The organism is Rhodanobacter sp. FW021-MT20 (genome assembly GCF_041107475.1).
GTDB lineage: Bacteria > Pseudomonadota > Gammaproteobacteria > Xanthomonadales > Rhodanobacteraceae > Rhodanobacter_A > Rhodanobacter_A glycinis.
The window spans coordinates 181,720-294,478 of record NZ_JBGBPX010000003.1 but is presented as its reverse complement, the minus strand read 5'-3'; the positions used below and the strand labels follow the sequence as shown (position 1 = coordinate 294,478).

General features: G+C 64.7%; 105 protein-coding genes (1 of these 105 cut by a window edge). 56 read left to right on the top strand and 49 right to left on the bottom strand.

Translation table 11 applies throughout. The annotated features are described in order from the left end of the window. A protein-coding gene (locus AB7849_RS06285) for a DUF4399 domain-containing protein (protein WP_008207726.1) crosses the window boundary here: on the top strand, positions 1–240 show its 3' portion. Its footprint begins 195 nt before the window's first position; only the last 240 of its 435 coding nucleotides appear in the window; its start codon lies off the left edge, out of view; the stop codon is at positions 238–240. A 30-nt stretch (positions 241–270) separates the two neighbouring features. Here the strand turns inward: AB7849_RS06285 and AB7849_RS06280 are convergent, their stop codons facing one another. After that, complete coding sequence (locus AB7849_RS06280; RefSeq protein WP_081491679.1) at positions 271–1,059, bottom strand: transporter; 789 nt, start codon at positions 1,057–1,059, stop codon at positions 271–273. A gap of 31 nt (positions 1,060–1,090) precedes the next feature. Here AB7849_RS06280 and gltX point away from each other — a divergent pair, with 31 nt between their 5' ends. From gltX to AB7849_RS06250, 6 genes are all read left to right on the top strand, one after another. Beyond that, the gene (gene gltX, locus AB7849_RS06275; protein WP_369500715.1) at positions 1,091–2,491 is read left to right on the top strand and encodes a glutamate--tRNA ligase; all 1,401 of its coding nucleotides are present in this window, start codon (positions 1,091–1,093) and stop codon (positions 2,489–2,491) included. Positions 2,492–2,515: 24 nt separating this feature from the next. Further along, complete coding sequence (locus AB7849_RS06270; protein WP_008207733.1) at positions 2,516–2,779, top strand: hypothetical protein; 264 nt, start codon at positions 2,516–2,518, stop codon at positions 2,777–2,779. An 82-nt stretch (positions 2,780–2,861) separates the two neighbouring features. Beyond that, a complete protein-coding gene (locus tag AB7849_RS06265) occupies positions 2,862–3,344 on the top strand; it encodes a transcriptional repressor (RefSeq protein WP_008207736.1) in 483 nt (160 codons plus the stop codon). 201 nt (positions 3,345–3,545) lie between these two features. Beyond that, positions 3,546–3,974: a MerC domain-containing protein gene (locus AB7849_RS06260; RefSeq protein WP_008207738.1), complete on the top strand. Its 429-nt coding sequence runs from the start codon at positions 3,546–3,548 to the stop codon at positions 3,972–3,974. 58 nt (positions 3,975–4,032) lie between these two features. Continuing rightward, positions 4,033–5,013, top strand: a complete 981-nt coding sequence (locus AB7849_RS06255) for a cation diffusion facilitator family transporter (RefSeq protein WP_008207740.1) — start codon at positions 4,033–4,035, stop codon at positions 5,011–5,013. An 80-nt stretch (positions 5,014–5,093) separates the two neighbouring features. Continuing rightward, positions 5,094–5,255: a 30S ribosomal protein THX gene (locus AB7849_RS06250; RefSeq protein ID WP_008207743.1), complete on the top strand. Its 162-nt coding sequence runs from the start codon at positions 5,094–5,096 to the stop codon at positions 5,253–5,255. A 64-nt stretch (positions 5,256–5,319) separates the two neighbouring features. Here the strand turns inward: AB7849_RS06250 and hutI are convergent, their stop codons facing one another. The 3 genes from hutI to AB7849_RS06235 are packed head-to-tail and all read right to left on the bottom strand — an operon-like array spanning position 5,320 to position 9,632. Beyond that, positions 5,320–6,549, bottom strand: coding sequence for an imidazolonepropionase (hutI, locus tag AB7849_RS06245; RefSeq protein WP_369500714.1), 1,230 nt, complete (start codon positions 6,547–6,549; stop codon positions 5,320–5,322). After that, positions 6,546–8,033: a chloride channel protein gene (locus AB7849_RS06240; RefSeq protein ID WP_037097953.1), complete on the bottom strand. Its 1,488-nt coding sequence runs from the start codon at positions 8,031–8,033 to the stop codon at positions 6,546–6,548. Before AB7849_RS06240 ends, hutI begins: the two co-directional genes overlap by 4 nt. A gap of 27 nt (positions 8,034–8,060) precedes the next feature. Next, positions 8,061–9,632 carry a bifunctional GNAT family N-acetyltransferase/carbon-nitrogen hydrolase family protein gene (locus tag AB7849_RS06235; RefSeq protein WP_008207749.1) on the bottom strand — a complete coding sequence of 524 codons (1,572 nt, stop codon included), beginning with the start codon at positions 9,630–9,632 and terminating at the stop codon, positions 8,061–8,063. Positions 9,633–9,712: 80 nt separating this feature from the next. On the opposite strand from AB7849_RS06235, the gene AB7849_RS06230 reads away from it, so the two are divergent. Both AB7849_RS06230 and AB7849_RS06225 read left to right on the top strand, forming a co-directional pair. After that, positions 9,713–11,116, top strand: a complete 1,404-nt coding sequence (locus AB7849_RS06230; RefSeq protein WP_008207750.1) for a formimidoylglutamate deiminase — start codon at positions 9,713–9,715, stop codon at positions 11,114–11,116. Positions 11,117–11,239: 123 nt separating this feature from the next. Further along, positions 11,240–11,404 (top strand): YXWGXW repeat-containing protein, encoded by a 165-nt coding sequence (locus AB7849_RS06225; RefSeq protein ID WP_157617978.1) that lies wholly within the window; start codon positions 11,240–11,242, stop codon positions 11,402–11,404. A gap of 135 nt (positions 11,405–11,539) precedes the next feature. Here the strand turns inward: AB7849_RS06225 and AB7849_RS06220 are convergent, their stop codons facing one another. Then, entirely contained in the window at positions 11,540–12,037 is a 498-nt protein-coding gene (locus tag AB7849_RS06220) for a Spy/CpxP family protein refolding chaperone (protein ID WP_008207753.1), read from the bottom strand. Positions 12,038–12,173: 136 nt separating this feature from the next. Here AB7849_RS06220 and AB7849_RS06215 point away from each other — a divergent pair, with 136 nt between their 5' ends. From AB7849_RS06215 to AB7849_RS06195, 5 genes are all read left to right on the top strand, one after another. Further along, the gene (locus tag AB7849_RS06215) at positions 12,174–12,857 is read left to right on the top strand and encodes a response regulator transcription factor (protein WP_008207755.1); all 684 of its coding nucleotides are present in this window, start codon (positions 12,174–12,176) and stop codon (positions 12,855–12,857) included. Beyond that, positions 12,854–14,230: a HAMP domain-containing sensor histidine kinase gene (locus tag AB7849_RS06210; protein ID WP_008207757.1), complete on the top strand. Its 1,377-nt coding sequence runs from the start codon at positions 12,854–12,856 to the stop codon at positions 14,228–14,230. The genes AB7849_RS06215 and AB7849_RS06210 overlap by 4 nt, the downstream gene beginning before the upstream one ends. Positions 14,231–14,654: 424 nt before the next feature. Further along, positions 14,655–15,071, top strand: a complete 417-nt coding sequence (locus AB7849_RS06205) for a hypothetical protein (protein ID WP_157617979.1) — start codon at positions 14,655–14,657, stop codon at positions 15,069–15,071. A 547-nt stretch (positions 15,072–15,618) separates the two neighbouring features. Beyond that, a complete protein-coding gene (locus AB7849_RS06200) occupies positions 15,619–15,831 on the top strand; it encodes a transposase (RefSeq protein WP_008207762.1) in 213 nt (70 codons plus the stop codon). Positions 15,832–15,974: 143 nt separating this feature from the next. Continuing rightward, positions 15,975–17,255: an MFS transporter gene (locus AB7849_RS06195; RefSeq protein WP_369500711.1), complete on the top strand. Its 1,281-nt coding sequence runs from the start codon at positions 15,975–15,977 to the stop codon at positions 17,253–17,255. A 103-nt stretch (positions 17,256–17,358) separates the two neighbouring features. Here AB7849_RS06195 and AB7849_RS06190 read toward each other — a convergent pair whose 3' ends face one another. From AB7849_RS06190 to AB7849_RS06175, 4 genes are all read right to left on the bottom strand, one after another. Then, a complete protein-coding gene (locus AB7849_RS06190; protein WP_008207764.1) occupies positions 17,359–18,273 on the bottom strand; it encodes a LysR family transcriptional regulator in 915 nt (304 codons plus the stop codon). A gap of 99 nt (positions 18,274–18,372) precedes the next feature. Further along, positions 18,373–19,311, bottom strand: coding sequence for an alpha/beta hydrolase (locus tag AB7849_RS06185; protein WP_037097962.1), 939 nt, complete (start codon positions 19,309–19,311; stop codon positions 18,373–18,375). A 122-nt stretch (positions 19,312–19,433) separates the two neighbouring features. Further along, entirely contained in the window at positions 19,434–20,693 is a 1,260-nt protein-coding gene (locus tag AB7849_RS06180; protein WP_008207767.1) for an NRAMP family divalent metal transporter, read from the bottom strand. 474 nt (positions 20,694–21,167) lie between these two features. Continuing rightward, a complete protein-coding gene (locus AB7849_RS06175; RefSeq protein ID WP_008209326.1) occupies positions 21,168–22,451 on the bottom strand; it encodes an alkaline phosphatase family protein in 1,284 nt (427 codons plus the stop codon). Between the two features lie 59 nt (positions 22,452–22,510). Here AB7849_RS06175 and AB7849_RS06170 point away from each other — a divergent pair, with 59 nt between their 5' ends. Next, on the top strand, positions 22,511–22,906 hold the full coding sequence (locus AB7849_RS06170; RefSeq protein ID WP_008209327.1) for a hypothetical protein: 396 nt from the start codon (positions 22,511–22,513) through the stop codon (positions 22,904–22,906). Between the two features lie 11 nt (positions 22,907–22,917). On the opposite strand, the gene AB7849_RS06165 is transcribed toward AB7849_RS06170, so the two are convergent. Both AB7849_RS06165 and AB7849_RS06160 read right to left on the bottom strand, forming a co-directional pair. Then, positions 22,918–23,454, bottom strand: coding sequence for a methylated-DNA--[protein]-cysteine S-methyltransferase (locus AB7849_RS06165; RefSeq protein WP_008209330.1), 537 nt, complete (start codon positions 23,452–23,454; stop codon positions 22,918–22,920). Beyond that, a complete protein-coding gene (locus AB7849_RS06160; RefSeq protein WP_008209332.1) occupies positions 23,451–24,965 on the bottom strand; it encodes a DNA-3-methyladenine glycosylase 2 family protein in 1,515 nt (504 codons plus the stop codon). The genes AB7849_RS06165 and AB7849_RS06160 overlap by 4 nt, the downstream gene beginning before the upstream one ends. A 179-nt stretch (positions 24,966–25,144) precedes the next feature. On the opposite strand from AB7849_RS06160, the gene AB7849_RS06155 reads away from it, so the two are divergent. Next, complete coding sequence (locus AB7849_RS06155) at positions 25,145–26,566, top strand: GDSL-type esterase/lipase family protein (protein ID WP_081491714.1); 1,422 nt, start codon at positions 25,145–25,147, stop codon at positions 26,564–26,566. 230 nt (positions 26,567–26,796) lie between these two features. On the opposite strand, the gene AB7849_RS06150 is transcribed toward AB7849_RS06155, so the two are convergent. Together AB7849_RS06150 and AB7849_RS06145 are read right to left on the bottom strand one after the other, a co-directional pair. Continuing rightward, positions 26,797–27,339, bottom strand: coding sequence for a cytochrome b (locus tag AB7849_RS06150; protein WP_008209336.1), 543 nt, complete (start codon positions 27,337–27,339; stop codon positions 26,797–26,799). Then, positions 27,336–28,436, bottom strand: coding sequence for a catalase family peroxidase (locus AB7849_RS06145; protein WP_008209338.1), 1,101 nt, complete (start codon positions 28,434–28,436; stop codon positions 27,336–27,338). The genes AB7849_RS06150 and AB7849_RS06145 overlap by 4 nt, the downstream gene beginning before the upstream one ends. Before the next feature lie 410 nt (positions 28,437–28,846). Between AB7849_RS06145 and hutU the strand changes: the two genes are divergently transcribed. From hutU to AB7849_RS06125, 4 genes are all read left to right on the top strand, one after another. Then, a complete protein-coding gene (gene hutU, locus AB7849_RS06140; protein ID WP_369500710.1) occupies positions 28,847–30,520 on the top strand; it encodes a urocanate hydratase in 1,674 nt (557 codons plus the stop codon). Positions 30,521–30,668: 148 nt separating this feature from the next. Continuing rightward, positions 30,669–31,589 (top strand): restriction endonuclease, encoded by a 921-nt coding sequence (locus AB7849_RS06135; protein ID WP_008209344.1) that lies wholly within the window; start codon positions 30,669–30,671, stop codon positions 31,587–31,589. 183 nt (positions 31,590–31,772) lie between these two features. Continuing rightward, complete coding sequence (locus AB7849_RS06130) at positions 31,773–32,657, top strand: pilin (protein ID WP_369500708.1); 885 nt, start codon at positions 31,773–31,775, stop codon at positions 32,655–32,657. Between the two features lie 153 nt (positions 32,658–32,810). Then, the gene (locus AB7849_RS06125) at positions 32,811–33,470 is read left to right on the top strand and encodes a TonB family protein (protein ID WP_369500707.1); all 660 of its coding nucleotides are present in this window, start codon (positions 32,811–32,813) and stop codon (positions 33,468–33,470) included. Between the two features lie 33 nt (positions 33,471–33,503). Here the strand turns inward: AB7849_RS06125 and AB7849_RS06120 are convergent, their stop codons facing one another. Next, positions 33,504–33,776 (bottom strand): hypothetical protein, encoded by a 273-nt coding sequence (locus tag AB7849_RS06120; RefSeq protein ID WP_008209350.1) that lies wholly within the window; start codon positions 33,774–33,776, stop codon positions 33,504–33,506. Between the two features lie 777 nt (positions 33,777–34,553). Between AB7849_RS06120 and AB7849_RS06115 the strand changes: the two genes are divergently transcribed. The 3 genes from AB7849_RS06115 to AB7849_RS06105 all read left to right on the top strand — a co-directional run bounded on the left by AB7849_RS06115 (position 34,554) and on the right by AB7849_RS06105 (position 38,489). Next, entirely contained in the window at positions 34,554–35,021 is a 468-nt protein-coding gene (locus tag AB7849_RS06115) for a DUF305 domain-containing protein (RefSeq protein ID WP_237711776.1), read from the top strand. A gap of 12 nt (positions 35,022–35,033) precedes the next feature. Beyond that, positions 35,034–36,494 (top strand): YncE family protein, encoded by a 1,461-nt coding sequence (locus AB7849_RS06110; protein ID WP_008209353.1) that lies wholly within the window; start codon positions 35,034–35,036, stop codon positions 36,492–36,494. Positions 36,495–36,845: 351 nt separating this feature from the next. Next, positions 36,846–38,489 carry an FMN-binding glutamate synthase family protein gene (locus tag AB7849_RS06105; RefSeq protein WP_008209355.1) on the top strand — a complete coding sequence of 548 codons (1,644 nt, stop codon included), beginning with the start codon at positions 36,846–36,848 and terminating at the stop codon, positions 38,487–38,489. 159 nt (positions 38,490–38,648) lie between these two features. Here the strand turns inward: AB7849_RS06105 and AB7849_RS06100 are convergent, their stop codons facing one another. Then, the gene (locus tag AB7849_RS06100; RefSeq protein ID WP_369500706.1) at positions 38,649–40,163 is read right to left on the bottom strand and encodes an FAD-dependent oxidoreductase; all 1,515 of its coding nucleotides are present in this window, start codon (positions 40,161–40,163) and stop codon (positions 38,649–38,651) included. A 46-nt stretch (positions 40,164–40,209) separates the two neighbouring features. Here AB7849_RS06100 and AB7849_RS06095 point away from each other — a divergent pair, with 46 nt between their 5' ends. Continuing rightward, positions 40,210–40,704, top strand: a complete 495-nt coding sequence (locus tag AB7849_RS06095; protein WP_008209004.1) for a MarR family winged helix-turn-helix transcriptional regulator — start codon at positions 40,210–40,212, stop codon at positions 40,702–40,704. A 154-nt stretch (positions 40,705–40,858) separates the two neighbouring features. Here AB7849_RS06095 and AB7849_RS06090 read toward each other — a convergent pair whose 3' ends face one another. Continuing rightward, complete coding sequence (locus AB7849_RS06090) at positions 40,859–41,635, bottom strand: helix-turn-helix domain-containing protein (RefSeq protein ID WP_008209002.1); 777 nt, start codon at positions 41,633–41,635, stop codon at positions 40,859–40,861. Positions 41,636–41,851: 216 nt separating this feature from the next. Between AB7849_RS06090 and AB7849_RS06085 the strand changes: the two genes are divergently transcribed. Further along, entirely contained in the window at positions 41,852–42,202 is a 351-nt protein-coding gene (locus AB7849_RS06085; RefSeq protein ID WP_008209000.1) for a VOC family protein, read from the top strand. Positions 42,203–42,404: 202 nt separating this feature from the next. On the opposite strand, the gene AB7849_RS06080 is transcribed toward AB7849_RS06085, so the two are convergent. Both AB7849_RS06080 and AB7849_RS06075 read right to left on the bottom strand, forming a co-directional pair. After that, positions 42,405–43,226: an alpha/beta fold hydrolase gene (locus AB7849_RS06080; RefSeq protein ID WP_008208999.1), complete on the bottom strand. Its 822-nt coding sequence runs from the start codon at positions 43,224–43,226 to the stop codon at positions 42,405–42,407. A gap of 47 nt (positions 43,227–43,273) precedes the next feature. Further along, entirely contained in the window at positions 43,274–43,639 is a 366-nt protein-coding gene (locus AB7849_RS06075; RefSeq protein ID WP_008208996.1) for a nuclear transport factor 2 family protein, read from the bottom strand. Between the two features lie 153 nt (positions 43,640–43,792). Between AB7849_RS06075 and AB7849_RS06070 the strand changes: the two genes are divergently transcribed. The 3 genes from AB7849_RS06070 to AB7849_RS06060 all read left to right on the top strand — a co-directional run bounded on the left by AB7849_RS06070 (position 43,793) and on the right by AB7849_RS06060 (position 44,881). Further along, positions 43,793–44,206, top strand: a complete 414-nt coding sequence (locus AB7849_RS06070; RefSeq protein ID WP_008208995.1) for a VOC family protein — start codon at positions 43,793–43,795, stop codon at positions 44,204–44,206. A 172-nt stretch (positions 44,207–44,378) separates the two neighbouring features. After that, on the top strand, positions 44,379–44,582 hold the full coding sequence (locus AB7849_RS06065) for a hypothetical protein (RefSeq protein WP_369500705.1): 204 nt from the start codon (positions 44,379–44,381) through the stop codon (positions 44,580–44,582). A gap of 92 nt (positions 44,583–44,674) precedes the next feature. Then, positions 44,675–44,881: a hypothetical protein gene (locus AB7849_RS06060; RefSeq protein ID WP_147627606.1), complete on the top strand. Its 207-nt coding sequence runs from the start codon at positions 44,675–44,677 to the stop codon at positions 44,879–44,881. 82 nt (positions 44,882–44,963) lie between these two features. Here the strand turns inward: AB7849_RS06060 and AB7849_RS06055 are convergent, their stop codons facing one another. Beyond that, positions 44,964–45,587: an NAD(P)-dependent oxidoreductase gene (locus AB7849_RS06055; protein WP_008208991.1), complete on the bottom strand. Its 624-nt coding sequence runs from the start codon at positions 45,585–45,587 to the stop codon at positions 44,964–44,966. A gap of 133 nt (positions 45,588–45,720) precedes the next feature. On the opposite strand from AB7849_RS06055, the gene AB7849_RS06050 reads away from it, so the two are divergent. The 3 genes from AB7849_RS06050 to AB7849_RS06040 all read left to right on the top strand — a co-directional run bounded on the left by AB7849_RS06050 (position 45,721) and on the right by AB7849_RS06040 (position 49,601). Further along, positions 45,721–46,047 carry a winged helix-turn-helix transcriptional regulator gene (locus AB7849_RS06050; RefSeq protein ID WP_008208989.1) on the top strand — a complete coding sequence of 109 codons (327 nt, stop codon included), beginning with the start codon at positions 45,721–45,723 and terminating at the stop codon, positions 46,045–46,047. A 290-nt stretch (positions 46,048–46,337) separates the two neighbouring features. Then, positions 46,338–48,422, top strand: a complete 2,085-nt coding sequence (locus AB7849_RS06045; RefSeq protein WP_008208988.1) for a beta-L-arabinofuranosidase domain-containing protein — start codon at positions 46,338–46,340, stop codon at positions 48,420–48,422. A 93-nt stretch (positions 48,423–48,515) separates the two neighbouring features. Then, the gene (locus tag AB7849_RS06040; RefSeq protein WP_037098649.1) at positions 48,516–49,601 is read left to right on the top strand and encodes a threonine aldolase family protein; all 1,086 of its coding nucleotides are present in this window, start codon (positions 48,516–48,518) and stop codon (positions 49,599–49,601) included. Between the two features lie 92 nt (positions 49,602–49,693). On the opposite strand, the gene AB7849_RS06035 is transcribed toward AB7849_RS06040, so the two are convergent. Continuing rightward, a complete protein-coding gene (locus AB7849_RS06035) occupies positions 49,694–50,977 on the bottom strand; it encodes an MFS transporter (protein ID WP_008208984.1) in 1,284 nt (427 codons plus the stop codon). Positions 50,978–51,495: 518 nt separating this feature from the next. On the opposite strand from AB7849_RS06035, the gene AB7849_RS06030 reads away from it, so the two are divergent. The 4 genes from AB7849_RS06030 (at position 51,496) to AB7849_RS06015 (ending at position 56,337) form a co-directional block, all read left to right on the top strand. Beyond that, entirely contained in the window at positions 51,496–52,494 is a 999-nt protein-coding gene (locus tag AB7849_RS06030; protein WP_008208982.1) for a GlxA family transcriptional regulator, read from the top strand. Positions 52,495–52,725: 231 nt separating this feature from the next. Beyond that, positions 52,726–52,989, top strand: a complete 264-nt coding sequence (locus AB7849_RS06025) for a hypothetical protein (protein ID WP_008208979.1) — start codon at positions 52,726–52,728, stop codon at positions 52,987–52,989. A gap of 172 nt (positions 52,990–53,161) precedes the next feature. Next, complete coding sequence (locus AB7849_RS06020) at positions 53,162–55,459, top strand: TonB-dependent siderophore receptor (RefSeq protein ID WP_202799614.1); 2,298 nt, start codon at positions 53,162–53,164, stop codon at positions 55,457–55,459. 44 nt (positions 55,460–55,503) lie between these two features. Further along, positions 55,504–56,337 (top strand): DJ-1/PfpI family protein, encoded by an 834-nt coding sequence (locus AB7849_RS06015; protein WP_008208975.1) that lies wholly within the window; start codon positions 55,504–55,506, stop codon positions 56,335–56,337. Between the two features lie 38 nt (positions 56,338–56,375). On the opposite strand, the gene AB7849_RS06010 is transcribed toward AB7849_RS06015, so the two are convergent. The 4 genes from AB7849_RS06010 to AB7849_RS05995 form a co-directional block, all read right to left on the bottom strand. Next, positions 56,376–57,020, bottom strand: a complete 645-nt coding sequence (locus AB7849_RS06010) for a glutathione S-transferase family protein (RefSeq protein WP_008208973.1) — start codon at positions 57,018–57,020, stop codon at positions 56,376–56,378. A gap of 178 nt (positions 57,021–57,198) precedes the next feature. Further along, a complete protein-coding gene (locus AB7849_RS06005; RefSeq protein WP_008208971.1) occupies positions 57,199–57,678 on the bottom strand; it encodes a VOC family protein in 480 nt (159 codons plus the stop codon). Between the two features lie 153 nt (positions 57,679–57,831). Then, complete coding sequence (locus tag AB7849_RS06000; protein ID WP_008208968.1) at positions 57,832–58,482, bottom strand: Vgb family protein; 651 nt, start codon at positions 58,480–58,482, stop codon at positions 57,832–57,834. A gap of 9 nt (positions 58,483–58,491) precedes the next feature. Beyond that, positions 58,492–59,712 (bottom strand): tetratricopeptide repeat protein, encoded by a 1,221-nt coding sequence (locus AB7849_RS05995; RefSeq protein ID WP_008208967.1) that lies wholly within the window; start codon positions 59,710–59,712, stop codon positions 58,492–58,494. Between the two features lie 152 nt (positions 59,713–59,864). Between AB7849_RS05995 and AB7849_RS05990 the strand changes: the two genes are divergently transcribed. The 3 genes from AB7849_RS05990 (at position 59,865) to AB7849_RS05980 (ending at position 62,383) form a co-directional block, all read left to right on the top strand. Continuing rightward, positions 59,865–60,518 (top strand): glutathione S-transferase family protein, encoded by a 654-nt coding sequence (locus tag AB7849_RS05990; protein WP_008208965.1) that lies wholly within the window; start codon positions 59,865–59,867, stop codon positions 60,516–60,518. A gap of 20 nt (positions 60,519–60,538) precedes the next feature. Further along, on the top strand, positions 60,539–61,306 hold the full coding sequence (locus tag AB7849_RS05985) for a DUF899 domain-containing protein (RefSeq protein WP_008208963.1): 768 nt from the start codon (positions 60,539–60,541) through the stop codon (positions 61,304–61,306). Positions 61,307–61,999: 693 nt separating this feature from the next. Next, positions 62,000–62,383 (top strand): carboxypeptidase-like regulatory domain-containing protein, encoded by a 384-nt coding sequence (locus AB7849_RS05980; RefSeq protein WP_008208961.1) that lies wholly within the window; start codon positions 62,000–62,002, stop codon positions 62,381–62,383. Between the two features lie 582 nt (positions 62,384–62,965). Here the strand turns inward: AB7849_RS05980 and AB7849_RS05975 are convergent. Further along, positions 62,966–64,132 (bottom strand): MalY/PatB family protein, encoded by a 1,167-nt coding sequence (locus AB7849_RS05975; RefSeq protein ID WP_369500703.1) that lies wholly within the window; start codon positions 64,130–64,132, stop codon positions 62,966–62,968. A 48-nt stretch (positions 64,133–64,180) separates the two neighbouring features. Further along, a complete protein-coding gene (gene ovoA, locus AB7849_RS05970) occupies positions 64,181–66,304 on the bottom strand; it encodes a 5-histidylcysteine sulfoxide synthase (protein ID WP_008208957.1) in 2,124 nt (707 codons plus the stop codon). Positions 66,305–66,599: 295 nt separating this feature from the next. Here ovoA and AB7849_RS05965 point away from each other — a divergent pair, with 295 nt between their 5' ends. After that, on the top strand, positions 66,600–67,304 hold the full coding sequence (locus AB7849_RS05965; RefSeq protein WP_008208953.1) for a glutathione S-transferase N-terminal domain-containing protein: 705 nt from the start codon (positions 66,600–66,602) through the stop codon (positions 67,302–67,304). 139 nt (positions 67,305–67,443) lie between these two features. Here the strand turns inward: AB7849_RS05965 and AB7849_RS05960 are convergent, their stop codons facing one another. Continuing rightward, entirely contained in the window at positions 67,444–69,648 is a 2,205-nt protein-coding gene (locus AB7849_RS05960) for a penicillin acylase family protein (protein ID WP_008208952.1), read from the bottom strand. A gap of 228 nt (positions 69,649–69,876) precedes the next feature. Here AB7849_RS05960 and AB7849_RS05955 point away from each other — a divergent pair, with 228 nt between their 5' ends. Then, positions 69,877–70,299: a VOC family protein gene (locus AB7849_RS05955; protein WP_092705204.1), complete on the top strand. Its 423-nt coding sequence runs from the start codon at positions 69,877–69,879 to the stop codon at positions 70,297–70,299. A 3-nt stretch (positions 70,300–70,302) separates the two neighbouring features. Here the strand turns inward: AB7849_RS05955 and kch are convergent, their stop codons facing one another. Both kch and msrA read right to left on the bottom strand, forming a co-directional pair. Next, positions 70,303–71,514, bottom strand: a complete 1,212-nt coding sequence (gene kch, locus AB7849_RS05950) for a voltage-gated potassium channel protein (RefSeq protein ID WP_147627582.1) — start codon at positions 71,512–71,514, stop codon at positions 70,303–70,305. 211 nt (positions 71,515–71,725) lie between these two features. Then, complete coding sequence (msrA, locus tag AB7849_RS05945; RefSeq protein WP_008208945.1) at positions 71,726–72,424, bottom strand: peptide-methionine (S)-S-oxide reductase MsrA; 699 nt, start codon at positions 72,422–72,424, stop codon at positions 71,726–71,728. A 125-nt stretch (positions 72,425–72,549) separates the two neighbouring features. Here msrA and AB7849_RS05940 point away from each other — a divergent pair, with 125 nt between their 5' ends. Next, entirely contained in the window at positions 72,550–73,371 is an 822-nt protein-coding gene (locus AB7849_RS05940; protein WP_008208943.1) for an arylamine N-acetyltransferase family protein, read from the top strand. Between the two features lie 260 nt (positions 73,372–73,631). Here AB7849_RS05940 and AB7849_RS05935 read toward each other — a convergent pair whose 3' ends face one another. Genes AB7849_RS05935 through AB7849_RS05925 form a run of 3 tightly spaced genes read right to left on the bottom strand, consistent with a single transcriptional unit; the run spans position 73,632 to position 74,703 of the window. Next, complete coding sequence (locus AB7849_RS05935) at positions 73,632–73,865, bottom strand: RNA-binding S4 domain-containing protein (protein WP_008208942.1); 234 nt, start codon at positions 73,863–73,865, stop codon at positions 73,632–73,634. A gap of 2 nt (positions 73,866–73,867) precedes the next feature. Further along, positions 73,868–74,305 (bottom strand): barstar family protein, encoded by a 438-nt coding sequence (locus AB7849_RS05930; RefSeq protein ID WP_008208940.1) that lies wholly within the window; start codon positions 74,303–74,305, stop codon positions 73,868–73,870. Beyond that, a complete protein-coding gene (locus tag AB7849_RS05925; RefSeq protein ID WP_008208938.1) occupies positions 74,302–74,703 on the bottom strand; it encodes a ribonuclease domain-containing protein in 402 nt (133 codons plus the stop codon). Before AB7849_RS05925 ends, AB7849_RS05930 begins: the two co-directional genes overlap by 4 nt. Positions 74,704–74,954: 251 nt before the next feature. Between AB7849_RS05925 and AB7849_RS05920 the strand changes: the two genes are divergently transcribed. The 3 genes from AB7849_RS05920 to AB7849_RS05910 all read left to right on the top strand — a co-directional run bounded on the left by AB7849_RS05920 (position 74,955) and on the right by AB7849_RS05910 (position 79,031). Next, on the top strand, positions 74,955–76,610 hold the full coding sequence (locus AB7849_RS05920) for a serine hydrolase (protein WP_008208937.1): 1,656 nt from the start codon (positions 74,955–74,957) through the stop codon (positions 76,608–76,610). 102 nt (positions 76,611–76,712) lie between these two features. Beyond that, a complete protein-coding gene (locus tag AB7849_RS05915; RefSeq protein ID WP_369500702.1) occupies positions 76,713–78,359 on the top strand; it encodes an alpha/beta hydrolase in 1,647 nt (548 codons plus the stop codon). Positions 78,360–78,539: 180 nt separating this feature from the next. Next, entirely contained in the window at positions 78,540–79,031 is a 492-nt protein-coding gene (locus AB7849_RS05910) for a DUF3761 domain-containing protein (protein ID WP_008208934.1), read from the top strand. Between the two features lie 200 nt (positions 79,032–79,231). On the opposite strand, the gene AB7849_RS05905 is transcribed toward AB7849_RS05910, so the two are convergent. The 5 genes from AB7849_RS05905 to AB7849_RS05885 form a co-directional block, all read right to left on the bottom strand. Beyond that, a complete protein-coding gene (locus AB7849_RS05905) occupies positions 79,232–79,777 on the bottom strand; it encodes a hypothetical protein (protein ID WP_369500701.1) in 546 nt (181 codons plus the stop codon). Between the two features lie 210 nt (positions 79,778–79,987). Continuing rightward, positions 79,988–80,275 carry a hypothetical protein gene (locus AB7849_RS05900; protein WP_008208931.1) on the bottom strand — a complete coding sequence of 96 codons (288 nt, stop codon included), beginning with the start codon at positions 80,273–80,275 and terminating at the stop codon, positions 79,988–79,990. A 320-nt stretch (positions 80,276–80,595) separates the two neighbouring features. Beyond that, a complete protein-coding gene (locus AB7849_RS05895; protein ID WP_157618015.1) occupies positions 80,596–81,270 on the bottom strand; it encodes a hypothetical protein in 675 nt (224 codons plus the stop codon). Between the two features lie 85 nt (positions 81,271–81,355). Beyond that, positions 81,356–81,820 (bottom strand): DUF2846 domain-containing protein, encoded by a 465-nt coding sequence (locus tag AB7849_RS05890; RefSeq protein WP_008208927.1) that lies wholly within the window; start codon positions 81,818–81,820, stop codon positions 81,356–81,358. A gap of 98 nt (positions 81,821–81,918) precedes the next feature. Then, positions 81,919–82,800: a CFI-box-CTERM domain-containing protein gene (locus AB7849_RS05885; RefSeq protein ID WP_008208923.1), complete on the bottom strand. Its 882-nt coding sequence runs from the start codon at positions 82,798–82,800 to the stop codon at positions 81,919–81,921. 487 nt (positions 82,801–83,287) lie between these two features. On the opposite strand from AB7849_RS05885, the gene AB7849_RS05880 reads away from it, so the two are divergent. Continuing rightward, complete coding sequence (locus AB7849_RS05880; RefSeq protein ID WP_008208922.1) at positions 83,288–83,761, top strand: DUF1456 family protein; 474 nt, start codon at positions 83,288–83,290, stop codon at positions 83,759–83,761. Positions 83,762–83,887: 126 nt separating this feature from the next. Here AB7849_RS05880 and AB7849_RS05875 read toward each other — a convergent pair whose 3' ends face one another. Together AB7849_RS05875 and AB7849_RS05870 are read right to left on the bottom strand one after the other, a co-directional pair. Further along, positions 83,888–85,333 carry a phospholipase gene (locus tag AB7849_RS05875; RefSeq protein ID WP_008208920.1) on the bottom strand — a complete coding sequence of 482 codons (1,446 nt, stop codon included), beginning with the start codon at positions 85,331–85,333 and terminating at the stop codon, positions 83,888–83,890. 104 nt (positions 85,334–85,437) lie between these two features. Next, the gene (locus AB7849_RS05870; protein WP_157618014.1) at positions 85,438–85,953 is read right to left on the bottom strand and encodes a VOC family protein; all 516 of its coding nucleotides are present in this window, start codon (positions 85,951–85,953) and stop codon (positions 85,438–85,440) included. 157 nt (positions 85,954–86,110) lie between these two features. Here AB7849_RS05870 and AB7849_RS05865 point away from each other — a divergent pair, with 157 nt between their 5' ends. After that, on the top strand, positions 86,111–86,878 hold the full coding sequence (locus AB7849_RS05865) for a YdcF family protein (RefSeq protein WP_008208917.1): 768 nt from the start codon (positions 86,111–86,113) through the stop codon (positions 86,876–86,878). A gap of 52 nt (positions 86,879–86,930) precedes the next feature. Here AB7849_RS05865 and AB7849_RS05860 read toward each other — a convergent pair whose 3' ends face one another. Then, positions 86,931–87,992 carry an NAD(P)-dependent alcohol dehydrogenase gene (locus AB7849_RS05860; protein ID WP_008208915.1) on the bottom strand — a complete coding sequence of 354 codons (1,062 nt, stop codon included), beginning with the start codon at positions 87,990–87,992 and terminating at the stop codon, positions 86,931–86,933. A gap of 182 nt (positions 87,993–88,174) precedes the next feature. Here AB7849_RS05860 and AB7849_RS05855 point away from each other — a divergent pair, with 182 nt between their 5' ends. Further along, positions 88,175–89,128, top strand: coding sequence for an AraC family transcriptional regulator (locus tag AB7849_RS05855; protein ID WP_157618013.1), 954 nt, complete (start codon positions 88,175–88,177; stop codon positions 89,126–89,128). Between the two features lie 9 nt (positions 89,129–89,137). Here AB7849_RS05855 and AB7849_RS05850 read toward each other — a convergent pair whose 3' ends face one another. The 4 genes from AB7849_RS05850 to AB7849_RS05835 form a co-directional block, all read right to left on the bottom strand. Continuing rightward, on the bottom strand, positions 89,138–90,568 hold the full coding sequence (locus AB7849_RS05850) for an aldehyde dehydrogenase family protein (RefSeq protein ID WP_008208909.1): 1,431 nt from the start codon (positions 90,566–90,568) through the stop codon (positions 89,138–89,140). A gap of 13 nt (positions 90,569–90,581) precedes the next feature. Continuing rightward, positions 90,582–92,225: an acetolactate synthase large subunit gene (locus tag AB7849_RS05845; protein WP_369500700.1), complete on the bottom strand. Its 1,644-nt coding sequence runs from the start codon at positions 92,223–92,225 to the stop codon at positions 90,582–90,584. A gap of 77 nt (positions 92,226–92,302) precedes the next feature. Next, complete coding sequence (gene xseA, locus AB7849_RS05840; RefSeq protein WP_008209733.1) at positions 92,303–93,661, bottom strand: exodeoxyribonuclease VII large subunit; 1,359 nt, start codon at positions 93,659–93,661, stop codon at positions 92,303–92,305. A 115-nt stretch (positions 93,662–93,776) separates the two neighbouring features. Continuing rightward, positions 93,777–95,231 carry a phospholipase D-like domain-containing protein gene (locus tag AB7849_RS05835; protein ID WP_369500699.1) on the bottom strand — a complete coding sequence of 485 codons (1,455 nt, stop codon included), beginning with the start codon at positions 95,229–95,231 and terminating at the stop codon, positions 93,777–93,779. Positions 95,232–95,538: 307 nt separating this feature from the next. Here AB7849_RS05835 and AB7849_RS05830 point away from each other — a divergent pair, with 307 nt between their 5' ends. From AB7849_RS05830 to AB7849_RS05820, 3 genes are all read left to right on the top strand, one after another. Further along, positions 95,539–97,476, top strand: a complete 1,938-nt coding sequence (locus AB7849_RS05830) for an acetyl-CoA hydrolase/transferase C-terminal domain-containing protein (protein WP_008209727.1) — start codon at positions 95,539–95,541, stop codon at positions 97,474–97,476. A gap of 933 nt (positions 97,477–98,409) precedes the next feature. Next, positions 98,410–99,669 carry a flavodoxin-dependent (E)-4-hydroxy-3-methylbut-2-enyl-diphosphate synthase gene (gene ispG, locus AB7849_RS05825; protein WP_008213714.1) on the top strand — a complete coding sequence of 420 codons (1,260 nt, stop codon included), beginning with the start codon at positions 98,410–98,412 and terminating at the stop codon, positions 99,667–99,669. Between the two features lie 78 nt (positions 99,670–99,747). Next, on the top strand, positions 99,748–100,581 hold the full coding sequence (locus AB7849_RS05820) for an HD-GYP domain-containing protein (protein ID WP_008213713.1): 834 nt from the start codon (positions 99,748–99,750) through the stop codon (positions 100,579–100,581). On the opposite strand, the gene aat is transcribed toward AB7849_RS05820, so the two are convergent. From aat to trxB, 5 genes are all read right to left on the bottom strand, one after another. Beyond that, entirely contained in the window at positions 100,570–101,301 is a 732-nt protein-coding gene (aat, locus tag AB7849_RS05815) for a leucyl/phenylalanyl-tRNA--protein transferase (protein ID WP_008213712.1), read from the bottom strand. The two genes, AB7849_RS05820 and aat, sit on opposite strands and share 12 nt — an antisense overlap. Positions 101,302–101,322: 21 nt before the next feature. Then, positions 101,323–101,730 carry a TIGR03067 domain-containing protein gene (locus AB7849_RS05810; RefSeq protein WP_008213711.1) on the bottom strand — a complete coding sequence of 136 codons (408 nt, stop codon included), beginning with the start codon at positions 101,728–101,730 and terminating at the stop codon, positions 101,323–101,325. A gap of 58 nt (positions 101,731–101,788) precedes the next feature. After that, positions 101,789–102,925: a GNAT family N-acetyltransferase gene (locus tag AB7849_RS05805; RefSeq protein WP_369500698.1), complete on the bottom strand. Its 1,137-nt coding sequence runs from the start codon at positions 102,923–102,925 to the stop codon at positions 101,789–101,791. Positions 102,926–102,931: 6 nt separating this feature from the next. Next, positions 102,932–104,191, bottom strand: coding sequence for a DUF2254 domain-containing protein (locus AB7849_RS05800; protein WP_008213709.1), 1,260 nt, complete (start codon positions 104,189–104,191; stop codon positions 102,932–102,934). A 150-nt stretch (positions 104,192–104,341) separates the two neighbouring features. Continuing rightward, a complete protein-coding gene (gene trxB / locus AB7849_RS05795; protein WP_092705288.1) occupies positions 104,342–105,304 on the bottom strand; it encodes a thioredoxin-disulfide reductase in 963 nt (320 codons plus the stop codon). Between the two features lie 359 nt (positions 105,305–105,663). Between trxB and AB7849_RS05790 the strand changes: the two genes are divergently transcribed. The 6 genes from AB7849_RS05790 to AB7849_RS05765 all read left to right on the top strand — a co-directional run bounded on the left by AB7849_RS05790 (position 105,664) and on the right by AB7849_RS05765 (position 112,637). Then, positions 105,664–107,991 carry a DNA translocase FtsK gene (locus tag AB7849_RS05790; RefSeq protein WP_037101044.1) on the top strand — a complete coding sequence of 776 codons (2,328 nt, stop codon included), beginning with the start codon at positions 105,664–105,666 and terminating at the stop codon, positions 107,989–107,991. A gap of 168 nt (positions 107,992–108,159) precedes the next feature. Continuing rightward, on the top strand, positions 108,160–108,822 hold the full coding sequence (gene lolA / locus AB7849_RS05785) for an outer membrane lipoprotein chaperone LolA (protein ID WP_008213705.1): 663 nt from the start codon (positions 108,160–108,162) through the stop codon (positions 108,820–108,822). Positions 108,823–108,828: 6 nt separating this feature from the next. Then, the gene (locus AB7849_RS05780) at positions 108,829–109,515 is read left to right on the top strand and encodes a YoaK family protein (protein ID WP_008213703.1); all 687 of its coding nucleotides are present in this window, start codon (positions 108,829–108,831) and stop codon (positions 109,513–109,515) included. A gap of 33 nt (positions 109,516–109,548) precedes the next feature. Then, a complete protein-coding gene (locus AB7849_RS05775) occupies positions 109,549–110,892 on the top strand; it encodes a replication-associated recombination protein A (protein WP_008213701.1) in 1,344 nt (447 codons plus the stop codon). An 84-nt stretch (positions 110,893–110,976) separates the two neighbouring features. Then, entirely contained in the window at positions 110,977–112,257 is a 1,281-nt protein-coding gene (serS, locus tag AB7849_RS05770) for a serine--tRNA ligase (protein ID WP_008213699.1), read from the top strand. After that, on the top strand, positions 112,254–112,637 hold the full coding sequence (locus tag AB7849_RS05765; protein WP_008213697.1) for a hypothetical protein: 384 nt from the start codon (positions 112,254–112,256) through the stop codon (positions 112,635–112,637). The genes serS and AB7849_RS05765 overlap by 4 nt, the downstream gene beginning before the upstream one ends. The last annotated feature ends 122 nt before the right edge of the window (positions 112,638–112,759 follow it).

Here is a 112,759-nt window from a genome sequence, read left to right as displayed (position 1 = left end):
GGCGTGGAGAAGGCGGGCACCGGTCACCACCATTTGCTGGTCGACGTGAAGCAGCTGCCGGCGGCCGGGCTGCCGATTCCGAGCGATGCGCACCATATCCATTTCGGTGGCGGCCAGACCCAGACGACACTCAAGCTCGCGCCGGGCACGCATACCTTGCAGCTTGAGCTGGGCGACGCTCATCACGTCCCGTTCGACCCGCCGCTGGTGTCGAAGCGGATCACCATTCACGTGAAGTGAGCGGGATGTTTCGGCCGTGGGCCCGCGTGCTCAGCGGCCGAAATACACCGAGACGCCGATACCGGCTTCCCACGTGTCGGCGTGGCCGGCGAGCCGGTGGCGGACACTGCCATCGAGCTGCACGCGTGGAGTGACCTGCCATGCCAGCCCGGCGCCGGCCATGCTGCCGGTGCCCGTGTTGGCGTCGTGCTGCTGGGCCAGTTCGACGTAGCCGTTGAGCGTGGATGTCAGGGCATGGCTGGCGTTGAGCGCAAGCAGCGTGCTGTCACGTCCGCCGGCGCGCACGTTTTGCAGGTACATGCTCAGCGCATTACGCGGATCCAGTTGCCAGTTGAAGTCGGCGCCCAGCAGGTATTGCCGCTGGTCGTTGCGGAAATCGCGTGCGCCGTCGGTGAATTCCACGCTGCCAGGCAGCCCCCAGCTGAAAGCGCCGGAAGCGGGCAGGGCGAATTTCATGGCCACGCTGCTGTCGCCGCGTCCGTAACGGGCACCGCTGTGGGTCGGGAGCGGATGCAGGCGGTTGTACGAGCTGCCCAGTTGCAGTTCCAGCGGGCCGCCCAGGCCCACTCGCAACAGCGTGTCGGCGGTGTATTGCGAGCTGCCGATGCCGCCGCCCTGTCCGCGGCTCCAGTCCGGCAGACCCTGTTCCAGCGTTACGTCGCCCGCGCCCAGCACGGCAGGCGTGAAGCCCAGGCCGGGGCGGTCGTAGCCCGGGTTGTCGTCGGCATGGGCCAGGGCCGGAAGCCCGGCAATCGCACCCAACGCAAGCGCGGCCAGCAACGCACATCGGCGGAGGCCTTCGTATCGGCTAAAATCCATGGTTCAGTTCCGTTTCCTTTGAAGAATCCCGATGACCGTCCGCACCCGTTTCGCCCCCAGCCCCACCGGTTTCCTGCACATCGGTGGCGCACGCACCGCATTGTATTGCTGGCTGGAGGCGCGGCGGCGTGGTGGCGAGTTCGTGTTGCGCATCGAGGATACCGATCGCGAACGCTCCACCGAGGAAGCGGTGAAGGCCATCCTGGATGCGATGCACTGGCTGGACCTGGATGCCGACGAGGCCCCGGTGTACCAGACCCATCGCCTGGCCCGCTACAGGGAAGTGGCCGAAAAGCTGTTGGCCGAGGGCAAGGCGTACTACGCCTATGAGTCCAAGGAAGAGATCGAGGCGATGCGCGAGGCCGCCATGGCGAAGGGCGAGAAGCCTCGCTACAACGGCTATTACCGCGACCGCAACGAAGCCTTCCGTGAGGACCCGAACCGGGTGATCCGCTTCCGCAATCCGCAGGAAGGCTCGGTGGTGTTCGAGGACAAGGTGAAGGGTCGCATCGAGTTCGCCAACAGCGAGCTGGATGACCTGGTGATCTTCCGTTCCGATGGCTGGCCCACCTACAACTTCGCCGTGGTGGTGGACGACATCGACATGCGCATCACCGAGGTGATCCGCGGCGACGACCACGTCAACAACACGCCACGCCAGATCAACATCTACCACGCGCTGGGCGCGCCGGTGCCGGAGTTCGCGCACCTGCCGATGATCCTGGACAAGGAAGGCAAGAAGCTGTCCAAGCGCACCAACTCGGTCAGCGTGATGGAGTACCGCGAGGATGGCTACCTGCCGCACGCGATCCTCAATTACCTGGTGCGGCTGGGCTGGTCGCACGGCGACCAGGAGATCTTCTCGCGCGAGGAGATGGTGAAGCTGTTCGATACCGCCGACGTCAACAAGGCGGCCTCGCGCTTCGACACCGAAAAGCTCAACTGGCTCAACCAGCATTACCTGAAGTCCGACGAGCCCGCCACGCTGGTGCCGGAATTCGAATGGCACCTGCAACGCATCGGCATCGACGCGTCGAAGGGGCCGGCACCCGCCGAAGTGATCGTGGCGCTGCGCGACCGCGTGCACACGCTGAAGGAAATGGCCGAGCGCGCGAAGATCTGGTACGGCCCGATTACCGAATGGGACGACAAGGCCGTCGCCAAGCACCTGCAGAACGACAGCGCGCCCCGCGTGCTGGACGAAGCCAAGGCATTGCTGGCCACGGTCGAATGGCAGCCCGAGCCGATCCATCAGGTGATCGAGCAGGTGGCCGCCAGGCTGGAATTGGGCATGGGCAAGGTGGCGCAGCCGCTGCGCGTGGCCATGACCGGCACGCAGGTATCGCCATCGATCGACCACACCATCTATCTGTGTGGTCGCGAGGAAGCGTTGAAGCGCATCGACGCCGCGCTGGTCCGGGCCCGGGGCTGACATGGCTCGCAGCGAGCCTTTCGCATGAACGAACTGCTCGCTCGCGCCACCCAGGGCGTCGACCTCACCGCGCCGGGGGCGTTCTGGCACGTCTTCGCCAATCTGCTTGCGATGACGCCGTGGGCGGCGCTGTTCTGGTGGAACGTGCTTTTCATCGCCGTGGGCGCGCTACTGGGCTGGTGGCGCGGACGGCTGGCGGAGGGCATCGCCTGGGCTTTCGTGCTGGGGCCGATCGGCTGGCTGGTGTTCCTGCTGCGCAAGCGTCGGCCGCCGCCCTTGCCGCGGTGATGCGTTCACGTGCTCCCGCTTGCCTTTCTGCCGCGCAGCCCTCACCTTTGCAGGCGCAGCAAACGGGTTTGAGGGGATTTACGTGAACAGCGCCGCCGACAAGTCACATGCCCACGATCATCATCATGAGACGCCGAAGTCACTGGTGGCTGCGGTGGAGCACGCCAGTGAGGAACGCGGCCTGCGCCTGACCCCGTTGCGCAGGGAAGTGATGGAACTGGTGGCCGCAGCGGGCAAGCCGGTGAAGGCTTACGACCTGCTCGATCACCTGCGCGAAAAGCACGGCAACGCGGCGCCGCCCACGGTCTATCGGGCGCTGGATTTCCTGCTGGAAAACGGCTTCATCCACAAGCTGGAATCGATCAACGCCTTCGTCTCCTGCCACCACCCGGCCGAGGCGCATCAGGTGCCGTTCCTGATCTGCGACGTGTGTTCCAGCGCGCAGGAAGTGTGCGACCCGCACGTGGCCGAGTTGATCGAGGCGCAAGCGAAAGCCTTCGGGTTTCGCCCGCAGGCGCAGACCCTGGAAGTGCACGGCATCTGCAAGCAGTGCCGCCGCAGCTGAGCGTGCCGGTTCAGTGCAGGAGCGGCACCGGCGGGTGAATCCGCCGACGGCGACGGCCCGGCTGGATGCTGATGCGCTGCGCCGCTTTGCCGCCTTCGCCGATCGCGTCGATGCCTGAACAGGCGGGCAGCGAGGTGTGCTGGTCTCGCCGTCCGAATATGTTATAGAATAACATTACACACCCCGCACCGGCATTCCTCCATGGCCAAGCCTCCCCAAAACGAACGTAGCGTCTGGCGTATCGCCGACCGTATCGGTGCGACGGCGGCGTTCCTGTGCGCGATTCACTGCGCACTGCTGCCTTTCGTGCTGGCACTGCTGCCGCTGCTAGGGCTGGATTTCCTGGCCAGCCATACCTTCGAACGCAACTTCGTGTTGTTCGCCTGCATGCTGGCGACGGCCACCCTGGTCAGCGGGTATCGGCGCCACGGCCGCCCGCTGCCGTTGTGCCTGGCATTGCCGGGGCTGCTGTTGCTGTTGGTGGGCGTCATTTTCGCGACCCACTATTCCATCGTGTTGCACAGCGTGATGGTGACGTGTGGTGGCCTGCTGGTGGCGTCGGCGCACTTCGTCAACCTGCGGCTGGATCGACAGGCCGGCCACGTGCACAGCATCCGCCACGCACATTGAATGAAGCCGCGCGTGCGGTGATTGTGTAACGGTGCCTGTGCTTCCTAGCATCGCGGCCATGAATCACGTCCACAGCCACGAATCCGCGCCCGGCCATGCCCACGAGCATGACCACGATCACGATCACGCCATCCAGGTAGACGGTCGCGAACGCAAGCTGCTGCTCGCCTTCGTGCTGACCGTGCTGATGCTGGCGATCGAGGCGGCAGGCGGCTGGTGGTCAGGCTCGCTGGCCTTGCTGGCCGATGCGGGCCACATGCTGGTGGATGCATTGGCGCTGCTGCTGGCGTTTGTCGGGGCGTGGCTGGCGCGTCGCCCGGCCGATGCCCGGCGCAGTTACGGCTACGGTCGAACGGAAGTGCTGGCTGGCTTCGTCAATTCGCTGGTCCAGTTCGTGTTGGTGGGCTTCATTGCGTGGGAGGCGGTCGTGCGTTTGTCGCACCTGGACCGCATCCACATTCTCTCCGGCGTGATGCTGGCTGCGGCATTGCTCGGATTGGTGATCAACCTGCTGGTGCTGCGCTTGTTGCACGGGCATGCCCATGACGACGTCAACATGGGCGCCGCCAGCCTGCATGTGCTGGGCGATCTGTTCGGTTCGGTCGGTGCGGTGCTGGCCGCTTTGGCCGTGCGTTGGCTGGGCTGGAACTGGGCGGACCCGCTGCTGTCGCTGCTGGTTTCGCTGCTGATCCTGGGCAGTGCCTGGCGGCTGCTGCGGCGCTCCGTCCACATCCTGCTGGAAGGCATGCCCGAAGGGGTGGACGCCGCTGAAGTGGAGGCTTCGCTGCGCGAGGCCGATACGGCGATCCGCGACGTGCATCATCTCCACGTGTGGCAACTGGCTTCCGGTTCGCGCATGGCGACCCTGCATGTGGACCTGAACGAAGGTGGCGATGGCGCAATCGTGCTGGCGACGATCCGGCAGGTGCTGCGGGATCGTTTCGATATCCGCCACGTGACCGTGCAGATCGATCCGGGCGCGTGTCCGGATGGCGATTCCGGCTGCGCGGATCATGGCCGCGGCGGCGCTTGCCGCTGAGCGACGTCGAGGCTTGCGCTTTGGCGGCTCACTGCTACGATGATTAGCCATCAACACCATTGCGAATCAAGGAGTTCCTCATGGGCAAGGGCGATCGCAAGACCCTTCGCGGCAAGACGTACCGCGGCAGCTACGGCAACAGCCGTGCACATGTCGCCAAGCCGGCCGTGGCCGGTGCCAAGCCGACCGTGACCAAGCCAGCCGCCGCCAAGAAGGCAGCGCCGAAGAAGAAGTCGGCCTGAACCCGGCGACCTTCGAAAAAAGCCCGCTTCGGCGGGCTTTTTTGTGGGCGCGGGACTGTGGGGGTCAGTGCACGGGAACGGTCGCTTCGCCGCCCAGCCACATGTGCCGCACCAGGTTGCCGCCGATCCAGTAGCACAGCTCGGCGGGCTGGCTGGCGTTCCACAGCACCAGGTCGGCGCGCTGGCCCACGGCCAAGGTGCCACGGTCGGGCAGGCCGAGCGCGCGGGCGGCATTCACGGTTACGCCACGCAGGGCTTCCTCGGGGGTGAGGCGGAACAGGGTGCAGGCCATGTTCGCGGCCAGCCGCAGCGACAGCAGCGGTGATGTGCCGGGGTTGCAGTCGGTGGCGATGGCGATGGGTACGCCGTGCTCGCGCAGGGCGGCGAGCGGCGGTAGTTTGGTTTCACGCAACGCGTAGAACGCGCCGGGCAGCAGTACGGCGACGGTACCCGCTTTCGCCATCGCGGCGACGCCGTCGTCGCCCAGGTATTCCAGATGATCGGCGGACAGTCCGTCGAAGGCTGCCACCAGGGCCGCGCCGCCAAGATCCGACAACTGCTCGGCATGCAGTTTCACGGGCAGGCCAAGTTGCTTCGCGCGTTCAAACAGGCGCTGGGTTTCCGCGTGGCTGAAACCGATGCCTTCGCAGAACGCGTCCACCGCGTCGGCCAGCCCTTCGGCGGCGAGCGCGGGCAGCATGTCGTCGCAGACCAGCGCCACGTAATCGTCGCGACGATCCTTGTATTCCGGTGGCAGTGCGTGCAGGCCGAGGAAGCTGGTGCGCACGCTGATGCCGAGTTCGCGGCCGATGCGTCGCGCCACGCGCAGCATGCGCCGCTCGGTGTCCAGCGCCAGCCCGTAGCCGGACTTGATCTCCAGCGTGGTCACGCCGTCGGCGAGCAGGGCGCGCGCACGCGGCAGCGATTGGGCGAACAGCGCATCTTCGTCGGCCGCACGGGTGGCGCGCACGCTGGACACGATGCCGCCGCCGGCGCGCGCGATTTCCTCGTAGCCGGCGCCGTTGAGGCGCAGGTCGAACTCATGTGCGCGATCGCCACCGAATACCAGGTGGGTGTGGCAGTCGATCAGGCCCGGGGTGAGCAGCCGGCCGCCGGCGTCCTCGACATGCTCCGCCCGCGCATCGGCAGGCAGTTCGGCCATCGGGCCGATCCAGGCGATGCGACCGTCGGCGCAAGCCAGTGCGGCATCGGACAGCAGGCCGCAGGGGGCGCCATCGGTGAATGTCGCCAGGGTGGCATGGATCAGCAGCAGGTCCCAGTGTGGTTTGCTCATGATTCGGATCGTTCGTCCGCTTTCTCGTCTTTCGCGTCTTCGGCCGGTGCGGCGCGCTCATCGAACGCACTGGTGTTGCCTGCCAGCGCAGCCGCCTCGGCTTCCGCGCGGACTCGCTCGGTCGCGCTGGCGTGGGCGGCCTGCTGGTGTTCGAAGTCCTGCACCATGCGCTCGGCGAAATCCTTGTACACCGGCGTCGGGCTGAAGATCGAGGCTGCCGCGCGGGCCAGCAGGCAGGCGGCCATGATCGGTATCACCATGTTCTGGTTGTCGGTCAGTTCCATCGAAATCACTGCCGAGGTCAGCGGCGCGCCGGTGACGCCGGAGAGGTAGGCGCTCATGCCCAGCAGCACCACGGACGCGGCCGGAACGTTGGGCAGGAAGTGCGCAATGTTGTGGCCAAGACCGGCACCTACCGCCAGCGCCGGCGAGAAGATGCCACCCGGGATGCCGGCCCAGTACGAGACCACGTTCGCCGCCAGCTTGGCGATGCCGAAGCTTTCGCCGGGCGTGACGGCGGCTTCCTGCACGAACGAGCGGGCCTGGATGTAGCCGGTACCGTAGACGCTGCCGTGCGAGAGCACGCCGATGATCGCCAGGGCCAGCCCGCAGCCCACCGCGAACAGGACCGGCGCATGCGCGCGCAGGCGACCGATATAGGCCAGCGGGCCGCGTCGGCTGAGCAGGATCAGCCGGGCAAACAGGCCGCCCAGCAGGCCGCAGACCAGGCCGGTCAGCAGCACCGCCAGCCATGCGTGCCCCAGCGGCAGGCTGGCCTGCACTTCGCCGAAGTACGAGTAGTTGCCCATGATGCCCAGCGAGACCACGCCGCCCACGAACACGGCGGTCAGCAGCAAGCCGCTGAAGCGGTGTTCGAAGGTGCCGGCCAGTTCCTCGATCGCGAAGATCACGCCGGCCAGCGGCGTATTGAAGGCGGCGGCGATACCGGCGGCACCGCCGGCGAGGATGAAGCGCGAAGCGGCCTTGGGGTCGGTGAAGCCGAAGCGTCGACCCAGCGAATAGAACAGGCCCGCGCCGACATGTACGGTCGGTCCTTCGCGGCCGATGGAGGCACCCACCATCAGCGCGATCAGGGTGAACGCCATCTTGAACACGGCCACCGGCAACGCCAGCATGCGTTGGCGAAAGCTCTCATCCTCGATGTGCAGGGTGCCGATCACCTGCGGAATACCGCTGCCGCGCGTCGCGCTCAGGCGCCCTTCGGTGGCCCATGCCAGCAGTCCGAACACGATCGGCATGATCACCAGCGGAATCCAGATGCCGTATCCGAGAATGATCTGGAACAGGTGGTACGACCAGTTGCTGGCCTTGGTGAACACGATTGCCGCCAGTGCCACCAGGATCGCGCCGGCCCACAGGGCGATGCGTCGCTTCCATTGCTGGGGGGCAAAGAACTCGTGCCCGAGCACGGACTGGAGACGGCTGCCGGATGGCTGGGGACTGGATGGCTGGGGTTCGGGCATCTGTTCAGTATTGCAGGTTTGCCGCAGTCACTTCATCCCGTTGCGTGGCAACCAGCGGGTCTCGTACAGGTCGAAACGGCGGTCCTTGAGGTTCTGCACGGCGCCGGCGTTGCGGGCGCGGGCCAGGCTTTCCAGACGCAGGTCGGCGAACAGCACGGTTTCGATGTTCGGGGTGGAATCGGCGGCGATGCCGTCGCGCGCGAACGGGAAGTCGCTGGGCGTGAGGATGCAGCTCTGGCCGTACTGGATATCGAAATTGTTGACCCCGGGCAGGTTGCCCACGTTGCCCGACATCACCACGTAGCACTGGTTTTCGATCGCCCGTGCCTGCGCGCAGTAGCGCACCCGCAGGTAGCCCTCGCGCACGTCGGTGCAGAACGGCACGAACAGGATCAGCGCGCCCTGGTCGACCAGGTGGCGCGCCACCTCGGGGAACTCGGTGTCGTAGCAGATCGACACGCCGATCGGGCCGCAGTCGGTCAGCACGGTCGCTGCGCTTTCGCCGCCGGTGATGCTCCACACCGTGCGCTCGCTGGGCGTGGGGTGGAGTTTCTCGCGCTCGTGCAGCGAGCCGTCGCGCAAGCAGACGTAGCAGACATTGTGGATGTCGCCGTTGGCCTGCTCGGTGGGATGGGTGCCGGCGATGATGTTGATGTTGTAGCGCACCGCCAGCCGGCTGAAGAGTTCCTTCACCTGTGGCGTCCAGGCGCTGAGCTTGCGGATCGATTCCACCGGCGACAGCTCGGTGTTCTCGATCGACAGCAGCTGCAGGGTGATCAGCTCGGGGAAGGTGACGAAATCGGCGTTGTAGTCGGCGGCGATATCGGTGAAGTATTCCACCTGGGTGGCGAACTCCTCGAATGAGGCGATGCGCCGCTGCAGGTATTGCACCGAGGCCACGCGCACCGAGTCGGGCAGGCGTTGCGGCGTGGCGATCGAGGGGATGTCCGGCTGGTCGAGCAGGCGTGGATTGCGCCACACCAGGTGCACCGCGTAGCCCAGCGATTCATGGTCCGACGGCACGTAGTCGCGCAGCAGGCCGACCACCTCGAAATCATTGGACAACTGAAAGCTCAGCGTAAGGTCACGTCGCCGGCCTTCCACCACCGCCTGCACGTAAGCCTGCGCACTGCCGTAGCGCGACATGTTCTTCGCCAACCCAGGAATGCGTCCGCCGAACACGATGCCGCGCAACTTGAGTTCGCTGCACAGTTGCTTGCGCGCGCGATACAGCCGCTGGCCGATGCGCATGCCGCGGTAATCCGGGTGCACCACCACTTCCATGCCATACAGCCAGTCGCCATCCGGCTTGTGCCGCGAGGCCATGCCGCCGCCGGTGATCTGCATCCAGGTGTGTGGTGCCAGCGCGGTGGCTTCGTCGATACGGAAGGTGGCGCAATAACCGACGATGGTGCCTTCGTACTCGACTACGAACTGGCCTTCCGGAAAGTGCGTCTGTTGCGAACGCAACATTTCTTCCGAGTGGCCCCATTCGGGCGTGTAGACACGGCCGGTAAGCACGGCCAGGGCCGGTACGTCGGCGAGCGTGGCCTGGCGCAACAGCAGTTTCGGGGTGCGTTCGTTGGTCTTTTTCGTCATCCCCCAATGATGCTGCGGCGCAGGTGAAGCGGGCGCGAGCGCGCCGGTTACACTGCGCACCTGGTCATCGAGGCAAGCCCATGAGCGACACCATCCCCGCCCGAAACTTCCACGCCAGCCGATTGTGGCGATCCGACGGCTGGCAGGCCGATGCCACGCTGGGTGTGGACGCCAGCGGACGCGTGACGGTGGCGGCTGCCGGCCAGGGCGAGTCGCTGGGCGAATGGGTGCTGCCGGGGATGCCGAACCTGCATTCGCACGCCTTCCAGCGCGCCATGGCCGGGCTGGCCGAGCGCCGCGGAATCTCCCGTGGCGCGGGCGACCCGAGCAAAGGGCAGGGCCACGACAGCTTCTGGAGCTGGCGCGAGACCATGTACGGTTTCGCCGCCGCGATCGGCCCGGCGGAACTCAAGGCCATCGCCGCGCAGCTTTACGTGGAAATGCTCAAGGCCGGCTATACCCAGGTCTGCGAGTTCCACTACCTGCATCACCAGCCGGACGGTACGCCTTACGCCCAGCCGGAAGCGATGTCGCTGGCGTTGGTCGAGGCCGCGCGCGAGGCCGGCATCGCATTGACCCTGTTGCCGGTGCTTTACATGAGCGGCGGTTTCGACGGCCGTCCGTTGTCGGCGCGGCAACGCCGCTTCGGTCATGCCGTGGACGACTACCTGCGCCTGCTGGACACCTTGCGCGCGCATGAAAACGACGACGTGCGCATTGGCATCGCGCTGCACTCGCTGCGCGCCGTGCCCGAGGCAGCATTGCGCGAGGTGCTCGCCAGCGACATGGCGCGGCGCGGCCCGATCCATATCCACATTGCCGAACAACTCGGCGAAGTGCAGGACAGCCTCGCCACGCGTGGCGCCCGCCCGGTGGAGTGGCTGTTCGACCACGCCGACGTCGACGCGCGGTGGTGCCTGGTGCATACCACCCATCTGACCGACGCCGAAACGCAACAACTGGCACGCAGTGGTGCGGTAGCCGGCCTGTGCCCGGTGACCGAAGCCAACCTGGGTGATGGCCTGTTTCCGCTGGCCGATTATCTGGATGCGGGCGGCACGCTCGGCATCGGCTCGGATTCGCACATCTCCATCTCCCCGGTGGAGGAGTTGCGCTGGCTTGAATACGGCCAGCGCCTGCGTACGCACCATCGCAATATCGCCGCGCGCCGCGAAGGCGACAGCGTGGGCGAAACGCTGTGGCGCGCCGCGCTGCGTGGTGGCGCGCAGGCATCGGGCATGGCCATCGGTGAGTTGCGCGAAGCGGCGCGCGCCGATCTGATCGTGCTGGATGACACCTCGCCGTTGCTGGCCGCGCGTGATGAACGTTCGCTGCTGGACAGCTTCCTGTTCGCCGGCAACACGCCACTGGTGCGCGACGTGATGTGCGGTGGCCGCTGGGTGGTGCGTGATTTCAGGCATCACGACGAGGCACGCATTACCGCACGTTATCGCGACACCGTGGCGGCGTTGGCGAAGCGATGAAGCCGCATGACGGGGGCCGCCCGCCCGCCGAATGAACGGCAGCTATCGGACAGGGGAGTGCGCCGTCATCGGCTTTGCTGACGACGCGTTTCGGGTAAGCACACCCCACACGAGGAATGCCTCATGCGCCGTCTCATGTCCGCCGTGCTGCTGTCTGCCGCCTTGCTTGGCGGTACCCTGTCGCTGACCGGCTGCATCATCGTGCCAGCTCATCGCGCACGTGTCTGGGTGCCGGGTTACTGGGCGCCGCAGCATGTCTGGGTGGGTGCGCACTGGCGTTATCGCTGAGCCTTCTGCGTTCCTGCGACACGTTGGCGTGGATTCCGCGCCAGCGTGTTTTTCATTCAATGGGCCGATGGTTCTGAACCGGCAAATGAAAATGGCCCATCTCCACGCGTGGAGAGGGGCCATGAGCGTTACCGCTTACTGGTTGGATGTCGAGGTGGACTGGTCGCGATGCTGGGCCTGGAACGCCTTCCACTCCTGCCTGCGCTGTTCACGCTGGGCTTTCATCGAGGCCAGCTGCATCTTCTGCGCCGAGGTCAGCACGCCGTAGATCTGCGCCCGCACGTTGGCGCGCTGTTCCACGCGTACCTTGGTGGCATCGGCTTCGGCCTGGGCCAGGTTGGCCGCGGCAGCCTGGTAACCGGCCTGGTCGGGCGTCAGCGACTCGAATGCCTTGCGCTGCTGGAACACGGCCTGACGCTGCGCCTTGGACGAGGCGAAGCTGGTCTTGATGATCTGCTTGATGCTGGCCTTCTGCGCATCGCTCAGGTTGAGCTTGTGCAGGGCAAACATGCCGTGGTGACCATGGCCGTGACCGTGATGCCAGCCGCCGTGGCCCATCGGGGCGGCGATGGCGACCGTGCCGAAGGCCAGGGCGGACGTCAGGGCCAGGCCGAGGATGAGGGGCTTGCGCATGGGGATTACCTCTGTCGTTGGGGACGGAATTGTCTTGCCTCCATTTGACGACAGCTCTGCGTGTATGTTCTTTGCCGAAGCGTAAAGATGCGTAAAGCCCCCGGATGTCCTGGGTGCATGGATCGATAATCCCGACATGTCCCGAATCCTGCTTGCCGACGATGACCGCGCCCTGTGCGACCTGCTGGCCGAGTACCTGCGCCGCGAAAGCTACGAGGTGGATGTGGTGCACGATGGCGAGGCGGCGCTGGAACGCCTGCGCGATCCGGCGCTGCGTCCCGATCTGTTGATCCTCGACGTGATGATGCCCGGCCGCGACGGCCTGGAAACCCTGCGCGAATTGCGCGTGCAGTACCGGCTGCCGGTGATCATGCTGTCCGCCCGCGGTGAGCCGGTGGACCGCGTGGTGGGTCTGGAACTGGGCGCGGACGATTACCTGTCCAAGCCGTGCCTGCCACGTGAGCTGCTGGCGCGGGTACGGGCCCAGCTCCGTCGATCGGCCCCGGCCATCAGCGGCACCTTGCAGGTGGGCGAGCTGGTGCTTTACCCGGGCGAGCGGCGCGCCAGCATCGGTGACAGCGAACTGGCGTTGACCGGTGCGGAATTCCAACTGCTGCAGGCGTTGGCACAACGGGCGGGCGAGCTGGTGGACAAGGCCGTGTTGACGCGACTGGCACTGGGGCGCGAACTGGAACGCTTTGATCGCAGCATCGACGTGCATGTGAGCCGCTTGCGCCACAAGCTCGCCGAAGCCTCGGCCGACGCACCGCGCATCGACGCCGTGCGTGGCGCCGGCTATGTGCTGGTGGTGGCGCCGTGAATCCTTTCAAGAGTTCGCTCTACTGGCGCTTGCTTGTCTGGTTTTGCGTGGTCAACCTGCTGGTGTTGGTGCTGGGCGGTTTCCTTACCCGGCGCTTCATCGAATACACCACGGCGGTGGAAATCGACTGGAGCGCGCTGGCGCAGTCGGCCGATGCAGCCTACGAGCAGGGCGGCGTGGCCGGGTTGGGCGACTGGTCGATCCGACAACGCCACGATGGCGTGCAAGCCACGTTGTACCAGGATGGCCAGCCGCTGCATCCGATCCGTTTGCCGCCGTCGATCATGCAATCGTTGCCGGCCATGCTGGCGGCCGACCGTGACGTGGTGCTGCGGCCATGGCGAGGTGGCGGTGTGTACGTGGCGGTGCAACCGGTCACCGGTGCCGACGGACGCTTGCGCCAGTTGGTGGCGGTCAGCCGTTCGCACACGCGCCTGCGGCCGCAGACGCGCGAGAAAATCCTGCTGGGCGTGCAATTGCTGCTGTCGCTGCTGTTCATCGGACTGGTCGGCTGGCGGGTGGCGCGCAGCGTGGCCAAGCCGGTGCAGGCGTTGCGTGATGCAACGCGGCGCATGACAGCGGGCGAGCTTTCGGCACGCGTGAATCATCCAGGCGGTGGTCGGCGCGACGAACTGGCGCAGCTTGCCGGTGACTTCGATGCCATGGCCGAGCGCATCGAGGCACTGGTAACGCACGACCGGCGCGTCTTGCAGGATCTGTCGCACGAATTGCGCTCGCCGCTGGCGCGGCTGCACCTGATCCTCGACCTGGCCCAGCGCAGCGACGCCCCGACGGAAGCCGGGCGCTACTTTCTCCAGGCCGAACATGAAATCGTGCGGCTCGATCGCATGGCCAGCGAGATGCTGGCGCTGTCGCGGCTGGAAGGTGGCCTGCCCGGCATGGAACGCGAGTGGGTGGATCTGCCCGAACTGGTGCGTGAATGCATCCATCGCGCCGAGCTGGAAGCGGATGCCCGCCATGTGCGCCTTCGCCTGGCCACGGATGCGCCGGCCGCCGTCTCCGGCAGCGCCATGCTGCTGGAACGTGCACTGGACAACCTGCTGGCGAACGCGATCAAGTTCAGTCCGGAAGGCGGAGACGTCGAACTCGGCGTGCACCCGCAAGCCGGGCACGTGGTGCTGTCCGTGCGCGATTACGGTCCCGGCGTACCCGATGACGAACTGGCCTCGCTGTTTCGTCCGTTCTTCCGCGGCAGCAACGCCGCGCGCGCGGACGGCCACGGCCTCGGATTGGCCATCGTGCAGCGCGTGGCCAAGGTGCATGGCGGCCATGTCGTGGCTGCGAATGCGGCGGGCGGCGGTCTGGAAGTGCGTCTGGAACTGCCCATGGCAAACACCGACGACGAAGCGTGATGTCCCTGGTGTTCCGGCGTAATGGCTGCCACCGGCGTTGACCGGACACGATTCAAGCGACTGCGCGTGAACGTGGAACCGTTTTTGGCCACTGGCAGGAATGAAACGACGCACCCAGCTCACATACGTCTGCTCCCTACGTATCGACAACCCCAGTCGACGCATACACTCCCCCATCATATCCAGCAGTCGCGGTTGCGCTGCCGCACTTGCCACCCCTTGGACCCGGTGAGAGGATTCCGTCATATCCGCCTCCTTGAAAGATTGCATGATCAGGCGGCAGGGTCAGGTTGCAACATCGGTCCGGTGCGTTGATTCGTATAGTTATCCGCCGGCAGGTGGCGCCTGTCGCGCGGGTTTATGCTGCAGGAATAGGTTGCACTTCGTTATCGAATTTAAGTTAGCCGTTATGGGGAAGTACCCGATGAACCGATGGCCAAAATGTCTTTTCTTGCTGGCGTTCGTACTGCTGGTTGCAGGTTGCGCAAACCTCACCGCTAGCGGAACCCGCACACAACCGAAGGGTGTCGTGGAGTTTCAGGTTGCTTCGAATTACCAGGACGTGTACCGGCTCATCTACAAAAACGCACAGCGATGCTTGGACTCAGGCTCAGCGCGAGTAGTCCGCGGCAACATGTTTCCGGATAACAAAACAGCGGAGGTCATGCTCAATCTTGTCGGTACCGCTGCCATGCCACTCGTCGTCGACATCAAAGCTGCGCCGACCGGCACGTCGGTTACGTCAAGCTACGCTTTCAACTTCTTCCACATGTGGAAGAAGTCCGCCAAAGCAACAGAGCTTTGGGCGCAAGGCGATAATTCGTTCTGTCCCGACATCTGAGGCAACGGCCAACTGTTCGTTCGAGGCGGACGGCTACGCCGCCGCTCAACTCAAGCGTTAGATAGAACAAAACCTTCGAAAAACTTGCGACTCGCAGATTCAAGTTACATGGCAAAATGTAGCGGCACACACACGAATTGGAGTAACTAATGCGGAGGCGCCTAGATCCAGATGATCGCCATGCCGAGGTTCTTGGAGCTGCAATGAAAGCTGCCCAAGAATTTGGCTGGTCTGAGATGACGAGGGATCACATTGCGGCTCTCGCTGGCGCATCGGCGGCATTGGTCTCAATCAGGCTTGGCACCATGGCGCAAGTACGAGATGTCGTTATGGAGGAGGCCGTAAAAAACGGCCTACTTTCGGTGGTGGCTCAAGGCATCATCGCGCGCCATCCGGTTGCTCTTGCTGCGCCACTCCAACTTCAACAGAACGCTCTGGCTTCGCTACTACCAAGGCGCGTTTAGCGGCAGCTCACGTTTTTGTGGTGCAAAGCTCAACGGCCTCGTCCTAGGAGATAGCGTCGCAACCGGACAGTTCCTACGCTTTAGTGGACACCCTGAACCACCACTTCAGGAGTCCACACCATGCCGAAACCAGGCCACGAACGACCTATCGCTACACCGAAGATTTCAAGGCAACTGCTGTTCGTTTGAGCCAGTTGCCGGGTGTCGCTGTGGGTGACGTTGCCGCGTTGCTTTACATCCATCCGTTCATGCTGTCTCGTTGGGGCAAACAAGCGCGCGAGGGTGCATTTCCGTAATCGGCCTTGTCGAACCGGGAGCGGTTTGGAGGCTCTGCCAACAATATGTAGAACATATCGAAGCGGACTTTTTGTGTTATGGATCGTCTGTGTTGTTCGATCTACCCTGATGGCGTTCCCCATTCCGACAGGACAGATGTTCAATGGACGCCTCCCGCATTCCTGATGCACCGTTGCCGGCAGCGGATCCGCAGGAGTGGATCCACCACGGCACGCCGGCGTTCCGGCGTACCAACCTCGCTTTGTTCGCCGCTGGCCTGGCCACGTTCGGGTTGCTGTATTGCGTGCAGCCGTTGATGCCGGAGTTCAGCCACGACTACGGCGTGAGCGCGGCGGACAGTGCGTTGTCGTTGTCGCTGACCACCGGCGTGCTGGCCGTGGCGATGCTGTTCGCGGGTGGCCTGTCCGATGCGTGGGGACGCAAGTCGGTGATGGTGGTGTCGATTCTTTCCTCGGCCGTGCTGGTGCTGGTGACGGCGGCGATGCCGAACTGGGGTTCGCTGCTGGTTGTGCGTACCTTGCTCGGGCTGACCCTGAGCGGTCTGCCGGCGGTGGCGATGACGTACCTGAGCGAGGAAATGCATCCCGAATCGATCGGCCTCGGGATGGGGCTGTATATCAGCGGCAGCGCGGTCGGTGGCATGGGCGGTCGGCTGGTTACCGGCGTGTTGACGGATTTCTTCGACTGGCGGGTGGGCGTGGTCGTGGTGGGCGTGATCGGCATCGTGTCGGGCCTGGTGTTCTGGCGCGCGTTGCCGCCGTCACGGCATTTCGTGCGGCAACCGCTGAGCTGGCGCGCGCTGGCCGGGCGCTTCAGCGGCATGTTCCACGATCCGGGCCTGCCGTGGCTGTTCCTCGAAGGTTTCCTGCTGCTGGGCGCTTTCGTCACGGTCTACAACTATCTCGGTTACCGCTTGCTGGCACCGCCGTTCAACCTCAGCCAGGCGGTGGTGGGACTGATCTTCGGCATCTATCTGATCGGCACCTTCAGCTCGGCGTGGATGGGCCACCTGGCCGGCAAGCTGGGACGGCGCAAGGTGTTGTGGACGGCCTTCGCGCTGATGCTGGTTGGTGTGCTGCTGACCCTGACCATGTCGCTGTGGTTGATCATGCTGGGCATCGTGGCGGTGACGTTCGGTTTCTTCGGCGGTCATTCCATCGTCAGCAGCTGGGTAGGGCGTCGCGCCGGCGCGGCGAAGGCGCAGGCCTCGTCGATGTACCTGTTCTGCTACTACATGGGCTCCAGCGTGGCCGGTTACGCCGGTGGGTTGTTCTACACCCGGGGTGGCTGGGATGGCGTGGCGGCTTTCATTGGCGCGCTGGTGGTGGCCGGACTGGTCATCGCGCTGGGTTTGTATCGCCTGCGGCCGCTGGTGAACGTGGCGACGATGCCTACGCCGATGAGCAAAGGTGCGATGCCGTGAAGATCGTGTCGGTGTGTTTTCGCGGTCCGGGCTGGGATGCTTGATTCGAGGGATTTCAGGAGCATCGCCCGCGAGCGGGCTCCTGCCGTGAGGCGCATGCGGGTCATGCAGGGGTTTTGGGCAGGCTGCCGCTCAGCAGGCGTACGAATTGCGCGACCAGTGGGGCACGCTCGTCGCGGCGCCAGGCCACGTGGATTTCCGACATCGCCGCCGGGTCGGTCAGCGGCACGTAGCTGACGCCATCGATATGGATGTGTTCGCACGAGACCGGCAGGATCGACACGCCGAGCCCGGCGGCGACCAGCCCCACGATGGTGGATGACTCGCGTGCTTCCTGCGCCACGCGCGGCGTGAAGCCGGCATGGCGGCACAGCGAGATCACGTGGTCGTGGATGCCGGCGCCGGCACTGCGCGCAAACAGCACGAAGGGCTCCTGCGCCAACGCTTCGGTGCGCAGTTTGCGACGCGGGCCAAGCTCGCGCAGTGCCGGATGGTTCGAGCGCAGCACGGCGACCAGCGGATCGCGAAACAGTCGCTTCGATGCCAGCCCATCCGGCAGCACGTTGCCGCGAACGATGCCGATCTGCAGGCGGCGGTCGAGCAGGGCATCGATCTGCCGTAGCGAGTTCATTTCCTCCAGCTGCAATTGCACCTCGGGCAACTGCTGGCGGAAGGCCAGGATTGCGCGCGGGATATGGCCGGTCAGCGGGGTGGAACGGGTCATGCCTACGCGCAGTTCGCCGGTCTCGCCGCGCTGCGCACGTTGCGCCAGGTCGATGGCGTGATCGGTGCGCGCAAGAATGTCGCGTGCTTCGTCCAGGAACAACCGGCCCGGCTCGGTCAGTGCGACCCGACGATTGGTGCGATCAAGCAGCCGCACGCCGACCCGTTGTTCAAGCTGGCGAATCTGCTGGCTCAGCGGCGGTTGCGACATGCCCAGCCGTTCCGCCGCGCGGCCGAAATGCAGCTCGTCGGCGACCGCGATGAAGTAGCGCAGATGACGCAGCTCGATATCCATGGCGCTACTTTGGCGGGTTGCGAGCCCGCCCTCAAGCGGGCACTCGAAAGTCGGCCGTCACCGCCTTCGTTTTTGCAGGAGCCCGCTGGCGGGGGTTGCTCAGTGCGGCACCACGCCGATCGTTTGCAACCACGCCATGGCCAGCTTCGGCCAGCCGCTGATCGGAAATTTGCCGGGGCGCAAACCGAAGGCATGGCCGCCGTGCGCATACAGGTGCATCTCCGCCGGCACGTGCGCCTTGGCCAGGGCAGCGTAGTAGACCAATGACTGGTTCACGCCGTCGACGTAGTCGTCCTCGGCTTGCAGCAGGAAGGTGGGCGGCGTATCGCGGGAAACCTTTACATTCGGATTCAGCGTGTCGTTGTCGAAGGCGAGGTGACCCGGATAGATCGCCAGGGCGAAATCCGGGCGGGCGCTTTCCTTGTCGGCGGCATCCACCGGCGCATACAGGCGATGCTTGAACTGGGTGCTGGTTTCCGCGACCAGGAAGCCACCTGCGGAGAATCCGATCACGCCGACCTTTCGTGGGTCGATGCGCCAATCGCGAGCATGCAGGCGGACCAGCCGCAGGGTCCTCTGCGCGTCCTCTAGCGAAGGTGCCGATATGGCGAAATCGTCGGGACGGCAATCGCAGTGCCAGTCGTAGGGTACGCTCGGAACGCGATACTTCAGCAGCACACAAGTGATGCCCTCGGACGTCAGCCAGTCGCAGACTTCGGTGCCTTCCAGGTCGATCGCCAGCCCCTCGAATCCGCCACCCGGAAATACGACGACGGCCGCACCCGTGTTTTTTCCGGTTGGTGCGTAAACCGTCATTGTTGGCCGTGACACGTTGTAGACGCCTGTGATCGGTTTGCCGCCGAACAGTTTGTGGCCCGTCTTCATGGACTCGGCTCCGGGCATGGGCTGTGCATCAGGCGGCGTGCCCGGCCATATTGGTATTTGCGTGTGCCCGGCTGCTGGCTGCCATACCGTCGTTTTTGCATGCACGCCGCTGCATGCGAGCAACCCGCACAGGGCGATAACCCAAAGCCTCATGACGTTTCCCCATGTGGCGCGCGGCCACGCTTGCGTGATCAGGACAGACTGCCGATCACGATTCTGTGCCATGCGTCGGTCTTGTTGCGGCGGCTTCCGTGGATTTTTCCGGGCAAGCCCTTTCAGAACAGGCCGCTGAGCGCGCCGTACACGCCCAGTGCCGATGTCAGTGCCACCAGCGCCGTCACTATCCACCGATACCATCCGCGCAGGCGATGTTCGGGGGGCAGGGCACGAACGGCCAGTGCCACCAGGAAGCCCAGTACCAGCGGCAGCAGCAGCGCGTTCATCACTTCCACGCCGATGGACAGGGCGACCAGGTTGGGAACGAATGCCACCACCAGCGCACCGCCGACCACGGCCAGCGTGAACACCAGATAGAACCACGGCGCTTCGCGCGGATGCGATTCCAGCGAACGTCGGTAGCCGGTCACTTCGCCCAATCCCCACGCGGCGGCCAATGCCACCACGATGGCGGCAACCATCGCCGCGCCCAGCATGCCCAGGCCGAACAGGGTGCGGCCAAGCGTCATGCCGAGGAATGGCGTCAACGCATCGGCGACCTGGCCGACGGTGTCCAGCGGTGGGCTGAGATGTCCCGCCCACAAGGTGGCGGCAGCGACCAGCAGCACCGCCGCCATCACCACTTGGGTCACCACCGCACCGATGGCGGTATCCCAGCGCGCGGCGGTGTATTGCTCAGGTTGCAGTTTTTTGTCGGCCACGGCCGACTGCTGGTAGAACACCATCCACGGCATGATCACTGCGCCGATGTTGGCAGCCACCAGATACCAGAAGCCTGCGTCGCGAACCGGCACGCGGGTGATGCCGTCGACCAGCGCGTGCGAATCGATCGGCGCACGCAACGCCACCCAGACGAACACCAGTTCGAACAGGCCCAGGATGATGGCCACGCGTTCCACGCGGCGATAACTGCCCGTCCACACCACCACCAGCAGGAAGCCGGCGGCCAGCACCAGGCTCCACGCACGCGGCACGCCGAACAGTTCGCCCACGCCGGCCACGCCGGAGAACTCGGTGAGCAGCGCGCCGACAGCGGCCACGACCAGCCCCAGCACCGACACCCAAGCCCAGGGTGCTCCGAAGGTTTCGCGAATCAATTCGCCGTGGCCACGGCCGGTGAAGATGCCCAACCGCACGGTCAGTTCCTGCACCACGTACAGGATCGGCACCAGCAACAGTTGCAGGGCAAGCATTTGATAGCCCCATTGCGCGCCGCTTTGCGCGGCGGTAAGCACGCTGCCGACATCGGTATCGGCCAACATCACCACCAGCCCGGGGCCGAGGGTCGCGAGCAGGGTTTTCCAACCGGATATGGCGCGCTGCGGATGCAGACTGGACACGGAAACGGCGCGATCCATGAGCTCCTCGGAGCGTTCAAATGATAACGATTATCATAATCTTCTCGAGTAGGCAGCACTTGATGCAGGTCAAATCGTGCCGGCCCGTTGTTGCCGTCATTCCGGTCTACGCCCACTGCTGTCCGGAATAAAAATGCGCGATGCGTGGAAAACCCCGAGCAGTACAACTTTGCAACCATTGAGTTCGCATGAGGCTCAAATTTCAGAGTTATCGGCCACGACCCCGTCTCGTCATCCCAGCGAAAGCTGGGATCCAGTCAAGATGCTGTGCGAAGCACACTCAACTTCTTGTTTTTGTGTGCTTCGCACGCATGTCCGACTGGATTCCAGCTTTCGCTGGAATGACGGATTCGGCCGCCGTCATGCCTTCGCAAAATTATTCCGGACAGCAGTGGGCCTGCGCCGGAATGAAGGCCATGAGGAGCCGTCGGCGGCCTGTCCCCGCGGTCAGCCCACAATCCCTCGCTCGCTCCGTCAGCGCATGCCCGGCTTGAGCATGCCTTCCACCGCCTGGTAGCTGCCGTCGTTGGCCGCGGCGGGGATGTCCAGCAGATGCGTCATCAGCGGATAGACGTCCACGTTCGGGAAGGCGTGGAAGCGGATGCCGTCGCGGAATGCCGGGCCATGCGCGATAAACAGCGCTTGCATGCGCGGGTCGGCATTGTCGTAGCCGTGTTCGCCCACGCTGATATGTCCCTTGTGGCTGGCGGCGTAGTCGGTGGTGGTGATGCGCCAGCCCACGTCGGCCAGGCACACCAGCTGCGGCACGCGGGCGTTGTGGCCGTAATCGAGGCGCGCGGGTATGCGCGTCTTGTCCCAGCAGCGCATGTGCTTCTGCGGTTGCTCCAGCTGGCGTTCGATGGCGGCGAAGTCGTAGCCGGGCTTCGGGTTGAAACCGGCGACGATGCCGAAGCTCACCGGTCGCACGTGGTCCAGCGGAATCAGCTTGTCCATCATCACGTTGTTGGCGAGCGGCACGCTGGCCATGCCGTGGTCGGCCAGCACGATGATGTTCATCCGCTCGAACAGGTGGCGTTGCTGCAGCCCCTGCACCAGTCGAGCAAGTGCGGCATCGACATGGCGTATCGCCTCGTTCACCTGTGGCGAGTGCGGACCGTACTTGTGCCCGGCGTGGTCGACGGCGTCGAAGTACAGGGTGAGGAAGGTCGGGCGTTGGCCTTGCGGCAGGTCCAGCCAGGCCAGCACCTGGTCGACGCGTTGGTCAGCCGTGATGTGGTCGTCGAACGGCTTCCAGTAATCGGGGTAGTGACCGTGGATGTCGGCGCCCGAGCCGGGCCAGAACATGGTGGCGGTGCGCAGGCCATGTTCGTCGGCAGTGACCCAGATCGGCGTGCCTTCGTCCCACCAGCGGCCATCGGCCACGGCCTTGCGGTTGCCCAGCGAGAACTTGCCGAGCTGTGCGTCAAACATCGTGTTGTTGACGATGCCGTTGTGGTCCGGGCGCAGACCGGTGACGATGGTGTAGTGGTTGGGAAAGGTCAGCGACGGGAACGACGGCTGCATCGAATCGGCGTGCACACCGGTTTTCGCCAGCATCTCCAGGGTCGGGCTCAGGCCGCGGTCGTAGTAGTCCGCACGGTAGGCATCGATGGAGATCAACAGCAGTGGCGCGGGCGCTTGCGTTGCCGCGGGAGTGCTTGCCGTCGCCGCATTTTGTTGCGACGCATGCGGTTGCGTGGCGCAGCCGGCACCGAGCATGGCGACGGCGCACCACAGCAGGCGAAACGGAAATTTCATGAGGCATGTCTCAGGATGGAAATATCCTTCCATCATCGCGCAGGGACCGGATCATGGCCATGACAAGTTTTCGACATTCGCGTGTCCGCAGCAGCGTGACCTTGCTTGGCGCGGCGGCATTCGCGTGGGCCGGGTTGGCGGCGGCGCAGACCCAGCCGCAAGTCAACACGCAGCAGCGTGCGCAATACCAGCAGAACGTGAGCCAGCAGCAGCTCAGCAACACGTTGCGCGACAACAGCATCCGCGAGCAGCAGCGGCAGAACATTTCCGACAACGCCAAGCGCCCGTATACGAATGATGCGGCTACCACGCATCTGATCAACCAGGCCGACCAGGCCCATCGCGACCGTTATCAGGCGCATCAGCAAAATGCGCTGGACAGCTACGAGAGTGCGGTGACGCCGCGGCCCACCCGCAGCAAAAAGCCGGCGCACAGCAGCTCATCCGGCGGCTGAGCGCAGCCGCGTCAGGCGCGCAGGCCGAACAGGTCGCCGCGCGCGATGCGGTCTTCCATCGCCAGCAACTGGCGTTTGATCGGCAGTCCGCCGCCGAAGCCGGTGAGGCTGCCGTCGCTGCCGATCACGCGGTGGCAGGGCAGCACGATGGGCAACGGGTTGCGACCGTTGGCGGCGCCCACCGCGCGCACGGCTTTCGGTTGGCCGATGCGACGCGCCATCTCGCCATAGCTGAGCGTGGTGCCGTAGGGAATCCTCGCCAGCTCGTGCCATACCTCCAGCTGGAATGGCGTGCCAAGCGGATGCAGCGGCATGTCGAAGTGTTGCCTTGTGCCGGCGAAATACTCATCGAGTTGCACGCGGGCGAAGGCGACGCGGCCGGCATCGCGGATGCTGTCCGCGGCCAGTATTTTCGGGTGGCGTTCGGTTTCGAACCAGATCTGGCGCAGGCCGTGCGGATCGGCGATCAGCAGCAGCCGGCCGACCGGGCTGGGCATCTCGTCGAACCAGATCGGCTCGGCGTCGGTGCGAGTGATGGTGCTTGTCATGCACGGACCTCCTTGTGGCGTTTGGGCCGCGGGGCGGGTGGTACATCGGCTGTACTGCGCCACAGGTGCATCACCGCGTAGGCGCGCCACGGGCGCCATGCTTCGGCCATGTGGTCGAGCGCTTTCGTGCTGAGGGTCGAACCGTCATCGGCGGCGGCGCGACGCAGGATCAGGTCGGCGGCGGGAAACGCATCGGGATGGCTCAGCGCGCGCATGGCCACGTAATGCGCGGTCCATTCGCCGATGCCCGGCAAGGCCACCCAGCGCGCGACGAAGGCGTCCAGCGGCTGGTCGTTGCGAAAATCCACGCGCCCGTCCAGCAGCGCGCGGGCGATGCCGCGAATCGTTTCGGATCGTGCCGTGGTCACGCCGATCTCGCGCAGGTCGGCATCGGCCAGGGTTTCGGGGCTTGGAAACAATCGCTCCAGCCCGGGGCGTGGTGGATTCGGCACCACGAGGCCGTGGCGTTGCACGATGCGCGAGGCCAGCGTGCGTGCCGCGGCCACGCTGACCTGCTGGCCGAGCACTGCGCGCACCGCGATTTCGAAACCACCCCAGCCGCCGGGCAGGCGCAGGCCGGGGCGTTTGCGCAACAGCGGACGCAGCACCGGATGCGTGCGCAAGGCGCCGGCGATGGCTTGCGGATCGGCGTCCAGGTCGAACATGCGGCGGATGCGTGTCACCACCGGCAACATCTGCGCCGGCTGCGGACAATGCAGTTCCAGCTTCAACGCGTGCTCCGCATTCGGCCATGCGCTGAGGCGCAGCCAGCCCGGTGCATCAGCGGGCCCGAACACGCGCGCGTAGCTGTGCTCGTCCACGTGCTCGATACCCGGCAGCGAGCGGCCGCGCAGGAACGTCAGCAGCGCATCGAAATCGTACGGTGGGCGATAACCCAAACGCAGCACCAGCGTATCGCCCGGCGGCGTGCGCGGATGGCGACGCAATTCGCGCGGCGCGATGCGGTTCGCCTGCGCAAACGCGGCATTGAAGCGGCGCAGGCTGCGAAAGCCGGAGGCCATCGCCACCTCGGTCACCGGCATCGATGTCTCGGTCAGCAACTGCTTGGCGAACAGTAGTCGGCGTGTGGTGTGCACGTTGATCGGCGGTGCGCCGAGCCGGTCCACGAACAACCGGCGCAATTGGCGCGAACCCACATCCACTTGCCGGGCCAGATCGTCCAGCGAGCCTTCATCCAGCACCCCGGCCTCGATCAGCTTCAGCGCACGGGCCACCACATGATCGCCGCGCTGCCACACCAGGTTGCCCGGCGCTAGTTCCGGCCGACAGCGCAGGCACGGACGGAAGCCGGCGGTTTCGGCCGCCGCGGCACTGGCGTAGTAGCGCACGTTTTCACGCTTCGAAGCCCGCGCCGGACACACCGGCCGGCAGTAGATGCCGGTGCTGGTGACGGCGACGAAAAACAGCCCGTCGAAGCGCGCATCGCGGCTGAGGCGAGCCTGTTCGCAGGTTTGTGGATCGAGCGAGGAATGGATCTGGGCGTCGGACATGGCCTCAGGCTAGCACTGCGGCCGGCGCATGACTCGCCGTTTTCGGACATCAATGCGCATGCCGCATTGCCTGGACGGGAAGCATCGACGCGCGGGCGGTTTGACAGGCTTGCGCGGGTCGGCAGAGGATGCCCGGTGCGATCTTTCTACGCACACCGTCTTCATTCGAGGATTCGCGCATGCCGCTTGGAACGTCGATCACGCGTGGGTCATGCACACGCATTCGCCGCAGTCTGTCCACGGCTTTGCTCGGCGTGTTCTTGCTGATGGCGTGGACGGCCAGCGCGACGACGGCAGGGCGCAAGTGGGTCGGCAGTTGGGAACAGGCGATGACTTCGCAATACACGCAGGTCGACGGCCCCGATGGCAAGCCGCAGCGCGATGCTTACGGGCAGCCGGTCGATCACGCGCCAGCGGTTCACGACGTGACCTTGCGCCAGAACGTGCTTGCTAGCATCGGTGGTGATCGCGTGCGCATTCGCTTGTCGAATTATTACGGTCTGCAACCGCTCACGATCAGTGCCGCGCGCATCGCGCTCGGCGTCGGCAAGTCGGATGACCTGTCCGCGATCCAGCTCGACAGCGATCGGAAGCTGACCTTCCACGGCGGGCAGACCACGGTCACCATTGCTCCCGGCCAGGAGATCGTCAGCGATCCGGTTGCGCTGCACGTACCGGCCCTGTCGAACGTGGTGGTCAGTCTGTATTTCGCCGGCAACGCAACGCTTGCGGATTTCCATCCCTTGCAGCATGGCCATGTCACCCGCATCGTCGATGGCGACGCCACGCAGGCCGCGTCGCTGGCGCAGCGGGCGCCGTCGAAAGTGCTGCCGGGCAAGCAGGGCGACGACCATATCTATCTGCTGACCGGCCTTGAGATGGAGGTGCCGACGGCGACACGCAGCATCATCGCGTTCGGTGATTCGATTACCGATGGTTACCTTGCCACTGCGCCGTCGACGTCGTGGCCGGCTGCGCTGGCCGGTATCGCGAACCGTGCGGGTGGAACGCCGGCCGCGGTGGGCAATGCGGGCATCAGCGCGGATGAGTTGACCACGGACCAGATCGGCGCGCCGGGGGCAGGTACCTCCGGGCTGAAGCGTTTCCTGCGCGATGTCGTCGATCGTCCCGGTCTCACCGACGTGATCGTGCTGTTCGGTGCCAACGACCTCAACCGGGGCATCGATCCGGCCGGTTATCCCAGCGGGGTGTCCGCCGGCGACCTGATTGCCGCGTACCGCATGTTGATCGATGTTGTCCATCAGCATCACTTGCGCATCTACGCCGGCACCATCACGCCATTCGCTGGCGAGCCGGGTTGGTACACCCCGCAGAAGGAAGCAATCCGCCTGCAGGTGAACCGGTGGATACGCGATTCCGGCCACTTCGATGGCGTGATCGATTTTGCCGCCGCCGTGCGCGGTGCTTACAATGCGCCGCCGCTGGTTGCGACGCTCAAGCCGTTGCCCGCCGGCATGGCGATCGTGTGCGCCGGCGACGAGGGCCTGCATCCGAACGATCGCGGTTATGCGGTGATGGGTACGCTGGCTTACAACGTGCTGTTCCACACAAAACTGAAGCCGGCGCAGGGGTGCCATTGAGCACGAGAGTGGCAAGCGAGCGACTCAAAATCGGCCAGCGATGACCTGTCGTGTTCGTCATCCCGGCGCAGGCCGGAGGCGCCTTTCAACAGGCGGCAGTCTGGTCATCCAGTCACGACCTCGCTTGCTCAGGCCATACGGCTACCGGGTTCCGGCCTGCGCCGGAACGACGAACAAGGGCGTGGTGTCGGTGCGCGTTGCGTAATGCTGGATGACCGAAGCCGATGCGTTCAGGGTTTTCGGCGGTGGGTCATGCTCGACAAAACGCCATCACGCCGGATCAACCCGTGATAAAGCGCCGCTGCCATGTGCGCCAGGAAGGTGAGGAACAGCAACATGGCGAGTACGGTGTGCAACTGGCGCAGGATGGCGAAGGCGATGGCGTTGGTGGGGAAGATCGCCGGCAGGCGCAGCGAATCGCTCAGCATCACCGGGTAGCCGCCGGCCGACAGCATCGCCCAGCCGATCAACGGCATCGCGATCATCAAGCCGTAAAGCAGCCAGTGCGAAGCATGCGCCGCAAGTTTCTGCAGCCATGGCAGGTCGGCCGGCAAGGGCGGGGCCGGATTGCGCAGTCGAATAGCCAGGCGCAGCACGGCAAGAATCAGGATCGCAATACCCAGCGGCTTGTGGATGTGGATCAGCCACTCGTGCCGTTCGGACACCGAAGCCACCATGCCGATGCCGATGAACAGCATCGCCAGAATCAACATGGCCATCAGCCAGTGCAGGATACGGGCGGACAGGACGAACATGCCGGTCGTGTTGCTCATGGCGTGGTCTCCGGCGTGGGCTTGGTCTGTGTTTGCGTGGTGCCAGGCAGATGCGCTTCCTCGCTGGTACGACGCAGGTAGGAAGCGGCGTAGGCGGCGGAACGCGCGGGCAACAGCGGATCGTCGGAAATCTCGATGCCGTCGGGCAGCACCGTGGGGTCGTAGTTGATGTCGCGGCACGGGCCACTTTCCTGCGGCGTGGTGTGGTCGATCACCAGCGTGCCGGCGTCGATGCTGCGGCGGTCGGCTGGCCATGTCCTGGTGGCGTCGTTGGTCGGGTCACCCGGGTTCGCCAGTGTCACCATCAGGTGCCAGCGCAGCGGACCGTTGGCCAGACGTTGGGACAGGTCGGCCGCCAGGTAATTCGGGTCACCAGCCTTGTGGATATCGTGGCTGGCATCGGTGGCGACCGGTGCCATCACCCAGCGCACGGCCTGACGTTGGCCGGCGGCATTGATGAAGATGAAGGCGTTGATGCTGTGGTAGCTCTCGGTGGCGAAGCTGGCCGATGGCTTGGCGGTTTTCGCCCAGGCACGGAATGCCGCGGCTTCCGGATGGGCGGCAAAGAATGCCGCGACCTTCGCCGGATCAGGCTTGCCGGTGGCCGGGTCCGGTTGCGTCGCTTTCAATTGCGCGTAGAACGCCTGCGGCGTGGACACCGGGAACACCGGCATGGCGTTCATGCCGGTACGCCATTGCTGCCCGTCGGCCTGGGTGAAGCGCAGCGCCAGGCTGCGGATCGGCACGCTGCCATCGGGCGCATACGGGTTGCTGCCGGGAATCGCGAAGCGCCCGACCACGGGTGTGCGACTGCGCGTGAACACCTGCGCCATGGAGTAGGGCACGGCGTTGCCATTGCCTTCGAAATAGCCCGACACGCACACGCCCTTGGCGTGGTTGCGACGGTAACCGGGAAACACGCCGGCATTCTTCTGGAACTGGTTGACGATGCGCTTTGGCGTCAGGCGATGCGGCGCAAGCCAGCCGCCGACGTAACCGAAGAGCAATGCGAAAGCCGCCACGATGGCGGCGATCAACAGGAAGGCGCCGGCGCGATGGCTGGGTGGTTTGCTGGAACGTGAGGACGAGTCGGACATGGCGGGCTCCTGCCTGGTCGGTCATAGGCGTGGCGATGGGTAGGGAGGTCAGCTGCCGGTAGCTGTTGGGTAGCCTTTCGCTGCCCGGTCGGATTGGGTTACATCCTTCGGGCGATCTCGACGCAAAGGCCCGCGTTGCCGCGAGTCTGTTACGGCGACCTGTTTAGCGACGAAGCTCAGTCAAAAAGACCGTTCGCGCTGAACGTAGCTTGCGTTAGCAAGCGGAGTCGAAGCACACCCTTCGACTCCGGCCCTACGGGCCTACGCTCAGGGCTAACGGTGAGGTATCGGCTGAACCTTGTCGCTGATCAGGGACGGCGAAGGCAGGGCATTTGCGGCAGTGCGCAATGTCGGCAGGGTGGCGCGGGCCGCATAATCGAGGCTTCGATTTCGTAGTCAAGGATCTGCTGATGACCGCCCCCACCCGCATCGACACCACCCGCGTGATCCATCCGCCCAAGGGTGACAAGCTCAGCTGCAAGAGCTGGCTCACCGAGGCGCCGTACCGCATGATCCAGCACAACCTGGACCCCGGCGTGGCGGAGAACCCGGCTGAACTGGTGGTGTACGGCGGCATCGGTCGCGCCGCGCGCAACTGGGAGTGCTTCGACGCCATCCTCAAGGCGCTGCGCGAACTCAACGACGACGAGACCCTGCTGGTGCAGTCCGGCAAGCCGGTGGGCGTGTTCCGCACCCACGTGGACGCGCCGCGCGTGCTCATCGCCAACTCCAACCTGGTGCCGGCCTGGGCCAACTGGGAGCACTTCCACGAGCTCGATAAAAAGGGCCTGATGATGTACGGCCAGATGACCGCCGGCTCGTGGATCTACATCGGCTCGCAGGGCATCATCCAGGGCACCTACGAAACCTTCGTGGAAATGGGCCGACAGAGCTACGGCGGCAGCCTCAAGGGCCGCTGGATCCTTACTGCGGGCCTTGGCGGCATGGGCGGCGCGCAGCCGCTGGCGGCCAGCCTGGCCGGTGCCTGCAGCCTCAACATCGAGTGCCAGCAAAGCCGCATCGACTTCCGCCTGAAGACCAAGTACGTGGACGAGCAGGCCAGCGACCTCGATGACGCGCTGGCGCGCATCGAGAAGTACACCAAGGCCGGCGAAGCGAAATCCATCGCGTTGCTGGGCAATGCGGCGGACATCCTGCCCGAGCTGGTGCGCCGTGGCGTGCGCCCCGACGCCGTCACCGACCAGACCAGCGCGCACGACCCGGTCAACGGCTACCTGCCGCAGGGCTGGACGCTGGAGCAGTGGTTCGAACGCCGCAAGAGCGAGCCCGACGCCACCCGCGACGCCGCCAAGGCCTCCATGCGCGTGCACGTGGAAGCCATGCTGGCGTTCCAGAAGCAGGGCATCCCCACCTTCGACTACGGCAACAACATCCGCCAGATGGCCTTCGACGTGGGCTGCAAGAACGCCTTCGACTTCCCCGGCTTCGTGCCCGCCTACGTGCGCCCGCTGTTCTGCCGCGGCATCGGCCCGTTCCGCTGGGTGGCGCTCAGCGGCGACCCGGAAGACATCCTGAAGACCGACGCCAAGGTCAAAGAGCTGATCCCCGACGACAAGCACCTGCACAACTGGCTGGACATGGCCGAGCAGCGCATCGCCTTCCAGGGCCTGCCCTCGCGCATCTGCTGGGTGGGCCTTGGCGTGCGCCACAAGCTGGGCCTGGCCTTCAACGAAATGGTGCGAAACGGCGAGCTGAAGGCACCCGTGGTGATCGGCCGCGACCACCTGGATTCCGGCTCCGTGGCCAGCCCCAACCGCGAAACCGAAGCCATGAAAGACGGCAGCGATGCGGTCAGCGATTGGCCCATCCTCAACGCCTTGCTCAACACCGCCAGCGGCGCCACCTGGGTCAGCTTCCACCACGGCGGCGGCGTCGGCATGGGTTACAGCCAGCACGCCGGCCTCGTCATCGTCTGCGACGGCAGCGAAGCGGCCGACAAGCGCATTGCCAGGGTGCTGTGGAACGATCCGGGCACCGGCGTGATGCGGCATGCGGATGCGGGGTATGAGGATGCCGTGGCGTGCGCGAAAGAGCAGGGGTTGAAGTTGCCGATGGTTCCGTAAGGGATGCTCTGATCAATCCTTTGCCCGTCATTCCAGCGAACGCTGGAATCCAGTGCCTTCAAATGGTTGCCGAGGCGCCGGGTCCAATAGTTCGCCGGGATGACGCTTCATTTGAACCGTCCCAAAGTCTCCGGACAAGGAGCAAGTCATGGCCGTACCCAAATACGACTGGTGGTATCTGCCGCTGTTGCGCCTGCTCAGTGACGACCAGGCATGGCGCATGTCCGACGTATACGATGCGCTCGCCAAAGAGGCAGGCCTGACCGACGCAGATCTTGGCGAAATGCTGCCAAGCGGTACGGATCACACCTATCGCAACCGTATCGCCTGGGCGCGCACCTTTCTCAAGAAGGCGGGACTGGTGCAGTCGCCCAAGTGGGGCATGGTCAGCATCACCGAGCGCGGCAAGTCAGTGCTGCAGGAAAATCCGGTCACCCTCAATGACGCTTGGCTGATGCGTTACCCGGAGTTCGCCGAGTGGGCGCGCCCCTCGAAACCGGCATCACCTCAATCGTCCATCGACAGCCAACCATCGGCGACCGACGACGAGACACCGCGTGAAGCGCTTGAACGCATGTACGGACAATTACAACGCGATCTGGCCGACGAGTTGCTGGAACGCGTCAAGCAGGTCAGCCCCGAGTATTTCGAGCGCATCGTGGTGGATCTGATGCTGGCCATGGGCTACGGCGGTTCCCGCGCCGAGGCGGGACATACCGTGGGCCGGTCTGGCGATGGCGGCATCGACGGCATCATCGACGAGGACCAGCTTGGCCTGGACAAGATCTACCTGCAGGCCAAGCGCTGGAAGGACAACGTCGGCCGCCCGCTGGTTCAGGCATTTTCCGGTTCACTGGAAGGCGAGCGCGCCACCAAGGGCGTTTTCATCACCACCTCTGCCTTCACCGCCGAGGCTCACGACTACGTGGGCAAGATCAGCAAGAAGATCGTGTTGATCGACGGTCGCAAGCTGGCCGAGTTGATGATCCGCCACAACGTGGGCGTGAGCCAGGAGGCCACCTACATCGTCAAGCGCATCGATAGCGATTATTTCGATCCGGATGCGTGACCATAGCGGAGTCGGGTTTACTTGTTCTGTTCGCTGGCATGACGGACAAAAGCTTGATCAGGGTATTCCCTGGATGAGTCGTGTCATGTATGCCTGCATCGCGCCGGAGGCGGCGGGCGCAGCAGGGCTTGGCAGTCTTCTTCTCGCTTCGAGTCTCGCCTGAACCGCAAAAGGATTTCGTGCTTGGAACATCTGCTTCGCCTGGCGAATTTGACCGTCATCGTGTACGCGGCGGTCACTCTGTTCACCATCGGGGTGGTCTTGTGGCTTGCATGGGCGCGGTTCTTCCCGGAAGGGATGCAGCTGAAGAAGATTTCCCACGGTGTGATGGCGTTGTCGGTGCTGGTTCTGCTGATCGGCTGTTATGCCTCCACTGCCACGAAGGGGCTGGACGGGGTGGCCTGTGTGACGGGTCGATATACGTTGGACCGGATGTGTTTCCGCCATGACGAGCGTCCCTGGATCTTCTGGGTCGTCCTGGGGTGGCAGGCATTCTTCTTCGGGCTGCTGATGCTCCTGGCCTTGCTGTCCCTGGTACGGATGGCCGTGCCGGGCAGGCCAGGCACTGTTGCGCCGGGAAAGCATCTGCGCCGGGCTACGGGCACGGACGCGAGACTGCCGGTCGTGCGGAAGGCGAAAGCGGGCGACGCGTTTCAGTTGTTACTGTTCGTGGTGGGTGGCATGGTGATGGCGACCTTGGCATGGGTTGCCATGTCGCTGGATCGGGCGGACGACGTGCGGAAACAGGTGGCGGGAGCGTTTGCGTCAGTCGCGGTTGAGCAAGCTGCCGTCGAAGCCTATTTGCGCGATCACGGCGGACTGCCCGATGACAACAAGATGGTTGCGCTGCCGTCGCCGGCAGACCTGCACCGGTACAACGTGAGCGATGTCGAGGTAGTCAAGGGGAGCCTCCTGCTCAAGTTCGATGCGGCGACGGCGGACGAACATCTTGCCGGTCGCCAGGTGCTGCTGATCGCGGTGCGGCACGAGAGGCAGGTGCGTTGGCACTGCGCCACGCTGGATGTCGACGTCAGATATCTTCCGATCCATTGTCCGGTGGATCGCTAACCTAAACAGGGTTGTCGAAACGGGGGACAAGATCCACTTGCCAGCAATCAGGAACAGGCGCCTGACTCTCTTCTCGGCTTGCGGCAAATGGGTGGGGTCGAGATGGGTCGGACATCTTTGAAGATAAGTGTTGAACCGTGGTGGGGGATGACGATGAAATGGATGCTGATTTGGCTGCTGGTGATGGGCAGCGTGGGTATGGCATGCGCACAGCCGGCCACGCGCAGCTTTCGGTACGACCTCGCGCTGGACGTGGATGCGCAAGGACATGTCGTGCGCGTCACGCTGCCGGATGGCGTGCCGGCACCGTTCGTGTCGTCATTGAAGGAGGCAGCGAATCGCTGGAGCTTCAAGGCGCCCATTCGAGATGGTGTGCCGGTGACCGCGCGTACCTATGCAAGGGTCAGACTGGTCCTCGTGCCGAAGGACAAGGATCATTACGGGATGCGGATCGATTTTCTGTCCAACGGACCCAGCCTGGCCTTTACTCGCAATCCGGGCTACCCGTCGGAGATGATGCGTGACCGGACCGAGGGAACGGTCACCATGGCTGCCGTTGTGCAGCCGGATGGTCGCGTAACCGACATCCGGCTCCTGGATGCCAGGCTTTCCCAGCACAATGTCACGCGTACGAAGCATGCCACAGCAGTCTTTGCCCGCGCGGCAGAAGAGGCGATGCAATCCATGACCGCCAAGCCCGAATGGGTTGATGGCAAGCCGGTCGCCACGGCGATCGTGCTGCCTGTGAGCTTCAGCCTGAACGGTACGAGTGACGGCAGCGCCAGTGCGTCGGGTAGCGTCGTAGGGCGCTGAGAGCAGGACGCCGACTGGAGCTGCGTGGCAGCGTCAGGCGGTGATGCTGAAGGCGGCGCTGGCGATCCATTTCGCGATGTTCGTGGTGGAGCGGGTTTCCGGGCTGGCGGTGCCGGCCCGGTAGAGCACGGATGTGCCCGAAAGCGTTTCGAAGCTGCCGAGCTTGAGCGCGGCCTGGTGCCGATCGGGCTGGCCGGGATGGCCGATGGCGGCCTCGGCGTCGGGCGTCTGTCCGTAATGCCTGAGCGATACGAAGCGTCCGATGACGTTGGTAGCGCCGTACAGCACCCGCGCGGGCAGGAGCAATCCGTTGATGCGTCAGACCCGGCGAATGAAGCCGCTCACGTATCCCTTGCCGTTTTCCATAGTCGTTCCCCCGTGTTGTGGGTTGGTCCACGACGTGCGCGGTCATGGTGCCCGTGCTGGCGGCCTTCGGTTTTACGTTTCTCGTGTTCCCGTAGAGCGGTTTTATCAAAACGAGAGCCGCCTGTGTCATGAGATGCGCCGGGTTTGACGTGTGTCTCTGCCGCCATGTCGATGTAACCGGTCGACGGGTAGGTACGAAAGCACTGAAACAGCGGTGCGCGCCAATCCACGAAGTCGTGCGCGGATCCGCAAAAGCAAGCATTTTCCGATGACGCGAAATGAGGGAAATGCGTCCTTTCGTTGCCATTGTTTTTGGAGACAATGCCTGCGCGTCTTTATTGATAGTGGGATAAATCACGACATATTGCGGCGTTGGAGAAGGTCTGATCCATGTGCTTCTCGCTCGTCATTCCTTCGGCCGTTGAGAGCCACTGGAATGACGAGCAAATAGGTGACACCTGATGCGCCGTTACGCAATCTATCCAGGATGACCGTTTCGACGCGGCATCCGGGCAACCCCTTTCCTGATGAGTGCCGAACCTCGGTTCGGAAATACCCGTTCATGCTGAGCGTGGCTTGCGTCAGCAAGCGGAGTCGACGCCCTCGCGTCCGATGCTCTTCGACTTCGGTGCCACGCGCCTGCGCTCAGGGCGAACGGTGAAATGGCAGCTGAGGTTCGACACTGATCAGGCCCCTGTTTCATGAAAGGAGATCGACATGTGGGCACGTTTTTTTCGAGACGGTTTCGGGCTGTCTCTTGTGATGATTGGTGTCATGTTCGCGGCGATCGCCGCAGGCGTCTATGCGATGAGCGAGCCCACGGCCATGCATGCCCACGTGCCGAGCCAGCAGGCCGGCAATGCGCTTGCCGATGAACAGCCATTCCTCAGGCAGAACGACACCGCCATGCAAAAAATGATGGCCGGCATGGCCGTCGAGCCGACCGGCGATGTCGACAAGGATTTCGTCAACATGATGGTTCCCCATCACCAGGGCGCCATCGACATGGCCGTTCTGGAATTGCGCTATGGCACCAGTGCCCGGCTCAAGGCGCTCGCACAAGAAATCGTCGTTACGCAACAGCAGGAAATCGCCGCAATGAAGCTTGCCGTGGGTGAGCCGATTCCACCGTCGCATGCCTCGCCCGTTTCGCCCGACGAGCCACGCACGCACTCCAACCCGTAAAGGAAACTTCGAATGAAAACCACCTTGATTGCCGCGGCGCTTGCCGTATCTCTTGCCAGTGGCGCGGCCTGGGCGGGCCAGCCCCCCTATGCCGCTTCGGCCAAAGACTTTCCGGTCAGCCATCAGGATCGGGTCTATTCGGCGGACCAGTACTCCAACACTGTCTCCGTGATTGACCCGGCCAGCAACAAGCTGCTGGGGGCCATCCGCCTTGGCGAGTCGCAACCGGGCAATCTCAGCCCGCTCTATGGCGGGCAAGTACTGGTCCATGGCATGGGTTTTTCGCCCGACCGGCGGACTATCGCGGTGGTCTCGATCGGTTCCAATTCGGTGTCCTTCATCGATACGGCCACGAACGAAGTCAAGCACGTCACCTATCTCGGCCGTTCCCCGCATGAGGCGTTCTTCACCCCCGACGGCAAGGAAGTGTGGGTCACGGTGCGCGGCGAGAATTACGTGCTGGTGCTCGACGGCAAGACCTTCAAGGAGAAAGCCCGGATCGCGACCGCATTCGGCCCCGGCATGCAGATATTTTCGCCGGATGGCAAGTACGGTTATGTCTGCGACTCTTTCAACCCGGTCACCTATGTGATCGATGCGCACACGCACAAGATCATCCACGAGGTGAAGCAGGCGAGCGCCTTCTGCCCGGATATCGCGGCTACCCCCGATGGCAAACAGGTCTGGTTTACGCTCAAGGACATAGGCAAGACCCAGGTCTTCAACGCCAGGCCGCCCTTCAATGTCATCAAGACAATCGATACCGGGCCGATCACCAATCATGTCAATTTTGCGCACAACAAGAATGGGACCTTCGCCTACGTCACGATCGGCGGCTTGAACGAGGTCAAGGTCTACCGCACCGACGACTTCAAACAGGTGGCGACGATACCCGTCGGCGATTTGCCGCACGGCCTCTGGCCATCAGGTGATGGAACGCGCATCTACGTCGGGCTGGAAGGCGCGGCAGAGATGGCCGCGATCGATACCTTGACCAACAAGGTGATCGCCAACATTCCCATTGGCCAGGCACCGCAGGCAGTGACCTATGTACCCGATGCCGTGCCCGTTGGCGATGACGGCACCGCGAATCTGCAACCACTCGGCCTGGCGGGTGAAACCGCGCACATTGCGCTCGGCAATCCTGGCGCTGCGAAGGGGCTGAAGGCTCCCACGTCGGTCGCTCTTTACAACCAGGGCTTGTCGCAGATTCTTGAGGCCTCGGTGACCGGTCTTCAGCCAGGCAAGCCCTACGTGCTCGCCATTGCCCCGAACGCCAATGGCAGCGGTCAGCTACAGACGTTGGCCGGGTTCAAGGCCAATCCCGCCGGTGCTTCCATCGTCAATGCGATTGGCCCGATCCGCCAGATCGTCAACGGCGAGGATGGTGCTACCAAGCGTTATATGGTGATTGCCTCGGGAACCGTCGACCATCCCGGTACGCCAGTGCAGGTCCAGACGTCCGTGCGCTAGCCGAGACGGCGGTAACCCTTCGGGCGGCTTCGCCCGAGGGAATGCAGGAGGCGCATCGCTTGTGCGGCATCGAGCCGCAAGGGCGTTGCGTCTCCTTTTTCGTTTGAGTTGAAATCCGAGCCACTCGGGAATGAGTCTGGGCAAGCTCCTGGCAGGTATGCCTGTCGACGCTGGCGGGTCGGAAATTCGCGCGCAGTTGACGCGGTGCTTTGTAGCGTCGGGTGGTTGATGCAACTTGCTACGCCGCTTCCTTGAATGCCGACGTCCGCGGTGGTGTCCTGCGTCGGAGGCGGTACGCGGGCTTCCGCCGTGTCGCCGGCCCACAGCCGGAGTACACCGAACGTGCTCAATATGCTTCGACGCAACTTGATGCCCATCGCGGCGCTGCTGCTTTCCCTGCTTTTCCTGTGGTTGGGGTGGCAGGTGTCACCGGCCTGGTTCTGGCCGTTATTATTGACGGTGCCGGTTCTCGCGCTGGGCATTTACGACATCACCCAGCGGCAATGGACGATCCTGCGCAATTACCCGGTGGCCGCGCGGCTACGCTGGCTGTTCTACGATCTGCGCCCGTTCCTGCGCGCGTATATCGTGGAGGACGATCTCCACGGCACGCCGTTTCCGTTCGCGGCGCGCAACCTGGTGCACGAGCGCGCCGAGGGTCTGACTGATACCAAGCCGTTCGGCACCGAGCGACATACCGATGCGGCCAGTTACCACTGGTTTGCGCACTCCATTGCGCCGGCGGAGAAACCCGACGAGTCGCCCCGCGTCACGGTGGGCAACGAGCAGACCGCCAGGAAATACTCGGCCTCGGTATTCAACATTTCGGCGATGAGCTTTGGCGCGCTGTCGGCCAACGCGATTTTGTCGCTGAACCTGGGCGCCAAATTGGGCGGCTTCTACCACGACACCGGCGAAGGCGGGCTCAGCGAGCACCATCTGGCGCATGGCGGTGATGTGGTGTGGGAGCTGGGCTCGGGTTATTTCGGTGCGCGCGACAAGCAGGGGCACTTCGACCCTGCGCAGTTCGCCGACAAGGCCGCCAACGATGCGGTGAAGATGACCGAGATCAAGCTCAGCCAGGGCGCCAAGCCGGGACACGGCGGCTTGCTGCCCGGCGCCAAGGTGAGTGAGGAGATCGCCCGCGTGCGCGGCGTGCCTGCGCATGAAGATTGCCTGAGCCCGTCGGCTCATTCGGCGTTCTCCACGCCGATCGAATTGCTGGAATTCGCCGCGAAGATGCGTGAGCTGTCCGGCGGCAAGCCGGTGGGCCTCAAGCTGTGCATCGGCCAGATGCACGAGCCGTTCGCACTGGTGAAGGCGATGCTGCAAACCGGCATCCTGCCTGACTTCATCGTGGTGGATGGCGGTGAGGGCGGCACCGGAGCCGCGCCGCAGGAGTTGTCGGATTGGGTGGGCATGCCGCTGGAGGATGGTCTGGTCGTGATGCGCAACGCGCTGGTGGGCGCCGGCCTGAAAGGCCAGGTGCGGCTGGCGGCCAGCGGCAAGGTGTATTCGGGCATGGGGCTGGCGCGCAACCTGGCGCAGGGGGCGGACTGGTGCAACGCGGCGCGTGCCTTCATGTTCTCGATCGGCTGCATCCAGGCACAGCGCTGCCATCTGGGTACGTGCCCCACCGGTATCACCACGCAGGACCGCAGCCGCCAGCGCGGCTTGGTGCCGGAAGTGCAGGGGCCGCGCGCCGCGCGCTTCCACGCCGAAACGCTGAAGTCGCTGGCACGCATCGTGGCTTCGGTGGGCTTCGAGCACCCGCGCGATCTGGCGCCGCATCACCTCATCCATCGCGTGGGCCCGAAGAAGGCGTTGCCAGTGGACGAGATCAAGGTGTTCCTGCCTGAAGGCATACTGCTGGCCGCGCCGGAAGACACCGTCTACGCCTCCTGGTGGCGCGCCGCCCGCGCCGACAGTTTCCGTCCCGCCACCGACCTGGTGGCCGACCGCGCCCGCAAGCACAAGCGCGAGGCGGTGGACTGAAGCGGCGTGCCACATCCGTTGCTTGCGGCGGGCATCGTCGGACGTCTCGATCGGTGCGTCACGCGAGCGTAGCGGCATCGGGGTCGCCAGGTGTCCTGCGTTCACGCAGCGCGCGTTGTCCGTCCGCGCGACGTTGCTCCGGCGACGACGCTCGGACTTTCACCGGTACGGCCCAATACAGCAGGCCTCGCCCAGCATCTGACCCAACCATCGCCGCATCGCGCCTGCGTGGTCGGCGTCGACCACCGCGGCCAGATAGCCGTCCGGACGCAGCAGCGCCCAACTGCCTTGCGGCAACGCCCAGGCGGCCTGGAAGTAGCCGTGCGGGTCGGCCAGCTCGCCGTCGCCGCCCACCACGACGCGCTTGAGCTGCGGGTGCGGCGCGATGGCGTCGGCGTCGGCCGCATGGCCCAGTGCGGTCCAGTGGGTACCGGCCAGCAGCTCAAACAGGCGCACCGGCGTGCCGTCGGCGGCGCGCACCAGCGGGGCGTCAGGTGCGCGGTCGCCGGCGCGCAGTCCCTCGTGGCGCGCCGGTGCTTCCAGGTTCAGCGGCGAGCCGCGATAGCCCACGTCGAGTTGGCGCGTGGCGCGGCTGCGCTTCAGTTCACCGCGCCTGGCAGCCTCCAGCAGCGAGGTGGACAGGCCCAGCATGTCGGCCGCGACGGGCCGGCGTTCGGCTTCGTAGCTGTCGAGCAGGGCGTCGGGGGCGCCGGCCAGCACCGCGGCCAGCTTCCAGCCCAGGTTGCAGGCATCCTGCACGCTGGTGTTCAGGCCCTGGCCACCGGTGGGCGGGTGCACGTGGGCGGCGTCGCCAGCCAGGAACACCCGGCCTGTCCGGTAGCGTGCGGCCAGCCGTGCGCTCATGCGGTAGACCGAGGCCCAGTGCACGGCCTGCAGCGTGATCGCGCTACGACCGCTGCGCTGGGCCAGCAACGCCTGCAGCGCCGGCAGCGAGATGTCCACCTCGCCTTCCGGCGGTACCGGCGTCTGCAGCTGGAAGAGCTCGGTGCCGGCCAACGGGCATAGCGCGAGCTGGCGCGCCGGATCGTCGCTGCCGAAGCGGTGCCAGGCATCGCGGGACAAGCCTTCAAGCGTGAGGTCGGCCACCAGCGCGCGCATGCCCAGGTCGTGGCCGGGGAATGCCACGTCCAGCAGCTGGCGCACGGTGCTGCGGCCGCCGTCGCAACCCACCAGGTAGCGCGCACGTAGCGTGCGCTTGCGGTGCGCATCGCGCAGCGTGGCGTCCACGCCGTGCGCGTCCTGCGCCAGCGCCAGCAGCTCGCAACCGCCCTGCACCGTGTGGCCGAGCGCGGCGAGGCGCTCGCGCAGGATGCGTTCGGTAATCCATTGCGGGCACATCCACGGCTGGGCGTAGGGCTCCGCCGGGGTGGGGCTGGCGTCGCCCAGCGGGCTGTCCACATGGCTGCCGTCGGCGCGGTGTTCGCGCAGCTGCGGGTAGGGTCCGCCGGCGGCCAGCACCGCAGGCAGCACGCCAAGATCCTCGAACACCTCCAGCGTGCGCGGCTGCAAGCCCTTGCCGCGCGAGCCGGGGAAGGGCGTGGCGAGCTTGTCCACCACGGCGAAGGCCACGCCGCGACGGGCCAGCTCGATGGCCAGGGTGAGGCCGGCGGCGCCCGCGCCGCAGACCAGTACGTCGATGTCGGAACGACTCATGCGTGTCTCCAGATATGTGTAAAATGCAAGCAGTTGGAGGCATGCTATGACCACGAAGAAAAATGTGCAACATGCACATATATCGCCACGCACCCGCGCGCTGCACGATGCACTGCTCAAGATGGGCAGCGTGTTCAACCGCCCCGACGTGGACGAGCGCATGGTGCGCGCGGCCGGCATTCCGCTGGAGGGCGCGCTGTTTCCGCTGCTGACCATGGTCGAGCGCTTCGGCCCGATCGGCATCGTGGAGCTGGCCAACCGCGGCGGCCGCGACTACACCACGGTGAGCCGCCAGGTGAGCCGGCTGGAGGCCCAGGGCCTGGTGACGCGCCGCGCCGACGCACGCGATGCGCGGGTACGCGCCGTGGTGGTCACCCCCCGTGGCAAGGCCATGACCGACGCGCTCGATGCCGCCCGGGAGCGTGCTGCGCAGGCCTTGTTCGCCAGCTGGAAGCCGGCCGACGTGGATACCCTGGTGCGCCTGGTGCAGCGTTTCGCAGCCGACCTGGAAGCGCATTCCGTGCCGGATGAGGCGAGCTGACACATACCGGTTTGTGCGGCGGGGCAGCGGCGCATGCCGTGGCGGTCGAGCGCGGCGCGACCCAGGGTGGGCCCCTTGCCACGCCCCTCGGGGCGCGTGAGGTCGCGGCTTCATTCCCTCCCATGCAAGGCAGGGCAGGATGGGGCCTCGGGCGTCAGGTTTCGCTGGCCAACTCGCGCAGCTGCGCGGCAGTAGCCGCATCGGCGGGCACGAAGGCTTCCAGGGCCAGTTCGGCCAGGGTCACCTCCACCGGCGTGCCGAACACCGTGGTGGTGCTGAGCATGGACAGCACGCGGCCATCCAGCTCCAGTTGCATGGGCACGGCGATGCCGCCCGGTGCAGCGTCGCTGCCCTCGGCCGGTGCAGGCAGCGCCTGCAGCTCGCGCAGCAGGGCGATCAGCGCGGGATCGAAGCAGGCATCGATCTGCTGGCGCAGGCGGTGCAACAGGTGGGCGCGCCATTGGCCGAGATTGCGGATGCGTGGTGCCAGGCCTTGCGGGTGCAGGCTCAGCCGCAGCACGTTCACCGGTGGCGCCAGCAGCGCCGGTGCCACGCCGTGGAGCAGGCGCAGTGTGGCCTGGTTGCTGGCTACCAGCTGCCAGTAGCGGTCCACAGCCAGCGCGGGGAACGGCTCCAGCCCGGTGAGCAACTGGTCGATAGTGGCGCGCGCGGCGGCTAGCGCGGGGTCATCCAGTGCGCGCTCGCGGAACGCCGGCGCGAAACCTGCTGCCACCAGCAGCGCGTTGCGCTCGCGCAGCGGAATATCCAGGTACTGCGCCAGGTGCAGGATCATGTCGCGGCTGGGCTGCGAGCGGCCGGACTCCACGAAGCTCAGGTGCCGGGTGGAGATCTCCGCCTCGGCGGCCAGCTGCAGTTGCGACAGCCGGCGATGCCGGCGCCACTCGCGCAGCAGGTCTCCCACGGATCGCATGTCTGGCTGGGCCTGAGCATTCATGCGAGCAGCATGCCAGCTTTGCGCCGCGTGCCCGTGTGCCGGAGGTTGGGGGCGCACGATATGTGCGCGCACGGCGCGCGAGACGTTCCGCTACTGGGTAGTTGCACCGATGACGCCGCAGTATCCAAGGCAGTGGCGATGGCGTGCACGCACATGTCATGGTGGCGTCTTACCCATGAAAGCGGAGACGACATGCAGGTCAAGCGGATCATTGCCAACATGCCCGCGGCAGAGCCGGCGGGGGTGGATGCGTTCTACCGGGGCGTGCTGGGGTTGGAGCTTGCGATGGATCACGGTTGGATCCGCACCTATGCGGGTGCCGAGCGCATGACGGTGCAGGTGAGCTTTGCCAGCGAGGGCGGCTCGGGCACGCCGGTGCCGGAGCTGTCGATCGAGGTGGATAATCTGGACGAGGCGTTGCGCCGCGTGCAGGCCGCCGGGATCGCGCTGGTCTACGGGCCGGCCGAAGAGCCTTGGGGTGTGCGTCGCTTTTATGTGCGCGATCCGTTGGGCCGACTGGTGAACATCCTGCAACATGCCTGAGCACGTGGTTGCCGCGTGGCGCGGCAGTTAGCCGTGCGTGAGCGTTTGCGCGGGCCAGCTGGCACGCGATGGTCATTGGCGTTGGCGGCTGCCACCCGAGCGGGTGCAGGCGCACATGGGGGAGGGAGGCTGACGGCAGGAAGCCCCCATCCCCGCCCAACCCTGCGCGCAGATGTGGGCGGGGGCGTAGCACTTCTTCGCGTCAGGATGCCGCGGTTTCGCCGATGAAGGCTTCGATGTCGGCCACGATGCGCTCGAAGTGGGTGTGGTACAGGCCGTGCGGGGCGCCGGCATATTCCAGATAGCGGGTGCCTTGCACCAGCGCAGCCAAGGCGCGGCCCTGCTGCACCGGCTCGCTGGCGTCGCGGTCGCCATGGATCACCAGCAAGGGCAGCTCCAGCGCCGCCAGTTCGGCGCGCTGGTCCACGCGCTTGGCGCGGAAGCATTCCACCAGTGCTTGCAGCGAGGCGTCCAGGATGCAGTCGATGGTGTAGCGCACGTATTCGGGCGTGGTGCCGGTATCGGCAGGCAGGAAGAAATCGTCGGCATTGGCGGCCAGCCACTGCGGCAGGTCGCGGGCGATGGCGGCCACGGCAAGGTTGGTGGTGGCCTCGTCCATGCTCCATGGCGCGCGGCTGCCTTCGGCGTAGCTGGGCGCCACCGGGGCCAGGAATGCCGCTCGGGCGAAACGGCTGCAGCCGTGGCGCGCCAGCATGCGCACGCATTCACCACTGGCCATGGAGTGGGTGATCACGATGGCATCGCGCAGGTCCAGGTGCTCGGCCAGTTCGGCCAGGTCGTCGGCCAGGCGGTCGAGCTGGTAGCCGTGGCCGGGGTCGTCGGAGCGGCCATGACCGCGTCGGTCCAGCGCGATGCAGCGAAAGCCGCGCGCCTGGAAGTGCAGCATGTAGCGGCCCCATGCGCGCGAATCCATCGCCCAGGAGGCGGCGAACAGGATCGGCTGGCCGTGGCCGGCGTCGCGGTAGAACAGCGTGGTGCCATCGGAAGTGATGAACTGGCTCATGGAAGTGCTCCTTGATAATGGAAAAGACGTAGTGGCGCCGGGCCGATTCAGGTGGCCTGCGGCACCTTGTCGAGAAAGCCGTGTACGCGATGGATCAGGCCCTGGTCGAGCTCTGCCACGTCGAAACCGGCGACCGGCGTCTCGCCGTTGGGTGCGCGCAGCAGCCAGCGGAAACGCACGATGTCGTGATGTGCGTCCACCGCGCCATCCAGCTCGAAGCGGTAGTCGGGGAACATGCCCTGCACTGCGGCGATGGTGGCCTCGATGCCTTGCCAGCCCTGCACTTGCACCATCGGGTCGGTGTAGCGGGCGTGCTCGGTCCAGACCTGTTCGACCAGCGCGCGGCGGCGCAGCGGGTCGATCTCGTTCCAGCTGCGCAGGTAGGTGTGGACCAGGTCGTTGGTGGCGTGCATGGTGGTGCTCCGTGGTGTGTGTGGGCACAGCTTGCGGCGCCGGCTGCGGCGGGGCGATTACCTGGCAGGTAATGGGCCGCGCCGGTGCGGTCGATGTCGATCCGGGAGACCCCGGTTCGTCGTGTCTGCACCTATAACCCGAAGGAGTTCGCTATGACCCGCATGATTTTCGTCAACCTCCCCGTCGCCGACCTGCCTGCCTCGATGGCGTTCTACGAGGCCCTGGGCTTCACCAACAACCCGCAATTCACCGATGCCACCGCGGCCTGCATGGTGTGGAGCGAGTTCATCTACGTGATGCTGCTGACGCACGCCAAGTGGCGTGGCTTCACCGATCGCGCCATTCCGCCGTCCACTTCGAGCGAGGTGTCACTGGCACTGGCGCTGGACAGCCGCGAGGCAGTGGACGCCATGCTTGCGGCTGCCGCAGCCCACGGTGGCACTGCTGACATCAATCCCGTGCAGGACATGGACTTCATGTATGGCCGCGACCTTACCGACCCTGATGGCCACGTGTGGGGCCCGTTCTGGATGGACATGGCGGCGATGCCCGCGAACGCGGCGTGATGCCGGGCGCGGGACGCCACCGGGTGTCGATCGGCGGGCCTACGCTTGCGTCATTTCCGCATGGGGCTTTCCCGTGGCCGGGGGAAGCGGGTTCGGAGCTCCACTCGCGCCAGGCACGACAGGGTCGCCGGAGTACGATGCTCGCTTCCTCCCGCGGGCCATGGGGCGCACCTTGAATGCATCGACACTCTTGTGGGGCATGCTGTTTGGCTCGATCGGGCTGGGATACTTCATCTATGGCAAGAAGCAGCAGGCGATGGTGCCGCTGCTCAGCGGCGTAGCCTTGATGGTGTTCCCGTATTTCGTGAGCGGTACGGCGTGGCTGGTCATCATTGGGATTGCGCTGATGGCGGTGCCGTATTTCGTGAAGGTCTGAAGAGACCCCACGCAGCGGTGCACATGCGCGGCGCCGGAAGCGGGTCGAGCCTCGCAGCGCCGAACCGGAATCATCCTTGCAGGAGAATGACGATGAACGACAGATTGAATGACCAGGCTGTCATCCAGCAGTCCTACGAGGCGGTGGTCGACAAGTTGTACGGCGTCTTCAATGCGGCGTACATCCTGGCGTTGGCAAACCACGATGACCAGGGCAAGACCCATGCGGAAGATGCCTTCAGTAGCGGGCTTTTGCTTGCCCGCCAGGCAAGGGATCGCGCCCTCGCGCTACTGCCTTAGGGAGGCCTGAGCTTGTTCGCCATCCCAGCGGCACTCAACGGCCGAAGGGCCGGTCAAGCTGGCACCCTTTCCACAGGCGCGATCAGTAGCCGATGGTGAAGCGCTGGCGCGAGTGTGCCGGTTGTTCCAGCTCGTCCACCAAGGCCATCGCGTAATCCTCGAACGAGACACTGCTGCCATGCTCGTTGGACAGGAGCAGGTCGGTGCCGAGGCGGAAATGACCGGTTCGCTCGCCAGGAGTGAAGCTCAGCGGCGGCGAAAGGAATGTCCAGTCCAGTTCGGTTTCGGCGCACAACAGATCGAGGAAATCGCAGCCTGCCGCCGCTTCTTGCCGGTATGCCTCCGGGAAGTTCGGGATGTCGATCAGCTTCAGGCCCAGCGGAAATTCGCCCAGCGCGACTTCGAGACCGCCCGCACCACCGACGACGAGGTAGCGGCCTACGCCGGATGCGCGCACCGTCGAGATCAGCGTGGCGGGATCGCCCGCGGCGAAATGGACCGAACTGATGACGGCATCATGGCCTGCCAGCAGGGATGCGATGCCGGGCTTGTCGAAGACGTCACCGGATTTCGCCTCGACACCCGGCAGCGAAGGCACGCGGGTCGCGTCACGAACGATGGCAGTGACCGTATGCCCGCGTCGGACGAGTTCGGCGAGGATGCGCGAGCCGGCATTGCCGGTGGCACCGATGAGAGCGACATGCATGAGGGTTTCCTCTTGTGGTTTCTAAAAGTTATTAGGTGCCAAGATATCTATTGGTGTAAAGAAGGCACTTGATGCTTACCTGGTCACTTCGATCATTGGCGACCCGTATTCCCGTGACTGTCCGACACGGAAAGTGCTGGATCGCATCGCCGACAAATGGGCGGTGCTGGTGCTTGGTCTGTTGATGGGCGGCCCGATGCGCTTCAACCAGTTGCGCCGGGCGGTCGACGGCATTTCCCAGAAGATGCTTTCGCAGACGCTCAAGAGCCTGGAGCGCGATGGCCTGGTCAGCCGCAAGGCCTTCGCGACGGTGCCCGTTACGGTCGAATACGCCATCACGCCGCTGGGCCAGACACTGGCCGATACGGTGGACGCACTGCGGGTCTGGGCGGAAACCCACATGGAAGAGGTGACGGCCCATCAGCAACGCTACGACGCGGGTGCGGCGTCCGGCGCGTGAGGCGAAAAACCGGCTCGATTCCGCTTCTGCGGGAGCCTCCGCCGGTTTCACCGCGATTGCAGGGCCTCCGCCGTCGGCGTGACGCCGGGCCGGCATGCCTGCCAAGTCCATTTTTCTGGCTGATGCAGGCGAACATATCCGTTTCGCCGGTCCGGTGAGCGCGTCAGGCTGCCCGTCGGGACGTTCCGGATTTCTTGCTGGCGGGCATTTGTAGTATTACTGCTGTTCCGCCGGCAGGTGCGTGATCCGCACCGTGTGCGCAGAGACGGCGAAATCCCCGGAGAGAACGCATGGCCCCGCATGACCCGTTCCAAGGCAGACGCGATTTTCTGCGCGCATCCGGCGCATTGGGGCTGGCCACGATGCTGCCTGGTGCAGTACGTGCGGCCAGTACCCATGCCGGGGTTGTGCCACCGGGTGATACCGACGCCACTTCGGACGTGCCTTTGCCGGCACGCGCACCGCTGGCTTCGCAGCCTTTCCGGCGCTTGCCTGCAGGCGCCATTCGGCCAGCTGGCTGGTTGCGTCGGCAACTGGAAATCCAGGCCTCGGGACTGGGTGGGCACCTGGATGAAACCTGGGCCGATGTCGGGCCCGACAGTGGTTGGCTTGGAGGCACGGGCGAATCGTGGGAACGCGGCCCGTATTTTCTCGATGGGCTGCTGCCGCTGGCCTGGCAACTGGACTCGGCACCGCTGAAGGCGAAGGCGCAGAAGTTCATCGACTGGACGCTGGACAACCCGTGGCCCAATGGCATGTTCGGTCCGCGCAGCAACAATGATTGGTGGCCGCGCATGGTCATGCTCAAGGTGCTCACGCAGTACCACGAGCTCACCGGCGATGCGCGGGTGATACCGCTGATGACGAATTATTTTGTCCATCAGCTCGGCGCGCTGCCGGCACGGCCGTTGCGCGACTGGGGCCGGTCGCGCTGGCAGGACGAACTGCTCTCGGTGTTGTGGCTTTACGACCGCACCGGCGACAAGCGCCTGCTGCAACTGGCCGCGTTGCTGCACCGGCAGGGTTTCGACTGGCAGGGCATGTTTGCCGATTTCAAGTTCAAGCAGAAAGTCGACGTGGCCAAGCTCAAGGCGGAAGGCGGTGGCGGCGATGTCTTCATGGAAGACCTCGGCCAACGCGTGCATGGCGTCAACATCGCCATGTCGATCAAGTCCTCGCCGGTATGGTCACTGGTCTCCGGCCGCGCGCACGACCGCGATGCCGTGCATCACCAGCTGAGCATGCTCGATACCTACCACGGCCTGCCCAATGGCATGTTCTCGGCCGACGAACATCTGGCCGGCCGCAATCCGTCGCAGGGCACAGAACTGTGCACGGTGGTGGAAACGATGTTTTCGTTGGAGGTGGCACTGGCCATCACCGGTGACCCGGCCTTGGCCGATCGGCTGGAAACGATTGCCTACAACGCGTTGCCGGGCACCTTCACCGACGACATGTGGGCGCATCAATACGACCAGGAACCGAACCAGGTGGAATCCAGCCTGCATCGGCGCCCATGGACCACCAACGGCCCGGAGTCGAACCTGTTCGGATTGGAGCCGCACTTCGGCTGCTGCACCGCGAATTTCCACCAGGGTTGGCCCAAGCTCACCCAGAGCCTGTGGATGGCGACGGCAGACGGCGGCATGGCGGCGACGGTCTATGCGCCATGTACGCTGCAGACGGTTGTGCACGGTGTGCCGTTGCGGATCGAACAAAGCACCGACTATCCGTTTCGGTCGCGCGTGGAGATCGTCTTGCATCCGGCGCGGGCGGTCGCATTTGCATTGAAGCTGCGCATTCCTGGCTGGGCGACGGGCTCGACGCTGACGGTGAATGGCCACGCGCAAGCATCCGGATCGGCCGGGCGTTTCCTCACGCTGCAGCGCGAGTGGCAACGTGGCGACACGATTGCGCTGACCTTTGCCAGCGTGCCGAAGACCGTACCCGGCTTCAACGATTCGGTCAGCGTGCGCGATGGCGCCCTGGTGTTTGCACTGCCCATCGCCGAATCGTGGATCAAGTGGCGCCAGCGTGGCTTGACCGCGGACTGGATGGTCTATCCCGCCTCGCGCTGGAACATGGGCTTGCCGGATAACGCGAGCTTCCGCCGAGCCGAACAGCCGGTGGGACCGGTGCCGTTCTCGCGGCGGCACCCGCCAGTGACACTCAGCGTGGAAGGACGCCCGGTGGCAACCTGGAAAGCGGAAGAGGGCGCGGCCGACCCGGTGCCGCGCCGGCCACAGGCCGACGCGACCGACGTGCCGGTCATGCTCACCCTGATGCCATATGCGGCGCCCAAACTTCGCATCACGGCATTTCCGCTGCTGGCGTCGGGCAGCAACGAACATCCCGAGGATGGGCACGTGAGTTGAATGCCTGACGGGGTGGGGATGGGAGCAGCCTCATCGCTTACCATGAGTGCCCCGCAAGTTGATCCGCCACTTTCCACCCAGGCCCATGAAGCGATGAACCGATCCGACCGCGAGATCAAGCAAGGCTGTGACTTCGTGCTTTCGCGCCCGCTTCCACCGTCTGCCGCCGAAACGCTGGCGCGGCTGGCGGCGCATCCTGCCGCGGTCGACGCAATCGACGATTACGGCGCTGGCGGAGCGGTCGTGCGACTGGAGCAGGCCACCACGGCAAAACTCGGCAAGCAGGCGGGGCTGTTCTTCATCAAGGGTGTCACCGCGCAGTTGTGCGTGCTGCGTGCGTATGCGCAGGCGCGCGCGTGTCGAAACGTGGTGATTCACCCGCTGAGCCACATGGATATCGACGAAGCTGGTGCGATCGAGCGATCGGCAGGCCTGACGGCGATTCGGCTTGGCCGCCATGCGCCGTTGGGCGCCAAGGCGCTGGCCGCACTGACCGAGCCGCTGGCTGCCGTGGTGATCGAGCTGCCGTTGCGGCGCGCCGGTTTCCTGCTGCCGGATCTCGTTGATTTGCGCGCCATCTCGGCATGGTGTCGCCGGCAGGGCATTCCGCTGCATTTCGATGGCGCGCGGCTGTGGGAAGCGGCGGCCGGCTACGGCATATCCGAGGCCGAATTGGCGGCGCTGGCGGACAGCGTGTATGTCTCGTACTACAAGGGACTCGGTGGGCTCGGCGGCGCGATGGTGACCGGCACGCAGGCGTTCATCGATTCGCTGCGTCCATGGAAGACCCGCTATGGCGGTGATCTGTTTACCGCCTATCCCTATGCCATCGCCGCACTGGATGGACTGGACACGTTGGCGCCGCGGTTGCGGGGATTCGTGGCGCGTGCGCGCGCATTGGCTGCCGGCTTGAACGAACTGCCCGGGCTGCTGGTGCATCCGGCCCGACCGCACACCAATGCATTCCAGGTGTGGCTGGCAGGTACGCCTTCCGAGCTGGCGGCACGCCACGCGAGGTTTGCCGCCGAACACAAGCGCTGGTTGTTCGATGGTTTCAGCGAAGCGCCGCTGGCCGGCCATGCAATGGCCGAAATCCAGCTGGGGCCCGCGTCTGACCATTACACGATTGCCGAGGCCGTCGACGTGGTGAGGCAGTTCATCGACGCCAAGGCGGTGTAAAGCGCTCGCTCAGGCAGAATGCTTTCCCGTCAATCAGGTGCGTCGGCGCGTTTTCCGCAAGGCCACGTCGCGACGTGGCCTTGTCGGGCAAGTCAGCCGGCACGTTGCACGTCATGCGAAGTCACGGCCTTGCCGGCGCGATCGGCCCTCATCCAGATCAGCGTCATGACCGCAGCGATCGCCAGCAGCGGAAAAGTGATGATGTTCAGATCCAGCCAGCCGAACCGCTCAAGCACGGGGCCGGCGCCGAGCGCCGCCACTGCAGTCAGTCCATAACGGACCAGTTCGGCCACGCCTTGGACGCGGGCGCGTTCCGGCGGCGTGTGGCACGAGGCGAGAAGCGTCGTCCCACCCACGAACATGAAGTTCCAGCCCATGCCGAGACAAAACAGCGCGAGGTAGAACGCCGTCAGGCTGGTCGACATGGCGGCAATCAGCCCGCACGTCGCGGTCAGCACCATACCGGCAAACAGGACGGGCGACATGCCAAAACGCTTGATCAGGCGACCAGCGAAAAAGGACGGTGCGTACATGCCCACCAGATGCCACTGGATGATATGGGCGCCGTCATTGATGGTGCGATGACTGTCGATCGCGGCGAGGGGAGTGGCCGTCATGACGAACATCATCACCACGCCGCCAATGACGGTGTTGGCCAGTGCGGCGAGTGAAATCGGTTGCGAAAAAACGATCCGCAAGCGTCGGGCAGGCAGCGCCGCGTCATCAGACACGCCGGTGCCGGGTTCCGTGTCGCGGAACCCTACGGCGAGAAGAACCGCCGACGCAACGCCAAGCACGCTGACGACCAGATAGGAGCCTGCGAACAGCGTCGAGAACAGGTTCTTGCTCCATGCCGCCAGGGCGGGGCCGATCACGGCGGCGATCACGCCACCGGCCAAAACCATCGAGATGACGCTTGCCTTGTGTGCAACATCCACCGAATCGGCCGCAGCAAGCCGGTAATACTGGGCGAACGCCTGGAAAACGCCGACCGCCGCGGTGCCAAGGCAGAACAACCAGAAGTTGGCGTGAAACACCGACCAGACGGAGATGGCCCCGCCGGTGGCGCAAAACACCGCCCCGGTGACAAAGCCCCAACGCCGGCCGATGCGCTGCATCAGGATGGAGGCCAGCAAGGTCGTCACGGCGCCCGCCACCGTGATCATTGCGAACGGCAGCGTTGCCAGGGATTTGTCGGGGGCGAGCTGGTAGCCGGTCAGCCCCGTCAAGGTGAGGTCGATGGCGATCGCGGCGGTAAAAAGGCCTTGCGCGATGGCCAGGACAAACGCGTTGGAGCGCAGTGTCGGCGTTGCATCGCGCGCAGATGCAACGCGCCGCGAAGAACCCCGTCGTGGGTGTTTTCCGAACCTTTTCATGCCGCGTGCTAGCAGGGGAGATCGATGGCTGAGCAACGGCAGACTGGCATGCTGACTCTCCGATCGATCGAATAATCGGGGCATTCTCGCCAAGACGTCATCGGGCCGAAAGGACAGATTTCCCTCATTCCCGGACACAGGCCGGTCGCGGCCTGTGACGCATGGTGGGAGCGGTGGTTGCGTGTTTTTCCGTGTACGCGGCGTGGGTCGCCCATGCCTTCCTTGCGAGTGACGCTTTTTGAGGGATATTAGTCCTTTGAGTCATTCACCTTTGGCTGCATCATGCAGGCATGAATGGCGTTGTCCGTGACGTTTGCGGACAACATGGGTCGCAGAGAACCTATGGAAGGTCTGATTTTGCTCGTCATCCCAGCGAAAGCTGGGATCCAGTGTCTATAGGTCATTGAAAGCAGAGTCACTGGATTCCTGCTTGACCGGCCCTTCGGCCGTTGAGAGCCGCAGGAATGACGGGCAAAAAAGCCGATTGATCAGACCTTCCCTATTGGTCGGAGGCTGTCATGCAGAAAAACGCAGCGAGCAAAGACGAAGCCACGCGTGATATCGCATTCCTGGTTTTCCCCGGCTTCCAGATACTGGATTTGAGCGGCCCGCTGGCCGCCTTCGATACGGCCCGACGGATCAGTACGGGCATTCCCTACCGGTGCCATGTCGTTTCATTGACCGGTGGCGGCATCGTGAGCTCGTCCGGCCTGGAGGTCGTCACGCGGAAAATCCGGTCGAGTGCGTACGACACCCTGATTGTCTCCGGCGGAGGCACGTCGGTTGATCTGCACGATTTGTCCGCGATATCAGCCCATCTGGGCAAGGCGGCGGCAAAAAACACCCGACGCATTGCGAGTGTGTGCACTGGCGCATTCCTGCTCGCTGCCGCAGGCCTGCTGGAGGGGCGTCGCGCCACCACGCATTGGAAATATGCGAAGCAATTGCAGCGCCAGTTCCCCGACATCAAGGTCGAGCCCGATCGCATTTTCACGAAGGACCGCGGCATCTGGACTTCTGCCGGTGTCACCGCCGGAATCGATCTGGCGCTGGCCATGATCGATGACGATCTCGGGAGCGCCATATCCCATGGCGTGGCGCAAATGCTGGTGGTCTACCACCGTCGTCCGGGCGGGCAATCGCAATTCTCGGCCATCGCCGACATGCAGCCGGAATCGGACAGGATCCGCGAGGTTCTCACCTACATGCGCGAGCACTTGCACGAGTCGTTGTCGACCGAACAACTGGCTTCCGTCGCATGCATCAGTCCCAGGCAGTTTGGTCGTGCGTTTCTTGCCGAGACGGGAGAAACGCCCGCCAAGGCCGTCGAGCGCTTGCGCGTGGAAGTGGCGCGCCAGCGGGTCGAGCGAAGTGCGGAACCCATCGAAGTCATCGCCCATGCGTTCTTCAAGGATCCCGAGAGAATGCGTCGCGCTTTCATACGCGTGCTCGGACATCCGCCGCAAAGCATCCGCCGAATGACGGCCCATAACGCGGCAAGTCTGTCGGAAAGCTAGGCCGGTTCGACGCGTTTCCCGTTTGTCTGACTGCGGCGTGGTCGCTGCATGGCTTTGTGTTGCCCGGGATTTGCCGATGGGCCGTGGAATGTGCCCGTGCGTTTCGAGAAGCCATGCATTTCATGGCATGGCCCATCAAGCAAAACGCAGTGAATTTGTAACCCAACAGACGCCCATGGCGAATGACCAGGGGTCACTTCGGCACGTGCTGCCGATGTCGAGGAACCTGAAATGATCGACGAATTGATAGACGAAATTTTTTGCCTGGCCGACCACGTTGAACCCGATGCCAATGCAGTACGGGAATGGTTCTTCGAGACGCCCCTGTTTCCCTATGGCAATACGGCGCGGGAACTTGTGCAGGCCAACCGGGGCGACGCCGTCATCGTCTTCCTGAAGCGCATCCTGCGTGATGCCGAGCGAGACGCGGCATCCTCGGCCAGCCGTGTTTTTGTGCAGCACGCCGCCATGGCGTCGGCTATTGGGGCACGATGATGAATGGCTGGATCAACGCCATCGTGCGGCCTGTCGTGCAAGCCACTGGGTGCCTCGCTGCGACTCGGAATGCCATCTTCGAGCGTTGCCCGGGCCCGAGGCGCGCGCAGCCATGAAGGCTCGATACAAAACAGGGCGCGCCTTGTCTGCCGCGCGCCCTGCAGGTTTTCGCATGCCGCTTTTCGTCGCCATCACCGGCGGACTGGCGTCCATCCATTGCCCTGTGTCGTTGGCCGATGAGCCGATGCAGACTCGCAACCGATCTGTGCCGGCTGCAGCGGTCAGCCTCGCGGTGGTACAGCCGCCTGTGGCGACAGGAAGGCTTGAGACCCGGATGCCAGAACAGGACATGCGTCACAGCGTCGGCAAGCATGTTGCCGGCATCGCATCGCCCGTGGTGGCGACAAATGACGCGACGAGGGCGTCCGTTCCGGCTCGCCACGAGCATGACAAGAAGCGGGTTTGGACGCTTGGATCGGTCGTCGTCACGGCGACGCCCGAGGGCTACGCCGCAACCGGTTCCCGTTCGGCCACGCGCACCGATACCGCGTTGATCGACGTGCCGCAGTCGGTTCAAGTGCTTACCCGCACGCTGCTAGACGAGCAGGATCGCCAGACCCTGGCCGACGCTTTGGTGAATGTTTCAGGCGTGACTCCCACCCGGCCGGAGGAAACCTTGTTCACCCAGCCGATCGTGCGTGGCTTCCCGGCCGAGATTTATCTGGATGGCTTGCCCGCCTTCGGTACGACTGCGTCCATCGACCCGACCAGCCTTGTGGGAATCGAGCGCGTCGAGGTGTTGAAGGGCCCGACGTCCACCGTGTACGGCGGCGGTGCGGGTGCGCCGTTGGGTGGTCTCATTAACGTCGTCTCCAAGCGGCCGGAAGCCGAGGCGGGCGGCTTCGTGGCATTGCGCACCGGCAGCTTCTCGACCTGGAATCCCTATGCCGATCTCAACGTGCCGCTGGGCGCTGGAGTCGCTGCGCGGATTACAGCTGATTACCAGGGCAACAAAAGCTGGATCGACAAGCTCAAGGGTGATCGCTGGTCAGTGCAGCCCAGCCTGTCGTTCCAACTGGATCCGGACACCGAACTGCTGCTGCGCGGGCAATACGACCGCCGCAGTCAGGTCGAATATTCCGGCTTGCCCGCCGCTCAGGCGCTGGCCGGCCAACTGGATCGCGATGCCTTCCCGGGCACGACCACGGGCCAGCCGCGCTCGACGACCGAGAACCGCCTGACCACGGCCGAGTTTCGGCACGACTTCAGTGACGACGTGCGCCTGACGGTGACCGGGCGCCATTTCGATGGCCGTGTTCGCGACTATGGCAGCTTCGTCTATCCGGAGTTCCTGCCGCCCGATCCGGCGACACCGACCGTCTATCCCATCTTTACCCTCTATCTTCCGAACACCGTGAAGGAGGACACGCTCGATGCCAACCTGTCGGTGCGCGTGGATGCGCTCGGTGGCCAGCATGAGCTGCTGGGTGGCATCGATGTCGATCGCACCCGCGTCGACTCGGCGGTCAGGTTCGATGGCGTGCCCGTGGGCGAGCTCGACCTGGCGCGACCGAACTACACGTTGGCATTCGGCGCGATACCATCGGCGAGCACGACGCAGACCAACCGCTACCGGACGGTCGCTGCCTATGTGCAAGATCAGGCGACTTACGGACGGTTGCATCTGCTGGGCTCGCTGCGTTTGACGCAATTCAACTTGCGCCAGATAGAACAGGGCATCGACACCCGCTACTCGCGCGTGACGCCACGAGTCGGCGCAACGTTCGACCTCGTACCCGGCGTGGCGCTTTATGCGGCTTATGCCACCGGGTTTCGTGGGGCAGTCAACTTCATCGGCCTCGAACCACCCAAGCCCGAGACATCCCGCAACGTCGAGGGCGGGCTGAAGTTCGCGCTGACACGAAGCGGCTTGTCGGGCACGGTCGCCGCGTTCGAGCAGACCCGCCGCAACGTGGCGACTGCCGACCCGAACCATCCGTTGTTCTCGATCCAGAGCGGCGAGCAACGCGCGCGGGGCGTGGAGGGCGACCTCACCTGGGAGCCGGTGCCGGCGTTCTCGCTGCTCGCGAACTATGCCCACACCGAGGCCGAGGTGACGAAGGACACGATCATCCCGGTCGGCGACAGGTTGCCGCGCGTGCCACGGAACAGCGGGCGTGTCGCAGCCCGCTATCGGGTACTGGGCGGCTTCGCCAAAGGCTTGTCGTTCGGCGCCGGCGTCACCGCGTTCAGCGCGCGCGACATCACCTTGCCAAACAGCGTGCCGGTGCCGGGCTATGCCGTGGTGGATGCGCAAGCTGCCTACGATTTTGGCCGGTTCACGGTCGAACTCTCAGCGGTGAATCTGTTTGGACGCAACGCCTTCGATACGTACCAGTACCTCTCGTTCCCGGTCGTGATCCCGACCCAGCCTCGCTCGGTCTACGTCACGCTGAAAACCAGCCTCTGAAGAACACCGGGCTGACCGCCATCCCTTCCACAGGACATCAGGAAATGACTGACATCAACCGCCGCAACGTCGTCAAACTGGCGCTGCTCGCCCCGTTCGTCGCCAGCATGGCCGGCACGGCATTCGCACAAACGCCTGCGTCGATGCCCGAACACAAAATGCCCGACATGGGTCCTGAAATGAACAAGGTGCACTGGCTGGGGGACGAGCAGATCGGCATGCTGATGTATCCCGGCATGACGGTGATGGACCTGATCGGGCCGCAATGCATGTTCGGTTCGATGATGGGGGCGAAGATTCACCTTGTCGCGAAGTCGCTCGATCCGGTGACCAGCGACGCCGGGGTGACGATTGTTCCCACCGCTACCTTCGAAAGTTGTCCGCGCGATCTCACCGTGCTGTTCGCCCCGGGTGGCACGGACGGCACGCTGGCGGCGGCCGCCGATCCCGCGACGCTGGCCTTCATGTCTGATCGCGGCGCGCGGGCGAAATACATCACCAGCGTCTGCTCGGGCTCGTTGATCCTGGGCGCGGCGGGATTGTTGAAAGGCTACAAGGCGACGTCCCACTGGTCGGTGCGCGATGTGCTGGCGGGCTTTGGCGCGATCCCGACCGAGGCCCGCGTCGTGCGTGATCGCAACCGCGTTACCGGCGCGGGCGTGACCGCCGGACTCGATTTCGGCCTCAGCATGGTCGCGGAGCTGCGCGACCAGACCTATGCCGAATGCTGTCAGCTCGTCAGCGAGTACGACCCCGATCCACCGTTCAACGCCGGTTCCTTGAAGACCGCGCCCAAGGGAGTCAAGGACGCCATGGTCCTGCTGCTGGCGGACTTTGTGAAAAAGGCAAAGGCATTGGCCAGCGCCACGACGGTCTAGGAGCGTGGCCTGCAGGCTGCAGCAGGCCTGTCGGTACTTCAGCCCGTGCCCGCGAACACCGCCCACTGCGCGTCGAAAGCCCGCTTGAAGGCGGGGCGCGCTTTGGCACGGGCGACGTAGGCGGCGAGGTTCGGGTATTCGTCCAGCAGGCCGGATGCTTTCAGGCGGAGCAGTACGCCGACCATCATCAGATCGCCGGCGCTGAATGCGCCATCGAGCCAGTCGGCTTCGCCGAGGCGCGTGGAAAGATCGCCCAACCGGTGGCGGATACGGTCCAGGACCAGTGGCAGGCGCTGCGCTGCCCAGGGTTTGTCGCCCTCCTGGAACTTGGCGGTCTGCAATTCAAGAATGGGCGATTCGACCGTGTTGAGCGCGGCAAACATCCAGGCGATTGCCCGCGCCTGGGCATTGGCATCGTCCGGCAGCAAACCGGCGTGGTGCTGCGCGATATGCAACACGATGGCGCCGGACTCGAACAGGACGAGATCGCCTTCCTCGTAGGTGGGAATCTGGCCGAAGGGATGCAGGGCACGATGCGCGGGTTCCTTCATCGCGCTGAACGACAGCAGGCGGACCTCGTACGGTTGGCCTACTTCTTCCAGCGCCCAGCGCACGCGCATGTCGCGCGCGAGTCCCTGGCCGCGGTCGGGCGAACTTTCAAAAGCGGTGATGGTGGGGATCATGCGAAAGCTCCGGAGAGTGGCACCATGCCATGGGAAGGCAGGATGGCGCGGGATGTACGCGTTCGATTCTGGCCGAGTCGGGGCGAAGCTCGGCGCGGAAAGGCATGCCATGGAAGCCGGGGCGTACTTTCGCCCCGCTGATTCCACGCCACCTCAAGTCGCAGCCGGTCAAGCACGGCTATCCGCGCAGCGCGGCCTCGATCGCGGCGATGTCGATCTTGGTCATCCCCATCATGGCGTCGAAGGCGCGTTTGGCCGCTGCGGGGTCGGGATGGGTGATGGCGTTGCTCAGTACGCGCGGGGTGATTTGCCAGGACAAGCCCCATTGGTCCTTGCACCAGCCGCATTGAACGGCGTGGCCGCCGTGGTCGATGATCGCGTTCCACAGGCGATCGGTTTCGGCCTGGTCTTCCGTGGCCACCTGGAACGAGAACGCATCGGTGTGCGGTACGCCCGGGCCTCCATTCAGGCCAAGACAGGGAATGCCCATGACCGTGAATTCCACGGTCAGCACGTCGCCCTGCTTGCCGGCAGGATAGTCGCCGGGGGCGCGGTGGACGGCGTCCACGCTGCTTTCCTGGAAGGTTTCGGCGTAGAAGGTGGCGGCGTCCAGCGCGGTGCCGTCATACCAGAGGCAGATCGTGTTCTTGCGGACCATGTCGACTCTCCTGGTTCAGGGGGCGTGCTCTTCATTCTCTACGACGAATGAGGGATACGCAGATCGACATGAGGGGGAAGTCGAGTCAGGGGCAAAGCCCCGGCGTGTGCCTCACGGCTCGCCAACGGAGCAATCGTCTGGACGCGATGCGCCTCAGGGTGAGCCGGTCCGGCTTTTTGGCCGGCGGATGGCGGTGATCTTGCCGCTGCTCCCGCCGCCGCAGAAGAAGCGGTCGCCGCCATCGGATTCGAGCCCCGACACACCCACGCCAGCCGGCATCTGCAGGCTTTCGAGCACTTCGCCCGTGGCGGGGTCGATGCGCCGCACATCGCTCTCGTCGCCCTCCCAGGTGCCGTGCCAAAGCTCGCCGTCGACCCAGGTGACGCCGGTGACGAACCGGTCGCAGGTGATGGTGCGAAGCACCGCGCCGGTGTCGGGGTTGACCTGATGGATCTTGCGCTCGCGGTACTGGCCGACCCAGAGCGTACCCTCGGCCCATGCCAGTCCGGAGTCGCCGCCAGCACCCGGTGCCGGGATGGTGGCGAGCACACGGCCGCTGGCCGGGTCGATCTTCCGAATGCGATTTTCGGCGATCTGGAACAGGTGGTGACCGTCGAAGGCCGTGCCCGCATGCGCGGTGACATCGATGCTGCGCGATGCCTCCGATCCGGCCGGGTCGAAGGACGCGAGCGTGTCGCCACCGGCAAACCACACATGCTCGCCGTCGTAGGTGACGCCACCCACGTTGTCGACACCCGCAAAGGGACCGTACTCGCTGATGATTTCGGCGTTTGATCGTTTCATGCGTCCATCCTAGCTACCGGGGAAGGGGGCACGGAGTAACAAGCTTGTCGGGAATCCCGGCACGGGCGGCGTGATCCAGCGGCGTGCCCGACCACGGCCGAACGAGTCCACCTTGTTGGCGGCCGCCAGGGCCTCCAGCGCACGCTGCACGCTGCGTTGACTGGTGCCGAGCGCCAGCGCCAGCGCCGAACTTGACCAGGCTTCCCCGTCGGCGAGCAAGGCCAGCACGGCGGCATGCGCATCGTCGACCGGCCGGGCCAGCACGACAACGTCGCTTGCGTGGCGCGGTACCAGCGTGAAGCCGCGCCGGGTCGCACTGATATCGGCCGTCGCGCGAAGCAGCGTGCGCAGGCGTCCCACTTCGACGCGCAGGCGCGCGCGATGTGTTTCGTCGGCATGTTTCGTACGGAAGGCGCGCTCGATCAGGGTGGCCCGCGGCACATCGCCGGGCCACGCTTCGGCCAGGGCTCCGGCGAGCGCGAACAACACCGGGCGCCGTTCCAGCGAAACCATCGAGCGTGCATCGCGCAGCACGTGGCGGCATGCATCCACGACGAAGGCAGAGGAGGCCAGCAATGTTTCGACCTCATCGAGTCGAAGTGGTCGCTCATCGCCGCGTGTGACCAGCCGTGCACAGGGACGTTCAAGCGCGCGGAAGGTGTTTTGGACTTCCGCGGTGAGTGCCGGAATGCCCGCTCGTTGCGCTGCCTGTTCGGCCCGGGCCATTGCATTGCGCGCCGCCGCTGCGTGCAGCCGACGCATGGCCAGGCCGGCAACGACCAGCTCGCAGGAGGCCTGCGATGCCGGTGGCAGCACGGTCACATCGAGTTCGGCGAGCGTGCGCTCGGCATCGTCGAGGTGCCCGATCAGCAGCAGGCGCCGGGCTTGCAGGTAGCGCGCGTACGCGGCGTTCACCCGATCGCCGTGTGCTTCCAGCGTGGCTCGTGCGATATCCAGCGCCTTGGCCGACTGGCCCAGTTCGCGCGAAACAAGCGCGATCTCGGCTTCGGCGACGGCACAGCGCGCGCGGGCCAACGCTTCGTGCGGGCCGAAGGCGCGCACGGCGCGGCGCAGCAATGCCTTTGCCCGCGCGAAATCGCCGAGCTGGGCCATCGCGATGCCGCGCAGTGCCAGCGCCGGCGCGTCGTCGCGCAAGGCGACCCGTTTCAATGCGCCGAGCGGATCGCCCGCTGCAAGCGCACGCGCCGCGGCGGTGATCAGGGCGTCCACTCGATCGAGCTCATGTCAGCGAACCTTGTTGAATCCCGCCAAAGTTGTCACTCCCACCCTTTGATGGCCCGGTCGCAGTCTATCCCACGATCACCCGCCCACGTGCCGGCGGCAACGGGCACGGACGAGATGCCAACGCGAGGAAAGACGACATGAAAAAGATCACTGTGTGGGGATTCAGCTGGGTGCCACCCGTCGCCCAGGGGCTGGTGCGAGACCTGCGCGTACGCTGGGCGCTGGAAGAGGCCGGGCTTGCCTATGAAAGCCGCTGCATCGACACCGGGGAGCGAAACTCCGGGGACTACCGACACAAGCATCCTTTCGGCATGGTGCCGGTTCTCGAATCCGCCGACGGGGCCATGATCGAGTCGGGCGCCATCGTCCATGCGATTGCCGAACAGTGTGAGGCGCTGATGCCTGCCGACCGACGCGCGGAAACGCTTGGCTGGATGTTTACGGCACTCAATACCGTCGAGCCGCCATTGTGGAATTTGTTCGTGATGGATGTGCTGCACGGCGAAGAGGCTTGGGTGCCGCTGCGGCGACCCGCCGTTGTCGACGAGGTGAATCACCGATTGGCGGCGCTGTCCGAATGTCTCGCGGATCGCGATTACCTGCTCGGTCGTTTCACGGCGGCCGACATCCTCATGACCACCGTGTTGCGGTTCATCCGCCACACGAACTTGCTGGCCCGGTTCCCGTCGCTGGTGGCCTACGTCGAGCGTTGCGAGGCGCGGCCGGCGTTCGATGCCGCCTTGCGCAATCAACTGGATGGTTACGCACGCAACGAACCGGTGGCAGCCTGAATCGGCGAAGGAGAGAAGCGATGAACACACGCAAGACGGGAACACGCGAAGAGTGGCTGGCGGCGCGTCTCGAGTTGCTGGACGCGGAGAAGGCGCTGACGCGACGCAGCGATGCGCTGGCGCGCCAGCGGCAGGCACTGCCGTGGGTAGCGGTCGACAAGGCGTATCGGTTCGAGACCGGGCAGGGCAGTGTGTCGCTGGCGGATCTTTTCCGCGGGCGCTCGCAGTTGCTGGTCTATCACTTCATGTTCGGCCCCGACTACGCGGCCGGTTGCCCCTCCTGCTCGGCCATCGCGGATGGCTTCAGCGGTTCCGTCGTCCATCTTGAAAACCACGACGTGGCATTCACCGCGGTGTCGCGGGCGCCGCTGGCGAAGCTGCAGGCGTTTCAGCAGAGGATGGGCTGGACCTTTCCATGGGCGTCGGCACCCGACGGGGAGTTCGGCTTCGACTTCAACGTCGCGTTCAGCGAAGAACAGCTGCGCAAGGGCCCGGTGGATTACAACTACCAGTCGATGGACGTGAGGCCGGCGCTGAAAGCCGGTGCGGACGGTTTCGTCGGACAGATCGCGGCGATGACGCAGACGGGTGTGGCCACCTACCTGCGCGAGATGCCAGGCATGAGTGCATTCGCGCTGGAAGACGGCATCGTCTATCACACGTATTCCACCTATGCGCGCGGGCTGGACGCGCTTTGGGGCATGTACCCGTGGCTCGATCGGGCGCCACGCGGGCGCGATGAAAACGGCGTCTGGTGGCGGCACCATGACAAGTACGACCAGCGTTGAACCCCGTCGCGACGGCGCCGCTGTGGCGCTCCTAGGAAAGGGTGAGGCGGCGGAAACGTCGGTCGACACACGTCCTCGTGTGGCAGCCGGGCGTGGGCGTTTCGATCCGGCATTTCGTCGCGCGGCGCATGGGATCGGGTTGGCGGCTGCGCCGACCTTTGCCCTGATGGCATGCCTGGCCGGCTTCCTCGGCGGCGGCCCGATGAACATGTCTTGTCCGGTTGCGGAGGGGGCAGCGCCACTCGACGGCATGGTGCTGATGTACGGATGGATGAGCGTCTTCCACTTGGGTCCCTGGTTGAGGCTTTTCGCGCGGCGACGATGGCGCGGCCGTCATCCGGAACCCGAGACCCGGACAGCGCCCGATTCATTCCGGACGGGATGATCGAGTGAAGCTGCCTCATGCGTGGGGGTGTTGCGTCAAAGCCTGCTTCCCGGCTCGGGTGGTCATGACCTTTGGCGCCCCATGACCTCTGGCTCTTCGATGTGTCATGTCCAGTGGGTAGTCTGCGCAGCATCTCCCGACGTCAGGTTCCTGTCTCGGGAGACAAGGGTGCGGGCGTTGCGTGTTGCAGACGCTCGATCCGAAGTCGGACATTCGGTCAGAAGCATCCCGCGTCCCCATGAGCTGACTGCCATTCCCCATGGCAAGCCCATGCCCCACATCAATAATCACAAGAAGCGAGCCATCCCATGAACAGCATCTTCTCGAATCATTCGTCTTCGCGCCGCCACGGCCGCAGCCTGCTGCTGGCGCTTGTTGTCGGTGGCTTTGCCATGACGGGAGCCAGCGTGGTCAACGCACAGGCCACCGCGGGCAAGGTCTTCGGCAAGGCGCCGATGGGTTATGCCGTTGCGGCGCGCAGCACCACCACCGGGGCCCATCGTCAGGTCAAGGTGGATTCCAATGGCCGCTATTCCATCAGGGAGCTTCCGGTCGGCAATTACACGGTTACGCTGAAGGAAGGCGGTCATGCCGTGATGAAGCACCTGAACGTGCCGGTGATCGTCGGGCGCGGGAGCGAGGTGGACTTCGATTGCGCGCCGGGCCAGTGTTCGGAAACGGCCAGCAAATGACGATGACTACCGTCACCCGCTGCCAGTAGCGCAGGCATCGTTGCGGCGGTGCCTTGGCCAGCGGCCACTGGTGCTTGTCCGACCTCGGATCGACGGCAGCTGATTTGTCCAGAGCCTGACACATGCATGTGTCAGGCTTTTTGCTGTCTGGGAGTCGGAGGCTCGGTCATGGCTTCGGTCGGTTGGCGGGCCGGCGATATCCACGAGGCAGTAAAGTCAAGACTAAAAACATGCCTCTCTGCCACTTTTAAAAAAATTGAACCGCGATAGAATTCACATTATGTTGATTTCGTTTCGGGCTGGCCGGGTGCGCTGGCTCGTGGTGTCACTGACGCTGGTGGACAAGGCACGTCCTTCCAGCGGACAGTTGGGGGCGTGTGATGAAACTGGGCTACAGAGTGACGCGGCTGTTGTGCCGCATAGTTGGACATCGATGGGCAAGGTCCGAGCCGGACCGGCGACATTGCACGCGCTGTCGGCGTGTTGAAGTCAGGCGGCTGCGCGTCTGATTCGCCGGTTGCCGGAATTTTTCCGCCCGTTCGACGGGGGGAAGGGGCGGGGCTGTAAGCCGCATTTGCCGGTTCAGCCGATCAGTGCGGCCTTGATCGATTCCAATGCAGCGCGAATGCGCTGACGCGGCGCACCGATGTTCATGCGCATGAAGCCGCTTCCGCCGGCCCCGTAGATCACTCCCGGATTCATGCCGACCTTGCCCTGCTTGATGAAGAAGTCGCGCAACGCGGCGTCATTCATGCCCAGGCCACGACAGTCCAGCCACAGCAGATAGGTCGCCTGGGGGCGAACAAGGCGAATCTGCGGGATGTGCGCGCGCAGGTAATCGGCGACGAAATCGCGCGTGGTTTCAAGGTAGGCCAGTAACGCGTCCAGCCACTCGCCGCCTCCGCGATAGGCCGCTTCGAAGGCGGTGATGCTGAAGGGGTGGCACTGGTCCAGATGCATGGATGCAAAGACGCGCGCCACGGCCGTGCGCTGCGCTTCGTGCGGAATGACCAGCGCCGACAGGCCGAGCCCCTGCAGGTTGAAGGTCTTGCCCGGCGAGATGCTGGTGATGATCTTGTCGCCCGCTTGCGCCAGGCTGCCGAGCATGGTGTGGCGCGCGTCGGAGTACACCAGGTCGCAATGGATGTCGTCCGAGACCACGGTGAGATCGTGTCGCCGGGCAATCCGCAGGACTTCATGCAATTCGTCCGCACGCCAGACCCGGCCGACCGGGTTGTGCGGGCTGCACAGCAGCAGCATGCGTGCGCCCTGGCTAGCGCAGTGTTCCAGCTGCGCGAGATCCATGGTGTAGTGGCCGTCGGTCTCGATCAGTGGATTGAGTATCGGGCGGCGCTGGTTGGCCTGGATGATCGCGGCAAACTCGGTGTACACCGGAGGCTGGATGATCACGCCGTCGCCGGGATTGGTGACGGCCTGCATGGTCGCCGCCAGCGCGGGCAGGGCGCTCGGCCCCACCAGCATCCACTCGCGTTGCATTGCCCAGTGGTGGCGTCGCGCATACCACTGGATGACGGCCTCATACAGACTTTCCGGGTAGAGCGTGTAGCCGTAGATCGGGTGTTGCGCGCGCGCCACGAGCGCCTGCGTCACGCAAGCCGGTGCGGCGAAATCCATGTCGGCGACCCACAGTGGATCGACGTCTTCCGTGCCGAAATAGCGCTGGCGGTCATCGAACTTGGTGGCGTGGGTGCCGGAGCGATCGATGACGGTGTCGAAGTCGTGGGCCAAGGGAGTGTCTCGTTGCGGTTTGCGCGTGCGGCTGGGTGCGGGACGGCTTCAGCGCACCCGTTTCCAGAAGGTCGCCTCGGACAGCGTGTGCTGGAACTTGTGCCGGGTTTCGCGGATCACGAACGGAACGTCGCATGGCTCGCCCACCGGTTCGAAGTGCGCGCCAAGAACGGCCTTCAGCCCGTCCAGCGTGCCGAAGTTCTCGCCGTCCTTCTTGAAACCGCCCAGCCAGTCTGCGCGCGGCGTGTGCTCGGTCAGCCAGGTGTAGGGCGAGGCGATCATCAGCATGCCGCCGAGGTTCAGGCGTTCGTGCACGCTTTCGAGAAAGCGTGCCGGCTGGTACAGGCGGTCGATCAGGTTGGCGGCCATGATGAAGTCGTAGTCGGTGAACTGCGGCTTCAGGTTGCAGGCATCGCCCTGGAAAAATTCGACCTTGCCGGCGGTGTCCTGCAGATCCAAATCCGCGAGGCTGCGCGACTTGTACTGCACCAGTTCGCCTTCGTCGACCAGTGTGTAGCGCAGGCTTTCGCCGCGCGCCAGCGCCACGCCCTGGCCGATGAAGCGGGCGGAAAAGTCGATGCCGGTGACGAGGTCGAAGTGGCGCGCCAGCTCGAAGGTGGCGCGACCGGACGCGCAGCCAAGATCCAGCGCCTTGCGCCGTGGCGTATCGCCGAGTGCGCCGATGGCCAGATCCACCAGGGCCTTCGGGAAATTCGGTACGTCGAAATAGCTGTCGCCGTAATGGAACTCGGCGTACTCGGAAAGCAGCTTGTCGGTTTCGTAGTGTGAGCCTGGCACGTGTTTCAATTCCTTGGAGACGACGTAGCGAAAACCGGCGTGCTGGAAGAAGTGCCGGCGAAATGCGTAACGCGATTCCGGCTCGGCTTCGTTGCCGCAGGATATCCACGAGCCACCCTTCATCAGGTTGTGGCGTCCGTCGAAGGTGGGTGTGGTGAAGTCGTCGTAGATCGGATGGACGTCGAAACCCTCGAACGGGTAGATCGGCGTTTCGGTCCACTGCCAGACATTGCCGGTCAGGTCGAAGAAGTCGCCGTGCGCGAAGCGGTCGACCGGACAGGACGAGGCGAAGTGGGTCAGTTGCAGGTTCGCGTGATCGGCGCGATCGGCCACCTCGCGTTGCCCGGCGTGGTCGAGCAGGCGCTGCCACTCATCCTCGGTGGGCAGGCGCACCGGTTGGCCGCTGGAGGCGGCTTTCCAGCGGCAGAAGGCCTTGGCCTCGTGATAGTTGGTCTCCACCGGCCAGTTCCATGGCATTGGAATTTCCTCGGTCATCAGGCGCAGGCGCCAGCCGTTCGACGCAGGCACCCAGAAACTCGGATGCTCGGCGTGGGTGAAGTCGAGCCACTCCTTGCCTTCGTCTTCCCAATAACCCGGATGGCTGTAGCCGCCGGCCTCGACGAAGGCGAGGAATTCCTGGTTGCTGACCAATAGGCGACTGGCCTGGAACGCGGCGACATCGGCTTCGTGGCGGCCGTATTCGTTGTCCCAGCCATAGCGCGGGCTGCTCTTGTCCTTGCCCAGGACGATGCTGCCAGCCGGTATCTTGACCAGGCTGTTGTCGGGCGCGGCGCCGGCCTCGGTGCACGGGCGCCAATGCGGGTGCGGCTTCACGTAGGCCAGCTTGTGCTGGCGAATCAGCACCGATGAGGTTTCCAGGTGGATGCGTTCGTGTTCGATGCCCATGACGATGGCCCACCATGGGTGGTTCCAGTCGATCGGCAGCGACAGCGGAGCTTCGTCGATCAGCCGCGTGACCATCGCGCGCACCTTGCCGCGATACGCCTTGACCTCGGCCACGCTGGGCCAGTCATAGCGCTCCTCGTTGAGATCGTCCCAGCTCATTTCGTCCACGCCGACGGCGAACACCGATTCGATGCGCGGGTCGAGGCGCTCGTCGATCAGGTGCGTCAACAGCAGCTTGTTGACGAAGAATGTCGCGGTGTGGCCGAAGTAGAAAATCAGCGGATGGCGCAACGGGATGGCGTGCTCGTAATACGCCGCATCGCAGGCCAGCGTTTCGAACAGCGACTCGTAGCGGTCGAACGTGCTGGTGAAATACGCGCGCAGCTGCCGGCGCATGGCCTGCGGATCGTCGCCGTGCAGGTTGATGCCGCGCGGGAAAGCCGGTGGTCGGTCGTCTGCCGTCGTCATGGGGGTGCGGTCTTGGCGTGGGGAATTCAAACCATGGGCCCTTCGTTTCGTCGAGGCAAGAGGAAAAGGTCATGCGAACAGGTAGCTGTCGCATGGGATGCGATACGTGGCGCTGCGGTTCCTGCGCCACTCCCGGCACCACGGCGGCTGCAGGTATTGCCAATGCTTCAAGTTACCGCGTTCGGTCCCGTTCTTGCACTGATGTGGGACAAATCGTTGGCCTCGCCACGTGTGGCGTATTGAATCGGTTCGCCGCGGACTCCATTCTCATGCACTTGCCCCGCAGGAATTTGCCATGTCCACGCTTGCCGATTTTCCCGTCGCCCGTCGCTGGCCGGCGACGCATCCCGATCGTATCCAGCTGTATTCGCTGAACACGCCCAATGGCGTGAAGGCATCGATCATGCTGGAGGAGACGGGTTTGCCTTACGAGGCGCATCTGGTCGACATCATGAAGGACGAGAGTCATCTGCCGGAGTTCCTCGCACTCAATCCCAACGGCAAGATTCCCGCGATGATCGACCCCGACGGCCCGGATGGCAAAGCGCTGGGCCTGTTCGAATCCGGCGCGATCCTGATGTACCTGGCCGAAAAGAGCGGCAAGTTCATGCCATCCGATGCGGCCGGTCGCTGGGAGACGATCCAGTGGGTGTTTTTCCAGATGGCCTCGATCGGGCCGATGTTCGGGCAGGTGGGTTTCTTCAACAAGTTCGCCGGCAAGGCGTACGAGGACAAGCGCCCGCTGCAGCGCTATGCCACCGAGTCGCAGCGCTTGCTCGGCGTGCTGGATGGCCGACTGGACGGCCGCGACTGGATCATGGGCGCCGATTACAGCATTGCCGACATCGCCACGCTGGGTTGGGTGAACAACCTCATCACCTTCTACGAGGCGCGCGAGCTGGTGCAGTTCGACCGCTTCGCCAACGTGGCGGCATGGCTTGAACGTGGCCTGGCGCGGCCAGCGGTGCAGCGCGGGCTGGCGATTCCTGCGCGGGGCTGAAGCGACGACAAGTTCAGCCATGTAGGAGCGCACCCTGTGCGCGAATTGCTCTTGGTTTCGACCGGGCAAGAGCATTCGCGCACAGGGTGCGCTCCTACCATTGAAACTGGTGGCGGCGTTTCACGAGCTCTGGCGTGACTTATCCGCCCGGGTGGTAAACCCGCTCGGTGTGGCCCTTCAGCTGGTCCGGCCAGAAGTACACCGTGCGCAGGTTGCCGGTGGTGTAGCGCTCGGCCTCGTCGTCGAAGTGCTTCGAACCGGGATGGCCGCTTTCGCCGCCGGCGGTGATCGCGCGGGCGCTCACCTTGGGGCCGAATTCGACCACCGCGACGAAGCTGTTGCCACTGGTGCCGTAGTAACGCTTCGTGCCCGGCCGGCGGTGCGCGCCGAACGAGGCCAGTGAACCCCAGCGCGACGACACGAATGGCACCGGAATGCTGGGCCTGCTGTCGTCGAAATGCGATGCGATGGCATCATCCAGGCGCTGGAAACGGTTGATCTGCCCCCACGCCACGCCCCAGCTGCCAAAGTCGTGGACCAGCCGATCAACGGCTTCGTCCAGCGCATGCAATCGCTCCTGCGCACCGGCGGCGCCGGCCATGTAGGCGTACGGCGAAACGCCGAGTGCCCTGGCCTTGGCGTAGGTCTCGTTCCACAAGGTGTCGCCCCAGAACACCGCCAGCGACGTGGGCATGGAAGCGATGCCCCAGCGATCGTCCCAGTGGCGCAACAGTTCGATCGGCCCGGCCAGCTTCACGCGTTGTGGATCGCTGGCGGGCAGCGCGTCGTAGTCGTGCAGCAGGATCGGGATCAGCCGTGCGAAGGCCGGCAAATGTGAATCGAACGCCGTGGTGATCAGCTTGGGCACACTGAAGCCGCTGGCGTCGGCAAGCATCTGCGTGGCGTGGATGCCGCGCGGATTCTCGCCGAAGGTATCCATGTAGCGCGGGAAGTCGGCCTTTTTCGGGCTGTATTTGCCGGCCGCCGAATACGGCCAGTCGTTGGTGTTCATCGCCCAGCCGTTGGGCGGATTCACGGCTTGCGGCAACTGGTCCAGCGGGGTCAGGCCGTGCCAGTCGGTGGCCGGATTGCTGCCGTCGACCGGCTTGGTGTAATCGAAGCGGTTGTCGCGTTTGGGCACGAATTGCGGCATCAGGAAGGCGATCTCGCCCTTGTCGTCGGCGAACAGCGTGTTGTTGGACGAGTTGGCCTTGAGCTCGGCGACTTTCATGTAGCTGGCGTAGTCATGCGCCTTGGTACGCAGCCAGCTCTGTTCCAGCGCGCGCATCGGACGATTCATCAGCGCGGTGGCGATCCACTTGCCGTCGGCCTTGCGCACGATCGGGCCGTGCTTGGTGAAGTAAGCGGTAAAGCTGCGCGATGTCATCGAGCCATCGGTGGCTCGGTAAGGCACGACAATCGTGCGTTTGGTTACTGGCAGCAGCTTGTCGCCATAGCGATAGAACAGCTTGCCGCCCTTGTGCACGATGGTCTCGGCGAATTCATCCACCGCATCCATGCCGGTGGAGGTATGCATCCAGCCGATATGCTGGTTGAAGCCCTGGTAGACGAAGAACTGGCCCCAGGTCACCGCGCCGTAGGCGTCCAGTCCCTCGTCGCTGGACATCTGCAACTCGGAGCGGAAATAGAACGAGGTATGCGGATTGATCAGCAGCAGCGCGTGGCCGTCCGTGGTGAGCTTCGGCGCGATGGCGATGCCGTTGGAACCGGTGGGTTCGGCCCAGCTAGGCGGATTCACTTGTGCGAGGGCCGGGTGCTCGTCACCGTAGAAAGCCGCCAGTTGCTTCAGCGATACGCGCTCGATATCGCCACCGATGCTGCCTTCGCTGAAGGACAGCGCCATCCACGATTCGAAGTGATGGATCACGCGCGGGCGCACGTCCGGGTGGGTGGCCAGGTAATCGTTGAGGCCATCGGCCCAGGCGTCCATCAGCTTTTTCAGCCACGCCGGGCTTTGCGCGTACTTCTGTTTCAGTACCACCGGGTCGATGAACAGCTTCATGCGCAGATCGCGCCAGATTGCCGACCGGCCCTCGGTTTCGGCCAGCCGCCCCATGGCGTTGAGGTAGTTGGTCTCGACCCGGTTGAAGTCGTCCTCGGCTTGCGCGTAGGCCATGCCGAACACTGCGTCGGCATCGGTCTTGCCGTGCACGTGGGCAATGCCCCAGTCATCGCGGGTGATGGTGACGGCCTGCGACTCGCGCTGCCAGCGTGCCTGTTCGGGCGTGGTTGCCTGCGCGGCAGTGGCGAGGCCGAGCGTGAGCAGTGCGGCCAGCGGCAAAAGTGCGTGCGCAGCGGTGCGGCGTGATGGGTGGGTGTGCATGGATGTGGGTCCCCTTGGCAGGCGGCGACGTTTGGGCTGTCGTCCGTTCAGCGCGTGTGGCAAGTCGTTTCCAACAGTAGCAGGCGGCGCCGGCCGTGGCAGGGACATGCGCCATTCGTCGGGGGTGATGGCGCAGGTTGCGACGTGTCGATTTCGGGCCGGCTGGTTCGTCGTGACCATGGATATCCCATGCCGGAATCCATTGCCCACGACAAAGGAAGACGTCCCATGCACATCAATCCCTACCTTTTCTTCGAAGGCCGCTGCGATGAGGCCATCGACTTCTATCGGCAGGCGCTGGATGCCGAAGTGCTGATGCGGTTGCGCTACGGCGACGGCCCGGACGGCAGCTGCCCTGGCGGCACGAAGCCGCCGGCGGACAAGGTCATGCACGCTTGCATCCAGTTGGGCTCGACCCAACTGATGATGTCCGACGGCATGTGCAGCGGCCAGCCGCAGTTCAAGGGCGTGGCCTTGTCGCTGACTGCGACAAGTGACGCCGATGCACGGCGACGCTTCGACGCCCTCGCTGAAGGCGGGCAAGTCCAGATGCCGCTGGGGCCGAGCTTCTTCGCCAGCAGCTTCGGCATGCTGGAAGACCGTTTCGGCGTGTCATGGATGGTGGTGGTGCCGAGCGCGCCGGCGAGCTGAACGTCAGCTCGGCTTGGCGGGTTCGGATACCTGCTGGAACACGCGCTGCATCACGAAGTCCGGCGTCACCTGTTCGCCGGACAACAGCATGGCCAGCAGTTCGCCGCCGAGCACTTGCGGGGCGATTACCACGTCAGGTTGCACCAGCTTCACGCGGCTGAGATGGCGCGCATCATTGACCGCGGCGACCGTGCGCGCGTGGCCTTCCAGTTCTTTCACCGCCAGCACCACGAAGGCGTTTTCCGAATCGTCGGCCAGCATCGCCAACACCGCTTCGGCGCGATGCGCGCCGGCCTCGCGCAGGATCTCGGTGCTGCTGGGGTCGCCCACCACGTAATCGGTGTCCTTCAGCTCGCCTTCTTCCGGTGCCTCGCGCAGCAGGCGGGTGACCGGGCGACCGCGACGGGCCAGCTCGTGCCAGGTGTTGATGGCCAGCGAGGTATTGCCGATCACCACGAAATGGTTTTCACGTTTCATGCGCGAACCCTTGCGATTGACGATGCGTTGCAGACTGCGGCTGACCATCGGCGCGATCACCGCGGTCAACGACGTGGCGAACACCGCCACGCCCAGCACGATCACCGAGACGGTGAACAATTTGGCTTCGGAGGTTTGCGGCGTGATATCGCCGTAACCCACCGTGCTCATGGTGACCATGGAAAAGTACAGCGCCGTGACCAGGTCAGTGATCTGCGGCTTGAAATCCATGCCCAGATAGTACGCGCCGAAGGTGGCGTACATCAGCAGCATCGCTACCGATGTCAGTGCGAACAAGGTGCTGGCGGCGACGCTGGTGCGGTCGAACTGCCGCCAGGAGAACAGCAAGGCCACCAGCACGAAGACGAAATACGCCAGCAGGACATGGTCGTGATGGCTGTGCTGGCCGATCACCAGGCTGAAGGTGCCGACGATTTCCAGCAGCAGCGCCATGGTCCAGGCCAGCCGCGAACGCCACAACAGGCCCAGCGCCATGGTCAGCATGCCGCCGCCGATCAGCAGCGATGGCAGCATCTTCGGCTGCAGGTGCGAAGCGTTGAGCACCAGTAGCTGGGCGTAATCGTCCCAGTGCGTACCCAGCTCGGCACGCAGCAGCGACAGGCCCGCCAGCCCAAGCAGCAGTGCCAGCGGCACATGGGGGAACCAGTGCCGGCCGCGCACGACATGGTGGAAGCGTTGCAACTGGGCGCGCAAGCGCCGGATCGGAGCGGGAGTCATCGTGGTATGCGCAGTTCCTTGGCAACCGCGTCAGCGGTGATCGCGAGTATGGCGCTCACCTTAGCAAGCCGTGCGATCAGGGCCAACTTCCACCCGTGCGCAAACGCGCGCCCGGAGCCGCGAAGTCGGCTCGTCTGCCGAGTTTTCTCCCGCTCGAGTGGCCAGGGCCGGGGCAGCGCGTGCCACGCCACGGGCCACTGTGGAAAAGCCGTCAGTGCAACTGCACGTCGACCAGGGTCGGAGTTTCCTGGTACAGCGCCGGGAAGGTGCGCTTCAACTGGGTGAGTTTCGGCGCATCGTTGATCGCGACGTACAGGTTGTTCGGGTGCAGTTGCACGTAATTCTGGTGATAGGCCTCGCCCATGTAGAACGTGTGCAATGGGGCCACCCGGGTGACGATGGGCGCCGCGAACACCTTCGCGGCAGTGAGCTGGGCGATGTAGGCGTCAGCGACGCGCTGCTGCATCGGGTTGGCGTAGAAGATTTCCGAGCGATATTGCGTGCCGCTGTCCGGACCTTGCCGGTTGAGTTCGGTGGGATCGTGGGCCACGGCGAAATACACCTGCAACAACTGGCCGTAACTGACCACCGACGGGTCGAAACGCAGCTTGATCGACTCGGCATGGCCGGTATCGCCGTCACTGACATCGGCGTAGTTCGCGGTCGCCGCACTGCCACCGGTGTAGCCGGCCCAGACATGGCGCACGCCGCGCACGTGCTCGAACACGGCCTGCATGCCCCAGAAGCAGCCGCCGGCGAACACGGCGGTGCGGTCGCCCTGGGGTGTCGTCAGCTTGGGGGCATCGAGAGTGGGTGCGGGTACCGGGCGCTCCGCGGCGCTGGCGCTGCAGGCGGCAAGCCCGGCCAGGAGCATCAGGGCAACGAGGTGGGCGAGGGGACGATGACGCATGGCGAAACTCCGCAGCGGTGGGTACCTGTTGATTCGCTGCACCGGTTTGCCCGGTTACCTGATCGATGCCCGGCCGGGCGCGGGAGGCCGGTGGTATCGTGATAGTCCCGCCTGTCAAAAATGCCATGAGCGACGATTTCGACCTGAACGCCTATCTGCGACGCATCGGCTATCACCCGACGCCGGCCGTCGACGAGCAAACGTTGCGCGGGTTGGCCGTGGCCCATGTCGCGGCGTTGCCCTTCGAGAACCTCAACCCGTGGCTTGGCATGCCGGTGCTGTTGTCGGTCGATGCGTTGCAACGCAAATTGGTGCAGGGTGGCCGTGGCGGTTACTGCTTCGAGCAGAACGGGCTGTTTGCCGCTGCCTTGCGCGCGATCGGTTTCGAGGTGCAGACCTTGATCGCCCGGGTGCTGTGGAATCGGCCCGAGGATGCGATCACCGCGCAGACCCACATGTTGTTGCAGATCACGCTGGATGGCGAAAGCTGGCTGACCGACGTGGGTTTCGGCGCGCTGGCGCTGGCGGGCGCGCTGCGTCTGCAACCCGATATCGAACAACCCACCGCGCTGGAGCCATTCCGCCTGCTGCAGCACGGCGACGAATGGGTCATGCAAGGCTGCGTGCGCGGCGCGTGGCTGCCCTTGTACCGCTTCGATCTGCGGCCACACCCGCCGATCGATTACGAGGTGGCCAACCACTACGTTTCGACCCATCCGCAATCGAACTTCGTGAATCTCCTGATCGTGGATCGAACGGCATCGGACCGGCGCCTCAGCCTGTGTGACCGCGAGTTCACCGTGCGCCGGCTGGGTGCCGAACCGGAGCGGCGCACGTTGCACAGTGTCGCCGAGTTGCGGCACGTGCTGGAAAGCGAATTCCTGCTGCGACTTCCCGACAGGGATGCGCTGGATCGCCGACTGGAGGCGTTGCCTGAGGGTGATTGAGGTGGCGGCGTGGCTTCGACTTCGCGCCTGCGGCGCTACGCTCGGCCCGAACGGCCCATCGTTCGCCCACCAGGTTTGACGATCTTTTGTGGAGCCCGCTCGCGGGCGATGCCGTTGTTTTGAGTTTCTCTCTGTCCACCATGGCAAGAGCATCGCCCGCAAGCGGGCTACCGGGGTTTTGAACGTTCATGGAGGGAGAGGATGAACCCCCGCTGGCGCTGAGCGCCGGGCGGTGTACGCCGTGCTTCGGAACGCGCCGCTCAGTCGTTGGCGGTGTCGAGCGCCACCACGTGAATCTCCACATCCTCGATCCGTACCACCTGGCCTGCGTGAATCTTGCAGGTCTTGCGCAGTTCCACCTGGCCATCCACGCTCACGTCGCCGCTGGCGACTATGGCCTTGCCGGCGCCGCCGCTGTCGCACAGGCCGGTCAGTTTCAGCAGCTGGTTGAGTTCGACGTAATCGCGGTCGAGTTCGAAGGTGAGGAAATGCACGGTCAGGCCTGGGTGTCGGGGTGGTCAGTGTCGGGCAGGGCGAGGAAGGCGAAGAACGGCCGCTCGTGTTCCAGCGCGAAGGTGGCGGCGTCGTCGAGGATGCCGAGCAAGATGTCGAATTCGAGACCGTCGGCACGGCGCAGGTCAGCGGCATGGCCAAACAGCAGCGCATGGCCCCAGGCGTCCTGCCACACCGGGTCGCGCAGGCAGTCGGCCAGGGCGTCCCAGTTGTGGCCGAAGTCGGCCGGCAGCGGCAGCGCGGTTGCCATGCGCCGGAGCAGGTCGGCCTTGCCATGGCAATGGGCAAGATCCACACGGATCACGCTGAGCTCTTCACGCACCGCGGCGGCGGCCATGCTGTCCAGGTCATCCTCGTCCACGAAATACACGCCGTTGTGGGCGGGGCGGGAAAGGTTCAGTTCGGCGTCGTGCGTGTTCATGGGTGCCAGCTGAAGCGGCGGAAGCTGCGGTAGTGGTCGTCAGTGTAGTAGTAGACCATCGGCGGTGTGCCGCCGGTGATGATGCGGCGGGCGCCACGGGTGCGTGCCCCCGGGGTTTCCACGGTGTACTCGTGGTAGTAGCCGCGCGGCTGCTTTGGCAGCAGGCCCTCGTAATTGCCGAACACCACCCCGTCCTGATGGTGCGGGAACGGGCCGCCGCGAGCGATCAAGGCCAGTGTCTGGCGCGCTTCTGGTGACAGGAAAGCGGGCAGGGTGTCTCCCGCGGCGGTGGCCGCAGCGTTCGGCGTGTTCGGGGCGGTCGTATGCGTCCCTTCCCGCTGCCAGATGAACGCCAGCGCGAGAATGACAACGACAAGCAGCGGTTTCCAGGAGCGCATGGGGGCGGCCGGCAATGGACAGGCGGACAGCTTAACGGATGGTGCGGAGGCCTCACGAGCCAGATTCCGTATCGCAAGAAATTGCACGCACGTGGGGTGGCTTGGCGATTGCGCACCCGCCCGCGGTCGTTCCGCCTTGGCCTCCCGAGTAACTCGCTTTTGTGGGAGTGGCATCGGGCGTGACTTCCAGCGCTGGCCTCGCGGCGATTTTGCCGCGATAGTGGGCGGATTCGTATCCACTGGAGCCGACGATGTCCCAGCGTTCCCTCTCCCTGCGCCTGGCCGTGTGCAGCGCGTTGTTCGCCTTTGCCGCCGCAGCGAGCGCCCAGACCGCACCGGCGGCCTCGCCGACCAGCGCTTCGGCGGTCACGCAAGCGGCGCTGCCGGCGCAGTTGCAGGATTTCACCACCTATGTCGACAACACCCTGAAAACCTTCAAGGTCCCGGGCGTGGCGGTGGCCATCGTCAAGGATGGCAAGGTGGTGATGGAGCAGGGCTTCGGTGTGCGCGAGATCGGCAAGCCGACCAAGGTGGACGCGAACACGCTGTTCGCGATCGCCTCCAATACCAAGGCCTTCACCGCCGCCTCGCTGCAGATGCTGGCCGACGAGGGCAAGCTGGACATGGACGCGCGGGTGATCGATTACCTGCCGTGGTTCCGCATGTCCAACAGCTACGTGACCCACGAAATGCGCGTTCGCGACCTGCTGGCGCATCGCAGCGGCCTGAGCCTGGGCGCGGGCGATCTGCTGTACTGGCCGCCGACCAGCTACACCACCAAGGACGTGGTGGAGCGGTTGGCGAAGGTGCCGATCAAGAACAGCTTCCGCGGCCATTACGCTTACGACAACATCCTGTTCGCGGTGGCCACGCTGGTGATCGAGAAGGTCTCTGGCGAAAGCTACGCCGACTTCGTGCGCGACCACATCTTCAAGCCGGTGGGCATGGACGAGTCGCTGATCGACTGCACCTACCTCAAGCCCGGCATGGATGTAGCCACCGGCCACGCGCCGTACAACTTCAAGGACATCAAGCCGGTGCCGCCGATGGCCTGGCTCAACGATCCGGGCGCCGGCGGCATCTACGCCAGCGTGCACGACCTGGCCAAGTGGATGAATGTGCAACTCGCCGGCGGCAAGCTGCCGGATGGCAAGCAACTGTTCTCCGAGAAGAGCCACCACGAGATGTGGTCGATGCTCACGCCGATCCCGATCCACAAGCCGTCGATCCCCGAGCTGGCGCCGCTCACGCCGGAGTACTACGGCTACGGCGAGGGCTGGTTCCTCAGCACCTACCAGGGCCAGAAACTGGTCTGGCACACCGGTGGCTGGCCGGGCTTCGTTTCGCGTGTGACGATGGTGCCGAAGCTGCACCTGGGCGTGGTGGTGCTGACCAACCAGCAGTCCGGCGCAGCGTTCAACGCCATCACCTATCGCGTGCTCGACGCCTACATGAATCCCGGCAAGAAGACCGATTGGGTCGCGGTGTACGACAAGGCGGTGAAGCAGTTCAATGCCAACGCCGACACTAGCTGGGCCAAGCACGAGGCCGCGCGCGACAAGCACAGCAAGCCGTCGCTGCCGCTGGCGCAGTACGCCGGCACCTATCGTGACCCGTGGTACGGCGACATCGTCATCACCGACCAGAACGGCAAGCTGCGCATGCGCTTCAGCAAGACCAAGCAGCTGATCGGCACGATGACGCCATGGCAGCACGACACCTTCATCGTGCGCTGGGACGACCGCTCGCTCGACGCCGATGCTTTCGTCAATTTCGCGCTGGACGATGATGGCCATGTCCGCGAGATGCGCATCAAGCCCGTGTCGCCGCGCACCGACTTCAGCTTCGATTTCCAGGATCTGCGGCCGGTGCCGGTCAAGGTGAATGCGGACGCGAAGGGCGGCTGATTTCGCCAGCGCCTCCGTGCCGTCATCCCGGCGCGGGCCGGGATGACGATGGAACACCATCGAACGTTGCAGGTAGATCATTTCACCCAAGGGGAGTCGCACATGCGTCACCAATATATCTTCGCCGCGCTGCTCGGCTGCGGGCTGTTGCTGGGCGGCAATGCCGTCGCGCGGCAGCCAGCCGCTGCGCCGGTCACCACGCCGAACCACGATTTTTTCCACATCCAGCTGGGCGTGCATGAAACCACGGCGACCTCCGGCCGCCTGCTGCTGTTCGCGATCGATGCCAAGGACGCCGAAGCGGCGACCAAGGACGGCAAGGTGGACGACGTCGACACCAGCCCGTTCTTTCCCACGCAGACATCCGTCGCCGCGCGCGAAGTGAGTCGGCTGGTGCCGGGGCAAGTCATCGACATCGATGCCGACCACACCGCGTTTCCCGCGGGCTGGTCGAGCCTGCCGCCGGGCGACTACTACGTGCAGGCCGTGCTGGACGTCAACCACGACTACAACTATACCGGCCGCGGTGCGGGCGATCTGATCAGCAGCGTGGTGAAGATGCACCTGCCGGCCTCGTCGATCCCCACGCTGGACCTGGACAAGACGCTGCCCGCGCATGACCCGTGGGTACTCAGCAGCCGGGCGCCCGACGCCTTGCGCAAGGCCTTGCCGGTGGCGCGCCAGCATGCGCGGCTGATCGATTTCGATAGCCCGTCGCTCAGCGCGTTCTGGGGTCGTCCAATCTATATGCGCGGTCGCGTGCTGCTGCCGCCGAACTACGACGCCAAGTCGAAGAAGACCTGGCCGGTGGTGTATTACACGCAGGGCTTCGGCGGCAACAACGACCGCGTGATCGGTACCCTGGCAAACGTCTACGCGGCGATGGCCAAGGGCGACATGCCGCCGATGATCTGGGTGTTCCTGGACGAGTCCAGCCCCACCGGGACGCACGAGTTCGCCGACTCGGTGAACAACGGTCCGTGGGGCCATGCGCTGACCACCGAGCTGATCCCGCACCTGGAATCCACCTACCGCATGGACGCCGATGCCGACGGCCGTTTCCTGCAAGGCCATTCCTCGGGCGGTTGGGCCACGCTGTGGTTGCAGACGCGCTACCCGAAGGTCTTCGGCGGCACCTGGTCCACCTCGCCCGATCCCAGCGACTTCCACGACTTCACCGGCGTGGATCTGTACGCGCCGAACGCCAACGTCTACTACAAGCCGGACGGCACGCCGTACCCGCTGGTGCGCAACAAGGGCAAGGTACTGGCCACGTTCCAGCAGTTCGCCAAGCTCGAGCGCGTGCTGGGACCGTACGGCGGCCAGTTGGCCTCGTTCGAGTGGGTGTTCTCGCCCAAGGGCAACGGTGGCCGACCGCAACAGATGTTCAACCGTGACACCGGCGCTGTCGACCCCGCCGTGGTCAGCTACTGGCGCGACCACTACGACATCGCGTATCGCTTGCAACACAACTGGCCAGAGTTGAAGAAGAATCTCGACGGCAAGATCCACCTGTACGTGGGCACCGCCGACACCTTCTATCTGGACGGTGCCGCGCACAAGCTCAAGGCGGTGCTGGACGGCTTGCATGCGAAGTCCGACATCCGCTTCTTCCCGGGACGTACCCACTTCGACCTGTACCGCATCGGCGACGATCGCAATGGCCTGCTGAAACAAATCAGCTGGTCGATGTACGCGATCGCCCGTCCGAAATCCAAGCTCAAGCCGGTAGGCGGAACAGCGCCCTGAGCGTAGGCGGCGACCGACTCGACGGTCGCCGCACTTTTCCCCATAGTGGTCACCGCGGGCACCTGTGCTGACAGGTGCCCGGATGGCGTGACGGAACGTCACCGCTACGCGTTTCCTGCAGGCAGCGGGCAACGTGACGCAACCGTCGCGTGACATGGAATCCATGGAGGAGAAGTCACAATGAAATCACTCGGTTTGATCACCGTTCTGTCCGCCGCCCTGATGGCCGTTCCCTGTGCGTATGCGCAACAGGCCGCGACGCCGGCCGGCGCCACCGGACAGTGCAAGGACGGCAGTTACACCACCCAGGCGCACAAGCGCGGTGCATGCCGCGGGCACCAGGGTGTCAAGGCTTGGTACGCCAGCGCGGAGGCACCCGCTGCGACCGCCAAGGTCGATGCGACACCGGACGCGTCAGCGGCACCCGCAGAACCCGCCAGGCATGCGAAAGCTGCCCCCGCCGGCAAACGTTCGATGGCATGGACCCAGCCCGCCGCCACCGCAGCGCCCGGAGGTGGCCCGGGCATGGTCTGGGTCAACGCCGGCAGCAAGGTCTATCACTGCCAAAGCGACAAATGGTACGGCCGCACCAAACATGGCCATTACATGAAGGAAAGCGACGCCAAGGCCAAGGGCTATCACGGCCCGCGCGGGAAGGGTTGCTCCGCCTGAGCTTTTTGCCGTGGAAGCAGCACCGCATCGGGCTGGCCACGTGCCAGCCCGATGTCTTTCATGTCCGTCAGCTGACGAGAGGCGTTGGGGTGACGGAAGTTTTTCGATGTTCCCTGTGAAGGCGAGGCATGAGCGTGCGGTTGAGCAGAAGATTTGCCGTACTCATCTGATGGTCGCTTGCGCCAGCACTGGGCCGCGTATCAGTGGACCTGTCTGGACGCATCGTTGGGCCGTGCCTGGCGCCTGGGTCGCATGGCGGACATCGTTGCTCTGAAGATGACATGCAGCAGCGCCGAGATGGCCGCAAACACCGCGGCCACCAGCGCCGGAAGCACGGCACCAAACGCGAAAGCCATGCCGACCACGAATCCGAAAATGCATTCGATGCGGTAAATCGGCAGCACCACCGCAAGCAGGAACAACCCGAAGAACAGGCCCGAGGTCACGGTGGATATGCCAAGCACAAAAGATGTTGCCATGGCCGTGCCATACAGCAACGAACACGCAAGGCCAGCCCGGATGCCCGCAGGCAAGCCGAACCTGGTGGATGAAGTCAGGTGATTGCGAAGCCGGATGCCCAGCAACCAGCCCAGCAAAGGCAGGACGATCAACCCGAACCAGTTCGAGATGGCAGGCAAATCAGGGCGATCCAGCAAGTGGTGACTCTGCACGCCGCCATGGGCACTCTCGTAAGCAACCAGTGCTGTCGCAAAGGCCAGCGAGAAGAAGGCAAGAAGTGCGGGCATGTGGCGGCGTGCTTGCATGGCCATGTCAGGTCACACTTGGTTCGGGTGGTGGACGTGTCGCATGACACGAAAGTCGCGCCGTGTGCAGTTTTCGCCAGTCAGTCTGTGCTGCCGTGGCTGCCCTTTAATGGATTTCATCGGCATGGGCGACTCCCGGGCACCTAACGCTTGAGTTAAGCGGCGGCGAAGCCGTCCGCCTTGAACGAACTGTTAGAGCCCATTTTCCGCGCCAAGGCGGGTGCGCGCCAGCAGTACGAACTTGCCAGATGCATCCTCAGCCGCGATGCCAGACATGAGCGCATTAAATAGCTCCGGGCCTAGCGCATCCTGGCCTATCTGCTCGGTGAGAGCCGCGATGTTCGCCTGAAGCTGGGAGCGGAAAGCTACCTGCCGCGTCTCGTCGTGGCCGCTCCAGACGAACCCCTTGTCATTGTAGGAGGCGGCGGAGCCAAGAGCGCGCAGTAGCTTTCCGGCGAGAACTCGAGGGGAGCTGGTCATGGACTCTAACGCTTGAGTTAAGCGGCGGCGAAGCCGTCCGCCTTGAACGAAATGTTAGACGGGTGCGGCACGACGCGCTTGAGCGATGGCTTGTGACCAGGGCGAGCGCAGAACATGGGCAACCGCCACCCCAAAACTACCAGCTCTGAAAGCTGAAGGCTTGCCGCACTGCTCCAAAACACCGACGAAGCGAAGGACAGCAAGCCGACGCGAGGCTGGGCGAAACGCGCCCCACGAAGGACCAACACAAGCAACCGCCTAACGCTGGAAATCAGCGGCGCGCGTAGCGCGTCCGCTGGATTGACTGGTTAGAGAACAACTTACTTACCAGCGGGCAACTTGTCGAGTTGTTTCTGAAGATCGGCACGCTTTTTTTCAACCGGCACAAGGACTTCATAATGAAACGCAAACAGAAGGAAGAACACGATAAATCCGACGAAAAGACCAGTACCCATCTTGAATATGAAGTCGAATTCGTGGCTATCTTCCTGCTTTGTAGCAACGACGTTGTCCGACACTACGCGCATGCCGTCGAAAGCAAATGGATAAAGAAGCGGAGTGCCACCAATTACGAACGCAGTGATTGTTATGGATTCGTTCGGCCGCAATATACTGAACGTAAGAATGCTGGTGTTATCACGTTTTTCTGTCGTCGTAGGCTGCGGTGAGCTATTTATGTACGTGACCGGATTCTTCGTTACCATGTGTGGTAAACCATTTTTATCTGTTTCTGTAACGTACTCTGGTTGGACGTCCAGCGGTAACCATACTTGGACATTATGCTGTGACTCCGTTCCAACATTGCTTACCTTCACTGACACAGCCGTCGCTTTGTTAGCGGTTAGCGGCCCCACCACGGAATATTGCAGCGCATTCTGTGCTGTCCAGTGATCTAGGGTCCACGGGATAAGGGCCACGACGATCGGTATGAGCACGCCTGCTAGAAGAAATGACACCAGCTTCCAACGGCTCGTATCAGTAGGATTGTCCGACACACTGCCCCCTGTTGTTCTCTAACGCTTGAGGTAACCGGCGCTCACCCGCGTAGCGGGTGAGCGTCCGGTTGACCGAGTAGTTATGCTACTTACTACACTGCCCTGGCACTGCCATACCGAGCTTTGCGACCTCTGCTTTGCCTGTGTCATCGTCTACGCTCTCAAGCTTTGCGCCACCGACGAACACTCCCATCTTGATGGCCTGACGCACAAAGTAGTTGACGCCAGCCTTCATATACAGCACGAGGTCATTGGGCGAAAACTCTGACTCTGTGGAAAGAGTGTGCTTTTGGTTGCCCTTAACTTGTGTGTAGAAAAACACCTTGTTAGAAGTCTGCCCAAGGCATTTACTATCTACAAAGACATCTTTCTTCAGCGCTTGGCCAACGAAGCTATCCCGATATATGTACAAACCGGCATTGCCAGCGTCTGGCGTTGGAAAAGCCTTCGCATTCGCTACCGCAGGCGCGTTGGCCATGGGTACCGAAGCGCACCCCGCGAGACTCAGAACCCCGGCTGCCGCAACGGCAAGAACTATCTTCTTAAGCATGGTGTATCCCCCTGTGATGGACGTATTGTCCGAAAGTAGCATAACGCTTGAGTTGAGCGGCGGCGTAGCCGTCCGTCTCGAACGAGTGGTTGGGCCGATCACTTCACGACGCGCTTGGCTAGCCACGCGGCTGGTGCAACGACGAGGTTGTAGGAGATAACTCTGCGGATTTGGCTGCGACTTATGAATCGTGCCGCGGCTGGGCCATACCTGTAATAGCGATCTACTACTAACTCACCCCACGGCTTCGAAAGCAGCCATTGATCGCGGAAGCGCCTCATAAGTAGCACGGTAGGGTGCCCTGGGTCACCCATTGTAGCCGTGACAACAAAACAGGAATCCGGCTTCTTCTTTTCGATTTGAGGTGCGGCATAGCTTGGATCAAGAGTTTTCAGCTTCTCTGATGCTGCGGACAACTTCTGTGTCAACAGAGCCTCGTACTGATCCGAAAGGTGCCAACCTTTTGGCGTGTTGTTATCGAACTGATCTCTAAAAGTGACGCCTTCTATGTTGTCTTTGCATAGATGCACGATGTTTTCAAGCGTGTTCTTGTCATTTGGCAGCCAACCTTGAGCGGTTTCCAGTGCAGATAACATTTGCTGAATTTGACCAAGGTAATTAGCCCACGTGTTTTGCAGGGCTACATACTCAAGCATATGTTTACGCGCCATTCCATACAAAGTGGAAACCAGCTTATTCACTTCGAACACACATGACGTCATGACTTGCTGCTTATCCGCGATTGGAGTGGTACCGATCGCGTGTCCGAATGCGGTGAGTAGCTCACCGAATCGCATATTCGACATGGATGATTGCCATCCCGCGGCCTTACCTTTCCCTATCCATGCCTCCGATATGGTTGGATCAATCTCAAGCACCCTGGTGTAGTAGATTTCGGCTTCAGCCAAGTTGTTGCCGATCTCCGCGGTGCGCGCGAGACCAAGTAAATTTGCGACAGTAGGTTGTGAGCTATCCGACATTGCTTATCCTTTGCGTACTGCGGTTCAACATACTTATTGGCTGGTACTATGCGGAGCGGCCCAACGCTTAGTAGACCCCATATCGGGGCATATGCACTCCATGCTCGCTGCTGGCTGGCGCAGCGTCAAGCCGGGAATTCCTGCAAAGCATCAGGTACTTGGCCCAGCTTCGTCGAAGTTCGCGGGCGCGCAGGTTGGCATGCGTATCGTGCGAAACGGGGTAGGTATGCTTTATCACCCCGAAAACGCGAATACGCATTCCGGTGTGGTTGCGTGTTGCGGTTGCTGGATGGGGCAAGCGAATGGTGCGGGTGAGGTATGGCGAGCTGTGGGTCGTATATGTCCATGCCGGATGGCCTTGCCGCTTGGTACGGTGCCATGGTCGGCGCCGCATGCGCGGGAAGTGGGTTGCCTGCGTCGGTCCGGTCCACGCACTTGACCGCCGCGATACCATGGGCGCCTCCCCGTACGCCTGGTTTCGCCGCCCATGATCAACAACGACGTTCTCCGCAGTATCCGTTACATGCTTGATCTCAGCGATATCAAGGTGGTGGAAATCACCAAGCTTGCCGATCCGGCGTTTTCGATCGAGAAGGCGGATGTGCAGGCTTTCCTGAAGCGGGAGGACGAGGAGGGCTATGCGGAGTGCAGCAACAGCACGCTGGCGCATTTTCTCGACGGGTTGGTGATCTACCGCCGTGGTCGGGACGAGAGCCGGCCGCCGCGGCCGCCGGAGAAGCGCGTCACCAACAATGTGGTGCTGAAGAAGTTGCGGGTGGCGTTTGAGCTGAAGGACGTGGACATGCACCAGCTGGTGGCCGATGCCGGGTTCCCGCTGTCCAAGCCCGAGATGAGTGCGTTGTTCCGCCAGCCGGACCACAAGAATTTCCGGCTCTGTGGCGATCAGCTGATGCGTCACTTCCTGAAGGGGCTGACCCTGCGCCTGCGTGGCGAGGGCTGAGGACTTGCCATAGATCCGCCGTGATCGGGTAGGAACCCGCTTGCGGGCGATGCTTTGGCTGGGCATCCGAAAAATCTGAAGAGCATCGCCCGCGAGCGGGCTCCTGCTTCATGCAGGCGGTTGCGTCTATTCGCCGATCACCGGTCCGGGGACCGGGTGGCTGAAATCCTGCGGTGCCAGGTCCCTGGTCAGGCGGAACACGCCGGCGTGGATCTTGCGGGGCAGGACGACGTCGAGCACGGTGGTCTGGTGTGGGCCGAGCATCTCGAACAGATCGTCGCCGGGCTTGTTGCGCGCCAGCGCGTGGTGCACCAGGCCGACGAGGTCGGCCGGTTCGATCAGCGCGCCGTAAGGGCGATGGCTGGGAACCGCGGGGCGCAGCGTCTTGCGGGTGTTGCGCGGATCAGGCACGCGGGCATCCCCGGCCAGCAGGCTGTAGTCGAAGTACAGCGACACGGTGTTGCGTGCGTGGGTGTTGGTCTGCTGGTCGTGCATGAAGCCGTGTGGCATGTGGTCGGGGCTGGCTTGCGGGCCCGCCGTGAAGACGCAGCCAGTGCCGAGCAGCGGGTTGCCGGCTTCGTCGGTGAGCCGCACGATGACCATGCTGCGCGGGTCGTGAATATGCACGCGCGGGGCAAACGGGCCGACGGGTTCCAGCTCCACCTTGTTCGTGTCGCGGGTGGCGTTGGCGCTGTCGAAGCGATCGCACAGGGCGGTGTAGTCGGCCAGATCACGCACCTGCAGGCAACTCAGGATGGTGTCCACGGTGAGCGGGTCGGCGCTGGCGAGGATGCCGTGTTCGTCGCCGAAATGGGAGGCGCCGGGAATCATCCGGAATGCGCAGCGCGGTCCGCGTTGCAGGGTCAGTGACAAGGCATCGATGCCATCGGTGAGCTCGCCGGTTTGCACGGCGAGCACGGCGTGGCGTGCATTGAGGTTGGCGGCGGCGATGCGCACCACGCCGTCGGAACCGTCCTCGCCGGTATAGCTGTTGAGATGGTCGTAGAACTTGCGGTCGGGGCGATCGCCGATCAGCACGAACTGGAATTGCCCGCTGGTGGCCGGGTCGGCGCTGTGGATGTAGTCCAGATTGAGCGCCAGCGATTCCGGGCTGCCCAGTTCCAGCCAGTCAAGGATGCGCTGGCCCGGCTCCACGCCCTCCAGCCACGCTTTCAGCTTGCCCAGCTCGCTTTTGCCGAGCTGGGCCAGTGCCGAGCCGTAGTTGGCCGGTGCCAGCATCACCAGATGGGTCAGGCGGATGGTGCTGCAGCAGCCCGGTTTGTCGCGCTGTGCACGCAGCCATTCGCGCACCACCGGGCCGCCGGTGGAATGGGTGATGCAGGCGAAGTCGGGGCCGTCCAGGTGCAGGTCGCGCAGGGCGTTGTCGAAGCCGCGCACCAGGTCGTTCATGGTGACGACGTCGTCGAAGCTCACGTATTCCGACAACCAGATGTCGGCCAGCGTCAACGCGATGCCGGCTTTTGCGGCGGCCTGTTGCAGGCGTTCCGGCATCTGGCCGTAGGTGGAGGTGTCGGTGACGCTCCAGCCGTGGACGAAGACGAGCGTGGCCATGGCGCAACTCCCTGTGGCGTGAGATGGCCATGATGACGGATGTTCGGCGTGGCGGGTATGACGGCAGCCGCCATCACGCCGTCAGCGACGTGGTCGGCGTGTATCTATTGCGCGGCGAGCTCTGCGCCGGGGAGCGCCGGGTCGTTGCGGTTTGTCGCGTGGCTGACCAATCGCAATGGCTGTCCCCATGGCGTCACCAGGGTGACCATGACCTGGTCCAGGCCCGGGCCTTCGGTCACGACGCTGGGGCCGCCGACGATGCGGACATGGTGGGCGCGCAGCCATGTGGCGGTGGCGCGGACATCGTCGGTCGCCAATGTGCCGGCCAGTGCATGCGATGCGGTGGCCGTACCAAGGGTGAGCGAGACGATATTGCCGTTGCCGCAGTCGAGCAGAGCGGTCTGCGAGGTTTCGGCGCCCGCATCCACGGGGACGCAGTTCAGCATGCTGCGGAAGAAGTGCACGGCGTTGGGCAGGTTGGTGACCTGCATGGCCAGATAGCCGCTGTTACCGGGCGGGGTGGCGCAGGCGGGCAGGGTTGTCAGTGCCAGGAAAGCCGTCGCCAGGAGCGGAAGCAGCAACCTGGCGGTGATCGACCGGGTTGTCATCGAAGTGTTCACGGTGGGGTGTCCGTTGGGGTACCGCTTCAATGGGGTCGTCCAATGGCCGCGCCAATACGACTTTTGTCACCACAGTGTTTCCCTGCAGTACGCAATCGGCGAGTTGTCACGGGGACTGGGTTAGGCTTGGCCCTCTCTGGGGAACGCAGGTGCGGCCATGGTTTTCACGGTGCTTCTGGTGTTGCTGGTGCTGGCCGGGTTGGCGGCATGGCGTCGACACCCACGATTGGCCTGGGGTTTCGGTGGCGTGGCGTTGCTGCTGTTTCTGCTGGTGAGTTGCGGACCGGTGCCGCGCTGGTTGCTGACGGGCCTGCAACAGCCTTATGCCGCCATGCCGCAGCAAGACTGGACGGCCCGCAATGCCATCGTGTTGCTGGGTTTCGGTACCGAGCTGCCGCAGGCGGGCGGGGCGCCGCAGCCGTCGATCCTGGCCGACGGGCGCATCGTGAAAGCGGCGGAGCTGTACCACGAGTGCAAGGCTGCCGGTCGGCAATGCCTGTTGCTGGTCAGCGGTGGCGACAGCCAGCGCCATCACGTGGCCGAGGCGACGGTGTACGGCGAGGTGCTGCGCCGGCTCGGCGTTCCGGTGCAGGATCTGATGCTGGAAACGCGCAGCCGCAGCACCTGGCAGAACGCGCAGTTCAGTCGCCCGCTGTTGCAGGCCTATGGGCCACAGCGCGTATTCCTGGTGAGCTCGGGCTTCCATCTGCGTCGCAGCCTGCTGTACTTCGCGCACTTCGGCATCCATCCCGTGCCGGTGAGCGGCGGTGAATTGCGGGCGCGGATGTCGTCATGGCCGCAGTCATGGAACGTGGCGGTATGCGACATCGCGCTGCATGAGTACGCAGGCATTGCGCGTTACTACGAGTACAACCTGATGGGCTGGAATGCACCGTCGTTGCCGCCGTTGACGGCCGGCAAATGATGGCCGGCCGGCGGCGCACGGGATGCCGCCGTGGCGACATCCCGTGGGTGATTCAGGCGGCCTTGTCCAGCGAAGCCAGGTCGATCACGAAGCGATAGCGCACGTCGCTCTTGAGCATGCGTTCATAGGCGTGGTCGATGTCCTGGATGTCGATCATCTCGATGTCCGCGCCGATGCCGTGCTGCGCGCAGAAATCCAGCATTTCCTGGGTTTCCGGAATGCCGCCGATCAGCGATCCCACGACAGCGCGGCGCTTGCGGATCAACTGGCCGGCGCTGGCCGGCGGGTCGATCGGCTCAAGCAGGCCGACCAGGCACAAGGTGCCGTCCAGTTTCAGCGTGGCCAGGTACGGGTTGAGATCGTGCTGGTGCGGCACGGTGTCGAGGATGAAATCGAAGTGGCTGGACACGGCCTTCATCTGGCTTGCATCGGTGGACAGCACCACGTGATCGGCGCCCAACCGGCGTGCCTCGGCTTCCTTGCCCGGCGAACGGGTAAACAACGTGACCTCGGCGCCCAGCGCCTTGGCGAATTTCAGCCCCATGTGGCCAAGTCCACCCAGGCCGACCACGGCCACCTTGCTGCCCTTGCCGATGTTCCAGTGGCGCAGCGGCGACCAGGTGGTGATGCCGGCGCACAGCAACGGCGCGGCCGCTTTCGGGTCCAGTCCGTCGGGGATGCGCAGCACGAATTTCTCCGCGGTCACGATGCGTTCGGAATAGCCGCCGTGGGTGGGGCTGCCGTCGTGGCGATCGGTGCTGTTGTAGGTGAAGGTGGCGCCTTCCTCGCAGTACTGTTCCAGCCCGTGCGCACAGGCCTCGCAATGCTGGCAGGAGTCGACCATGCAGCCGACGCCGACCATGTCACCGACCTTGAACTGGCTGACCGTGGCGCCGACCGCGCTGACCCGGCCGATGATCTCGTGGCCCGGCACCATCGGATAGATGCTGCCGCCCCATTCGTTGCGCACCTGGTGCAGGTCGGAGTGGCATACGCCGCAGTAAAGGATGTCGATGACCACGTCATCCGGGCGCGGATCGCGGCGTTCGAAGCGGAACGGGCCCAGCGGCTGGGTGGCGGATTGGGCAGCATAGCCACGTGTGGTCTGGGGCATGGAGTTCTCCTGGGGTGGAAGCGGGTGCCAAGGCGATAAAGTATGCGCAACAAGGGTCCGTGGCCGGTAGTCGGATACTGCGCGATCCTTGCCCGATTCTGCAGGAATGGCCACGATGGACTCGCACACGCGTGCAGGAACAGGCAATCTGGCACGACTTTCCGCGATGACGGATCATGGTCATGAATACTGATTTTGCCGTGACGGACGCAAGCGCGCGTCTGGAGCGCGACCGCCTGGAGCTGGCCGCGCGGATCGAGCGCCGAGCCGGCAGCGATGGACTCCACACGACGCCGTTGCCGGCGCTGAGCTTCTTTCGTGCCGCGATACCGGGCACCCAGGTTTGCGCGATCTACGAGACCGGCCTGGTGCTGGTGGCGCAGGGCGCCAAGGAACTGCAACTGGGCGGCGAAACCTATCACTATGACGCGGCCAATTATCTGATCGCTTCGGTTGATCTGCCGGTGTCCTCGGAAGTGGTGGTGGCCAGCGCGGAACAGCCGTATCTCTGCGCGATGCTGCGCCTGGACACGCGGCGTCTCGGCGAGCTGCTGGCCGAGGCAAGCCCGCAGTTTCCGGCGGGCGTGAGCGGGCGTGGCATTTCGGTCAGCCCGGTCGACGGCGCGATACTCGACGCCATGTTGCGGCTGGTGCGCCTGCTCGACGCGCCCGCCGACCTGCCGGTGCTGGCGCCGCTGATCGAACGCGAGCTGATGTATCGGCTGCTTGTCGGTGAGCAGGGGCCGCGCCTGCGTCACGTGGCCACGGCCGGCAGTCGCGGTCAGTGCGTTTCGCATGCGATCGGCTGGCTGAGGCGGCATTACCACGAACCATTGCGCATCGAGGCGCTGGCCGAGGCGGTGAACATGAGCGCGTCGTCGCTGCACCACCATTTCCGTGCGATCACCGCGATGAGTCCGCTGCAATACCAGAAGCAATTGCGTCTGCAGGAAGCGCGGCGTTTGCTGCTGGCACGGCAGTGCGACGTGGCCTCCGCAGCGCATCGGGTCGGCTACGAAAGCCCGTCGCAGTTCAGTCGCGAATACAGCCGGCTGTTCGGCGCGCCGCCGCTACGCGACGTGGAGCAGTTGTTGCAGCACGGCTCCACGGCCGATGCGGTATCACTGGCGGGTTGAGGGGGAACTTCAGCCCTCGCGCATCACCATCAGGCGCAGTTCGCTCATGTCCTCGATGGCGTAGCGGATGCCTTCGCGGCCGAGGCCGGAAAGCTTGATGCCACCGTACGGCATGTTGTCGACGCGGAAGCTGGGGATGTCGTTGACCACCACGCCGCCTTGCTCCAGTTCGTTCCACGCGCGCATGGCGTGGTCCAGGCTGTCGGTGAAAATGCCGGCCTGCAGGCCGTAGTCGGAATCGTTGACCATCGCCACGGCCTCGTCGAACTTCTTGAACGGGGCGAGCAGGGCGAACGGGCCGAACGCTTCCATGCGGTTGACCTTGGCGTCGGTCGGCACGTTTTCCATCAGCGTGGCATCGAGCATGTTGCCGTTGCGCTTGCCGCCGCACAGCAGTTTGCCGCCGGCTTTCTTCGCCTCCAGGATCCAGCCGTGCAGGCGCTCGGCGGCGGCTTCGTCGATCATCGGGCCCAGGAACACGCTCTTGTCCTTCGGGTCGCCGGACTTGAGCTTCTTCGTGGCGGCGACCAGCTTGCGCTTCAGCGCGTCGTAGATGTCCGCGTGCGCGTAGATGCGTTGCACGCCGATGCAGCTCTGGCCGGACTGGTAGAACGCGCCGAAGATCAGCCGTTCGACGACCTTGTTCAATTTCGCGCCCTGGTCGGCGTCGATGATGCAGGCCGCGTTGCCGCCCAGTTCCAGCGTGACCTTCTTGCGCCCGGCCTTCGCCTTCAGCTCCCAGCCGATCTGGCCGCCGGTGAAGGACAACAGTTTCAGACGTTCGTCTTCCACCAGCGGCGCGGCGTGTTTGCCGTCCAGGGTGAGGATGGAGAACGCGCCTGCGGGCAGGTCGGTTTCGGCCAGCACCTGGCCGATGATCAGCGCGCCGATCGGGGTTTTCTCCGACGGCTTGAGCACGAACGGGCACCCCGCCGCGATCGCCGGCGCCACCTTGTGCGCGACCAGGTTCAACGGGAAATTGAACGGCGTGATGAACGATACCGGGCCCAGCGGCACGCGCTTGGTGTAGCCGTGGTAGCCGTCCAGCCGCGCCGCCAGTTCCAGGTTCAGCGTTTCGCCGTTGATGCGCACCGCTTCCTCGGCGGCGATGCGAAAGGTGTCGATCAGGCGGGTCACTTCGCCGGCGGCATCCTTGATCGGTTTGCCGGCTTCGATGCACAGCGCTTCGGCCAATTCGTCGCGGCGTTCGCTGAAACGCTCCACGCAGTGCTGCAACACCGCCTGGCGTGCCCACGGCTTGAACTCGCGCATCGGCCGCGCCGCTTTCACTGCCGCGGCGATGGCCTTCTCGGTGGTCTTGGCGTCCGGCACCGACACGCGGGTGGCGATCTTGCCGCTGAACTTGTCGCGTACTTCCAGCATTTCCTTCGAGGTCTGCGGGCGGTTGGCGAGGTAATAGGGGTAGGTCTTGTCGAGCATGGATGTCTCCGGGTCAGACCGCTGCGCTGAGCTGGCGGATTTGTTCGTCGAGAATGCGGTGGTTGTCGGCATAGTCGATGGCGAGGTCGATCAGGTGCACGCCGCCCTGCGCGTAGGCTTGCTGCAGGGTGGGCAGGAACTCGTCGGCGCAGGCAGGGCGATGGCCGTGCGCGCCATGCGCTTCGGCGAACATCACGAAATCCGGGTTGCCGAACTGCATGCCGTAATCGGCGTGCCTCATCTCGGCCTGCTTCCAGCGGATCATGCCGTAGGCGTCATCGCGCAGCAGCAGGATCACCAGGTCGAGCTTCAGCCGTACCGCGGTTTCCAGCTCCTGCGCATTCATCATGAAGCCGCCGTCGCCGCAGATCGCCAGCACCTTGCGTTCGGGGAACACCATCTTCGCCGCCATCGCCGAGGGCAGGCCGGCACCCATCGTGGCCAGCGCGTTGTCCAGCAGTACGGTGTTCGGCTGGCGGGCGCGGTAGTAGCGTGCGTACCAGAGTTTGTACATGCCGTTGTCCAAGCACAGCACGCCATCGTCGGGCATGGCGCGGCGGGTATCGGCGACGATGCGCACCGGGTGCATCGGGAAACGCGCGTCGTCGGCGTGTTCCTGCAGTTGTTCGTGGAATGCGTGGCGCACCTTGTCGAAATAGTCGAAATTCCAGTGTTTCTGTGGTTGCAGCGCGTCGGTGAGCCGTTCGATGGTGTGCGCGATGTCGCCGACCACCTCGATCTGCGGGAAGTACACCGTATCCACCTCGGCCGAGGCGAAGTTGATGTGGATCACCGTGCGCCGGCCCTTGCGCATGAAGAACGGCGGCTTCTCCACCACGTCGTGGCCGGCGTTGATGATCACGTCGGCAGCGTCGATCGCGCGGTGCACGAAATCGCCATCGGACAGCGCGGCGTTGCCCAGCCACAGCGGGTGGTCCTCGTCGACCACACCCTTGCCCATCTGGGTGGTGAAGAACGGGATGCCGAGCTTGTCGATGAAGTCGCGCAAGGCCACCGCCGTGCGCTGGCGGTTGGCGGCCGCACCGATCATCAGGATCGGATGGCGCGCCGCGCTGATCGCTTCGGCCGCCTGCACCAGCGCGGCGTCATCGGCCGAAGGGCGGCGGGCGTACTCGGTGGGCAGCAGGATCGCGTCGCCGACGTCGTCGCGGGCAATGTCCTCGGGCAATTCCAGGTGTACCGCGCCGGGACGTTCCTCCTCGGCGCGCCGGAACGCTTCGCGCACCCGCGCGGGGATCGTCGGCGCGGAAACCAGCTGGCGCGTGTACTTGGTCAGCGGCTGCATCATGTCGACCACGTCGACCAGCTGGAACAGCCCCTGCTTGTGCGTGCGGATGGGTTTCTGGCCGGTGATCATCAGCATCGGCATGGCGCCGAGCTGGGCATAGGCCGCGGCGGTAACCAGGTTGGTGGCGCCGGGGCCGAGCGTGGACAGCGCCACGCCGGCCTCGCCGGTGAGCCGGCCCCAGGTGGCGGCCATGAAGCCCGCGCCCTGTTCATGGCGGGTTACCACCAGCCGGATCGACGATTCGCGCAGCGCCTCCACCAGGTCCAGGTTTTCCTCGCCCGGTACGCCGAAGATGCAAGACACGCCTTCGGCTTCCAGGGCCTTCACGAACAGTTGCGCCGCTTTCATGCGGACCTCCGTCGATGGAAAGGTTGCAGGATGCGGCAGTGTGCGTTCAGTCCACGTGAGACCGTTAGCGTGCAGGCTCAGTCGGAATCCGGCTCGACCCGCAACGGCAATTCGCCATCGGCGAGGCGAGCGCGCAATTTCGCGTCGGCGGCCACGCCATGGGTCGAGCGCAGCACCTTGCCATCGGCATCGAACAGGATCGCATAACCGCGCTCCAGCGTGGCCAGCGGGCTGACCGCGTGCAGGGCGCGGGCGGATTGCTGCAAGGTGAGGCGGTCGCGTTCCAGCCGACGCTCGATCGACTGGCGCAGGCGCTGCGCCTGTTCGGCGAGCTGACGTCGCAGCAGTTGCAGGCGTTGTTGCGGATGCCGGGCGAGCAGACGTGCGTGGACGCGATCGAGTCGCGACTGACGCTGCTGTTGCTGTTCGCGCAGGCTGCCAAGCAGGCGGCGGTGCAAGTGGGCCAGTCGTTCGCGATCGCGCGCCAGGCGGGCCTGTGGACGCTGTGCCTGCAGGCGCGCGAGCAGGTGGTCGACGCGCTGACCATGACCTTGCAGGCGGCGTTGCTGCAGGGTGGCCAGGCGTTGTTGCAATTGGTAAAGGTGGCGGCCGAGTGCCTGTGCATCGGGCACCAGCAATTCGGCCGCGGCGGAGGGCGTCGGTGCGCGCAGATCGGCGACGAAGTCGGCGATGCTGAAATCCACCTCGTGGCCGACGGCGGAAACCACCGGCACCGCGCTGGCGTGGATCGCGCGCGCCACCGCCTCGTCGTTGAAGGCCCACAGGTCTTCCAGCGAGCCACCGCCGCGGGTGAGCAGCAGCACGTCGTAGCGTGCGCTGGCCGACGCTTTTTTCAGCATCGCCACGATCGCCGGCGGTGCTTCGCGGCCCTGCACGGGGACCGGCAAAATGTCCACGTCGGCCAGTGGCCAGCGGCGCGACATCACGCTCAGCACGTCGCGCACGGCTGCGCCGGTAGCCGAGGTGATCACGCCGATGCGGCGGGCAAAACGGGGCAGGGGACGTTTGCGGGCCGGGTCGAACAGGCCTTCGGCATCAAGCTGCGCCTTCAACCGTTCGAACTCGCGTTGCAGGGCACCTTCGCCGGCCGGTTCCATGTGCTCGGCGACCAGTTGGAATTCGCCACGCGGTTCGTACAGGCCGACGCGCGCACGCAACAACACCTGCATGCCGTCGACCGGCTTGAAGCGCAGCGCGACGGTTTTCGGACGGAACATCGCACAGCGCACCTGTGCGCCGCTGTCCTTCAGGGTGAAATACATGTGGCCCGATGCCGGGCGCGCCACGTTGGACAGTTCACCTTCGATCCACACCAGCGGTAGCGCGTCTTCCAGCAGTCCCCGCACCAGCCGGTTCAGCGTGCTGGGGGTGAGGATGTGGCGCGGCGTGGCCGGTTGGTCGTCGGACGGATGCATGGAGGCGGGAGACTAGCATGGATCGCTTGCGGAACAGCAGCTTGGGTGGGTCTGTGGAAGTGCTTTCTCATGAACAGGGCTGTGCCCGACAAGGGCCGGTCCGCGTGGGCGAACGCTAATCCGCCTCGCCGACATGCCGGCGCCGGTTGCGCCGATGCTGGCGCCACAGCCGGATGCCGAGGTTGAGTGCGAACCACGCCGCGAGCAGGCCCAATGGCCAGGCGATCACGGCGGGCCAGAGAATGGCCACGATCGCCAGCACGAGCAGCAACGCAGCCCCGCCGAGCAGTGGGCCGGTGGCGGTGTCACCCAGCACGCGGTGATCGCTGAGCGCGGCACCGACGGTGTTGGCAATGCGCAGCGCACCGGCAGCGGTGCGGCCGGAGCTGCCTCCGCCCTTGCGCGGATGCGGCGGCCGGGCCTCGCTGCTCTGCACCTTTTCGCCGCGCCGCCGGCGGCGCGGCGCCAGCACGATTTCGGTGGCGTTCTCCAGGTCGCGTTCGTACTGCGTGGCGAGCTGGCTGGCGAAGCCGGCATCTTCCACGGCCACGTCGATTTCGCGATTGCCCAGCCAACTGGCGATGTTGAGATTGGACGAGCCGACCCGCGCCCATTGGCCATCGGCCACGGCGGTCTTGGCGTGCAGCATCGAGCCGTTCCATTCGAATACGCGGATGCCCGCCTTCAGCAGCGGGCGATAGCCGGAACGGGACAGGCTGCCCACGGCGGGAATGTCGCTGCTGCCAGGCACCAGCAGGCGCACGTCCACGCCGTCGCGCGCGGCGGAAACCAGCGCCTGCACGTAGGGCGCCATGCCGACGAAGTAGGCGTCGGTAAGCCATAGCGTGCGGCGCGCCATCGCGGCAATCAGCTGGTCGAGCCGGTACATGCCGGCGGTGGACGGATGGGTGGCGATCACGCGCAGCGCGATGTCGCCGGCAATGGCCGGCACGGATTGTTCCTGCGCAAGCTCGGGCAGCGGCGGCCCGACTTGGCGCCAGCTGTCGGCAAACGCCGCGGCCAGTTCGCCCACCGCCGGGCCTTGCAGCGCCACGCCGGTATCGCGCCAGGGCGGCACGCCACGGTCGGCATCGCCCAGCCATTGCGCACTGATGCATACGCCGGACAGGAAACCGTGCTGTCCATCCACCACCAGCGTCTTGCGATGATCGCGACTGATCCAGCCGAACGACTGGCCCAGTTGTGGCGGATTGAACACGCGCACCTCGCCGCCGGCATCGCGCAGCGGTTTCCAGAATGCGGCACGTGACTGACCCAGGCAGCCCATCCAGTCGCAGATCACGGCCACCAGCACGCCGTCGCGGGCGCGGTCGACCAGCGCATCACGGAAACGACGGCCGACGTCATCGTCGCGGATGATGTAGTTCTCCAGCAGCACGCTGTGCCGCGCCTGTTTGATCGCCTGCAGCCACGCCGTGTAGTTGGCCTCGGCATCGATCAGCAACTCCACCGCATTGCCACCCAGCAGCGGCGCCCCGGCGGCGCGGCTGAGCGCCTGCTCGGCCAGCAGACGGTAAGGCGAGGATGCGGTAAGCGGGGAAGGTGGCATGCAGCGAAGTGTAGGCCATGCATGGCGAGGCTCATGTGCAGGAATCGTGCACGTTGTGGTGGACAACAAGGGCACCTCGAACAACCTCCTTGTGCAGGAGCGCAACCTGTGCGCGAACGCTTTTGGCGAGGTATCGCGAAAGGCCAATCGCGCACGGGGTGCGCTCCTGCCCGGCTTGGGCCGGGTTTCGAGGCCGCCATCAGGGTGGTTCAGAGGTTCCTCCGTGGTGTGCGCCGCGTCGCAACCACGACACCAGCGTGAACGCGTGGCGCGTTCGCCATCACAAGGGTTCTGGCATGATCGGGCCATGTCACCGGATCAACGACTTGCCGATACCGATGCCTGTGCCCGCCTGATCGTCGAACGCGTGGGCGCGGACCTGCGTGTGGCCGCGCCGCTGGGACTGGGCAAGCCGCACGGGCTGCTCAATGCGCTGTACCGGAGGGTGCATGCGGACACCTGGCGGTCGATGACGCTGTACACCGCGTTGTCGTTGACCCGCCCGCAGCCGAAACCGGGCCTGGAAGCGCGCTTCCTGCAGCCGTTTCTAGACCGGCATTTCGGCGCGGACTGCGAAGATCCGCAGTATGCGCTGGACCAGGCCCGCGGCACGCTGCCGCCGAACGTGGCCGTGCACGAGTTCTACCTGCAGTCCGGCGCGATGCTGCATTCGGGCAGTGCGCAGCGCAGCTATATCAGCCAGAACTACACGCACGTGGCGCGCGACCTGGTGGTGCAGGACATCAACCTGCTGGTGCAACTGGTGGCGCGGCGCGAGACACCGGCGGGCGTGCGCTACAGCCTGTCGTGCAATCCCGATCTCACGCTGGATTTCCTCGATCGGCTGAAGGCCGCCGGCAAGCCGCGTCCGTTGTGCGTGGCGGTGGTGCATCCACAGTTGCCCTACCTGAGCGGCAACGCCGAGGTGGCGGAAGACTTCTTCGACATCGAGTTGGCGCCCGCCGCGTCGCCGCCGCTGTTCGCGTTGCCGCGCCAGCCGGTGGACACGGTCGAATACGCGCTGGGCCTGCATGCCAGTGCGCTGGTGAAGGACGGCGGCTGCCTGCAGATCGGCATCGGCGCGCTGTCCGATGCACTGGTCAAGGCCTTGCTGCTGCGCCATCAGGACAACCGGTCATGGCGTGCGGCGTTGCAGGCGCTGGATTCCGGTCAGACCACGCATGCCGCAGCCGCGCATTACGGCGGACTGGATGCGTTCGAAAGCGGGCTGTACGGCGCCAGCGAGATGGTGATGGACGGCTTCATGCACCTGCAGCGTGCCGGCATCCTCAAGCGGCGCAGCTGGGACAACATGGCACTGGAACGCGCCTCGGCGGCCGGCCGCCTGCCCGCTGACGTGCCGGGTGGACATTACCTGCGTGGCGCATTTTTCCTGGGCACGCGCGAGCTGTACGACTGGCTGGCTGCGACCGAGGCGGCCGATCCCGACGCCATCGACATGTGCCGTGTTTCCAACGTCAACCAGCTTTACGGCGATCACCAGGCGCTGGCGTCGCTGCAGCGTCGCGGCGCGCGTTTCTTCAACACCTGCATGATGGCGACGCTGCTCGGCGCGGCCGTGTCCGACACGCTGGAAGATGGCCACGTGGTCAGCGGCGTGGGCGGCCAGTACAACTTCGTGGCGATGGCGCACGAATTGCCTAACGGGCGTTCGGTGCTGCTGCTGCGCGCCACCCGGCAAGGCAGCGCCGGCGTGCAAACCAATATCCGCTGGAACTACGGCCAGACCACCATTCCGCGCCATCTGCGCGACCTGGTGGTCACCGAATACGGTGTAGCCGATCTGCGCGGCAAGAGCGACAGCGAGTGCATCGAAGCGATGCTGTCGATCACCGATGCCCGCTTCCTCGATGCACTGGCCGCCGAAGCCAAGGCGCACGGCAAACTCTCGCTGGACTTCCACATCCCCGACGCCTGGCGCCAGCACACGCCCGAACACCTGCGCGAAACATTGGCGCCATGGCGCGAGCAGGGACTGTTGCCCACATTCCCCTTCGGCAGCGATTTCGACGAAGTGGAGCAGCGCCTGCTGCCCGCGTTGAAGTGGCTGCAAGCCGAGGGCGCCACATGGCGCGGACGCTACCGTTTGCTGCGTGCCGTGCTGCAGCGGCGAGAACCTGCTGCCGGGGAAGATGAAGCCCTGCTACGGATGGGGTTGCAGGCGCCGGCGACCCTCGGCGAGCGCCTGCAGCGGCGATTGTTGCAGGCTGCGCTCCGGCATTGAGTGCGGGGTGTTCAGGTTGCGTTAGCGGCGCTTGCGAAAGGCGCGACCGAGATACTGGATGACCAGGTGTTCGTCCATTGGAAGTGCTTCCAGCTTTCGTTCTATTGCCTTGACGGAGATGTACCGCTAGCGTGCCGCCATCTTCGATGTCGGGGGTTCCGTCCGCCTGCCGGCGGCCGGGTTCATTTTCTCGCTCGCCCGAGAAAACGGAACCAAAAGAGGGGCCCCCTGCGTTCGCGCCCACCGGCTCTGCGAGCCGGCGGGTCCGCGCCCGGCTACGGGGGTTCGCCGACAGGGCATCGGGCAACTGCGTCCTGCGTTGCCTCAACTCCGGCATCCATGCCGTCGCCTGCCCTGGCGTCGAACTGGCCGGCATCCATGCCGACCACCCTGCGGGCCTGATCCTCCGCCGCGCGCCGCTTCTCGAAGGGGATGAAAACCGCACACCACAGCGCCAAGTTCGACCACACGCGTCCGCTCTTCCTACCCCTCAGTTTTCGGTGACGGCGCGGCGTGGCCGTGCGTGTAACAGGAAGTGTCACGCAGGTTCCAAACACCTCGACCGATCAGGCTTGTAGGGTCGGCGGGTCCCATCAGGCCATTTCTCTGGGTTACGTCTCTTTGGGCCAGCAAAGAGAGGTAACTCGGGCGCCGGCAGGCGCTCGAAAGCCCGCTGCAAGCGAGCCAGCCATCGACCACGCCAATGCGAGCGAAAGCCCGCCGCAGGCGAGCCACCCATCGATCACGTCAGAACGAGCGAAAGCCCGCCTCAGGCGAGCCACCTATCGACCACGTCAGAACGAGCAAAAGCCCGCCGCAGGCGAGCAACCGATGCGCAAGCACCTCCCGAAAACAATCAAACATATTCAATCGAGTATCCTTGTAAGCATCGCCACACCAAGTGGCACCCCAACATTCCCAGTCGACTGATCCATGAACGAATTTCCCCCCCAGCAACCGCGTCCGGCCGAGCCGGCGGCCCGTCGTCCCAGCGTGGGCGTGCAGATCGGCAAGGTGAAAGTGGGTGGTGGCGCGCCCATCGTGGTGCAGTCGATGACCAACACCGACACCGAGGACCCGGCAAGCACGGCGAAACAGATCGCCGAGCTGGCCCGTGCCGGTTCCGAGCTGGTGCGCATCACGGTGAACACGCCGGCGGCCGCGGCCGCGGTGCCGCACATCCGCGATCGCTTGGCGATGATGGGCGTGGAGGTGCCGATCATCGGTGACTTCCACTACAACGGCCACCAGTTGCTGGAACGCGAGCCGGCCTGCGCCGAGGCGCTGGCGAAATACCGCATCAATCCGGGCAACGTCGGTTTCGGCAAGAAGCACGAAAGCCAGTTTGCCTCGATCATCGAAAAGGCGATCCAGTACGGCAAGCCGGTACGCATTGGCGCCAACTGGGGTTCGCTGGACCAGTCGATGGTGGCCCGTCTGATGGACGAGAACGCCACTCGCGCCGAGCCGTGGGACGCCTCCCACGTGGCGCGCGAGGCGCTGATCCGTTCGGCGCTGGATTCGGCCACGCGGGCCGAGGAACTTGGCCTGCCGCGCGATCGCATCATCCTGTCGTGCAAGGTCTCCGGTGTGCAGGAGCTGATCGCGGTGTACCGCGACATTTCCACGCGCTGCGATTACGCGTTGCACCTGGGCCTGACCGAGGCCGGCATGGGCTCGAAGGGCATTACCGCGTCCAGTGCGGCGCTGGCGGTGCTGTTGCAGGAAGGCATCGGCGATACCATCCGCATCTCGCTTACGCCGGAACCGGGTGCCTCGCGCACCGGCGAGGTGATCGTGGCGCAGGAGCTGTTGCAGACCATGGGACTGCGCTCGTTCACGCCGCTGGTCACCGCCTGTCCGGGTTGCGGCCGTACCACCAGCGAGTTCTTCCAGGAACTGGCCAAGGTGGTGCAGGAGCACGTGCGCGAACAGATGCCGTTGTGGCGGGTGAAGTACGACGGCGTGGAAAACCTCACCCTGGCGGTGATGGGCTGCATCGTCAACGGGCCGGGCGAATCCAAGCACGCCAATATCGGCATTTCGCTGCCCGGCAATGGCGAGGCGCCGGCGGCCCCGGTGTTCATCGACGGCGAAAAGGCGATGACCCTGCGCGGGGATAACATTGCCCGTGAATTTGTGGGCATACTGGACGAGTACGTAGCCCGGAAGTATGTGGCCCGCGCGGACTGAAGCGCGAACAACGGCACACCAGCGGGCCTGGGGCGATGGCAGGATGTCGGCTTTGCGTGGATGCGCATGTAAGGGGGCATGACGTTGACGACCAGTCCGCAATTTCGCACCGCGTCCATCTACGTGGTCATCGCCGTCGTCTGGATCTGGTTTTCCGATCGGGCGCTTGAGTGGATGGTGCATGACCCGCAGCGGCTCACCTGGTTGCAAAGTCTCAAGGGCTGGTTGTTCGTGCTTGGCTCGGGCGTGCTGCTGTACGCGATGGTCGGGCATGCCGTGCGTCGGCTCGCCGTCGCCAATGCCGAGCTGGTGGCCGGCAACGAGCAATCATTGCGCGTGCTGGTGGAGGCGATGGATGCGCGGCACAAGGAAACCAGCGACCATTCCGACCGCGTGACCCGCATGTCGGTGGGGCTGGGACGACTGGCCGGCATGAAGGATGAAGCCTTGCGCAACCTGCGCTTCGGCGCGTTGCTGCACGACATCGGCAAGCTGGCGTTGCCCGATGCCATCCTGATCAAGCCGGGCAAGCTCGACGAGGCGGAAACCACGTTGATGCGCACGCATCCGAAGATCGGGCACGACATGCTGCAGAAAGTGGGCTTCCTGCGTGCCGCCTCCGACGTGCCATACAGCCACCACGAACGCTGGGATGGCGCCGGTTATCCGCAGGGCTTGCGTGGCGAGGCGATCCCGTTGGCGGCGCGCGTGTTCAGCGTGGTGGACGTGTGGGATGCACTGAGCCATCCGCGCGTGTACAAGCCGGCATGGCCGCAGGACGAAGTGATTGCGTACCTGCGTCAGGTGGCCGGCTCCCAACTCGATCCGCACCTGGTCGCGTTGTTCCTGGACCATCTCGACGAACTGAAGCTGCTGGCGCATGCCGAGTCCGGCGCGCCGTCAGGTTCCTGACAGCAGATCCTGTGCGGGTCGGGCGGCGCCATCGCTCCAGCTGCCTTCGACGAGCGGGAGCGCCACCAATTCGCGTACCCGGGCAAGGAAGTCGATGCGCGGAATCTCCCGTGCACCGAGTGACAGCAGGTGCGGGTTGACCACCTGCGCATCGAGCAGCGGGAAGCCCCACTCGCGCAATCGTGCAGCCAGCGCCATCAGCGCGACTTTCGAGCCGCCGCTTTGGCGACTGAACATCGATTCGCCGCAGAACAATCGGCCGACCGCCACGCCGTAGATGCCACCGACCAGGTGGCCGCCATCCCATACTTCGACGCTGTGTGCGTGGCCCTGGGCGTGCAGGGCGGTGTAGGCATCCATCATCGCGGGAGTGATCCAGGTACCGGGTTCGTCTTGACGTGGTTCGGCGCAGGCTTCGATCACTTCACGGAACGCGCGGTCCACGCTGACGTGCCAGGACGTGCGCGCCAGCAGTCGGCGCAGGCTGCGGTTCGGTTTCATCTCGCCGGTATCGAACACGCAACGCGGATCGGGCGACCACCACAGGATCGGCTGGCCTTCGCCGTACCACGGAAAGATCCCCCGCGCATAAGCCTCCAGCAGGCGCTGCGGCGAGAGATCGCCGCCGAAGGCGAGCAGGCCGTTCGGTTCAGACAGGGCGCGCGCCGGATCGGGAAAGCGGTCCGGTGCGTCGTCTTCAAGCAAGGGCAGGTGGATCATGATCGACGTGAACGGTTTTGCTTACTTGCGGACGAAGCTGCGCATGGTTTGTCCTTGCGTGGTGCGGAACACCTGGGGGCGCGGCATGCCTTCATCGGAGGCGATGAACACAAAACGGTCGCCATCGAGCGTGTAGATGGCGGGAAGAGGCTTGCCTGCATCCGATCCCATCGAGTCCGTCCAGGTGATGGCCTTGGGGGTTGCCGAGGCATCGATCTCGAAGCTGCCTTCCAGCAACAACCCGCCCTCGATGGTGCGCACCTCGAAGTGCTGGCCACGGATCACGGTGATGGCCCCGGGCGCGCCATGGATGTCGGGCGGATTGGCTACCCCGTTTTCCTCGAAATCGACTTGTTCCCATGTGCCCTGCAAGGCGGCAAGGTCGCGCGCGGAAGCGTCGGCGGCAAACGTGTCGTGGGTGTGCGGCATGTGCATCCTTATCGGTAGCTGGGGCCTTCTCGCATGAAGACCGCTGCATGATGCCACGTCAGCGCTTGGCGTATGGCGTGTGCGTGAGCAAGGTTTCGGTGTAGGCGGCCATGTCCGCGGATTCGTGTTCAAGCGCTTTCTGCACAGCCTCGCGGAAACCCTCGTGCACCAGGTAGTGGCGGGAGTGCGTCGTGGCCGGCAGGAAGCCGCGTGCCAGCTTGTGCTCGCCCTGCGCACCGGGTTCGAAACGCTGCAGCTTGTGCGCGATGGCGTATTCGATGCCGCGGTAGTAGCACAGTTCGAAATGCAGGCCGGGCACGTCGATGGTGGCGCCCCAGTAGCGGCCGTACAGAACGTTGTCGCTGTGCAGGAACAACGCCATCGCCACGATTTCGTCACCGTTGCGCGCCAGGGCGAGTTGCACGGTATCGCCCAGCTCGCCGAGACGGCTGAAGAAAGCGGTGGTCAATGCGGCGTGGTTGCCCCGGGCATCGAAGGTGGCCTGGTACAGCGCATGGATCTGGCGCCATTCGTCCAGCCGCAATTCACGGCCGGCGCGCCATTCGATGTCCAGGCCGCTGCTGGCGACGCGGGCGCGTTCGTGATGGATGTTCTTGCGCTTCTTGTGGTTGAGCGTGGCAAGGAAATCCTCGAAGTCGCGCCAGCCGCGGTTGTGCCAATGGAACTGCACATCGGTGCGTGCGAGCCAGTCCATGTCGAAAGCGGTCGCTTCGCGCTCGGTGAGGAAATTGGCGTGGACCGACGACAGGCCGCGCTGCTCGGCTTCCTCACGCATAGCCTCGACCAGTGCACGTTGCAGGATCGGTGCCTGCAGTGCATTGTTGCCGGCCAGCAGGCGCGGACCGGGTACGGGCGAATACGGCACGCCGCAGAGCAGCTTGGGATAGTACTGGCCGCCGGCGCGTTCCCACGCGCTGGCCCAGCTCCAGTCGAACACGAACTCGCCGTGCGAATTGCCTTTCAGGTACAGCGGCGCGGCGGCCACCAGGCGGTCGCGTTCGTACAGCCCGAGGTGATGGGCCTGCCAGCCCCATTCGGGGCGCACGCAGCCGTCGCGTTCCAGTGCGTGCAGGAACGCGTGCGAGACGAACGGATTGTCGTCCGGCCGAAGCGCGTCCCAGTCGGCCTGCGGCATGTCGGCGACATGGGCGTGGAAGCGTGTGGTGAGCGTCATGCGCGATCAGTCTTTGCCGGTCGCCGCACCGACGGGAATGGCCTCGAGTTCGCGCCGATCCCGTTCCAACGGCAAAGCCTTTGCGGCCAGTTCCAGCGCGCGCGAGGCATGCTGCCGCACCGGTGATTCGAACGGGGCGAAGCCGAGGCCGCCAAGCGTGGCCAGTGATTTGCGCAGGCGAATGCCGACTTCCAACATGCCGCCCGCATCGCGCGACAAGGGCGCGAACACGTCATCGAAGCAGTCGCCCACGGCAAGCGGCGGCACATGGATGCGCCCGTGGCGTGTCGACGGGGTGTCACCGTTTTCGGCCTGGCGCGCCCATTGGCACAACAGGCGGGTGACCGTACCGAGCACGTCGATCGCGGTGCCGGGATCATTGACGGCGGGCGATAGCGCGCGTTGCGCGATTTCGGTGAGCACCACGAAACCGAAGCGTGGATCCTGGCGGAAGTCGCGCCCGTCGCCGATCACGAAGGCATCGGCCAGGCGCTTGCGCAGCTCGTCGTCGACCTTGCGCGAGGCATGGACGACGGCGCGTCCCGGGGCGGCATAGGTTCCGGCGGGCGCGTTGACCCACAGTTCCAGCGACTGCTCTTCGGCGATGGCCTGCAGCAGGCCGGTGTCGATGTATTGCACGTAACCGATGCGGTCGCTTTCCACGGCATGCGTGCCTGCGGGAACGGCCTTGCACGGCGTGCCGCCCAGCCATGGATCGCGCAGGTGTTGCTGCATCGCTTCGCGCGTGGCGCGTTCGACGCGATTGATGGTTTCGCCCACGCGGCCCAGCCGCGAAAGCTGGTCGATCCAGCGCAGCAGGGTGATCACGATGACCACGATCAGCACGACGGTGGCGGCGAACAGCACCAGGCGACCGCTGTCGCCGTAGATGCCGGCGCTCAGGGCGATCAGTCCGACGATGCTGAACAGGAAAGCGCCGATGAAACTGGCCAGGGCGCCTTGTGCCGCCGAATCCTCGATCAGCAATTTGGACGCGCGCGGCGTGGCGCTGCTGCCGGCAGCGACGTACGACGTGACCATCGTCGATAGCGAGAAGGTGGTGACGGCCAGCATGCTGGACGCCAGGATGCCCAGGATGTTGCCGACGGCGTCGGCGCCGATGCGGGTGGCAAGGCCCTCCGGCAGCCACGGCCGCAGCAGCGCGCCGAGTAGCGCCGAGGCCACGCCGAAGACGCCGTAGAGCGTGGCGCGGAACCACATCCGGCGGGTGAACTGGCTGCCGATAAAAAGCCATTTGGCATGCATCGCGTCGAGTCCCTGGCTGGCGAGGAATCAGGCCCGGATGTCGACCGAGGTCGCAGGGCCGGGCTGTCCGGGCATGGTACGACGGCGGCGTGCAACGCCGGATGACGCGGCGTGGGTGATGGCGGGCCGCGCCCGCCATCACCGGGTGGTTCAGGCCGGGGTCTGTTGGTCCAGCCAGCGTTCGGCATCCAGCGCAGCCATGCAGCCGAAGCCGGCCGAGGTGATCGCCTGGCGGTAGACGTGGTCGGCCACGTCGCCGGCGGCGAACACGCCGGGCACCGAGGTCATCGTGGCCATGCCTTGCTGGCCGCTGTGGATCTTGATGTAGCCATCGTGCATGTCGAGCTGACCTTCGAAAATGCCCGTGTTCGGCGTATGGCCGATCGCCACGAAGAAGCCGGTGGCTTCGATCTCGCGGGTGGCGTCGGAGTTGACGTCCTTCACGCGCACGCCGGTGACGCCGCTGTCGTCGCCCAGCACCTCGTCGATGGTGTGGTTCCAGACCAGCTCGATCTTGCCGGCGGCGGCTTTCTCGAACAGCTTGTCCTGCATGATCTTTTCGGCACGCAGCTTGTCGCGGCGATGCACCAGGTAGACCTTGCGGCAGATGTTGGCCAGGTACAGCGCTTCCTCGACCGCGGTGTTGCCGCCGCCGATCACCACCACGTCCTGCTCGCGGAAGAAGAAGCCGTCGCAAGTGGCGCAGGCCGAGACGCCCTTGCCCTTGAACTTCTCCTCGCTGGCGATGCCCAGGTACTTCGCGGTGGCGCCGGTGGTGATGATCAGCGCGTCGGCGGTGTATTCGCCGGAATCGCCCTTGAGCCGGAACGGGCGCTGCTTCAGGTCCGCCGTGTGGATGTGGTCGAAGATCATCTCGGTGTTGAAGCGCTCGGCATGCTCGGCCATGCGCTGCATCAGCGCGGGACCTTGCAGGCCCTCCACGTCACCCGGCCAGTTGTCCACGTCGGTGGTGGTCATCAACTGGCCACCCTGCTGCAGACCGGTGACCAGCGTCGGCTTCAGGTTGGCCCGGGCGGCATACACCGCGGCGGTGTAGCCGGCGGGGCCGGAGCCGAGAATCAGCAGGCGGCTGTGTTTGGAGGTGACGCTCATTGGACAGGATCCTCGGGTGTGCAGGCAGCATGAATGGCCAATTCCCCGATGCCGTGCAAGCTTGCGCCGGGGCATGCGGGTAAGGCTGGAACCCGCAAGAATGGGGAAGTCCGGCGGCTGATTCAAGGCGCAATGGGTGGATGCTGTCAGGATGTGCCATGGCCGTTGCCGCCGGGGCGGCGCCGGCGGCCTTGTTCCTGGCCGTTTCCGCCGCGATTCGGGCGGCGGCCGGATATCCGGTGCCTGCCATGGTTCCCGGCCGCGGAGCGCGGGAATCCGTGCCGGCGGCGTTCGGGGAGTGCGTACGGTCTTGCCGGGCATGGTTTAATCGTCCCGTATCCCAGAGGAAAGTCATCACGGTGCCGCGTAGCGCAAACGCAAAGAAAGAAAAGGAAAAGGCCGGCTTGAGCGAAGAGCTCAAGCGCCGTCTTCGCGAGGCCGGCGCGCTGGTGCTGCTGCCGCTGGCGCTGTTCCTGCTGGTCTGCGTGGCCAGCTACGACGCGCGCGACCCGGGGTGGTCGCATGCCGGGTCCGCCGGGCATGTGCACAACCTCTGCGGCACCGTGGGCGCTTACATCGCGGACTTGCTGCGCTACCTGTTCGGCGGCGTGGCGTACTGTTTCCCGTTGCTGCTGCTGTTCCTGGGCGTGCAGGTGCTGCGCCACCATGGCGAGCGCAATGCCCAACCGTGGGAATCCTCGTTGCGGCTGGTCGGCTCGGTGTTCTTCTTCGTTACCGCGCCGGCGTTGTGTACGCTCAATTTCCCCGCCAGCAACATGTTGCCCGAGGGCGCCGGTGGCGTAGTCGGCCATGCGGTGAGCTACGGCATGGGCCGTGCCTTCGGCAACGAAGGCGCACCGTTGCTGTTGCTGGCGATATTCCTGATTGCGGTGACGCTGGCCACCGGGTTGTCATGGTTCCGGGTGATGGACTGGACCGGGCAGGGCGTGGTGCGCGCATTGGCCTGGGCCGGTGGCAAGCTGCGCCGGATGCCGGACCAGCTGGCGGCGCGCCAGGCCCGCGCCGAGCGCGAGGTGGTCAAGAAGGTCGACGCGGTGAAGCAGGCCAAGCGCGAGCCGGTGCGTATCGAAACGCCGCCCGCGCCGGTGGCGAAGAGCGAGCGCGCCAGGCTGGAAACGCAGATCCCGTTGTTCAGCGGCGCCTCGCAGCCCGGCGAGCTGCCGCCGCTGTCGCTGCTTGACGAGGCGCCGGATCAGGGGCCGGGTTATTCGGAAGAAACGCTGGAAGTGCTGTCGCGCCAGGTCGAGCTGAAGTTGAAGGATTTCCGCATCGAGGCCAAGGTGGTCGGCGTGTACCCCGGCCCGGTGATCACCCGTTTCGAGCTGGAGCCCGCGCCGGGCATTCGCGGCTCGCAGGTGTCCAGCCTGGACAAGGACATTGCGCGTGGCCTGTCGGTGGTCAGCGTGCGCGTGGTCGACGTGATTCCGGGCAAGAACGTGATCGGCCTGGAAATTCCCAATACCCGCAAGCAGATCGTCTACCTGTCCGAGATCCTGCGTTCGGACAAGTACGACCAGATCAAGTCGCCGCTGGCGCTGGCACTGGGCAAGGACATCGGCGGAAAACCCGTGGTGGTGGACCTGGCCAAGATGCCGCACCTGCTGGTGGCCGGCACCACCGGTTCGGGCAAGTCCGTCGCGGTGAACGCGATGGTGTTGAGCCTGCTGTACAAAGCCAGCTACAAGGATGTGCGGCTGATCATGATTGACCCGAAGATGCTGGAGCTCTCGGTCTACGAGGGCATTCCGCATCTGCTGGCACCGGTGGTCACCGACATGAAGGAAGCCGCCAACGCGCTGCGCTGGTGCGTGGCCGAGATGGAGCGCCGCTACAAGCTGATGGCCGCAGTGGGCGTACGCAACCTGGGCGGTTTCAACAAGAAGGTGAAAGAGGCCGAGAACGCCGGCCAGCCGCTGCTGGACCCGCTGTTCCGGCCCAATCCCGAAATGCCCAACCTGGCGGCCGAGCCGCTGGAGCCGCTGCCGAACATCGTGGTCATCATCGACGAGTTCGCCGACATGATGATGATCGTCGGCAAGAAGGTCGAGGAGCTGATCGCCCGCCTGGCGCAGAAGGCGCGTGCTGCCGGCGTGCACCTGATCCTGGCCACCCAGCGCCCGTCGGTGGATGTGATCACCGGCCTGATCAAGGCCAACATCCCCACCCGCATCGCGTTCCAGGTGTCGTCCAAGATTGACTCGCGCACGATTCTCGATCAATCCGGCGCCGAAGCATTGCTTGGCCACGGCGACATGCTCTACCTGCCGCCGGGCACTGCCACGCCCGAGCGCGTGCATGGTGCTTTCGTCGACGACCACGAGGTGCATGGCGTGGTGAACTGGCTGAAGGCCCAGGGCGAGCCGCAGTACGTCGAAGGCGTGCTGGAAGAAGTGCAGGCCACGTCCGACGGCAAGTTCATCAACGATTCCGGCCTGCCGCAAGACGGCGAGGAGGGCGGCGATGCCGATGCCCAGTTGTACGACAAGGCCGTGGCCGTCGTCACGCAGACGCGCCGCGCCTCGATCTCCGGCGTGCAGCGCCATTTGCGCATCGGCTACAACCGCGCCGCGCGGCTGGTCGAGCAGATGGAGCAGGATGGTGTGGTCAGCGCTCCGCAGCACAATGGCAACCGCGAGGTGCTGGCGCCACCACCACCGAAAAATTGATGAAACACCGATAGACGCCCGTTGTTCCCAGCAATTCCGTAGGAGCCCGCTGGCGGGCGATGCTTTTACAAGTTTTCGAGAAGAGCATCGCCCGCCAGCCGGCTCCTACAGGTCCGTTAAGCGATGACTGGCCACAATTCAACGTCATTGCCGTCAGCAGGGAATCCGATGAAACGCTTCATGCTCGCCGTTACCGCCGCGCTGGTGCTGTCGCTGAGCGCCGGGGCCCAGGCCGCTTCCGGTCCCGCTCGTGCGCGACTGGATGCTTTTGCGCACGACCTGCACTCGCTCACCGGCCAGTTCACCCAGACGCTCACCAACGTCGACGGCCAGCCTGGGCAAACCAGTTCCGGCACGCTGGCATTGGAGGCGCCGCGCGAATTCCGCTGGGATACGCTCACGCCGTACAAGCAGACCATCGTGGCCGACGGCAGCCGGGTATGGATGTACGACCCGTCGCTGGAGCAGGTCACCGTGCGCAAGCAGAGTACCGAGGAAGCGCACAGTCCGCTGACCGTGCTCACCGACGTCTCGCAACTGGACAAGAACTTCAAGGTGGTCGAAAAGGGCGAGCACGACGGCCTGGTCTGGCTGCGGCTCACGTCCACCGCGGCCAATCCGCAGTTCGACTATGCGGACCTCGGCTTCGACGCCAACGGTTTGGCCCGCATGACATTCCGCGACCAGCTCGGCTCGACCACCAACATCCGTTTCTCGAACTGGAAGCGCAACGTGGCGATTCCCCCGCAGACATTCAACTTCACGCCGCCCAAGGGCGCCGACGTGATCGGTGACCTGCCGGTGATCAGCACTCAGCCGTTGAAGGACTGACCACCGATGCCCGTGCTGCGCCAGTTGCCGCGCTGGGCATGGTTCGGCGGCGGTGTGCTCGCCTTCATCGCCGGTATGGTCAATGCCGCCGGTTACCTGGGTTTCCGGCACCAGTCGATCAGCAACATGACGGGCAACACCAGCCTGCTCGGCATCTCGCTGGGCACCGGCAACGGCGGCGAAGCATGGCACTGGGCGCTGACGATCGCCTCGTTCGTGCTTGGCGCCGCGCTCAGCGGCTTCATCGTGCAGCAGAGCACGCTGAAACTGGGGCGCCGCTACGGCGTGGCGCTGACGCTGGAATCGCTGCTGCTGTTCGCCGCCGTGCCGCTGCTGGATGCGAACAGTTCGATCGGCCTGTACTTGGCGTCGATCGCGGTCGGCCTGCAGAACGGCATGGTCAGCACCTACAGCGGCATGGTGTTCCGCACCACGCACGTGACCGGCATCTTCACCGACATGGGCATCTACCTGGGGCAGATGCTGCGCCGCCTGCCCGTGGACATGTTGCGCCTGCGCCTGTGCGTGCTGGTGGCGACCACCTTCATGCTCGGCAGCGCGGCGGGTGCGCTGCTGTTCCGCCTGATGCAGGAACGCAGCCTGCTGATTCCCGCCGCCCTGACCGGCGCCTGCGGGCTGGGTTACAGCCTCTATCGCCAGTACCTGGTGAAAACGGTGCGGATTCCCGACTGAGCCGCGCGCGATCGGCGCGTTATCATGCCGCCCATGTCCTTCCCGTCATCGTCTTCCCCCGACCTTTTCGCCGGCAATGAGCCCGAGTCGCTCAAGCCGCTGGCCGAACGCATGCGCCCGCGCGATCTCGACGAGATCGTCGGCCAGCGCCGCCTGGTGGGGGAGGGCAAGCCGCTGCGCCGGGCGCTTGAAGCCGGTCGCGTGCATTCGATGGTGCTGTGGGGGCCGCCCGGTTGCGGCAAGACCACCCTGGCCCTGCTGATGGCGCGCTATGCCGACGCGGATTTCCGCGCGATCTCGGCCGTGATGTCCGGCTTGCCCGATGTGCGCAAGGCACTGGCCGAGGCCGAGGCCAACTTCGCGCGCGGCCGGCGCACCGTGCTGTTCGTCGACGAAGTGCATCGCTTCAACAAGGCGCAGCAGGATGCCTTCCTGCCGCACATCGAAAAAGGCGTGATCCTGTTCGTCGGCGCCACCACCGAGAACCCCTCGTTCGAACTCAATTCGGCGTTGCTCTCGCGCTGCCGCGTGCATGTGCTGGAAGCGCTCTCGTCCGGGGACATCATCGCTGCCCTGCGCCGGGCGCTGGATGACGGCGAGCGGGGCCTTGGCGAACAACAGTTGCAGATCGACGACGCGTCGCTCGAGTCCATTGCCCAGGCGGCTGACGGTGATGTGCGTCGTGGCCTGACCCTGCTGGAGATTGCAGCGGAACTGGCCGAAGATGGCCGTATCGACGAGGCCACCCTGGAGCAGGTGCTGGCCGATCGCACGCGTCGTTTCGACAAGGGCGGCGAGCAGTTCTACGACCAGATCTCGGCGCTGCACAAGTCGGTGCGCTCGTCCGATCCGGATGCCGCGGTGTACTGGCTGGCACGCATGCTCGATGGCGGCTGCGATCCGGCCTATCTGGCCCGGCGCATGACCCGCATGGCCGTGGAAGACATTGGCCTGGCCGAGCCGCGTGCATGGCGCATGGCACTGGATGCCTGGGATACCTACGAGCGCCTGGGCAGCCCGGAAGGCGAACTGGGTCTGGCTCAGCTCGCGATCTGGCTAGCCGTTGCGCCCAAGAGCAATGCCGCCTACAAGGCCTGGAACCAGGCGCGTGCCGCGGTGCGCGAAAGCGGCACGCTGGAGGTGCCGATGCACCTGCGCAATGCACCGACCAAGCTGATGAAGGGGCTTGGCTACGGCAAGAACTACCAGTACGACCACGATGCCGAAGGTGGCGTCGCGCTCGATCAGCAATGCCTGCCCGATGCGCTGGATGGCACGGTGTTCTATGAACCGGTCGAACGCGGGCTGGAGCTGAAATTGCGCGAGAAACTGCAGGCTCTGCGCGCGGCACGCCGGGAAGCCCGGCACAAGTCGTAAGCTTCGTCCGGATGTGCGCCGCATTGCGGGTCACCGGGTGGGCGGCGATAATCAAGGGCTACGCACGTCATTCGGATCACACCCATGCTGGACCCCGCCCTGTTGCGCTCGCGCCTTGCCGAGACCGCCGAACGCCTCAAGCAAACCCGCGGTTTCGACCTCGATGTCTCTGCCGTCGAAACGCTGGAAAGCGAGCGCAAACGGCTCTCGACGGAGACGCAGGATCTGCAGAACCTGCGCAACACGCGTTCCAAGGCGATCGGCCAGGCCAAGTCCAAGGGTGAGGACGTGGCGCCGCTGATGGCCGAGGTCGCCGGCATCGGCGACAAGCTGAAAGCCAACGAGCAGGCGCTGGCCGAGGTGCAGGCGAAACTGGCTGGCATCGCGCTGGGTATCCCGAATATCCCGCACGAATCGGTGCCGGTCGGCAAGGACGAAAGCGACAACGCCGAGATCGCACGCTGGGGCACGCCGCGCACGTTCGACTTCAAGGTGAAAGACCACGTTGAACTCGGTGAGCGTCATGGCTGGCTCGACGGCGATGCCGGCGCCAAGCTGTCCGGCGCACGCTTCACCGTGCTGCGCGGCCAGCTTGCCCGCCTGCATCGTGCGATCGCCCAGTTCATGCTCGATTTGCATACCGGCGAGCACGGCTACCTTGAGTGCAACGTGCCGGTGATCGTCAACGCCGACAGCATGCAGGGTACCGGCCAGTTGCCGAAGTTCGAGGATGACCTGTTCGCCACCGAAGTCGGCGAAACGAAGCGCTACCTGATTCCTACCGCCGAAGTCTCGCTGACCAACCTGGTGCGCGACACCATCCAGGAAGCCGACGCACTGCCGCTGCGTTTCACCGCGCACTCGTTGTGCTTCCGCGCGGAGGCCGGCAGCTACGGCCGCGATACCCGCGGCATGATCCGGCAGCATCAGTTCGAGAAGGTCGAGATGGTGCACATCGCCCGTGCCGACCAGTCACATGCGCAACTGGAAGAGATGGTCGGCCACGCCGAGGCCGTGCTGCAGAAGCTCGGCCTGCCCTATCGCAAGATGCTCCTGTGCAGCGGTGATATGGGCTTCACTGCGGTGAAGACCTACGACTTGGAAGTGTGGCTGCCCAGCCAGCAGACCTACCGTGAAATCTCCAGCTGCTCCAACTGCGAGGACTTCCAGGCGCGTCGTCTGCAGGCGCGCGTGCGCAACGCCGACACCGGCAAGCCCGAACTGGTGCATACCCTCAACGGTTCCGGTCTTGCAGTGGGGCGTACGCTGATCGCGGTGATGGAGAACAACCAGAACGCGGATGGCTCGATCACCGTGCCCGACGCGTTGCGGCCCTACATGGGCGGCGTGGAGCGCATCGCGTGAATGCGCCGGCGCCCGTGCAAGGTCGCTGGAGCAAGGTGGAGTTCTACGCCAGCTATTTCCTGATGGTGGTGCTGGCCTCCGTGATCCTCACCCGGCTTGGGTTCGCCGAAGTATGGTCGGTGCCGCGGCTGGACATCGTGCTCGGCGTGATCGCGCTGGTGCTGATGGTGGCCAGCGTATGGATTGCGCGCAGACGTCGCGGCCTGCGCCTGCTGATCGTCGGCTACGCCGCGGCGACCCAATTGCTGCCGATGACCTTCCGGCATCCGGAGATCCTGCTGCCGCTGATCGGGGCATTGATCCCGGTCGCCATCGCGATCTGGGCATTGGTCGCGCTGTCGCGCAAAGACCTGCACGAGCGCCGCACGCCCGGTTCCTGATAGCATTGCGCGCCGCGGAGTCGCAGACGAAGCGTGGTTTTCGCGGGAGGGCAGGAAGCCCGGAATCAAACTGCCGTAGGGGCGTACGCAGTACGCCTGTTCGCGCAGACAAACGCCAGAGA

Excerpts from the sequence above, each read along its gene's own strand:
- AB7849_RS06250 (WP_008207743.1), top strand. The coding sequence starts at position 5,094 with ATGGGCAAGGGCGATCGCAAGACCCTTCGCGGCAAGACGTACCGCGGC.
- AB7849_RS06195 (WP_369500711.1), top strand. The coding sequence starts at position 15,975 with ATGGACGCCTCCCGCATTCCTGATGCACCGTTGCCGGCAGCGGATCCG.
- AB7849_RS05890 (WP_008208927.1), bottom strand. The coding sequence starts at position 81,820 with ATGCTTAAGAAGATAGTTCTTGCCGTTGCGGCAGCCGGGGTTCTGAGT.
- AB7849_RS05775 (WP_008213701.1), top strand. The coding sequence starts at position 109,549 with ATGTCCTTCCCGTCATCGTCTTCCCCCGACCTTTTCGCCGGCAATGAG.
- AB7849_RS06185 (WP_037097962.1), bottom strand. The coding sequence starts at position 19,311 with ATGAGGCTTTGGGTTATCGCCCTGTGCGGGTTGCTCGCATGCAGCGGC.
- AB7849_RS06005 (WP_008208971.1), bottom strand. The coding sequence starts at position 57,678 with ATGGTCCGCAAGAACACGATCTGCCTCTGGTATGACGGCACCGCGCTG.
- AB7849_RS05845 (WP_369500700.1), bottom strand. The coding sequence starts at position 92,225 with ATGAAAGCGGCGCAACTGTTCGTGAAGGCCCTGGAAGCCGAAGGCGTG.
- gltX (WP_369500715.1), top strand. The coding sequence starts at position 1,091 with ATGACCGTCCGCACCCGTTTCGCCCCCAGCCCCACCGGTTTCCTGCAC.
- AB7849_RS06170 (WP_008209327.1), top strand. The coding sequence starts at position 22,511 with ATGACAAGTTTTCGACATTCGCGTGTCCGCAGCAGCGTGACCTTGCTT.
- ovoA (WP_008208957.1), bottom strand. The coding sequence starts at position 66,304 with ATGACGACGGCAGACGACCGACCACCGGCTTTCCCGCGCGGCATCAAC.
- AB7849_RS06040 (WP_037098649.1), top strand. The coding sequence starts at position 48,516 with ATGAACCGATCCGACCGCGAGATCAAGCAAGGCTGTGACTTCGTGCTT.
- AB7849_RS06080 (WP_008208999.1), bottom strand. The coding sequence starts at position 43,226 with ATGAGCCAGTTCATCACTTCCGATGGCACCACGCTGTTCTACCGCGAC.
- AB7849_RS06025 (WP_008208979.1), top strand. The coding sequence starts at position 52,726 with ATGATCGACGAATTGATAGACGAAATTTTTTGCCTGGCCGACCACGTT.
- msrA (WP_008208945.1), bottom strand. The coding sequence starts at position 72,424 with ATGCGTCATCGTCCCCTCGCCCACCTCGTTGCCCTGATGCTCCTGGCC.
- AB7849_RS05835 (WP_369500699.1), bottom strand. The coding sequence starts at position 95,231 with ATGCCACCTTCCCCGCTTACCGCATCCTCGCCTTACCGTCTGCTGGCC.
- AB7849_RS06000 (WP_008208968.1), bottom strand. The coding sequence starts at position 58,482 with ATGAAACGATCAAACGCCGAAATCATCAGCGAGTACGGTCCCTTTGCG.
- AB7849_RS06010 (WP_008208973.1), bottom strand. The coding sequence starts at position 57,020 with ATGATCCCCACCATCACCGCTTTTGAAAGTTCGCCCGACCGCGGCCAG.
- hutU (WP_369500710.1), top strand. The coding sequence starts at position 28,847 with ATGACCGCCCCCACCCGCATCGACACCACCCGCGTGATCCATCCGCCC.
- AB7849_RS06015 (WP_008208975.1), top strand. The coding sequence starts at position 55,504 with ATGACTGACATCAACCGCCGCAACGTCGTCAAACTGGCGCTGCTCGCC.
- AB7849_RS06095 (WP_008209004.1), top strand. The coding sequence starts at position 40,210 with ATGACCACGAAGAAAAATGTGCAACATGCACATATATCGCCACGCACC.
- kch (WP_147627582.1), bottom strand. The coding sequence starts at position 71,514 with ATGACTCCCGCTCCGATCCGGCGCTTGCGCGCCCAGTTGCAACGCTTC.
- AB7849_RS05965 (WP_008208953.1), top strand. The coding sequence starts at position 66,600 with ATGTCCACGCTTGCCGATTTTCCCGTCGCCCGTCGCTGGCCGGCGACG.
- AB7849_RS05920 (WP_008208937.1), top strand. The coding sequence starts at position 74,955 with ATGTCCCAGCGTTCCCTCTCCCTGCGCCTGGCCGTGTGCAGCGCGTTG.
- AB7849_RS06030 (WP_008208982.1), top strand. The coding sequence starts at position 51,496 with ATGCAGAAAAACGCAGCGAGCAAAGACGAAGCCACGCGTGATATCGCA.
- AB7849_RS05810 (WP_008213711.1), bottom strand. The coding sequence starts at position 101,730 with ATGCCGCACACCCACGACACGTTTGCCGCCGACGCTTCCGCGCGCGAC.
- AB7849_RS05865 (WP_008208917.1), top strand. The coding sequence starts at position 86,111 with ATGGTTTTCACGGTGCTTCTGGTGTTGCTGGTGCTGGCCGGGTTGGCG.
- AB7849_RS05925 (WP_008208938.1), bottom strand. The coding sequence starts at position 74,703 with ATGCGCTCCTGGAAACCGCTGCTTGTCGTTGTCATTCTCGCGCTGGCG.
- AB7849_RS05800 (WP_008213709.1), bottom strand. The coding sequence starts at position 104,191 with ATGCATGCCAAATGGCTTTTTATCGGCAGCCAGTTCACCCGCCGGATG.
- AB7849_RS05900 (WP_008208931.1), bottom strand. The coding sequence starts at position 80,275 with ATGACCAGCTCCCCTCGAGTTCTCGCCGGAAAGCTACTGCGCGCTCTT.
- AB7849_RS06060 (WP_147627606.1), top strand. The coding sequence starts at position 44,675 with ATGAACGACAGATTGAATGACCAGGCTGTCATCCAGCAGTCCTACGAG.
- AB7849_RS06075 (WP_008208996.1), bottom strand. The coding sequence starts at position 43,639 with ATGCACGCCACCAACGACCTGGTCCACACCTACCTGCGCAGCTGGAAC.
- AB7849_RS06225 (WP_157617978.1), top strand. The coding sequence starts at position 11,240 with ATGCGCCGTCTCATGTCCGCCGTGCTGCTGTCTGCCGCCTTGCTTGGC.
- AB7849_RS06150 (WP_008209336.1), bottom strand. The coding sequence starts at position 27,339 with ATGAGCAACACGACCGGCATGTTCGTCCTGTCCGCCCGTATCCTGCAC.
- AB7849_RS06090 (WP_008209002.1), bottom strand. The coding sequence starts at position 41,635 with ATGCGATCCGTGGGAGACCTGCTGCGCGAGTGGCGCCGGCATCGCCGG.
- AB7849_RS06165 (WP_008209330.1), bottom strand. The coding sequence starts at position 23,454 with ATGACAAGCACCATCACTCGCACCGACGCCGAGCCGATCTGGTTCGAC.
- trxB (WP_092705288.1), bottom strand. The coding sequence starts at position 105,304 with ATGAGCGTCACCTCCAAACACAGCCGCCTGCTGATTCTCGGCTCCGGC.
- AB7849_RS06020 (WP_202799614.1), top strand. The coding sequence starts at position 53,162 with ATGCCGCTTTTCGTCGCCATCACCGGCGGACTGGCGTCCATCCATTGC.
- AB7849_RS06190 (WP_008207764.1), bottom strand. The coding sequence starts at position 18,273 with ATGGATATCGAGCTGCGTCATCTGCGCTACTTCATCGCGGTCGCCGAC.
- AB7849_RS05780 (WP_008213703.1), top strand. The coding sequence starts at position 108,829 with ATGCCCGTGCTGCGCCAGTTGCCGCGCTGGGCATGGTTCGGCGGCGGT.
- AB7849_RS06235 (WP_008207749.1), bottom strand. The coding sequence starts at position 9,632 with ATGACGAAAAAGACCAACGAACGCACCCCGAAACTGCTGTTGCGCCAG.
- AB7849_RS05805 (WP_369500698.1), bottom strand. The coding sequence starts at position 102,925 with ATGACGCTCACCACACGCTTCCACGCCCATGTCGCCGACATGCCGCAG.
- AB7849_RS06145 (WP_008209338.1), bottom strand. The coding sequence starts at position 28,436 with ATGTCCGACTCGTCCTCACGTTCCAGCAAACCACCCAGCCATCGCGCC.
- AB7849_RS06035 (WP_008208984.1), bottom strand. The coding sequence starts at position 50,977 with ATGAAAAGGTTCGGAAAACACCCACGACGGGGTTCTTCGCGGCGCGTT.
- ispG (WP_008213714.1), top strand. The coding sequence starts at position 98,410 with ATGAACGAATTTCCCCCCCAGCAACCGCGTCCGGCCGAGCCGGCGGCC.
- AB7849_RS06105 (WP_008209355.1), top strand. The coding sequence starts at position 36,846 with ATGCTTCGACGCAACTTGATGCCCATCGCGGCGCTGCTGCTTTCCCTG.
- AB7849_RS06255 (WP_008207740.1), top strand. The coding sequence starts at position 4,033 with ATGAATCACGTCCACAGCCACGAATCCGCGCCCGGCCATGCCCACGAG.
- lolA (WP_008213705.1), top strand. The coding sequence starts at position 108,160 with ATGAAACGCTTCATGCTCGCCGTTACCGCCGCGCTGGTGCTGTCGCTG.
- AB7849_RS06160 (WP_008209332.1), bottom strand. The coding sequence starts at position 24,965 with ATGTCCGACGCCCAGATCCATTCCTCGCTCGATCCACAAACCTGCGAA.
- AB7849_RS06110 (WP_008209353.1), top strand. The coding sequence starts at position 35,034 with ATGAAAACCACCTTGATTGCCGCGGCGCTTGCCGTATCTCTTGCCAGT.
- AB7849_RS06270 (WP_008207733.1), top strand. The coding sequence starts at position 2,516 with ATGAACGAACTGCTCGCTCGCGCCACCCAGGGCGTCGACCTCACCGCG.
- AB7849_RS05820 (WP_008213713.1), top strand. The coding sequence starts at position 99,748 with ATGACGTTGACGACCAGTCCGCAATTTCGCACCGCGTCCATCTACGTG.
- AB7849_RS06100 (WP_369500706.1), bottom strand. The coding sequence starts at position 40,163 with ATGAGTCGTTCCGACATCGACGTACTGGTCTGCGGCGCGGGCGCCGCC.
- AB7849_RS05940 (WP_008208943.1), top strand. The coding sequence starts at position 72,550 with ATGAGCGACGATTTCGACCTGAACGCCTATCTGCGACGCATCGGCTAT.
- AB7849_RS06175 (WP_008209326.1), bottom strand. The coding sequence starts at position 22,451 with ATGAAATTTCCGTTTCGCCTGCTGTGGTGCGCCGTCGCCATGCTCGGT.
- AB7849_RS05915 (WP_369500702.1), top strand. The coding sequence starts at position 76,713 with ATGCGTCACCAATATATCTTCGCCGCGCTGCTCGGCTGCGGGCTGTTG.
- xseA (WP_008209733.1), bottom strand. The coding sequence starts at position 93,661 with ATGCATCCGTCCGACGACCAACCGGCCACGCCGCGCCACATCCTCACC.
- AB7849_RS06280 (WP_081491679.1), bottom strand. The coding sequence starts at position 1,059 with ATGGATTTTAGCCGATACGAAGGCCTCCGCCGATGTGCGTTGCTGGCC.
- AB7849_RS05880 (WP_008208922.1), top strand. The coding sequence starts at position 83,288 with ATGATCAACAACGACGTTCTCCGCAGTATCCGTTACATGCTTGATCTC.
- AB7849_RS05850 (WP_008208909.1), bottom strand. The coding sequence starts at position 90,568 with ATGCTCGACAAGACCTACCCCTATTACCTCGCCAACCGCCCGCAGACC.
- AB7849_RS06045 (WP_008208988.1), top strand. The coding sequence starts at position 46,338 with ATGGCCCCGCATGACCCGTTCCAAGGCAGACGCGATTTTCTGCGCGCA.
- AB7849_RS06135 (WP_008209344.1), top strand. The coding sequence starts at position 30,669 with ATGGCCGTACCCAAATACGACTGGTGGTATCTGCCGCTGTTGCGCCTG.
- AB7849_RS05985 (WP_008208963.1), top strand. The coding sequence starts at position 60,539 with ATGAACACACGCAAGACGGGAACACGCGAAGAGTGGCTGGCGGCGCGT.
- AB7849_RS05875 (WP_008208920.1), bottom strand. The coding sequence starts at position 85,333 with ATGGCCACGCTCGTCTTCGTCCACGGCTGGAGCGTCACCGACACCTCC.
- AB7849_RS06205 (WP_157617979.1), top strand. The coding sequence starts at position 14,655 with ATGAACCGATGGCCAAAATGTCTTTTCTTGCTGGCGTTCGTACTGCTG.
- AB7849_RS05990 (WP_008208965.1), top strand. The coding sequence starts at position 59,865 with ATGAAAAAGATCACTGTGTGGGGATTCAGCTGGGTGCCACCCGTCGCC.
- AB7849_RS05885 (WP_008208923.1), bottom strand. The coding sequence starts at position 82,800 with ATGTCGGATAGCTCACAACCTACTGTCGCAAATTTACTTGGTCTCGCG.
- AB7849_RS06220 (WP_008207753.1), bottom strand. The coding sequence starts at position 12,037 with ATGCGCAAGCCCCTCATCCTCGGCCTGGCCCTGACGTCCGCCCTGGCC.
- serS (WP_008213699.1), top strand. The coding sequence starts at position 110,977 with ATGCTGGACCCCGCCCTGTTGCGCTCGCGCCTTGCCGAGACCGCCGAA.
- AB7849_RS06055 (WP_008208991.1), bottom strand. The coding sequence starts at position 45,587 with ATGCATGTCGCTCTCATCGGTGCCACCGGCAATGCCGGCTCGCGCATC.
- AB7849_RS06125 (WP_369500707.1), top strand. The coding sequence starts at position 32,811 with ATGAAATGGATGCTGATTTGGCTGCTGGTGATGGGCAGCGTGGGTATG.
- AB7849_RS05830 (WP_008209727.1), top strand. The coding sequence starts at position 95,539 with ATGTCACCGGATCAACGACTTGCCGATACCGATGCCTGTGCCCGCCTG.
- AB7849_RS05905 (WP_369500701.1), bottom strand. The coding sequence starts at position 79,777 with ATGCCCGCACTTCTTGCCTTCTTCTCGCTGGCCTTTGCGACAGCACTG.
- AB7849_RS06085 (WP_008209000.1), top strand. The coding sequence starts at position 41,852 with ATGCAGGTCAAGCGGATCATTGCCAACATGCCCGCGGCAGAGCCGGCG.
- hutI (WP_369500714.1), bottom strand. The coding sequence starts at position 6,549 with ATGAGCAAACCACACTGGGACCTGCTGCTGATCCATGCCACCCTGGCG.
- AB7849_RS06215 (WP_008207755.1), top strand. The coding sequence starts at position 12,174 with ATGTCCCGAATCCTGCTTGCCGACGATGACCGCGCCCTGTGCGACCTG.
- AB7849_RS05960 (WP_008208952.1), bottom strand. The coding sequence starts at position 69,648 with ATGCACACCCACCCATCACGCCGCACCGCTGCGCACGCACTTTTGCCG.
- AB7849_RS06115 (WP_237711776.1), top strand. The coding sequence starts at position 34,554 with ATGTGGGCACGTTTTTTTCGAGACGGTTTCGGGCTGTCTCTTGTGATG.
- AB7849_RS06240 (WP_037097953.1), bottom strand. The coding sequence starts at position 8,033 with ATGCCCGAACCCCAGCCATCCAGTCCCCAGCCATCCGGCAGCCGTCTC.
- AB7849_RS06260 (WP_008207738.1), top strand. The coding sequence starts at position 3,546 with ATGGCCAAGCCTCCCCAAAACGAACGTAGCGTCTGGCGTATCGCCGAC.
- AB7849_RS05910 (WP_008208934.1), top strand. The coding sequence starts at position 78,540 with ATGAAATCACTCGGTTTGATCACCGTTCTGTCCGCCGCCCTGATGGCC.
- AB7849_RS06230 (WP_008207750.1), top strand. The coding sequence starts at position 9,713 with ATGAGCGACACCATCCCCGCCCGAAACTTCCACGCCAGCCGATTGTGG.
- AB7849_RS06070 (WP_008208995.1), top strand. The coding sequence starts at position 43,793 with ATGACCCGCATGATTTTCGTCAACCTCCCCGTCGCCGACCTGCCTGCC.
- AB7849_RS05955 (WP_092705204.1), top strand. The coding sequence starts at position 69,877 with ATGCACATCAATCCCTACCTTTTCTTCGAAGGCCGCTGCGATGAGGCC.
- AB7849_RS05930 (WP_008208940.1), bottom strand. The coding sequence starts at position 74,305 with ATGAACACGCACGACGCCGAACTGAACCTTTCCCGCCCCGCCCACAAC.
- AB7849_RS06180 (WP_008207767.1), bottom strand. The coding sequence starts at position 20,693 with ATGGATCGCGCCGTTTCCGTGTCCAGTCTGCATCCGCAGCGCGCCATA.
- AB7849_RS05860 (WP_008208915.1), bottom strand. The coding sequence starts at position 87,992 with ATGCCCCAGACCACACGTGGCTATGCTGCCCAATCCGCCACCCAGCCG.
- AB7849_RS06155 (WP_081491714.1), top strand. The coding sequence starts at position 25,145 with ATGCCGCTTGGAACGTCGATCACGCGTGGGTCATGCACACGCATTCGC.
- AB7849_RS05980 (WP_008208961.1), top strand. The coding sequence starts at position 62,000 with ATGAACAGCATCTTCTCGAATCATTCGTCTTCGCGCCGCCACGGCCGC.
- AB7849_RS05855 (WP_157618013.1), top strand. The coding sequence starts at position 88,175 with ATGAATACTGATTTTGCCGTGACGGACGCAAGCGCGCGTCTGGAGCGC.
- aat (WP_008213712.1), bottom strand. The coding sequence starts at position 101,301 with ATGATCCACCTGCCCTTGCTTGAAGACGACGCACCGGACCGCTTTCCC.